Source organism: Psychrosphaera saromensis, from assembly GCF_002954545.1.
Classification (GTDB): Bacteria; Pseudomonadota; Gammaproteobacteria; order Enterobacterales; family Alteromonadaceae; genus Psychrosphaera; species Psychrosphaera saromensis.
Map to the genome: position 1 here is coordinate 1,422,524 of NZ_MSCH01000003.1, position 115,343 is coordinate 1,537,866.

Genomic DNA, 115,343 nt, shown 5'->3' on the forward strand with positions numbered 1-115,343 from the left:
GATACCTTATGTTCAAACTGCAGCTCATGGCGCTACGAGTGTTGCTTTTAAAAAAGCAGTACTAAGCCTTGAAGTAACACCGCAGATCACTCCAGATAATAATGTCATCTTGGAACTTAACATCACACAAGACGCTCGTGGTGATATTGTTACCACATCGACAGGACCTGCTGTTGCAATCGATACCCAACAAATAAAAACTAAAGTGTCGGTAAGAAATGGTGAAACCATTGTTTTAGGCGGTATATATCAACAACAAGTAATTGAGTCTGTGACTAAAGTGCCTTGGTTGGGGGATATTCCATACCTAGGACGGTTATTTCGAACGGATTCAAAATTCACGGAGAAACGAGAGTTATTGATTTTTGTAACCCCTCTAATTGTGAATGATATTTAAAAATCTAACCATTGCTTGCTTTTCATAGCGTTTTTTTGCGATAATTCGCGCCTTATTTTTCGTGGACGTGTGAAAGACGTCAAGATTTTTGTAGTAATTTAATAATAGTATTTGAATTAGGTAATATGGCTGAAAAACGAAACATCTTCTTAGTGGGTCCTATGGGGGCTGGTAAAAGCACCATCGGTAGACACTTAGCCGAGCAATTGCACTTGCAATTTGTTGACTCTGATCAAGAAATAGAACGCCGTACTGGTGCAGATATCGCTTGGGTATTTGATCTCGAAGGTGAAGAAGGCTTCCGAATTCGAGAAGAATCTGTTATCTCTGAGCTAACGGAAAAGCAAGGTATTGTATTGGCAACGGGCGGTGGTTCCGTTGTAAGTAAAGAAATACGTAACCGTTTATCAGCTCGTGGCATAGTCGTTTATTTAGAAACGCCTATTGAAAAGCAAGTTGCTCGTACGCAAAGAGACAAACGCCGTCCTTTATTACAGACTGAAGAACCAGCTCGTGACGTATTAATCCGTTTAGCTGAAGAACGTAGCCCACTTTATGAAGAAGTGGCTGATATTGTTGTAAAAACTGACGAGCAAAGTGCACGAGTTGTTGCAAACGATATCATCAAAAAATTAGACTTTTAATATAAAGGGAGCTGTCAAAATGGAAACAGTAGAGGTTTCTTTAGGTGAACGCAGCTATCCAATTTATATAAAATCAGGAGCTATCAGTGATAGCTCCTTTTTTGTGCCTCATATTAAGGGTACAAAAGTAGTTGTGATCACAAATACGACACTTGAACCATTATTCTCAGATAAAATACTTAGTGCGTTAAATGATTTTGACGTTAAAATTTTTAGTATTGAAGATGGTGAGTCGTTTAAAACATTAGCCAGTTATGAAAAGATCATGAGTTATTTATTAGAAAATAACTATGGTCGTGATGTCACATTAGTGGCGTTAGGCGGCGGTGTTATCGGCGATATTACCGGTTTTGTTGCGGCAACATATCAACGTGGCGTTAACTTTATTCAAGTACCGACGACTTTATTATCCCAGGTAGATTCATCGGTCGGTGGTAAAACTGCGGTTAATCATCCTCTTGGCAAAAATATGATTGGTGCTTTTTATCAACCTAAAGCCGTGATCATCGATATAGACACTCTACTGAGCTTACCTAAAAAACAATTCTCAGCTGGTATGGCTGAAGTTATTAAATATGGCGTATTAGGTGATATTGAATTTTTTGAATACTTAGAAAAAAATCATAAAGCCATTAATGACATGGACACCAGTTACCTGATCAATATCATTAAGAACTGTTGTCAAAATAAAGCTGATATTGTTGCTCAAGATGAAAAAGAGTCAGGAGTTCGTGCTTTGTTGAATTTAGGCCATACATTTGGTCATGCCATTGAGGCTGAAATGGGCTACGGCGTTTGGCTGCACGGTGAAGCTGTTGCAGTTGGCATGGTTCAAGCAAGTGAATTAGCACAACTACGTGGTTGGTTAACGGCTGACGACGTATTAAGAGTAACAAACCTGAACCAAAATTTCGGTTTACCTAGCAAGGGACCTAAAAGTATGACATTGGATAATTATCTTGTGCATATGAAAAAAGATAAGAAAGTTCAGGCAGATACCATAAGATTTGTATTGCCGAAACAGATAGGTAAAGCGATACTAGTTAACGATGTAACTGAAAGTGAATTAAAAAATATTTTATAATGACCTTAGTGAATACCGATACAGAACAATTTTATATTCCAGCCTCACGCCATGCTTTTATCAAAAAAGTACAAGCGGGCTTAACGCAATCTAAAATTGTTGCAATTGAAGGTTGCCAGGGCATTGGTAAAACAATACTAATTGAAGAAGTATTAACGCTTACATCCCCTAACGGTAATAAATGTTATTTAACTGCAGCTCGCTCAATTAACGACATTCAAATACGCAGTCGCATCATAGAACAGCTTTTTGGCAATATATTATTTGACCCTGAAATGCCGCTATTAACCTCATTTATTGAGTTTAATAACAATAGTGAAATGTTAATCGCTATTGATAATGCGCATTACTTAAGTGGCAAACTCATTGGTGAATTATTACAATTGTTCAGTGAAGCTAGCAACTTAGGCATTCAACTTAAGTTAGTCATGACTTTCGATAAAACCATCGCGTCGACTTTAATGAATGTTAAGTCTAACTTTCTGGTTATTCTCCCAGTTCCTTTGTTAACAAAACAAGAAAGTTATCAATTATTAGCTCAGTACGTTATTGATATTCCTGCCCAAACTAATACTCGTATTAAACGTTGGATAGAAAACTCAGCCGGGCTACCAATACAGCTCTTAGCTTATAACGACGTTGGCGATAATCGTTCTGGCGAAGGCGAACCTTTTAATATTAAATTATGGGTGTCTATATTAGTAACTTGTAGTTTGTTATTAGCCTTAGGTATATATCTTTACCGCATGGGGATCATTTCAAACCAACAAATAACAGACAATGGGTCGCTTACCGTACAATCTGACGTCGTTAAGCCTTGGCATAATATGACTGAGTCTAATGCCGCGTTAGAACAAAGCAAACGTGATAACAATGAGACCATTTCTGAAGTCGTGATACCTGAAAAGAAAATGGCAAGAGTCGTGATCAGTCGAACAGCCAGTTCAGAACAAATTTTTTCCGAATTAATGAATGAAGAACCAGTTTCCGGTAATCAGAAAGTAGATAAAAATCCCACAACAGATTTGATCTTAGCCGAATTAACCAAACAGAAAGAAACCAAACCAAACGAAACACAGGCTAATAAAGAAGATACGGCTTTAAACGATAGCACTTCAAAAGCAGCGACTGAACAAGACAGTACAGTTAATTCAAAAGTAAAAAATTCAACGCCTCAAGATGAACCAATCAATATGGACTTTTTCTTATACCCAGAGGGCGAGCAAGCGCAAAAAACACAGCCTGCTGTTAATAAGAAAAGTAATGAGTTAGCTAAGATTGACGCTGAACCGACATTAGATCAGTTAATGAAAGAAGATTCTGCATTAGTTGCCGAGCAAAAAGCGAAAGCTAACCCTTATAATATCGACAACGAAGAGTTCTTTTCTCTGCCTGCAGAGTTATTTGTATTACAACTTACTGCGGTTAGTAGTGAGCCGGTATTAGGTAAATATTTAGAATCGATTTCCTATGATAGAAAGAAAATACGTATTTATAAAATAAGACGAAATAACAACGATTGGTTAGTGGTTACTTATGGCTTATTTGACACTATCGACGAAGCAAGAAAAACCGCTGCATCTATAGCCCCTAATGCTTGGGCTAAATCAATAAGTGTAATCCAACAACAAATATTAGCGTTTGATCACGCTAAACCAAAGTAGTAGAACGCCAGATGAAAAAGAAAACCAGAGCCTTTTTAAAATGGGCTGGCGGCAAGTATGGACTTATTGAACAGATACAAGAAAGATTACCCGAAGGAAATAAACTGGTTGAGCCTTTTGTTGGAGCCGGTTCGGTATTTTTAAATACAGACTTTGATAAATACTTATTAAATGATGTAAATCCAGATCTGATAGATTTATATAAAATAGTTAAATCTCGTCCTAAAACCTTTGTTAAAGACGCTAAAACTTTATTTGTACAATCTAATAACTGCAAAGACGCATTTTATGGTTTGCGTAGTGAATTCAACCAAACCACCGATCCTTACTATCGCTCATTATTGTTTTTATATTTGAACCGTCATGGTTTTAATGGCTTATGTCGTTACAACTTATCCGGCGGATTTAACGTCCCTTTTGGTTCGTATATAAAACCGTATTTTCCTGAAGAAGAGATTTTTAAATTTTCAGAGAAATCAAAAAAAGCTAAGTTTGTATGCCAAGATTACTCTAAGGTGTTTGCCAGAGCGCGTAAAGGTAATGTGATTTATTGTGATCCTCCGTATGCACCTTTAACCGAAACCGCAAATTTCACCTCTTATGCAACAGGTGGTTTTGACGCCAATGCACAAGCTAAGTTAGCTAAATTAGCTGAAAGAACCGCATTTAAACGTGATATCCCTGTGCTTGTGAGTAATCACGATACCGTGCTAACTAGGAAGTTATACGATGAAGCTGAACAAAGCTTTGTAAAGGTTGCACGTAGCATTAGCCAAAATGGCAAAAAACGTGACAAGGTTTCTGAGATTTTTGCGCTATATAATAATAAAGCGTTAGAAAAGAAGTAATCGAATCAATTGTGGAAGGTAATCTTGTATCGTTAAGGTACAACCGCACTAACTACTGCAACTAGCATTAACACTAAGCCAATCACCAAAATAACACCCGCCAAAATGTATGGGAATGGTGTTTCAGATTCAAAATCTTCTTTATGTTTACTAGAGTTTTGAACCCCAAACAATGCAGATAATGCACTTTTAAAGGCAGTTTTAAACGGTGTTTTCTTTGACATTAGCTGTGCTGACGTAATTCTTGGTTATCAGATATGGACGTTGATGCATCATCGTAGTTATGGATTAATTCTAATAATTGAAAAAAATGAAACTTTGATGACTCACTGCTTATTAGCCAATCCCACCAATTTAGACTCTTTACTTGAGCTGGAGAGCAATCTCCACCAGTAAGTTTGCTGGCCGTTTGACATGCATATTCTTTAACTACAGGAACCGTGAATAGGGTAACTGAAAATAAAACAGCAGATAAAGCAATAAGCTTTGTATATTTAGAAGTCATCATCATCCTTGTCCTAGTAATTAAAGTAAATGAGAGTTTAATTAATAAATAGTAATTATGTTAACTTATGCGCTAGGTTGGTGATTAAAAGCGATAAGTCGACCATTTGTTAAATACTACACTGAAATGGTTAAATAAAACACAAGTTAACCGTAATTAAAAATTATTCTATTGGATTTGTCAGGGAAAGTAATGAAGTTACCTAAGTTACAACAATTAAAATATTTGGTTGCCTTATTTGATACTGGTCATTTTGGTCATGCGGCGAAAAAGTGCTTTGTTTCTCAATCTACATTAAGTAGTGCCATTCAGGCGTTGGAAGAGCAGTTAGACTCGCAATTAATTGAAAGAGATCATAAGACATTTGTATTTACCCCTTTGGGAATTGATGTGGTCAATAAAGCTCGTATTATACTCGAGCAAAGTGCAGATTTAGTTGCAACATCTAGTGCACAAGGTAATGAGTTTTCCGGCGAGTTACAGATAGGTGTTATTCCAACTATTGCTCCATTTGTATTGTCACCATTAATAAAACGCTGTGTTAAAGACTATCCGAACTTAAAGTTGTTTTTACGAGAAGATACAACTGAAAATTGTTTAAGCTTATTACGAGAAGGTCGCCTTGATTTAGTGCTAATGGCAACGCCTTATGAAACCAATGAATTTGTTGAACTTAGTCTATGCAAAGACCCGTTTGTAAAAGTATTTCACCCAAATAAACAAAATGACAACGTGTACTTATTAGAAAAAGAACATTGCCTTTCAGACCATACGATTAAAGGCTGTAAGTTAACGGATGATGCAAATATACATCCCTTTCAAGCAAGCAGTTTAAACACTCTACTTGCTATGGTTGAAGGACATTTTGGAGAAACATATTTACCGCAGTTAGCTATTAACTCAGGGTTATTAGTGAATAGTTCATTAAGTTGCGAACCAATTGAAGATAGTACTGCTAGCAGAACCTTAAGTTTAGTGTGGCGCAAAACCAGTCATAGGCGTGTGTTCTTTGCCCAAATAGGCGACTCGATAAAACAGGTGTTGGAAGAAATATTAAATAAATAATAATTAAGTTTGCCAAAATTCAGATGTTGTTTTATACCTTTATTGGGTAATTCATAATAAAAGGAAAGAAACATGAATAAAATGACATTTACATTAATTATATTTACTTTATTAATCACTTGTTCAGTACCTAGTTTTGCAGTGGAACTCAATGAGCCATACGTGGCCATTGATGAAAGCATGGAAACTCAGGGTAAGTTAAATGTTAATGAAGCCGGTGTTGAAGAGCTAACAAAAATAAAAGGACTTGGTCCGAAAAAAGCGCAAGCGATTGTTAGTTATATTAACCAGAACGGTAAGTTAACGTCGTTAGATGAGCTTGTTAATATAAAAGGTATTGGAACTAAGTTAGTGGCAAAACTTACTCCTTTCTTAACCGCTGAGTGACTATGTTTTGAGTTGTTATATTATCAATAAAAAAGGAGCTGACGCTCCTTTTTTATATTTGTGTATTAATCGTTGTCACCAATAAATGATATTTGATCATGGGTCCAATTAATTGCCTTAGCGTAGATAGTTGGTACTTGAGCTTCAGATAATTGCAGTGACGATTTTAATATCGACTCTTGTTCCCATTCACCACGTTCATACGCTATGGCTAAATTCAAAAATGTGGCTAATTTCCCTTTCTTATTAATTAACGCTTCTTTAATTTCAGAGGATAAAGGTAATTGCTCCATTACTGTTTTGATATCTTGGTCTAATATGGCATCGATCAATGACAGCATGCCAGTTAAAAACGCCATGCTGGAATCACAACTTTGATCTAATTCCGCTAGGTTTTCACAAAAATGGGCGCGCACCATAGCAAGTCGTAATAATTCTTGTGGTTTATTACTGCTGATTGAGGCTATGAATAGCAAAGATAGGAACTTTTTAAGCTCATAATTTCCTAACATCACTATGCCTTGTTTTATCGTAGAGATGTCGGCTCTTAGTTTAAACGCGGCCGAGTTACAGTACCTTAGTAGTTTGTATGAAAGGTTTATATCACTTTCAAACATCTCCGTTATTTTCGGTACATTAACTTGTTCTGATGAGGTTTCAGCTAACAACTCAGAAAGTTTTAATTGGTTTAGCGATAAGGTTTTAGTTTTTACTATTTCAGGTTTGGAAAAAAAATAACCCTGGAAGTATTTAAATCCCATTTTTTTACATTGCTCAAATTCAGTTAAGGTTTCCACTTTTTCTGCTAAAAATTCTATATGGGTAAACTCTGCAAGGTCGAGCATAACTTGTTCAACATCGTCAAAGTTCATAGCCCTAAGATCAATTTTTACAATATCAATAAACGGAAAGAAATGACGCCACACTGGTTTATGTTCGTAATCATCAAGTGCTAAGACATAACCTTGCTGTTTTAATACTTTAACCGCTTCTAGTAACTTTTTTGTGGGGGTAACTGTTTCCAGTATCTCTACGACTAAGGTTTCTGGCGGTAACATAGAAGGATAATTCTCAAGAATAGTATCGAGAGTAAAATTAATAAATGCAGGTTTATTATTGGTTAAATGAGCCAAGCCTAAATTGAACTCGGAACCTTCAATCATACGTGTTGTTGCTTCATCCTCATCGATATCAGGAAACACATTGTTTACGCTATCTCTAAAAAGTAACTCGTAAGCAAAAAGTTTTTTTTCCGCATCTAGTATTGGTTGTCGAGCAGCATAAAAGTACATTAACAGTTCCGATTTATTATATTTATTATTTGAACTTACTCTAAAAAAATAACAGGAATTAGAGTTAGTTAGCATTAAATAATATAGTCGTTATTTCTGGTAATACCTACTTTTTTAAAAGTATATTTGCTGAAATATAGATACTAGTTATCGACAATTAAACGATGAATTACACGAAGCTGACTATTGTAGTCTGAAATTTGTACTATGCTGATAGTTAAAGTTTAGTTATAAGGAAAAGTTTTGGATTCATTTTTACTCATATTATTCGGCTACATTGGCTGGTGTTTTATCGCTTTTATCGTAGCAAGGTTTGTTAAATTGGAAAGTGCAAATAGTAAAGGTATCCCTTTACTTTACGTCTTATTGGCCGCTCCTATGGTCATAATTGATATGCTAACAGGGAAAGGTTCTATTCGATGAACCAAACTTGTTTATTACGGTGATGATAATCACCGTTTTTTTTGTCTATTTTTATTTTAGACGTCTAAACATCTAGATGTTGACTTTGATAATAAATTGAGTAATCTCTAGAACAACTTATTTTAATCCATAGAGTTTTATTCATGCCTATTCGTGTTCCGGATAAATTACCTGCGATTGATGCTTTAAAGCAGGAGAATATTTATGTTATGCCTGCACATCGAGCGGATACTCAAGATATTCGTCCTATGCAGGTTGCTGTATTGAATTTAATGCCTGATAAAATAACCACTGAAGTTCAGCTTGTTCGCTTATTATCTAATTCACCTCTGCAAGTTAATATCGAGCTGGTACGTTTAGAGCATCAAGCTAAAACTACTTCAGAAGCGCATTTAGATAATTTTTATCGTTATTTTAATGATATTAAAGATAAAAATTACGACGGATTAATAATTACAGGTGCTCCGCTTGGATTAAAAAATTACGAAGACATAACTTATTGGCCACAGCTGAAAGAAGTATTGGAGTGGGCCGAACAGCATGTGACATCAACCTTATATTTATGTTGGGCAGCGCATGCGGCAATTTATTATCACTATGGTATTAAACATGAAATTCGTGATACAAAACTAAGTGGGATATATAAACACAAAAAATGGGAATCTAAAGCACCAATAATGCGTGGTTTTGATGATGTATTTTTTGCGCCACATTCACGCTATGGTGAAGTTCCAATTGATAAACTAAATCAAGAACCTGACTTAATTACCATTTCTGGCTCTGATGAAGTTGGTGCTTATTTAATGCAAAATCAGTCAGGTACTCGAGTATTTATTACTGGACATCCTGAGTACGACAGAGCAACGTTACATGATGAATATGTTCGCGATTTAGAAGCTGGTTTAGCGCCGGATATACCTGTGAATTATTACCCAAACAATGATCCGAACCTTGGCCCCGAAAAATCATGGCAAGCTCATGGTTATTTATTGTTTAGTAATTGGTTAAATTATAACGTGTATCAAAAAACACCATATAATCTGAGCCAAGTTAGTGAAAATGTTCGCACCGATAATTTTGCCTAAAACGTAGGATTAAACATAAAGTGCAGAACAACGCATAAGAATTTAGTGCAAAATATGCTCTCAAAATATGAGCTAATAAGAACGCTATATAAAACAGTACTAGATAAAAAGTGCAGGAAAACAGAATGATTAATAAAGGCAACATGCGTCCAAATCAAACCAAATTATTAACTGAATTGTTAAACACAAAAACGTTAATTTTAGATGGTGCTATGGGCACAATGATCCAACAGTGCGGTCTAGAAGAAGAAGATTACCGAGGCACTCGTTTTGCTGACTGGCCAACGTCAGTTAAAGGCAATAACGACTTATTAGCACTTACTCAGCCTGACATTATTAAAAACATTCATGTGCAATACCTTAAAGCTGGCGCAGATATTATCGAAACAAATAGCTTTAACTCGACCAAAACATCTATGTCCGATTATGGAATGGAGTCTCTTGCCGAAGAAATTAATTTTGCAGCAGCTAAACTAGCTCGTGAAGCTTGTGATGAAATATCAACACCAGAAAAACCTCGTTTTGTCGCTGGTGTATTAGGTCCTACATCAAAAACGCTATCTATCTCTCCAGATGTAAACGACCCTGGATTTAGGAATATCACGTTCGATGAGTTGGTTGACGATTACGTTACTGCTACATTAGCTTTGATGTCTGGCGGCTCTGATATTATTTTGGTGGAAACAATATTTGATACGTTAAATGCAAAAGCCGCTTTATATGCAATTGAAGAAGCTTTTGAACAAGCCGGTCAACGTTTACCTATCATGATCTCTGGCACCATAACCGATGCCTCAGGCAGAACATTGTCGGGTCAAACTACAGAGGCATTTTATAATTCAATCTGTCATGTTAATCCAATATCTGTTGGATTAAATTGCGCGTTAGGACCTGACCAATTACGCCAATATGTTGATACTTTGTCGTCCATTTGTGAGTGTTTTGTCTCTGTTCATCCAAATGCAGGCTTGCCAAATGAATTTGGTGAATACGACTTAGAAGCTGACGAAATGGCAGAGCATATTGCTGAGTGGTCAAGCAGCCAACTTATCAATATTGTTGGTGGTTGTTGCGGAACAACACCTGAACATATCAGTGCTATGGTGAAAGCGGTTGAAGGTAATACGCCGAGAGCACCAAAAGAAAAAAGCTCATTAATGCGCCTTTCCGGCCTAGAAGCGTTTAACTTATAAGAATTACTATCTAGCTCTGTTTAAGAGTTTGTTAGATGTGGATACAAAAATATGACAAAAAAATTAGTCAGTAGATTTATAAATGTAGGTGAACGAACCAATGTTACCGGTTCCGCTATGTTTAAACGTTTGATCCTTGATGGCGATTACGAAACTGCATTAGATGTAGCTCGTCAACAGGTTGAAAGTGGCGCACAAGTTATCGATATCAACATGGATGAAGCTATGTTGGACTCAGTAGCGGCCATGCGTAAATTTTGTAACTTAATTGCATCTGAACCTGATATTTCTCGTGTACCAATTATGTTGGACTCATCAAAATGGGAAGTTATCGAAGCTGGACTTAAATGTGTTCAAGGTAAAGCAATCGTCAACTCTATTTCGATGAAAGAGGGAGAAGCGCCATTTTTAGAATACGCTAAAAAGCTAAAACGTTATGGTGCTGCGGTTGTTGTCATGGCGTTTGATGAAGATGGCCAAGCGGAAACCCGTGAAGAAAAGTTCAGAATTTGTAAACGCGCTTACGAGCTATTAGTTGGTGAATTAGACTTTCCACCACAAGATATAATTTTTGATCCTAATATCTTTGCCGTTGCCACAGGGATTGAAGAACACAACAACTATGCCGTGGCATTTATCGATGCCATTAAAGACATTAAAAAGTATTTACCTCACGCCAAAATATCTGGTGGCTTATCTAACGTTTCGTTTTCATTTCGTGGTAATAACCCGGTGCGTGAAGCTATGCATTCGGTATTTTTGTATTACGCGGTTCAAGCGGGTATGGACATGGCGATTGTTAATGCCGGACAGTTAGGTGTTTACGATGATATTCCTCTTGAATTACGAGATGCGGTTGAAGATGTAATTTTAAACCGCCGTGACGATGCAACGGAAAGACTACTTGATTTAGCGCCTAAATATCGTGGAGATGGCATTGCGGTTGAAGCTGAAACTCAAGAGTGGCGAGGTTGGGAAGTCACTAAGCGTTTGGAATATGCGCTAATAAAAGGTATTACTCAGTTTATTGAAGAAGACACTGAACAAGCTCGATTACACTTTGACCGACCATTACAGGTTATCGAAGGGCCACTTATGGATGGCATGAATGTGGTTGGTGACTTGTTTGGTGAAGGGAAAATGTTCCTACCTCAAGTGGTAAAATCAGCCCGAGTGATGAAACAAGCCGTTGCCTATTTGAACCCATATATTGAAGAAGAAAAAGAAGAGGGCAGTACCAACGGTAAAATCTTAATGGCTACCGTAAAAGGTGATGTACATGACATAGGTAAAAACATTGTTGGCGTGGTTTTACAATGTAATAACTATGAAGTTATTGACCTTGGTGTGATGGTGCCTTGTCAGAAAATTATCGACACTGCGATAGCGGAAAAAGTAGATATTATCGGATTATCTGGATTAATCACGCCATCTTTAGACGAAATGGTGCACGTGGCAAAAGAGCTAACTCGTCAAGGTTTGGACTTACCGTTATTAATTGGTGGTGCAACAACATCGAAAGCGCACACGGCAGTTAAAATTAATGAACATTATGAACATCCTGTGGTTTATGTTCCTAATGCCAGTCGCTCAGTTTCCGTGGTTTCTAACTTATTAAGTAAGGATTTACGCGTACCGTTTTTACAGCAGCTAGAAAAAGATTACGAACGTGTGGTTATTCAGCATCATCGTAAGCGTAGTAGTACGCAGTACATCAGTTTTGAGCAAGCACGAGCAAACAAATTTAAAGTCGACTGGGATGCGTATCAGCCACCTAAACCAAAAAAATTAGGCATTCATGAATGGCATGACATCTCGATTAAAACACTTCGTGAATACATTGACTGGACTCCGTACTTTTTAACCTGGCAGTTAAGTGGTAAATATCCTTCAATTTTGAAACATGAAGTCGTTGGAGAGCAGGCGCAAAAAGTATTTGATGATGCTAACGAAATGTTAGATCGTTTTGAAAAAACGGGTGAGTTAAAAGCCAAAGCAGTGTTTGGTCTATTCCCAGCTAACAGCATAGATGAGTCTATTGAAGTTTATAGCAATGATGAAAGTGGTAAAGATAAACAAACTCAGCTCGTTTTACATCAATTACGTCAGCAATTGAAAACTAGAAACTCATCACCAAATTATTGTTTAAGTGATTTTGTTGCGCCTAAAGAAACGGGGCTAGACGATTACATTGGTGCGTTTGCAGTAACGGCAGGATTTGGTGCTGATGAACTTGCAGAGCAGTTTTTAGCTGAGCATGATGATTACAATAACATCATGGTGAAAACCATCGCAGACCGATTGGCGGAAGCATTGGCCGAATATTTACATCAACAAGTACGTAAAGAATATTGGGGTTATGCGGCAGATGAAACCTTACCTAACGATGATTTAATTCGTGAAAAATACCAAGGTATTCGTCCAGCACCGGGTTATCCTGCATGTCCTGAGCACACTGAAAAATCTAAGTTATGGCAATTGTTGGATGTGGAAAAGCGCATCGGCATGAACTTAACGGAAAGCTATGCTATGTGGCCTGGGGCATCGGTATCGGGTTGGTACTTCTCACATCCAGACTCTAAATACTTTGCTGTGAGTAAAATAGATAAAGAACAAGCGCAAAGGTATGCTGACTTAAAAGGCTGGGATGAAAGAACCGCAGAGTTATGGCTTGGTCCTAACCTGTAGCTCATTACTACAAGTGCAGCTCAGTTATTGATAGCTAGATAATTTTATAAGGCCAGTTGATTCATCAACTGGCCTTTTTGCTGAAATAAACTTAGGATATGGCATCCCAATTATGGACCTTAATATGACAGACCCTTTTGCTCACCTAACCAGAAACAATGCAGCTGATAATAATAAACAATATATTTTAGACGCTTTACAAAGATTAAATTTACTAAAAGGCAAGGTCGTTGAGATCGGCTCAGGACCTGGACAACATGGTATTCATTTTTGCCAACATGTTTCAGAACTAACCTGGCAACCAACTGAGATCACAAGTAAGTTACCGCTTACTTTACAATGGTATGAAGTCAGTCAAAAACAGGGGTTAACAAATTATTTGAAACCTTTTTCGTTTCATATTGGTCGTGACACGATAACGGCATCTGACTTTGATCTTGTCTATTCAGCCAATGTTCTTCACATTATTAGTGAAGAATTGGCCCAGCATTTAATTAAGCAATTAGTTGAAACCATGAGCCAAGGTCAAAAGTTGGTTTGTTATGGTCCATTTAAACAAGATGGTGAGTATACGTCTGAGTCCAATCGAGACTTTGATCAATGGCTTTTCAGTGAAGGTTATGGCGGCATGCAAGACCTGGAAGATATACCTAGTTGGAGTGATGGTAAGTTAAGTTTATTGCAAGTCGAAAGTATGCCAGCTAATAACTTTATTGTTGTTTATCAAAAGGTTTAGCTGTATTTTCAGTAGATATTTTTTGAAGAGCTTTAAAAGAAGTTCAGTAAGCTCAAGCTCAAAAATAAACTATAAATAGATTCAATTAGGATGAAGTATGACAGACGTAATCAATAAGAATTTGTATCTGGTAAAAGAGCATGTTGGTATTTTTAAAGCCGCTAATAACTATGACATTCACGATCCTGAATCTGGTGAGATCATTATGGAGTGCCGTGAGCCTAGTTTAGGTTGGATCACTAAAGCACTCAGATTTACAGACTACAAAAGCATGACGCCTTTTGATGTCCAAATCAAAACACCAAACGATGAACGTATAGTAAGAATTCAACGCGGTATATCTATATTCTTATCTAAAGTTGAAGTCAGAGATCACAACAATGAATTGATTGGTAGTTTTGCCCAAAAGCTATTTTCAATTGGTGGTAAGTTTGATGTGTTAGATCACAATGAACAGGTTGTATGTACTTTAGCTGGGAATTGGATTGGTTGGGATTTTTATTTTAGAAACGGTGAAACAACATTAGCGCATGTAACTAAAAAGTGGGGCGGTTTAGGTGCAGAAATGTTCACAAGTGCCGATAATTACGTATTAGAAATTAATCCTGACATTCCAGCGGATGATAATATCCGTAAGCTTATTTTAGCCGCTGTTATGTGTATTGATATGGTGTTAAAAGAATAGTTAACAAACATAACTATCTGAGTTTACTGGCGTTGCATAGATAATTTTTTCTGTACTACTATTAGGTAATGAATGAATTAATAGCTAGTTACCGGATTAGTGTACGCCCGTATTCTAAAGTGAAATATATCCAACATGCTGTCTTAATATGTTGGTATTGTTTAGCCGTTTATTTTTGGCCTTATTTTATTCCTCTTGTTATTAAATCTACTTTGATTGTGTCTACACTTTTATTTTCATTACTATGCTTTTATCCCCCAAATATTATCTATCAGAAGTTAAGGCTACAGAATTTAAAAGATCTCAAATTGAAGGCTCAGATATTAAAAGGGCAAGAAGAAGTATTTCAACTGTCAGAATTAGGTCAGATTTATTGGGTAAAAAGCGCAAGGTCCGGTCAACTATTAGCAACAAGTTACTTCTGGCCTTTTTGTTTTTACTTACGAATAATCAATCCAATTAGCCAAAAACGTTATTGGAAAGTGATTTTTGTTGATCAAGTCAGCGAGGGATCGGCAAGGCGGTTACGACGAATAATTAAAAGAATTAAATCGACGTAACCTACTTAGCTGCTAGATTTCAGGATGCCCATCAGGAGTTAATATAGTTGGAGTCGAACTTGGTAAAGTGTCTGGGTAATCTAAGTTATAATGCAACCCACGACTTTCTTTACGTTCTAACGCACTTCTGACAATTAATTCAGCAACCAATACTAAATTTCTTAGCTCCAATAAATTATTACTGACTTTAAAGGTCTCGTAAAATTCATTCACTTCACTTTTGATTAAATCAATTCGTTTTAAGGCTTTGTGTAAACGACGATCTGAACGAACGATGCCAACGTAATCCCACATAATTAATCTAAGCTCGTGCCAAGTGTGGCTTATGATCACATCTTCTTCTAATGTTGTTACTTCGCTGTCATCCCAAAGTGGGATAGCAGGAGGTTGTGGGCTTGAAGCTAAAGTCGATAAGATAGATTGTGCAGCACCGTGAGCAAAAACGATACATTCCAACAAGCTGTTACTGGCCATGCGGTTAGCACCATGTAATCCTGTGTAAGCAACTTCACCAATAGCAAATAGGTTATCTTTATTGGTTTTTCCGGTTAAGTCAGTAATAACACCGCCGCAAGTGTAATGCGCTGCAGGAACAATTGGGATCTGCTCTTTAGTGATGTCTAAACCGACCTTTAAACAACGGGCGTATATAGTTGGGAAATGTTCGATAACAAATTGTGGTTCTTTGTGCGTGATGTCTAAGTACATACAATCGGCACCTAAACGTTTCATTTCAAAGTCGATGGCTCGGGCCACAATATCTCTTGGGGCTAACTCTTCACGTGGGTCGAAATCTGGCATAAAACGACTGCCGTCAGGGCGTCTTAAATAAGCTCCTTCACCACGCATGGCTTCACTGATCAAAAAGTTTTGAGCTTTTTCGTGATATAAACTTGTTGGGTGGAATTGATTAAATTCCATGTTCGCTACTTTACAACCTGCACGCCAAGCCATGGCAATTCCATCGCCACTGGCGATGTCTGGATTAGAAGTATATTGATAAACTTTGCTCGCGCCACCAGTTGCTAAAGCGACAAACTTGGCAGAAATACTCTCAACACGCTCAAGGTTTCTATTCCAAATATACGCACCATGAATTTTATTATCATCTAAGTTCAGTTTAGAACCTGTAACTAAATCAAGTGCATTATAGCGTTCAAATAATTGGATGTTTGGATGTGATTTTACTTTGTCTAATAAGGTCGTTTGCACCGCTTTACCGGTTGCATCAGCTGCATGAAGTATACGTCTGTGACTGTGCCCGCCTTCGCGAGTAAGGTGATAACGCTTTGAACCGTCACTATCTTGAATCTGGTCAAATGGTACGCCCTGGTCGATTAACCATTTCATAGAGGTCTTTGCATGACTGGCTGTATAATAAACGGCGTTTTCATCACACAAGTTTGCACCAGAGATTAAGGTGTCTTGTACATGGGATTCAATACTGTCGTTTTCATCAAACACCGCAGCAATACCGCCTTGCGCGTACAAGGTAGAGCCTTCTTTTAATGCCGATTTACTTAGAATAATAACGTTTACCTTATCAGCAATACTTAGAGCTAAGGTTAAACCCGCAGCTCCACTACCAATAATTAAACAATCTGTTGTATGTTGAGTATTATCTTGCATTAAAAAAACCTATTAGATTTTGAATCCGATCACTTTACTAAGTAATCCATTCATATTCGAACTTATTTTTTATAAAAGTTATTGATTTCACTTATCTTTTTATAAAAAACAAAATAAATAAGAACTTTTTTACAATTACTTAGTCATAGTGTCAACAGAAAGGATAATAGTACAACAACTTGTAATTAATTCCTTATAGATTTCAAGAATTAATTATTATTTGATATGTGTCTAATACCGATTAGAATACCTGTACGAAATGGTTCAAATAAGATGTTTAGTCTCTTATACCAATATTAAATCTGGGAGTAGTAGCTCGATGAGCGAGCAGAAAAAAGATTTAGGCTTAGTAAGAAAAGCACAAGCAGGTGATAAAGCGGCATTTGATTTGTTAGTCCGTAAATATCAAAACAAAATAATTAGCTTAGTTTCTCGTTATTTAGGTAATAACGGAGATGTACAAGACGTAGCTCAAGATGCCTTTATTAAAGCATATATAGCGTTGCCTGGATTTAGAGGTGAAGCAGCATTTTACACTTGGCTATATAGAATAGCGGTAAACAGTGCCAAAAATTATTTAATGGCAAGAGGTCGTAAACCTTACACTGTTGATGTTGACGCGGAAGAAACTGAATACTATGAAACCAGTGAAGCATTGCGTGAAAACGCTTCACCAGAACATTTAGCGTTAACTGAAGAAATTAAACATGTCATTTTTGATACGATTGAGAGCTTACCTGAGGAACTTAAGGTAGCAATTCAACTCAGAGAGATAGATGGCATGAGTTACGAAGAGATATCCAATGCAATGGGATGTCCAATCGGAACGGTTCGTTCTAGAATTTTTAGAGCGCGGGATGCAATAGATTTAAAATTGCAGCCTTTAATAGAAAATAAGTAAATTAATGCATAGTTATGGTTCACTGACGTTAGGTTAGCCGTAATCGCTCTTGTTTAAACACAGTAAAACTCTGGGAGTCAGTCATTTTATGACGAACAAACATTTAGAATCGATTTCAGCCCTATTAGATGATGAAGTTAATCAATCTGAGTTAGAGGCTACTTTGCAGCAAGCCTCTGAGCAAAGCAGCCAAACTGATGCGTTTAGTCGTTATAGTTTAATTGGTGATGTTCTTAGAAACGAACAAGTACTTGAAATTGAAAGTAGTTTTGCTGCGAATATACAAGCAGCTATTGCGAATGTTGAGCAAGAAGTCGTTGAGCAAAGTACATCAGAACAAAGCACAGTAACTGAAAAGTCTAGCGTTGTTGATATCAGCTCCCATGCTAATTGGCGCTCACGCATGACTCAGAAAGTTAAGTCCTTTGGTCAAAGTTCATCTGGCCGCAGTAGTGCACAATTTGCTATCGCAGCTTCAGTTGCTCTTGTGGCGATCATTGGTGTGAACAATATGTCGCAGTCAAACAGCGAATATAGTGCACCAGTTGCCCAAACTACACCTTTAGTTACTGGTGTAGCTCCTGTGAGTTTAGGTTCAACTGGGGTTCAAAACAAACCATCAGCGAGTCAATTAACGCAATCTCGTATCAATGCATTAATTGCCGATCATCAACAACAATTGAAAGTAATTGATGACAAAAAAGAACTGGCTGAAACAAACGAAGATAAAAAAGTTATCGAACCTTAATTAAATTCGTTATCATGCCTTTCTACAGTTTATAAACGCTCGTTATACAACGGGCGTTCGTTTTTATTAAAGGTAAATTATTTCTGTTATGAACCGTTACTCTTTAGATATTAATCACCTTGTCAGCGTTAATTTTAAGAAACTTTTAACGTTAGTTTTTCTTTCTAGCACAATCAGCTTTAGCACGAATGTTTTAGCGCAATCAGATCTGACTCTCAGCACAGAGCAAGCCGAATTAACGGCTAATGCGCCTGTTGCCAAGACCTCTGTGGGTGAAAAAGTAAATGCTGGAGTCTGGTTAGCAAAATTAAAAATCGCGTTAACCCAATCTAACTTCCAAGCTGGTATTGTCACTATGAAAGCCGATAAGACTAAGTCTTATAATTGGATTCATGGTGTTATTGACGCCAAGGCTGATGGCGAAAAACCGTTAGAGGTAGAAGGAATTTCGCCTTTAATTGGCACAGGCGTTAGCAACCTTAGACATAATCAAATCGTTACCTTTATAGAACCAAATAAAGAAGCTTACAGTATTGAAAGTGACAGTATTCGTAAGTTTATTCCTCCTATATTTTATCAAGATATAAACCAATTATCTGAAAGTTATCAGTTTGTTATGGTGAGTAAAAATCAAATTGGTGGCCGCTCGGCGCAATTAATACGCATAGAATCAATTGATGACACAGCCTATAATTATTGGGTTTGGATTGATGTAGAAAGCGCATTGCCTTTAAGAATGGCTTTTGTAAATAAAAAGGGTGAAGTCATTGAACAAATATTAATGACCCACTTATCTGTTTTCGCAGAGCCAACAGAAGAGATCATTAAACTCGGTGAACATACATTACCAACTCCACCAAGTTCATTAATTGCCACGCATCAAGAAACTAATAATTGGAACATGAGTTGGATACCGAACAGTTTTTCATTAATTAAAAGTGATAGACATCATTTGTCGATAACTCGTGAAGTGTCGGATTATTATTTATACAGTGACGGCCTTGTAGAGTTTTCTATTTATGTGCAAAGACAACTGGACAGTTTTAACAGCCCGCTTGTGTTGCAAGAAGGCGCTATGTCTTTTGTGATGGTTCGTTCTGATGGTTTTGATGTGACAGTAGTGGGTACAATTCCTGCTGAAACCGCATATAAAGTCGCATCTTCAGTGAAAAGTCTTTAGTTATGATCAAAGAAATTGGCCGTGTGGTAGATATTCAAGATGGTTGGTTGTTTGTTGAAACCGCCATTAAGTCGACTTGTAATGCGTGTGCTGCAAAAAGTAACTGCGGAACAAGCACGATAGCGAAAGCATTCTCTAGTAAAAGCGTTATTAATAAAGTAAAAAATACCTTAAACGCCAAAGTAGATGAGTCGGTAGAAATAGGCATTCCAGAATCAAGTTTGTTACAAGGTTCGTTTTATCTATACCTAATGCCATTACTTATCGCTATATTTTCAGCGATTGCCACACAGCTTTGGCTACCTCAGTTTATGGAAATAACAGAAGGTCACGTTATTCTAGCTACGTTTTTAGGCGGCTTTTTAGGTTTCTTATTAGCCAAAAAGTTATTAAATAATTCAGATGTTGATAAGTACCAAGCTGTGCTTATTCGTATTTATGACGGTAAAATGGTAGAAGCTGTCATCGAATTAGACTGATCAACTTCCTTTATCCCACGTTCTTGTCACTATTTATCGATAAACTTAACTGATCCAGCATAAAGAGTTGGAGTGAGCGGTTAAATCAGTGTAAAATTTCGCCCTTTGGTTATATAGCTAATTTGAGCTATATCGAAAATAATTTTATGCTGTTTGTTTTCTTCTTCAAACGCACCTTGTATAGCAACGTCACAGGTATATCACACTATTTATGAAGAACATTCGTAACTTTTCTATTATTGCCCATATCGATCACGGTAAATCCACACTTTCAGACCGACTTATTCAATTCTGTGAAGGTTTAGCTGATCGCGAAATGAAGGCACAGGTCCTAGATTCAATGGATATTGAACGCGAACGTGGTATTACCATTAAAGCGCAAAGTGTTACTTTGAACTACAAAGCCAAAGACGGTGAAATTTACCAATTAAACTTTATCGACACGCCAGGCCACGTTGATTTTACTTATGAAGTATCACGTTCGTTAGCGGCTTGTGAAGGTGCATTATTAGTTGTTGATGCCGGTCAAGGTGTTGAGGCGCAAACGGTTGCAAACTGTTATACCGCTATTGAAATGAATTTAGAAGTTCGTGCAATATTAAACAAAATTGATTTGCCTCAGGCTGATCCAGACCGTGTATCTGAAGAAATTGAAGATATCATAGGTATCGATGCAGTTGGTGCTGTGCAATGTTCAGCTAAAACTGGCATAGGTATACAAGATGTTTTAGAAGACATCGTTCTTCATATACCACCACCAGAAGGTGACCTAGATAAACCATTACAAGCGTTAATCATAGATTCTTGGTTTGACCCATACCAAGGTGTTGTTTCTTTGGTTCGTGTTAAACATGGTTCTATTCGTAAAGGTGACAAATTAAAAATCTTATCTACAGGTGACTCTCATCAAGTAGATAAAGTCGGTATTTTCACACCTAAACAAACCGACACAGGCATATTAAAGGCTGGCGAAGTTGGTTTTATTATTGCCGGAATTAAAGAGATTTTAGGTGCACCAGTAGGTGATACCATCACTTTAGCTAATAATGCTGCTGTTGAGCCATTACCTGGTTTTCAAAAAATAAAACCTCAAGTTTATGCTGGTCTATTCCCTGTAAGTTCAGACGATTACGAGTCTTTCCGTGACGCCCTTGGTAAGTTAAGTTTGAATGATGCCTCATTGTTTTATGAACCAGAAAGTTCAAGTGCATTAGGCCTTGGTTTCCGTTGTGGTTTCTTAGGTATGTTACACATGGAGATAGTTCAAGAGCGTTTAGAACGTGAATATGATCTTGACCTAATCACTACCGCACCAACGGTTAACTACGAAATATTAACTAAAGACGGCACTATCCACAGTATTGATAGCCCGTCAGAAATGCCAGCGGTAAATGATATTGCTGAAGTTCGTGAGCCAATTTGTAAAGCTGACATATTAGTACCGCAAGAATACCTAGGTAATGTTATTACCTTGTGTATGGAGAAACGCGGTACGCAAACGGCGATGAGTTACCATGGTAAACAAGTTGCGGTAAGTTATGACTTACCAATGGCTGAAGTGGTCATGGACTTTTTTGACCGTTTAAAATCAACCAGTCGTGGTTTTGCTTCATTAGATTATAACTTTACCCGTTTCCAAGAAGCGGATATGGTAAGAGTCGACATTTTATTAAATGGTGAACGAGTTGATGCATTGGCAATGATTTGTCATAGAGACTTTTCACAGTCAAGAGGGCGTTTATTAGCTGATAAGCTAAAAGAGTTAATTCCTCGCCAAATGTTCGACATAGCAATTCAAGCGGTTATTGGTGTCCACATTATTGCCAGAACCACGGTTAAACAGTTAAGAAAGAACGTAATCGCAAAATGTTACGGTGGCGATATTAGCCGTAAGAAGAAACTTTTACAGAAACAGAAAGATGGTAAAAAACGTATGAAACAAGTCGGTAATGTTGAATTACCACAAGATGCGTTTTTAGCCATATTGAAGATCGGAAAATAAAAAAAGGTTAGGATAAATGGCCGGATACTTTGCAATATTTTTAGTAGTTATTACCGTCGCCTGTGGTTTTATTTGGTTAATCGATGCCAAATTATATGCCCCTGCACGTCGTGAACGTATCGCGATTGCGCAAGCTAGCACAGCCGGAAATATAGAATTAGACGAATTGGAAAAAATAGCACCTCAACCTGTATTGGCTGAAACTGCACAATCGATTTTTCCTATTTTGTTTATAATTACAATATTCCGTTCATTCTTGTTTGAACCGTTTCAAATACCATCGGGCTCTATGATGCCAACTATGTTAGTTGGTGATTTTATCTTAGTGCAAAAATATACCTATGGCGTTCACGACCCAATTTGGCGTAGTGAATTGATTGAAATGGACACGCCGTCTCGTGGCGATATTGCTGTGTTTAAATATCCAGAAGATGAGCGTTTAGATTACATTAAACGTGTGGTTGGTTTGCCTGGTGATAGGATTGTTTATAACAATAAACAAATCTCTATTCAGCCAAGTTGTGAACGCGATCCAGAACACTGTAAAGAATTAAAAGTCGTTGCAATGGAGTCTGAGTCTGTTTACGAGATTAATCCATACGGCGATACTGTTGCACTAGGTTCTGAACTTTTAGGTGATGTAAAACATAACATTTTGTTTAACATCAACCGTGAATATCAATACCCGTTTGTGCAAGCCAACGGCAAGGCTAATGAATGGTTAGTCCCTGAAGGACATTACTTTATGATGGGGGATAATCGTGACAATAGCCAAGACAGTCGTTTTTGGGGCTTTGTTCGTGAAGATCAACTTGTTGGTAAAGCAGTATTTATTTGGATGAGCTTTGTTTATAACGACGGTGCAATTAACTGGTTACCAAACTGGGTTCCTGTGGATGTACGCTTTTCACGTTTAGGCTCAGTTGAATAAACGTAATAAATTATTAGATTAATAAACAAGAGAATAGATTGATTAAAAAAAATTATAGTCAGTTGGCTAAATTATTAGGTTATCAATTCAACGATGAGTCATTGCTGGTACAAGCACTGACTCATCGTAGTTTTAAAGGTGCTCATAATGAACGTTTAGAGTTTGTTGGTGATGCCTTATTGGGGATGTTTGTCGCAGAAGCTTTGTACTTTGCATTTCCAAAAGCAACCGAAGGTGAATTAACCAGAATGCGTTCGCAATTGGTTAAAGGTCAAACGTTAACTGAAGTAGCTAAAGAATATGATATTAGCAGTTGGTTATTATTAGGCCCTGGCGAAATGAAAAGTGGTGGTTTTCGCCGTGACTCTATTTTGGAAGACGCAATTGAATCTATCATAGGTGCAGTTTATTTAGATTCGGATATCGAACAGTGCCGTACATTTGTACTAAGGTTACTAGACGAACGACTTAAACAGGTCGATCCGAGTAATGCGTTAAAAGACCCAAAAACACAATTACAAGAATGGTTACAGTCTAGAAAAAGACCGTTACCAACCTATGAGGTGGCGGGGGTTTCCGGTCAAGCTCATAATCAAACATTTAAGATCAGTTGCACCCTAGACAATGGAAAATTATTGTCGGCAACCGGAACGAGTCGTAGAAAAGCAGAGCAAGCAGCTGCAAGAAAAGCATTAGAGGTAGTAAAAGGTGAGTAAATCAGGACAGTCACAAGCCGAATTAGACGCATTGTTAGAAAATTTAAATAATCGTGCGGATTTATCGGACCCAAAGCGTTGTGGTTTAATTGCCATTGTTGGTCGACCAAATGTTGGTAAATCTACCTTAATGAATAATATTCTTGGGCAGAAGATCAGTATTACGTCGAAGAAACCACAAACGACTCGTCACCGTATTCTAGGTATTCACACTGAAGATCAAGAACAAGTTATTTATGTTGATACACCGGGGCTTCATAAAGAAGAAAAACGTGCGATTAACAAATTAATGAATAAAGCTGCATCAAGTGCACTAGGTGATGTTGAGTTAGTTTTGTTTGTTGTTGAAGCTATGAAATGGCATGACGACGACGAAATGGTATTAAATAAGATCATTCGTTCAAAACAACCCGTTGTGTTATTGATCAATAAAGTTGATGAGATAAAGCACAAAGAAGAGCTTATGCCGTTTTTGCAAAAAGTATCGGCTAAACATAACTTTGAACAAATCATTCCTATTTCAGCTGAAAAGGGCACAAACGTACAAGCTATTAAAGATCTAGTGTCTGATTATTTACCAGAAAATCCATTTTTCTTCCCAGAAGATGATGTAACGGATAGATCTTCACGCTTTATGGCGGCTGAAATTGTTCGTGAAAAACTGATGCGTTTTCTTGGTGAAGAATTGCCATATTCGGTTACTGTTGAAATTGAACAATTTAAATGGGACGAAAAGATTTGGCGTATTAATGCGTTGATCTTAGTTGAACGTGAAGGCCAGAAAAAAATGGTTATCGGTGCGAAAGGTGAAAAACTTAAGATCATCGGCCGTGATGCTCGTCAAGACTTAGAAAAATTACTCGACGAAAAAGTATATTTAGAACTTTGGGTTAAAGTTAAAAGTGGTTGGGCTGACGATGAACGTGCACTGCGCTCATTAGGCTATGGAGAAGACTAGCCTCATTAGCTTAGCCCGGTAGCCAGAAAGCTTAGCTACCTAAGATCTTGGCCAGTGAGTAACACTGGCTAAGCTTATTTATCTACTAAGCTATTCACTTAATAATTGATTTTGCAAAAGCAGATTCAAAAGAAGAAAATTAATTATTTATGTTAGCCGAACTTGAATCTAAACAAGCCTTTATCTTGCACACCCGCGCTTTTAAAGAAAACCAATTAATTATTGAATTTTTGGTGGAAGGCGAAGGGCGATTATCTATTATCGCCAGCAAAGGTGGCAAAAAAAACTCCGCACGTACAGCTTTATTACAACCGTTTCGACCTCTGATCATAAAATACAAAGTGGGCCGTGGCTTACACAGTTTAAAATCTGTTGAGCTTAATCCTGAATCAGCTGATATCCGACTAAAAAGTAAATCTTTATTCTGTGGCTTTTACCTCAACGAAGTTTTATGTCGTTTATGTAAGTCAGATGCTCAGTATGACGAGTTATTCCCTTTGTACGACTATGCCATCTCGCACTTACAACACAGCTCTGAGCGTGAAATAGACACTCAATCAGGCATGTATCTAGAAGCTATTTTACGTCAGTTTGAATATCGGTTATTAGTGATGTTAGGTTACGGTATTAGTTTCGATTATGACTTACATTCTGAAGCCGATATTAAAGCCGATAAGTATTATGAATTGTTAGCAGGGTCTGGATTTGTCTTTAGTAATACCCCACAAAGAGCAATAATAGGCTCGGATTTAATGGGGATAGATAGTTTTTTAAATACAGATTTAGAGATAGAAAAACTATCGGCACACAAATTAAAATTAGCAAAATTGATCTTAAGGGCATGTTTGCATCGCCATCTTGGTGATAAGCCGTTAAAATCCAGAGAATTATTTAGAAAATAATAAAGAGCATAAAATGGCAGAATTACATTTAGGCGTAAACATAGATCACATCGCAACTCTAAGACAGGCGCGAGGCACCAATTATCCCGATCCAATTCATGCAGCCGCTGTGGCAGAGCACGCGGGTGCAAGTGGTATCACTATTCATTTACGTGAAGATCGTCGCCACATACAAGACCGTGATGTTTATGTCTTAGCCAAAACTATTAAAACCAGAATGAATTTAGAAATGGCCGTGACCGATGAAATGATCGCCATTGCGGAAGAAGTAAAACCTGAATTTGTTTGTTTAGTCCCAGAGAAACGCGAAGAGTTAACCACAGAAGGTGGCTTAGATGTTAAAGGTCAACTTGCAAAAGTAACGGACGCGGTAACTCGTTTAGCCGCTATTGGCGCGAAAGTATCTTTGTTTATTGATGCCGACGAAGCTCAAATTGATGCCGCCGTTGCATCAGGTGCACCTTATATTGAAATACATACCGGCCACTATGCCGATGCAACAACCGATGAAGCACAGCAACAAGAGCTTAGTCGAATTATTCGTGGGGTTAAATACGCAGCGAGCAAAGGCATTATCGTTAACGCTGGTCATGGCTTGCATTACCACAATGTCAAAGCGATTGCTGAAATTGCCGAAATTTACGAACTTAATATTGGTCACGCGATTATTGCACGAGCAGCAATTGATGGTTTAGAAACGGCAGTACGGGATATGAAGACGTTAATGAATCAAGCTAGGCAAGGTATTTAATGTCGGTTCTTGGTTTAGGTACAGATATTGTTGAAATCTCTAGAGTCGCGAGTGTAAGTGAAAGTTCAGAGCGTTTTGCTAAACGAGTATTAGCAGAGTCAGAGCTGGATATTTATCAGCAACATACTCAGCCTGAGCGTTACTTAGCAAAGCGCTGGGCTGCTAAAGAAGCGGCAGCAAAAGCATTAGGCACAGGTATTGGAAGAGGAATATCATTCCATCACTTTATTACCACTAATAATGAATTAGGTGCGCCAAAATTACAGCTAGTTGATAAAGCTTTGGAAGTTGCGAATACTATGGGCGTGACAAGTGTGCTGTTGTCCATAAGCGATGAAAAACACTATGCAACGGCAACCGTAATACTAAGTTAAGCTCTTACGGTAGTAGCTAACCCCTTTTTTACCTTACTGGGACAAGACGCTTTAGTCTCGCTTTGCATGGTTTTACATAAAATACACTGTAATAATACGTTTTGAATAAATTGTTTAGTGTCATTACTCATACAGTGTAAGTCAGCAATGGTGAGGTTTTGCCTTTGAATTAAACGGGCTAACGTGCTGGATTTAATAGTCAAAGAATAATATTTTTCAGAGTCGTACTTTTCACTATCCTCTTTACAATCTAGCGAGCTTTTTTTAGGCTCATCTTGCCTAAATTTAACTTCACAATTATCACAGTTCATTTTTCACTCCCAGTTTAAGTGGCGCTGTAAGAGCTAACGTAAAGATTAATAGAAACGCTAATGTAATGTTTTCTTAGCGTTTACTGCGTATTCTAAACTTGCCAAATGTTCGGCGAATAAAATCGAGACGTTAGCCACTTTATTTAGACGATTTAATGTAAGTTGTAATACAGATAGACGTTGCTCTTCATACCCCAATACTTGCAAACTAGAGGCTAAAATTAACGCCGATTTTGTTAATAAAGGAATTGCTTTTTCTTGCTCAACAAAATTCCCGGTTAGAATGATTTCCGCAACTTCAAAGGCACAACCAAGATGTGGTAACGCATCGTAATGTTGTCCAACTCCAGCAAGACTAACACCGGCCTCATTAGTATTTGCCCAACTTGTTAATGCCCGAGTAGGTTTACTGATAAGCTCTTCACGATGATTTGGACATAAAAATTGATGTTTCATATTCAGTTCTTCTCATTCATTATTTGTTAATAAGATAAATTACAATTGCGTAAACACAAATGATAATAGTTATCATTTAGTTTTAATGCAAGATTTATCTGTACAAAAAAACACAACAAATATGAAAGGGAAATGATAGAAGAGGTAAAGGGTAAATTTCATTTTCAACAAGCTTTCACTAGGTTTATAAACCATGACCTACTTATGCAGGTCATGCTCTATTGGAGTTACATCTCTAATATATATGTAGATTAGCGACTAGAACCATAGACTTTAGGTAAGAATGGGGGATGTATTATGAACGTTTTGTTCCTCATCGTTATTACTATTTATGTCTTCACTGTTAAACATGCATACGGCATTTCGGCCATTAGCCTTCGCTTGATATAAGGCGTTATCTGCATTAGATATCACTTTTTCAAATATTTCGGTATCACTGCGTAGCTGGTTTGGACCATTAAAGTTGGTAATAGAAACGCCAATACTCGTTGTTATTTTTACCGACTCATCAAAGTATTGAGTATCTAAATTTTCGATTGCAATCCGTAGATTTTCAGCAAGTTGCAAGGCTTCATTTTCATCTTTTACCGGTAATAAAACGATAAATTCTTCACCGCCCCATCTTGCAATAACATCTTCTGGTCGCATTGTTTCATCAAGTAAGCGAGTAACTTGAATGATCACTAAATCTCCAGTGGCATGCCCAAATTTATCATTCACCAATTTGAACTTATCAATATCCAGTAAGAACAGGGCAAAGTTTTCATTGTTCTGTTTAAATTGAGGGAATAGCAGTGATGTAGCGTATTTAAAACCTCGGCGATTGAATATATCGGTTAACTCGTCCTTCCTTGCATGTTCTTCAGCACGTTCTTTATCTCTTTGTGCATCTCTAAAGCGAGTCGCTAATGCAACCGCTAATATAATCCCTTCAAATGCCATACCTAACTCAATGGCTTTAAAAGTAAAGCTATTATAAGGCAGGAAACCAGCTACCGCAGCGGTCGATACACTGACACATATAGCGGCAGTGACAGAAGAGATAAGATAAAAGTTGGCCGCAGATGCTTTGGCTCTAACGGCTAAAACGCCTAACAAAATAGTTAAAATAGCAAAGCTGGTATTAAATAAGAAAGCAACAATAGTGGCTAAATGCAGTTGGTCCATAATGAAAAGGAATAAAATAATAAAAGGGATCGCGTTAGAAATATTGGCAATCGCTTTATTGAGGTTTGGCGCGTATAGATGTGTGTCTAAAAGTTTTCGACCAAAGTGTAAACCAATTACGCTGTAGGTGATCATCAAGGATACATCCATATAATCTTGGAAATGCACACCATGATGTGAGGTGTAGAAGGTGTAGAAATGGCCAGTGTAAGACATACTGTTTAATACAAAACCTAAAATGTATAACACATATAGACCGAATATTTTTTTCCTAATAGAGAAGAATAACACCAGGTTATACAAAGCAAGTGCAACTAAAATACCATACAAAAAACCATACTCAAATTTGTCTGCACCATAATCAGCGATGGCGTCTTGTACACTTGATAGCTTAATTGGAACTGGCATGATGGCCGTTGTTTCTATACGAATGTATAAGTCGGTTACACCGTTTTCAAATTGCATATCAGCAGCAAAAAATCGATTAAACACAGGTTGTTCTGAAATAGGTAAATGGTCGCCACCAACGATATGCTTAACCTCTCCACTGGGGCTAACAAGATAAACGTCAATATAATCTAGCCAAGGAATCTCGATTGAAAGGCGATATTGGTTAGATAAAGACATACTATTATTGATGCTTGTTTTGAACCAAGTTGAGTCGACATTAAAGCCTTTGGCAATAGTTTGACTACTTTGGCTAAACGTTGGTCCTGAAGCAAAATATTGTTGGGCATCTTCGAGTGATAATTTTTGGTTATCTTTTTCTGAGAAGTAAGTTAAGTAACTACCAATAGGGCTGGTTTCAAATGTAGCGAGGTCAATTTCTTTTGCGTTAACGGTTTGCACGCATAAATAAAAAATAAATAAAATACAGGTTAATCGATACATTGGTGGAATAAATACTCATAAAATAATGCCTAGTTAAAGGTATAGCAATAAAGTGTAATTAATTCCATTACTTAACTGTAACATTTATTTACATAGTGAAATAACTAGAGATATATTGGGAATCGTTATTTATCGTAACAGCTTGGATCTCGTGGACAAATGTTTCCTCGTGAGCAAATTAGTTTAGCATCGCTTTCTATCCCACGTTCTACCCAATTAATATTGAGTATTTTGGCAACACTCATTAAATCACTCTTAATTGCTTTAGATGGTGTAGCAGAGCCACCTTTAGATGCGCAAAGCTGTTTTAGATCATAAGCAATAGATAAAGCATCTTTACCTTGCGCTTCAATGGCTGGATTTAAATCTATGCCTGCGCATAAAACGTGATTATTGCCTGCTAAGTCTTTTACATTGATGGACTCACAGCAATAGATTCGTTGTTCATTGCCTACATTCATAATAGAAAGTTGTGCATCAGATTTACCATTAGCAGGGGCGTTGATCATTCTAAATACCGCCCAATGTTGGCAAGGATCGACAACGGATCGCATATTGCCCCAAGGCAGTGGAATGCCATTACCTCGATACACAGCTTTTAATTTCCCAGGAGAGTAAGCATCAAAATAATGCCAATGGGAATAAGGCGATACCGCCGTCATGCGGCGCATAGCAACCGAAGCGGACACTTCTGCAACTTTGTGGCTAGATATTTCATAACCATGACGGTCTAATAATTGTCTAAACGGCACTTTAGGGCACAGCAAAGCGCCAGCAAAAAAGCTTGATTCAAAGTCTCGCCAAGCGTGCAACATATCTTGCGGGTCAACGGTAGATGATGAAACATGATTAATTTGTTCTTGGGTATTTAATTGGTGTCCACCAACCGACATAACACTTTTTACACCGTCGGTATTGTGTAATACCGCATGACCTATATGTACGGCTAATTCGTATTTAAGTCGTAGTGGAAACTTTTTTAACAGTCGGTTTAACAGCAGTTTATTTGGCGCTTCAAAATAAGAGGTGATCACATTTTTTGAGTGAATACCTAATTCATCTACCGCTTCTGCTGCGGGTTTATCAAACCACTTAATCACTAAACCAAGTTGTTTTGTGATAGCAACTAACTCATCTATGCTCAAAGGCATACGTTTTAAGCCGACTTCTTCTGCAGCGCGTTCTAAGTCTGGGAAGTGATTTTGATTGTTTTCTTGATGGGCTCTAATTAATAGCTGTGCAAATTGACGTCCAGAAATACCGGTTTGCGATAACATTTCTGGTATCGCAATTTGCAGTATGTCATTAGAAAATAAAAAGCTAGGTTCCAAAGGCATGCCTTTAATACCGCCACGACTGCCTTTATCTGGGATAATATCTTGATGATCGGCTTCATCATCTAGAAACCATTCAACATTTTTTTGGAATACACCAGCGACCACTTCAAGCATATCGATACTAGGCACACGTTTACCACGCTCAATCATAGACAGGTACGACACTGATGGTGCGTACTCAGGATCTATTCTGACACAACGGGCTGACAAGTCTTCTATGGTTAGTTTATTACGTTTTCGTAAATTTCTAATCTTAGTGCCAAGGAAATGTGATTTTCTTAATAAGCTTTTATTTGGTCTCATTTTGTAAAATTTACACTGTAAAATTTTTATTGTGAAATTTTAGTTTAGGTTGGATTAGACTAACAATCAAGCAATAGGGTAAACCAAAATAATAAATAACAGAGATTGAGGAATTAAACATGAATATGGCAACTAATGAGATAACTACAAAAATGACAACAAACAAGAGTCAGTTGGAGAGTTTAGGTTTTGATAGCTTTATCAATGAAGAAGTATCAATCTTAAATACCTTAAATGAAAAACGCATGACGGAGCTAATGAGCTACTCAAAAAGCTTTTTAGACAAAGTGTTTCCATTAGAGCAAGGTTCACATCAAGACGTGAGCAGCTACGTTATTTATTACAAACACTTGTTGGCTTTTTTTCCAGACGGAAGAAAAAGTGGTTTAGCTTCACCAAACCAATTTGTTGCATTAAGTGGCCATAAAAATGAACCAACTTCTATCGTTTTAAAAAATGATGGTTTTCATGTTGAATTAGTTTTTAACAAAAATGGCTCTCGTGGCATTAAAGACATCGCGGGAATTGACGACATTCAACTTGAAACCACAAAAGCCATATTTGGAACTGCAGCGGCAGCGAACGATGACAATCTGAATAACAGTAAACGCTGGTTTAGTATGATCCGTAGCGATGATGAATTAGTAATGGACTCTGCTGGTAATCAATTGTGCCGCTGTGTGGATGTTGAAAAAGCATTTACCGGTAAAGACGGTGGTGACTACAAAATAGCTTAATTTGTGTTAGTTGTATTAGCTCCATAAGGCTAACCGCATCATTAATCCCTCTGTTTTTCCGGTCAAATAGTTAATTGTTTGGCCGGAACTCTACTTGTTAATTAAATTGTTTTTATATTTCAGCTCAAACCTTCACTTTATCCATAACATAGTGAAAATCTTTCTTTATAGAATCTTATCTGTCAGTTAAAGTTCTCACATTATTAACTTGTTTAAGGTTTGTTATGTTTGATCTGCCCTTGGTTAATGTAAAAAACAAAGTTTCAGCACAAGAATGGCAAACTCGAATTGAGTTAGCGGCTTGTTATCGACTGTTTGTTATTCATGGTTGGGATGACTTAATTCATACTCATGTTTCTGCTCGTATTCCCGGTACCGATCATTTATTAATTAATGCATTTGGTTTGTCGTTTGATGAAATAACCGCATCCAACTTAGTCAAAATAGATATCGACGGAAATATTGTAGACCCAGATACACCGTTTAAAATTAATCCCGCTGGATTTACTATTCACAGTGCTGTGCATATAGCGCGTCATGAAGACCAATGTGCTTTGCATGTTCACACAAATGAAACTATTGCTGTTGCTAGTGTTAAAGAAGGGCTGTTACCACTTAGTCAGTATTCAATGTTTGCTTTGGCTTCAATGAGTTACCACGACTACGAAGGTTTAGCGGTAAACGACGCAGAAATAAAACGTTTACAAGATGACCTAGGCACTAGTAACTTCATGTTATTACGTAATCATGGGGCACTAACCATGGGCGCGACTATTGGTGATGCATTTATGCATATGTATGACTTAATTCGCGCTTGTCAGGTGCAAATCCAAGTAATGTCTACAGGCATGACTCCTTTGTTAGTTGATCAATCTATCGTTGACGGCATTAAAGCCCAAGCTAATATTGTTCATTCGGGCTTAACTGGCGGACAAAAAGCATGGCCTGCCATGATGCGCAAAGTAAAACGTACGTATCCAGATTTTGATCAGTGAGCCATTATAGACAACACGCATTAGCAATAACGCTCACTGACTAAATATAAAATAAATTATAAATAAGAGTACCCAATGAAAATTACTCACGTAGAAATATTCGACATACATTGCCCAGACCGTCCAGCTTGGACACCTATATTTATCCGTATTCATACCGACGAAGGTATCTCAGGAGTTGGTGAAGCTGGATTAGCTTATGACTGGGGACACAGTGCAGCAGCGGCTATGATCAAAGAAATCGCCGAGGCAGTATTAATTGGTTTTAATCCATTTAATACCGAGCTGTTATGGTCGCGTATGTTACGTGAAAGCTTTTGGGGACTTGGCGGTGGGCCCGTATTGTACTCAGCAATGAGCGCAATCGACACTGCATTGTGGGACATAAAAGGCAAAGCCTTTGGCGTTCCTGTCTATCAGTTGTTAGGTGGTAAAACTAACGACAAGTTACGCACTTATGCCAGCCAATTACAGTTTGATTGGGATACAGAGATTAAGAAACTAATTGAACCAGCAGAATACGCAGAAGCCGCATTAAAAGCCGTAGCAGAAGGTTACGACGCGGTTAAAGTTGATCCAATTGTTTATGATCAAAATGGTGCTTCATCTTTTGACCGAACTAAGTTATTTACTAAACCGCAAATGCGTTTATTTGGTGACAGATTACGAGCCATCAGAGACGCGGTTGGTGAAGATGTGGATATCATCTTTGAATCGCATTCATTAATGGGCGCAGCATCGGCTATTCAAATGGGCGCAATTGTCGAAGAAGTTGGCTGTATGATGTACGAAGAACCCGTTAATTACTTAAATGCAGCAGTACATAAAAAAGTATCAGACCGAGTCAATGTTCCTATTGCCGGTGGCGAGCGTTTATACCATCGCTGGGATGTACGTCCATATTTTGAAGACCAAAGCATTGACGTATTACAACCTGATGTCGGCTTATGTGGTGGTTTTACTGAAGCTAAGAAAGTATGTGATTACGCAGACGTTTATGACATCCGCATTCAAGCACACGTTTGTGGTGGGCCAGTTGCAACAGCCGCATCGTTACATTTGGAAACGGCAATACCAAACTTCTTAATTCATGAGCATCATACTTATGCCACTAAGTCTTGGAACCGTGAGCTGTGTATTCAAGATCCGCAACCAGTAGACGGCTTTTTCCAAGCACCAGATACGCCGGGAATTGGCATAGAGTTAAACGACGATTTAGTGAAACGTTCACCGCACGTCACTGTAAAGTAAAAGCAGTAAAGTAAGAGCAGTAAAATAAGAGCAGTTAAATAGCATTAAACAGCTAAGTTATACCAAGAGCAGGCATTGTTAAAAACAAGCGCCTGCTTTTTTTGTGCTGACAAATCCATTTTATCTAATGTATTTATTACATTGTCCCAATAACTTTGATAACTAGAATGGAATAAACATAAAGGGAAATTACTGGCTAGCATAACGCGCTCTTGTCCAAAAGCTTCTAGGCAAAGGCTTAATACCTGTGATTGCCAAGTAGCTTTTCCGGCTGTTTCGGTAGGTAAAGCATCATATTGTCTATCCATCATTTCCCAACCTGAACATTTAACCGCACATTGCGGCAAAGCAGCTAACTGCTTTAATGCGCCGTACCAATCACTTTTTGCTAATGACTCCGCTGAGTCAGCCATTGGTGGCCAACCTGCGTGGTTTAAAATGACTTTTAATGTTGGGCAAGCATTTAAAATGGAGATAAGTTGGTTTAATGCCAAAACGTCGGTTATTGACATCTGCAGATCAAAACTTAAGTGATGTTTTGCTAAATAAATAAAGTTAGATTTAACTTGTGGTAAAGACAATATCTCAAAGGCACCATCCAAGATATGACGAATACCAGCTACCGACTGACATTGCATTAACTCATCTACAGCTCGCTCAAATTCAATAACAGGCAAAGTTACATCAATAAAGGCAACGGTTTTAAATGGTTTTGTCACTACCGACTCTAACCAGATAACTTCTTCTTTTGCCGTGTCGTTATTAAAACCCGCTTCAATATGCACAAAACCTGCAATCTCATGTTCACCAGAAACAACTAAATCTTGCTGTGAAAAGCTTTTGTTTATTATCGCCTTATCCGGCCAAAATGGCGCGTTTTCAGGCTTTAGCCAGGAATACTGGCCAAGTTGTAAATCAAATAAATGCAAATGAGGATCAATGATTTTCATAGTTATTGAATCAGTTATGTAAAAGCTATTTAACAGCTTGGTTAATATATTTTCATCTTATTGCAAAGTTCAGAAGCTGTCTGCCATTAGTTTACTCTAGATTAGTAAACGACTAGGCACAATGTGTCTACATTTAGTGACAAATCTCTCATCTTGAACAATCTGTAATTTATCCCATTAGCCATTATGATCCAACGTATAACCGCTCAATCCACGTAAGCGTGCCTTACATGTTATGGGTAATGGAATATATTGATAGCGCGAATAACATCATTGATGAAATGACAATTGTTAGATAGTTTTATTTAATACAAGTCAGTAAAACGAAAAAAGCAGTGTTTATACACTGCTTTTTGTTTTTATTGAGTGGTGTAACCACCATCGAACGTTTGCAAACCAGAGTTATGGATTACTTTTTTGACATAAACAGCAAATTAAACCTAAAAGGTACCCAGTGTACTTCTACTGCCAGGTACCTTTTGTTAGTTACTATCTAAATCTCAATATTGCTAGAATGCAGCTTGAACACTTAGACTAACTTGTCTTGAACGTCCGATAATATGTTGTCCATTTTGCCCATTTTCAATTGCAGCATCGGAATAGACAGAAATGTATTCTTCATCAAGTAAGTTTCTAATATCAAAACGCACCTGATAATTACCAAAGTCATAACCCACTTGAGCGTTTACTAACATACGAGCATCATTTTCAGGATCTCCACCGTCTTCACCTACAATGCTTACAGGATCGAAGTAGGCTTTTGAGCTATCTTGATAATTAGCATTAACATTGGCGTATACACCAGAATCAAAATCATAATCAACTGAAATATTTGCGGTTATCGTAGGTGCATCTGCAAATGAACGGCCAGATAAATCTACGTCTTCACCCGTTGTTGCTAGCACATAAGTGTAATCAATAAACTCTGATTTTGAATAACCTAGGCCTGCTGTAACACGTAGCTGCTGATTCGGATAATAAACTATTTCTGTATCAACACCTTTAACTTCTGACTCTCCTGCATTCTGTGTTTCCACATCAAATTGTCTTGTCGACAATTGATTTAGTACTTGTTGGTCTTTCCATTGAATTACAAAAGCATTGGCGTTAAATACGAATTGGCCTGCCATCCACACTGAACGGTATGATAATTCATAATTATCTGTGTATTCCGCATCGTAAGTATATAAATAATTCTGCGCCGTGTTGGTTCCTACACCACCAGAACGATAACCTTTCTGGTAAGTAAAGCTAGTCGTTATATCTTGATTAATATGGTAGCTAACACCTAATTTAGGCAAGAACGCATCAAAGTCTGTCGATGATAAAGGCTCTGTTCCAGAAGAACTGTCGGCCAGTCCATTTAAATATCCATTTATCCCAGTTAATATCGCCCCTGTCTGTGCATCAAATGAGCTAGGGTCTGGCATTGTATTCAATATTGAATAGATTGACTCTTTATCATTGGCTTGCTCTTCATTTTCAAATCGTAAACCTGCTAATAAATCAAACGAATCATTAATAGAATAGGTAACATCTGTAAACAAAGCCTTAGTTGACACCGATTGCGTAAAATCAGACGTAAAATCAAGTAGGATAGGATCAATATCTGGGTACAGCGGAGTAACTTGTCCAGCCAGATAACTTGCGGTTGCAGCATCAAGTCCATTTGTCATTAACAGACCAGTCACTGCGGTTTGGAAGTCATAACCGAGAGCATTTTCTACATCAATGTATGTGCCACCTAAAGAGTTATCCACAACATCTAAGTCGGATGCGTAAAAACCAACAACAGCTTGTAGATTGTCACCATCATAGGCAAGTCTTAACTCTTGGCTATTGGTTTTGTCTGTTCGAGTATTCTGTGTATCTGGTGATAATTGTTCAGATGTTGAATCACCGTCCCAGTTATATCCTGATTCCGACTTATTCGTCGTGATCACAGACACCAAAGAAAGCTGGTCTGTAATATCCCAAGACACTTCTAATGTGGCTATATCTGTATCTGAGTCTCTGAAAGTTGGAGAGTTAAAGTAGTTTTTTCTATCGAAGATATCCGACCCATACTCGTAGGCTGCCCATTGTACGCCTATGGTACTGGTTGTATTTGATAAACTAAGTAGTGCCGTTACATTATCTGTTGGTTGATATAATAATTTACCTCTAACGGTATTTGACTCTTCGTAGTTAGACATTTCATTTCTGGTCACATTATCAATATCACCTTCTAGTTCTTTATCTTCAACACTGACTCTAAAGGCAAGCATGTCATCAATAATACTGCCGCCTCCAGCAAATGCGTATTCTTTTTGTCCTAAATTACCAATGGTGACTTTACCTTTACCACTCCATTCATAGGTTGGGTCTTGACTTCTGATGTGTACAGCGCCAGCTAACGCATTACGACCTTGTAATGTAGATTGTGGTCCACGGAAAACTTCCACCTGAGAAAGATCCCAAACAGGCACGGCTCCATTGTTAACAACACGCCAAGGTAACGGGGCTCCATCAAAGTACATAGTAGCTAAATAACTACCACCACCACCAGAAACATTAAATGCATCTATACCTCGAATAGTAAAACCGTCACTTAATGTGCCAGTTACATTGGCCATACCAGAAAATACATCACTGACATTTTGAATATTCTGTTTTTCTATATCTTTAGCGGTAATAACTGCAACACTGGTAGGTGTTTCTTGAATACTACGGTCTATTTTTTGACCTCTGACTACAATAGCTTCTATTTTTTGAGGGGCACTATTTTCATTTTTACTTTCTTGGGCAATATCTTCAATAGCAGAAACAGCTGCCATCGCATTTAAAGAAATAGTATTTAGTCCAAAACCTACAGCGAGGGCTAGTTTAGTTAGCTTCATTTTTTCCACTTTTAGATGAGTTATTAATTTGTTCATACGTTACGAATGATAATAATTCTCATTTAGTAAGTCAATCTGTTTCACACACATGATGTTATTGTTTTTATGTGATCAGTTACTTCGAGGGAAAAATAACAGTTTGCTCCTGTATAGCTATTTCATCAGATTGTACGAGGGTAATTGTTAATTATTTCATCAAGTTAGTGGCGTTTTTATAGTGCTAAAAAGTATATAGATAAAAATTATTGAGTCGTATAACCACCGTCAATCACTTGCAAGCTGCCGGTTATAAACTTGGCTTTGTCACTGGCTAAGAACAAGACTAACTCAGCCACTTCTTCTGGTTGCCCCAATCTACCTAGTGGCTGTAATGCCGCTTCTTCTGCATGAACCTTTTGTTTATCAGCACCAGAACGCTCACAGTAACTGTCGATAGCTTTGTGGTACAAAGGCGTTTCAATTGTGCCAGGGCAAACTGCATTAGCTCTAATATTAAACTGGGCATAATCCAATGCGGTGGTTTTAGCTATGGATGCTATGCCAGCTTTACTTAAGTTGTAAGCAAATGAATTGGTTTTGGCTATTAACGCTTGGTCGGAAGAGATAACAATAATAGAGCCCGCTTGGTGCTGTTTCATATTTGGCAATACAGCTTTTATTGCCGAGTAAACACCTTTGACATTAATCGCTAATACGTTATCGAGTTCTTGCTCAGAAGTATTCTCTATGTTGCCAGAAAAATGAATGCCGGCACTGGTAACTAACACATCAATTTTATGTTGTTTACCAATGGTATTGATAACATCAGTAACGGCTTGATGATCGCGGATATCACACTTGCAAAACTCGCCATCACTTGACGGACTTAGGTCTAAGTTAAATACCTGGTAATCATTGGCTAAAAAGGTTTGAACTATGCTCTGTCCAATGCCTGAACTGCCTCCGGTGACGATACAAACGGGTTTCATTGTTATTCCACTCTAGGTTAATGTTGTTGATGCTAGAGCTTTATTTTAGCTGCTAGTTTTAATGCTTAGTTTATTGCAAAGCTGGACGGCTGTCTGCCATTAGTTGGTCTAGTTTTTTTTGTGCTTTTTTCATATCTGTGATGTCTTGCGCTTCAATCATTTCGCATCCATCTCTGATCATTTCGGGAATAGAGGTTGGGTAGTATTTGCAATCGTTGGGACGGTCAAAGTAAATATCGCAAATGTACTTTTCTTCGCCTTTTAATTTAGTTAGCCAAGGGCAGATATCAAAAGGTTTACCAGTTTTAGGGTGAAACCAAGTTTTACCATTTACTATATATTCACTGATTTCAGGGGTAAAAAATTCCCACATTTCAATTTCATCATCGGTAACCGACAAACCATCGTGACCATATTTAACACAGCATTTACCACATTGATTACATTCTTTCATCTTGCGTAACTCCAAATTCTGCTGCGGTAAATATAACGCTGCGTTTTAGAATGAAAAACAGGCAGCGAACGGCAAAAAATTAAAATGGCAGAGGTTTCAATACCGACAAATCTTGTTGCTCTACTACTCGTTTAAATTCATCGACCAATTTTTCTGTTTCTTCAAATACTTTATGCCAATATTTAACACGGGTTTTTAAATCCATAGTTTCAAAATCGGTTCTATCTGGAATTTTGCCAAAAGGTAATTGGGCAATAAACTCATCAGATGGCACTAACATTACCGTACGATCGTAACTATCGGCACTCGGAGAACGTGATAATTTTTTATCAAACCAGCCCGCTTTGGGTGCTTTATTAAAGTGCGGATATAAAATCAGCCCACCTTTGTTAAAGCTAATATCAAAATGATAATCAATGACACCGCCATCACGGTACATGCCTTTAGGCGCACCTGCGATATCTTTTATGCCTGCCATGACCAAAGGTATAGAGCCAGATGCTAATAAAGAGTCTTTCACATTCTCTGGTGACAAATTGATATATTGAGTGTCTATGTTGTAAGGGTCTTTTATTTCTAATATTGAGTCTTGGTGACGAAATATAAAACGTTCATATTGCAGGTTTAAATAACCTCGGTTCAGTCTATTTAAAACATAAGACTCTAATAAACCAAAACCTTGCACTAATTTATTCTCAAATGACACTAAACCATTAGCTTTACTGACAATAAAATTAGCCTTAAAAATAGGATTGTTGACTACATTCTCAATACCACCGTCGGTGAAAACATGCTCCAGCATATCCTCAGCCATATTGGTTAAGTCGGTAGCTGTCATCTTAGTGTGAACATCAGTTTGAGAATATTGATAAGCTAGTTTGGTGATCGCTTCTACCGGATCGTCTTGGGTAAAACAGGCTATTCTAAATGCCCCAGCTGAAGAGCCAAGCATTTCTAACGGTTGATTTCTGCCTTTAAAAAACTCACCAAAAAGATATTTATCTAAACCAAATAACGCAAACCATTTAGGGCCACCACTTGCGCCTAAAAACATAGAAAAGGCTTGTTGATTTAAGCCTTGTTGCTCAATAATAGCTTTGGCTTTTTTGCCGACATAAATATCTAACACGGACAATTCCTTTTGTGAAAGCAGTTGATTTAGATGATTGGTTATTTAACCATAAGCGAATGCCTTTTGCTCTAAAACATTGTAAATTAGGCATTAGTTTTTTTAATCTTGTTTTTATTTAATATATGAATGCAATATTGTAATTTTCAGAGGTCACTTTGCCAGAAAAAAACGTATCAGATCTTATTGTGTCAAACTCAGCTAAGTTAGAAGAGATCATACAATTTTCTAATGTTCGCTTTAGTTATGACAGAGGTCAAACTTTAGTATTAGACATACCTAAGTGGCAAGTTCACCGTGGTCAGCACACCTTTATCTCTGGAGTGTCAGGCTCTGGTAAATCAACCTTGTTAAACTTGTTGTCAGGTATTACTGCTCCAGACTCGGGGGAATTATTAGTGTTAGGCCAAAGGTTAAATGATTTATCTGCGAGGGCATTAGATAGATTTCGTGCTCAAAAAGTGGGGGTGATTTTTCAGCAGTTAAATCTAATTCCTTATTTATCTGTGTTGGATAATATTTTGTTAGCGGCGTACTTTGCCAATAAAACACAAAAATCTAAATTGAAAACCGACCTACAACATAAAATCCAACAATTAATTGAAAAGCTAAATCTACCTATTTCTATTTTATCTAGGCAGGCAAGCGAACTTAGTGTTGGCCAACAACAAAGAGTGGCGATTGTCAGAGCTATGATCAATGAGCCTGAAATCCTTATTGCTGACGAGCCAACTTCTGCATTGGATCAACAAAGTAAATCAGCCTTTTTAAAGCTGCTATTTGAATTAGTAAAAACAACTAACTGCACCTTATTGTTTGTTAGTCACGACCAATCATTAGTCGAGCAGTTTGATTCTGTAGTGGAAATGTCTACGTTAAATCAAATTGCAGAACAGGCAGAGAATGGGGCATTAAATGTTTATTAAAATAGCCATTAAAAGTCTAATAAATAGAAAAACCACCGCTTGGTTAACTATCTTATCCGTTGCAACCAGCTTGTTTGTTTTATTGGCCGTTAAACAAATATCAAGCCAAGCAAAAACCAGTTTTGGCCGTACGGTTTCAGGCGTTGATTTAATTGTAGGTGCCAGAACAGGGCAGTTGAATCTGTTATTAGCCTCAGTGTTTAGAATTGGTTACGTGAGTAACTCAGTCAGCTGGGACTCGTATCAAACGATTAAAAATCAAAAGTATGTCAAATGGGCGGTGCCAATATCATTAGGGGATTCTCATAAAGGCTATCCGGTTTTGGGCACCACAGTTCAGTATTTTGACGTGTTTAAATACGGTAATAAACAGTCGTTAGAAATAGCACAAGGCAAAGCTTTTACTCCCGATGCGTTTCAATCCGCGCAAGTGGTGTTAGGTGCTGCCGTGGCAGAAAAACTAGGCTATCAATTAGACCAAAAGCTCGTATTGTCTCATGGAGTTGGTGTCACCAGTTTTACTCATCACGACCATGTAAAATTTACCGTAGTTGGAATATTAGCGGCTACAGGTACACCGATTGATCAAACCCTACATATTAGTTTGTCAGGCATTGAAGCTATGCACTCAGACGTTGTTCCTCATCATGAAGAGCATGAAGAGCATGAAGAACATGAACACAGTGCGCATGAAAACGTGGATAAAGTCAGTGCTGTATTAGTGGGCGTAAAAGCTAAATTTGCTACTTTGTATGTGCAAAAAGCCGTTAACGATTTTAAAAATGAACCATTAATGGCAATTATTCCAGGTGTTGCTTTAACTGAGTTATGGCAAATGATGGCAAGTATGGAAAAAGTATTATTGCTCATTTCTATCTTAGTGTTATTCGCTACCTTATTGGGTATGAGCACTATGTTATTAGCGTCAATGCGTGAACGCAGTAGAGAAATTTCAATATTAAGAGCCTTAGGCGCCAGCCCGTTATTTATATTTTGTTTAATTGAATTGGAAGTATTGGTATTAACACTAATCAGCTTATTTGTGGCAATGGTTATGGTGTGGGGAATTGGATTAATTGCTGCGCCAGTATTATCTTCTTATTACGGCATATTTATAGAAGTGAGCTTCCTAAACCAAGACACATTATATATAGGGCTTGGAGTATTATTGATGAGTTTGCTAATGGGCTTATTACCTGCAATAAATGCGTATAAAAATGCGCTACAAACTGGATTGTTAATTAAATGATAATGAAGTTTCATACAGCGATACTTAAAGTACTCGAAGTAAATGGTAAAAGGAAGTTACATGGTTTTATTTGAATTCAATTATTTAGAACATAATTTTAAGCTAACAGGCTCATCGGTTTCCGGTAAAGAGCAGTTGTTGATAGATGACAAAGTAGTAGCTGAAAAATATAATTTTAAGACAGGCTGCGTTCACGATGTTGAACATGAGTCTTTAGGACTTTTATCCTTAAGTTACAAAACACAATTGTTAGATGGCAAAATTATTTATCAGCTAAGCCAGAATTCAGACATGGTTTACACAGGTGAAGCTGACATGTTGCCTTTTGGCAAAAATAAATCAGATGTCGAAAAAGCCGATGAAGACAAATCAGAAGAAGAAAAGAAACCATCACATCTTGTTGGTTTCTTTGGTATTGGTTTAAAACTATTTAAAAGTGCTAAAGCAATTAAAGTGTTGTTAGCCGGCTCTGCATTGGCAGGTTGGAGTATCATCTTTAGCTGGCAGTTTGCCTTGGTATTAATTGCTGTGATCATGTTCCATGAATACGGTCATGTTTGGGCAATGAAAAAAATGGGGATGAAAACCAAAGGGTTTTACCTTATTCCTTTTGTTGGCGGTGTGGCTGTGGGTGACAAAGCAAAAACTCATTGGCAGCAAGTGTTCGTAGCTATGATGGGGCCGAGTTTTGGTCTTGTAATGAGCATCGTCTTTTATCTTATCTATTTAGCCACTGAGTCTCACTGGATAGGTTTATTAGCATCTGTCAGCGCCTTGGTTAATATATTCAATTTACTGCCTGTAATGCCGTTAGACGGTGGCCAAGTTGTAAAATCTATCGTGTTTTCTGGCCGTTCAAAATGGCAGTTTATAAGTTTGCTCGTTATCTCTGCTGCCGCTTTTGCGTTGTCGATAAATTTGGGTTTAAGCCTGCTAAGCTTTTTTATTGTGTTAGGCGTAATTGATTTAATATTTAGTTATGGCGAATTTAAAAATCAGACCGTAGAAGGTATGGATAAATACAGTTCAGTCTTTTCTTTAGTCTGGTATTTATTAACGGTCGTGGTGTTTGTTGGGATTATTTTTGCAATTGCCAGTTCGGGTTTACCAGGCTCAGAACTAGCGACAACGGTATTAAAATCTTAACGCGTATTCATGTTTGTTAATGAATGCTTATTAATAGATGCCAATTTAGAACCGTAACTCGATTTAAGTTTCGGTTCTAAATTGCCTGTTTTTTTGGGTTGTCTGTTTCTCTAGGTCGCCAGCTTATTTAAATAGACGTTTGTATTAAGTAACTGGCTCTAAATCTCTGATCATTAGCTGTAAGTTTGACTCGCCTCTGAACTCATTAATATCCAATTGATACACAATATGGGCATGTTTAATATTGGGATTTGGCCAAACCGTTAAGTCAGCATTAAAGTGAATACCATCAAATACAAGTCCGTCACTGTTGGTTAGTACTAACTTTAAATGTTTAGCGCCAACTAAACGTTGATTAATGATTTCAAACTGATCATCAAAGGTAGGCTCCGCAAATGCTTGTCCCCAAGGGCCTGCTAAATCAAGTTGCTGGCTAAATTCTTTAGTTAGGCACTCACTCGGTAATGAGCCATCCGTTAAGGTGATTTGAGTTAACGCTTCTTCACTTAAATGAGACTGCACAACCGTGTCAAAAGCGTGTTTGAATTTGTCTAAATTGACATGTTTTATTGATAAACCTGCGGCCATGGCATGACCACCAAATTTAAGTATAAGGCCTGGGTTTTGAGTAGATACTTGGTCTAACACGTCACGAATATGCACACCTTGAATAGAGCGAGCTGAACCTTTTAATTCATATTCGCCATTGGCATCACAATCACCTTGGGCAAAAGCGATTGTCGGGCGATAGAATTTATCTTTCACACGTCCTGCAACAATACCAATAACGCCTTGGTGCCAGTTTTCTTCATAGACACAAATACCATGCGGTAAGTTACCACTGGTAATAGAAATGGTATTAACCGCAGCTTCTGCTTCAATACGCATACCTTGTTCAATTTCTTTTCTTTCGTTGTTTAACGAGTTTAAATCCTCAGCCATATTTAAAGCTGCGCCCATATTGTCTGTTAACAAACAACGAATACCAAAGGCCATATCATCCAAACGACCGGCGGCATTTAATCTTGGGCCAATGACAAAACCAAAGTCAGATGCTTTGGCTTTACTGGCATCTTTATTACTCAATTGCATAATGGCTTTAATACCAGAACGGCAAACACCTTTTTTAATACGGGCTAAACCTTGGTGCACCAAAATACGATTATTGCTATCTAGCGGCACTACGTCGGCAACCGTACCTAGCGCAACTAAATCTAAAAATTCGGCTAAATTAGGTTGAGGGACGTTATTTAACTCAAACCAATTAATGTCTCTAAGATGAGAGCGTAAGCCTAATAACAAATAAAATGCAACGCCAACACCGGCCAGGTTTTTACTGGCGAATTCACACTCTGGTTGGTTTGGATTAATAATCGCATCGGCATTTGGTAACTGTTTACCCGGTAAATGGTGGTCGGTAACAATGACTTTTATTCCAGCTTGTTTGGCAAGCGCCACACCGTCTAAACAAGATATACCATTGTCCACTGTGATAATGACATCAGTACCTTGATTAATGATCTCTTGGCTTAGTTCAACGCTTAACCCGTAACCATATTCAAAACGGTTAGGGACTTTAAAACTCACATTTTTAAAACCTAATTTAGTCAGACCCAACATCATTAATGCTGTACTAGTAGCTCCATCGGCATCAAAGTCGCCAACTATGGTGATACGTTGTTGTTGGTTTAATACGTCGGTTAATACCTCAGCCGCAGTTTTAATGCCTTTCATGGTAAATACTGGCAATAAGTCGGCAGCAGAACGTTTAATCTGCTCGCTTTTAGTTATGCCTCGGCCAGCGTATATTTTTTGAATGATAGGATGAAATTCTGCAAGACCCGTTAGGTCGGTATTGATATCGCGGCGTTTAATATTAAGCATAGGGATATATAATTGGCTCTTTAAATTCAGAGTTAAAAGAATGTAGTTAAAGTGTACTTAAAAAAGAGTGTAGCTAAAAAATAATGAACAGAAGGTTATAAAAGACAGTGTAAATAATACGCATAAAAATTATGCCGTAATTAACCAACATTCACATGTTGTGATTACGACATAATTTATTGTCAGTTTCTATAAATTAGAGCTTATTAAGCCAGAGCGTATCGAGTCAGTACTTACTGAGCTAATATTTTAACTAACTCACTTGGCGGTTTATAACCTGGGATCATAGAACCGTCATCAAGCACTATTGCTGGTGTACCGTTAACACCTGCTGCTTGACCTAAATTATATTGAGCTTCAATCGGTGCGCTACATTGTGCTGATTTTACTGCGCCACCGGTTTTTGATTCAGTCATGGCTTTTTGTTGATCATCCGCACACCAAACTGATTGAATATCATAAAAAGATTTACTATTTATGCCACCACGAGGGAAAGCTAAATATTGCACTGTAATGCCTAAGTCGTTGTACTCACTCATTTGTCCATGCAACTTACGACAATAACCACAGGTGGTATCTGTGAATACTGTGATTTTGTATTTTTCGTTTTTAGCCGGATAAACAATCATAGAGTCTTTGAAACTAGCAATACCATCAAGACGTAATTCTTGCATAGCAACTTCAGTTAAGTTGTTCATATTATTGTTTAAATCAAACAGACGCCCGGCAATAAAAAATTGTCCATCGGCAGAGATATAAAAAATACCACGGTCAGTGGCAACTTCTTTTAATCCTTTCATTTGGCTGTCTTTGATGCTGCTTGCTTGTAGACCTAAGCTAACAAGTTTTAATTTAATCGTGGCATCTTCGTCAGCCGTTGTGGCTAATGCAAAATTAGAAATCACTAATAAGCTAGCTGCTGATAAAAATGTCGCTATTTTTGAGGTGATTGATCTTGAAGGCATAGATATTATTGACATAGTCATTCCTGTTTTTTGTATCGTATGTTTATCATAATTCGTATCGCACATTAATCATATAAGTACCATACAGAAAATAAAATTTAACTTTATATGAGATTAGACCACGAATACGTAGGTTAAGTTTCATCTTATTGTTAATAAATACTTGTCAGTAAATACAAGAATGAAAGTACTTAACCTCTAGGGTGGTGTTCCAAGTGCAGAGATTTTAACCTTTCTTTTGCCACATGAGTATATATTTGTGTCGTCGACAAGTCGCTATGGCCCAATAACATTTGTACCACTCTTAAATCTGCACCGTGATTTAGCAAGTGTGTGGCAAATGCATGACGCAATGTATGCGGTGATAAATGCACTTTAATATCAGACAACAGCGCGTAGTATTTTACTCTATGCCAAAATGCTTGGCGGGTCATCATGTTGCCACGCCTTGATGGAAACAAAACATCAGAGTCACCAGTTAATAGCTGTGGTCGTTCAAAGCTAAGGTATTTTTGTAGCCAGTCGGCAGCAATTTCACCCATAGGTACCAGTCTTTCTTTTTGTCCTTTACCAACCACTCGTACAATATTTTGAGTAAGACTTATGTTGTCCAAACGTAAACTAACTAATTCAGTTACGCGTAAACCTGTGGCATAAAGCAGTTCCAGCATCGCCTTGTCTCTAAATTCAATCGGAATTTCCAAATTCTGACAAGTGAGCAGGGCATTCACATCTTGTTCAGATAACACTTTGGGAATACTTTTTGGTAGTTTTGGCGCTTTGGTTAACGCGGTTGGATTATCGGTTCGTACTTGCAGTACTAATAAATATTTGAATAAACGTTTAATCGCACTAAGACAACGTGCGTTGGAACGGTGTTTAATACCTTTGTCTATTCGTTGGGCTATAAAACCTTCAATGGCCGACTCGTTACATTGCTGTAATGATAAATTTTCCGCCACTAGGTACACATTAAATTGAGTAAGGTCGTTTTTGTAGGCGGCTAACGTGTTATCACTTAATCCTTTTTCCAGCCAAAGGTGCTCTAAAAAGAGGGTGATATTAACATCGTTCTGTTGCTGTAAATCCAACACTAAATTTAATGTTCCTTAGATACGTGTTTTGTATTTAGCATTTTGCTAAACTTGCGACCGTTTTCCTAGTATTAACTTTATTTCTTTTCCAAAGAGTGTTTTATGAAAATTGGCTTGTTTTACGGTTCAACCACTTGTTATACCGAAATAGCGTCGGAAAAAATTCAGACAAAATTAAATGAATTATTTGATGTTCCCGTAGTGGAAATATTCAATATTAAAGATACCGAACTTAACACTGTTGCAGACTTTGATGTTCTGATCTTTGGTATTTCAACCTGGGATTTTGGTGAACTACAAGAAGACTGGGAAAGCCAATGGGCAGATGTGGAATCATTAGACCTATCAGGTAAAACCTTGGCTTTATTTGGTCTTGGCGACCAAGAAGGTTATGCAGAATGGTTTCAAGATGCACTTGGCATGTTGCACGACGTGTGTATTAACCAAGGCGCAAATCCAATAGGTTACTGGCCAAATGGCGACGACTATGAATTTATCGCCTCAAAAGCATTAACTGCTGACAAGTCTCATTTTGTTGGATTAGCTCTAGATGATGAAGGGCAATACGACTTAACGGAACAACGTATTAGTGATTGGTGTGAACAACTACTTACAGAGTTGGCAGATTAATAACGTCCGCAGAACCACAACAAAGTATATATAGTTGAATCGATAAGGCTCATCGTTTATTCTTTTTATAAATCAATCCTGTAAGGAAACAGCATGTTTATTGAATTTCTGACCCATACGACTAACGGTCCATATTTTTTCGCACTTTGTTTTTTGATTATTCTTTTTACTGTTGAGGTGTTGGGATTATTAGTTGGTATGAGTTTAAGTCATGCTTTTGATAGTGCGATAGACTTTGATGTAGACACGGATGTAGGTGGTCACTTAACGCTTTTAGGCTTAGGTAAAGTACCGCTAATTATTTGGTTAACCTTCTTTTTTGGCTTGTTCACTCTTATCGGTTACGGCGCCAACGCAATATCATATTCTTTGGTTGGCTACATGCCAATTTGGGTCAGCATTATCCCTGTCAGTATTGCCTCTTTTACTATTAATGGCTTCTTATGTAATTTATTCGCTAAGTTGTTTCCTAAAATTGAAACCACAGCGGTTAGTACCGATACCTTTGCAGGGAGAGTAGCCACTATCACGATTGGTGATGCGACCTATACAAAATTTGCTATGGGCGTTGTACTCGACGAGCATGAAACTTCTCATAATGTCAGAATGCAATCCATGGACGAAGATGTGATCCTTAGCCAGCATCACAAAGTTATCCTAGTCAAAAAAATAGACAATAGCGCCATCTGGTTAGCTATGCCTTATGAAAGCTAAACAACCTCTAATATTTCAAAACATTAAAAATAAAGTTATTAACTAACTCGGAGTAATTAAAATGGAATTAAGTAATGTTATCGCTTATGTAGCGGTTGCCGGTATCTTTTTACTGGTTATCTTCATCGTTGGATTCACCTTGTCGAGAATGTATAAACGTTCGACAAAAGACTCAGCATTGGTAAAAACTGGTTTAGGTGGTGAAAAAGTGATCACTACCGGTGGTGTCATGCTGATCCCAGGTTTCCAAGAATTAATGAGAGTTAACATGCGTACGTTACGTATTCGTGTTGAGAAAAGAGAAGGTGAAGCCCTGATCACTGAAGATTGTATGCGTGTAGATGTTGGCGCAGACTTTTATGTTCGAGTGGCAAGTGACACAGGCTCTATTGCCAAAGCAGCTCAAGCATTGGGTGACCGTTTAGATGATCCAGATAAAGTAAAAGAATTAATGGAGTCTAAGTTTGTTGGTGCACTTCGTTCTGCAGCCGCTTCTATGTCGATGGATGAACTTCACAAAAACCGTCCAGACTTTATCCTTGCAGTGCAAAGTGCCATTGCTGACGAGTTAGCACAAAATGGACTTGAACTTGAATCTGTTTCTCTTACTAGCTTTGACCAAACCAAACTTGAATACTTTGATGAAAACAATGCGTTTGATGCCCAAGGTCGTGCAAAACTTGCAGAAACCATTGAAGGTCGTAAACAACGAACCAATGAAGTTGAGCAAGAAAATCGCATTGCAATAGAACAACGTAATCTTGAAGCAGCAAAAGATTCATTAGCTATTGCTCAACAAAAACGTGAAGCTGAAATTGCACAACAACAAGAAATTCAAGTAAAAGAAGCTGAGCAAAAAGCATTAATCGCAGCTAGCCGCGAAGAGCAAGAGCAAAAAGAACGTCAAGCTGAAATCGCTAAAAATCGTGCCGTGGAAGCCGCGGAAATTGAGAAAAAATTAGCGCTCGATAAAATGCAAATTAACCAACAACGTGACCTTGAAGTTGCTGAACAAGAACGTCAAATTATCATTGCTGAAAAATCAGAAGCTGAGTCAGCAGCTCGTGCAAAAGCCGCCGCTGCTGAACAAGACCGTGTAATAAAAGAAGAAGGTGTAGTTACCGCTGGTGCGGTTGCTAAAGCTGAACGTCAAAAGCAAATTGAAGTCATTGATGCACGTAAAGTAGCTGAACGTGAAGCGGTAGGTATTATTGTTGGCGCAGAAGCGACTAAAAAAGCAGCTCAGGATGATGCTGACTCTAAGCTTATTGTCGCTAGAGCGGATGCCGACGCTATCATAATGAAAGCTGAAGCGGACGAGAAACAATACTCAGTTGATGCAGAAGGTCGCCGTATTCTTAATGAAGCAGATAATGCTTTGAGCGAAGGCCAAGTAGAGCTTCGTCGTGTATTAGCAATGCTAGAAGCATTACCTAATGTTGTTGCTCAAGCAGTTGAGCCACTTAAAAATATTGAAGGTATTAAAATCTTACAAGGTTATGGCGGTGTATCTACTGGGAATGCAGACGGTACTGGAAATTCTAGTGCAGATCCTATGTCACAACTTACAAATGCTGCATTAGGCTATAAAGCACAAGCACCTGTGGTTTCAGCTTTATTAAATGAGCTAGGTTTAGGAGGTTCATTAGAAGATGTAGTTTCAGGTAGTGCCTTAGCCTCATTGGTAAAAAATGAGAGAAAACAGCCAACAAGTGATACTACAAAAACGGTCGACAATTTAGATGTTACAGCCTCAACGGAAACTAATGAAAACTTTAAATATTAATAAATTATAAAGTTATACACTTAGTATTTGAATTCAAGAGAATTTAAATACAGTTAATAAATGAACCTGTACTGCTTGGCAGTACAGGTTTTATTTATGCTCCATCTTATAAAGGTCAACAATGAAAGTAATTAGTACATTATTCGTTTTTGTTTTACTCCTCACTGGCTGTGCTAGCTCTTATAACCGTTCACAAATCCTAGAAGTTAAGTCACAAGAAAGAGACGCTAAAAAGGCGGATCTTATCTCTAGAGCTGAGCAAGGCGATATTACTGCCATGCTTAATTTGAATAAAGACTACTTATTTCCTGAAACCAAAGAAGGGGTAGAGTATTTCCATAAATGGTACGACTTAGTACTACAAAGTAATTCACCAGAAGACATTGAAGCATTTAGAACCTTGTTTGTTAAATATGAAAGTATGTTTATTAATGGGCGGGAAAAGTATTTAGCTTTACTGGAAAAGTCGGCATCATTTGCTCCGGAATTTGAAGGTAATAAAAACGCGTTGATCAATTTATATGGTTACTACCTGCAATTTTATGAGTCTAAAAAACAAAAAATAGTAGAAGATAAAATTTTACTAAATGCAGATAAAAATGACTATTTATCCTTATTTGAAATCAGTCTTGATTATAGTGAATTTGAAAAAGCGGAAGCTATCTATAACAAAGTAAGAACAGAACAACTTGTGTCATCGGCCGAATTACAATTAATGATGTTCAAAATATACACAAGTAAAAAACAAAAATTCAAAGCCAAAGAATTACTTACACAGATAACTGCGTTAGATAATGCAGATATAAAATCAGACGCATTAGCTTATGCTAAACGTTACAGATATACACGTTATCCATTTAAGTTCAATGCTAAATCTTTTGATATTAATGATAGAAATACAGAAAGTTATAGAGAAAAAGTTAAAAGATATTATTCATTGTACTTCTCCTCAGACCGCAAACTTTATAATCAAAAACTAGAAGCATTGTCGAAGAAAGAAATGCTTTTAAACACGCAAGGCGCAACAGCAAGGTTATTAGAGCTATACAAGAAAAATAATCAGAGAGAAAAGTTCTTATCACTTCAAGCTCAAATATTAGAATTAGATTTAATTCAGCCCCTTACTGAGCTTAGTAAATATTATTATGACAATGGGCAGGAATTCAGAGCTTATGATGCGCTTAATAAATTAGCAGAGGAAGGCAATTCAGCCGCAATGTATAGATTGGTAATGGCATACATTGATGAAACTGATTTTGAGCAGCCAGCATTAATAAATAAATGGCGTAAATCTGTTTTTGATAGCAATAATATAGTGTTAAAAACAAAAATCATTGAAGATCTTACGGACGATCCTGAATTATTAAAAGAGTTGCCAGACAGCTTTCGGCAAAAGCTGTTACAAGAGCTCGACAAAAACCAACACATCCCAACGCTAAGACAATTGTCTAGTTATGAAGCGGATACTGCAGACCAAGCTGGTTATAAATACCTTGAAATGGCGGCGAATGCAGGTGATGTAAAAAGCATGTATAAATTAGCTAGAAAAAACTTGGCTTATTCCAATGCAGAAAAAGATGTCGAAACAGCGATGAATATATATCAGCGCTTGATTGATCAAGGCGAAATAACAGCGTTAAACCAAATTGCGCAATTCTATATTGACCCGCCTGAAATAAATAAACAGCTGAAAGATGTTGAAAAAGGATTTGAATTTCATAAAAAAGCATCCGATTTAGGCGATGAAGAAGCCACCAAAACACTTTACCTAGTTTATTCTTGTAGTGGCGCAAACTGTATTTATTTTGACTCTGTCGGTGAAACAAAAGACATTAAAAAGTCAGTCATATATTTAGAGCGACTAGCTAACTTATACGGTTATGGTGATGATGATGTGTATTTTAATTTAGGTATCGCGTACCAATATGGTCATGGCGTTGTTAAAAATTTAGATAAAACAACGGTGTATTACAATAAAATTATCAATAAAGACATGAGAGTAAATTATAATCTAGGTCTTGTTTATGAAGAGCTACAGGATTATGAACAGGCCTTAAAGTACTTCACTATTGTTTTAGGTTTTCCTTCTGACACTAATTCTAAACTGTATAAGCAAGATGCTAGTTTGCGTTTAGCTAACATATATCACTACGGTAAAGGCAAGGTGTCACAAGACATTAACCGTGCGAAATTATATTATTTACAATCAGGAAGTCCTAAAGCGGCTCCTGAACTAGAAAAAATTGAAAACACGTTTAACTAAAAAAACAAGCAGCCTGTAATTGATTCTTTGTAAGTACTTCTCATACTTACACAAATTAGTTACCACTAGCTAAAGCAAAGAAAGCTTTTAGTAATTCACTGAAGGTTTGTTTTTATATTGGCTGTTTATGTCATTCAAAGTGTTCAATGGTTGATATTACTCGTACATTCATATTTAATCGTCGCTTAGCATTAATAATGCGTTCGTTATAAAGGGTGCTATTCTTCACATACTAAATTGCGCGGCTAAACGGCACAGCAAACTAATAGAATAATAAACAAATCTTAAGGATACTTTTATGTTTAATTTTGTAGGCAAGTTTTTTAAATTGCTTAATGGCGATGCATCTCCCGGTCAAATCGCTCTGGGTTTTTCTTTTGCTTTATTTATTGGTTTAACACCATTTTTTAGTCTGCATAACTTAATCATCTTCTTTTTTGTGTTTGCCATTCGTGTCAACTTGGGCGCGTTCTTTCTAGGTAGTGCTGTGTTTGCATTGCTTGCATTTGGTATTGATCCTTTATCAATAAAAGTGGGTGAATACTTACTTAACGACCCTGACTTACTATCAATGTGGACTGAGCTTTATCAAAGTGACGTTTGGCGTGCCTTTAAATTTAATCACACATTATTATTAGGCAGCGTTGTTATTTCTATTTTGTTATTTATTCCAATGCTATTTATTAGCCGCTTTATCGTGTCGACTTATCGAGTGCGAATTATGAAGTGGTTCGAAAAACTGAAAATAAGCAAAATGCTTAAAGCCAGTAAGTTCTATAAGTATTACGAAAGGTTAGGGGAATAATCATGATTAAATGGATACGTTGGTCTGGTTTAGCTGGTTTTGTTGTTGTGGTTGCTTTAATTGCTGCCCTTTGGTTATTAGCACTTGGTCCTTTAATGAAAATGGCGGTTGAAAAATATGGCAGTGAAGCTGTTGGCGCACAAGTAAATGTTGAAGACATTAGTTTAGGATTTAACCCATTGTCATTAACTGTAACCGGTGTACAAGTGGCAGATAAAAATGCCCCAATGGAAAATGTAGTTAGCTTTGACACTGCCGTTGCCACGCTGGAAGCTTTCCCTTTATTGTTAGGACATATAATTGTTCCTGATGTTACTTTGTCGGGCGTTGCATTAGGAACACAAAGAAGCTTCTCTGGTGAGTTAGTTGTTGAGGCTCAAGAAGAGGAAGAGTCAAAAGAAGAAACCGCTTCTACGGATGAAGGTTCTTCTAATAACTCTGATTCTGATAGTGAAACGGCAGAAGCTCAAGAAGGCGATATTTTACCATCATCAGATGAGATATTAGCGCGTGAAAACTTACTAACTACTCAATACGGTAAAGACCTAGAAGATTCTTACAAACAGCATAAACAAACAATAGATACTGCGTTAGCAAATATACCAAATGAAGATGCATTAAAAAATTATGAGACTGAATTAAATAATATATTAAAAGGCAAATTCAAAAACGTAGAAGACTTTAAACAACGCAAAAAAGAATTTGATGCATTAAACGCAAAATTTAAGCAAGACAAGTTAGCTATTGCTGAACTGACAAAAGCGGTGAAAGAAAGTAAGACTGGCTTAAACCAAAAATGGTCAAAACTAAAAGACGCACCAGCACAAGATTTTGCTAACTTAAAAGGTAAATACAAATTAGATGGCGCAGGCGCAACTAATTTAGCCGCATTATTATTTGGTGATGATGTTGGTGGTTATGCTAAAACCGCACTAGAGTATTACGAAATAGTCAGCCCATTATTGTCAGACGACGAAGCCAAAGCTGAAATGCAAGAGCTGAAAGATAAACGTTTAGAAGGGCGTTTAGTCCACTTTAAAAGTGACAACCCGTTACCGGAGTTTTGGATTAAAACTCTTAGCTTCACCATGCAACTGCCTGAGTTAGAACAAGGTACTGGTTCCGTTGGCGAGGTTGCTGTTAAAGTTCAAGATATTACCAATCAGCAAGATGTCATCAACGCTCCAATGCGCTTATTAGCAACGGGTAAAAACCTAAAAAATATGGACAGCTTAAAAATTACTGGTGTAATGGATCACAGAAAATCACCATCAAAAGATTTGTTTGATTTAAACCTACAAGGTTGGCAATTGACCAATGTTAAATTGGGTTTAGTTGGCTTGAAACTGGTATCCAGTAAAGCGTCAGTCACGGCAAAAGCTGTATTTACCAAAGGTGCAATGGACGTAGTTGGTAACGGCTTATTTAAACAAGCTAAGTTTGATACCAAAGACACCACATTTGTCGCCAAAGAAATGAATGCCGCACTTAAAAATGTAAATCAATTTACTGTATCTACCAGTGCAAACGGTGAACTTAAATCGCCAAATATTTCTTTAAGAAGTGATTTAGATAAACAATTAAATTCAGCCTTTAATAAACGCATAAAACAGAAACAAGCAGAGCTTGAAGCTGATCTTAAAGAGAAACTTAACGAACAACTTCTTGCTTATGGTGGCGATTATGCAGAGCAACTTAAAGAGCTGAACTTAACTGAAGGCAGCTTAAAAGAAAAAGGCAAAGCGTTAGAGAAATTAGCTAAGTCAGAAATTTCAACTTACGAAGCACAACTAAAAGCTGAAGCAGATGCGGAAAAAGCCAGAGCTAAAGCAAAAATTGATGCGGAAAAAGCAAGAATGAAAGCTGACGCTGATGCTAAAAAAGCAGAAGAGAAAGCTAAGATAGATGCTGAAAAGGCCAGAGCTAAAGCTAAGTTAAAAGCAGAAGAAGATAGAAAGAAAAAAGAACTAGAAGAAAAAGCCAAAGCAAAACTTAAGAAGTTATTTGGCTAAATTAACTAAAGGCTTTCTGTCTGTTTTAGTTTTTGCCTGTTTTAGATAGTACCAATATAATTTAAAAATGCCGCTTTAAGCGGCATTTTTTTATGCGTATTATTTTTTTTTAAATTTGTATCTAATATTTCATCTTCGAGCTACTGCTAATAAAGGACGATTATATTTTAATATATTAGACATTTTTACCACATTGCCTTTCATCCAAAAATATCCATTATAAGATTTTTCATAAGACCTAATGATAATAGCTAACCATAAAGCCATTACTTAATAATGGGTTATGTGTATTTATCGCCAAGATAAGGCATTGAGAATATCCCCCAGACATAAAAAAAATAAAAAAGTTCAAAATCAATGTAAATGAGAATAGTTATCATTGACGTTCTCATTAGCGTTATGTAAGATGCATCGCATTGATTTTGAACACAACTTATTACGCTAATCTTTTCCGAGGACAAAAATGAAAACTCAGTTTAAATATCGACACATAGCAACTTGTATAGCGATGGCTTTTGGTATGAATGCGTATGCACAAGATGAAGCTGTTCAGCAAGCAGAATCTGACAAACCTATGGATGTAATTGTAGTTACAGCAACAGGTTTTGAGCAAAAATTGACATCTGCTCCTGCAAGTATCTCAATCATCACTGCAGAAGATATGCAAACACGTCCATTCACAACATTACTGGATGCAATTAAATACCAAGAAGGTGTTGATATTGGAACTAGCCGTGACAAAACAGGCCAAGGTTCAATCAGTATGCGTGGTTTAACAAGTGAATATTCATTGATCTTAATTGACGGGAAACGTCAAAATAACCATGGTGATATTTATCCTAATAACTTTGGCGGCAATGCGTTTGGACATATTCCTCCATTAGATGCGATTGAACGTGTGGAAGTTATCCGTGGTCCAGCATCAACCCTTTACGGTGCGGATGCTTTGGGTGGCGCAATCAATATAATCACTAAAAAATCGCAAGGTGTATGGTCGGGTTCTTTAACCTTTGGCCGCAGCTTACAAAGCGATGACCAATTTGGTGATGATATTACAACTGATTTCTCATTAATGGGGCCTGTAATTGATGGGCTATTAGATTTGAGCTTACGCGGTAGTGTTTATGAGCGTTTAGCATCTTCACCAGAGTTTGAACCAGCAACGGATCCAAATGGTGATGTACATTATCGTTCATTAGGTTTTGGTAGCGGTGGTAAAACGGTTGATAATACCAATAAACAATATGGTTTCTCATTATTGTTAACACCAACTAAAGATCACGACATACGTTTTGATTATGATAACTCTCATCAAAAATACGACAACACACCAAGCTACGATATTGAAAGTGGTGAAATTACTTATCCGTTAGGGACTAAAGACAATATTGAATCAATTTGGCGTGAATCAAAAGGTGCGGTTTCACCGCGCGCTGGTTATGCTGCGGATCAAGAGTTTGACCGTCAATGGTGGTCATTAAGTCATAATGCTGACTGGGATTTTGCTCGTTCATTTATCTCTTTATCTTATGTTGATACACAAAATAATGGCCGTACTATGCCGTTAAGTGTTGCAGAACGTCAATTGTTAGAGAAAATGTATTACGCTACAGATGCATACGCAGGAATGGATGAAGAGACTCGTAAAGCCTTAGCTGCCGAAACATTTTTACCAAGAAACAAACGTCCGTTGGAAAGTAGCCAATATACATTAGACGCTCGTTTAGATATTCCACTAGATGATTTGGCAGGTTTCCATAATTTAGTTGTTGGTACTCAAATTACTAACGGTGAGTTACTTGATGGTGTGTTTGGATTAGAAGACGGCGAAGTAAATGGCGTACAAGAACAAAAAATGTATGCATTGTTTGTTGAAGATAACTGGACTGTTATCGAACCACTAACAATTACAGCGGGTGTTCGATACGATAACCACGATGTTTTTGGTAGTAATGTATCTCCGCGTTTATATTCTGTTTATACAATATCTGACAGTTGGACAATTAAAGGTGGTGTAAGTACTGGTTTTAAAACGCCTCAAACAACTGACCTTTATGACGGTATTACAGGTTTTGGTGGTCAAGGTACTTCACCGTTTGCGGGCAACCCAGACTTACAACCTGAAACTAGTGTAAATAGTGAGTTAGCGGTTTACTGGAACGATTTTGACAAGGGTCATAGTTTCAATATGACTTACTTTAATACTAAGTTTAAAGATAAGATCGCCCGTGGAGATACAATTCAAAGCTGTGAAACCACTAACGATGTTCGCCCTTGTGTAAACTTAGGAGCGTATGATTCCTTAGGTTACACCACTTATAGCCAAAAAATTAATATCGACAAAGTTGATATTCAAGGTCTTGAAGTTGCTGGCCGAGTTTCAATTTCTGAAGATTGGAATGCAAATGCTAACTACACATGGACAGACAGTGAGCAAAAAAGTGGTTCTAGCGCTGGTCAGCCATTAACTAATACTGCAGAGCATATGGCTAATATTTCAACTGATTGGTCAATCACTGAAAAATTCAATGCTTACCTTCAACTTGAAATACGTTCTGACCGTTACAGAGATTGGGACAGTGTTTTAGATAAAGCGTTATATTACAAAAGTTACAATGCATTAAACCTTGGTGCTCGTTATACAATTAACGAAAACTTAACAGTAAATGTACGTATCAATAATTTACTTGATGAAGACTTCACTTCATATCAAACAGATTATGTTGATCTGGATAACGACGGTCGCTATTCATACGATGATGATGAAGTTATCTTTACAGATGATTACAATATTAAAGATAAAGCACGTAGTTTTTGGGTTGGTATAAACGCCTCATTCTAAATACATACGTATAATGCCAAGTTGATATGAGTTTAAGGTTGGTAAAAAAAGTGAAACACAGCATATGAAAATTACATTAGGTAGCGCACGTCAGTGGCATTGGGTAAGCGCAGCTGTTTGTAGTATTGGTATGCTGTTTTTTTCATGGACAGGTATCACCTTAAACCATGCTGCTGATATTCTGGCTAATTCGGATATCACAACAATAGAAGCAGAAATACCTGCAGCATTATTAAAACCATGGCAGGCACTTGAAGCTAACCAGGATGTATTACCTCACGATATTCGTCAGTATTTAATGACAAAGCACCAATTGTTTATTGGACAAGATACGGTAGGTGAATTCAATGATGGAGAATTTTATTTGTCGATGCCAAATCCTGGCGTAGATGCTTGGCTTGCTATTGATATAGAAAGTGGAGAGTTAATTTTTGAGCGTACCGACCGAGGTTGGATTTCGTTTTTTAATGACTTACACAAAGGCCGATACACAAACGAGGCATGGAAATGGTTTATCGATATATTCGCTGCTATTTCCATTGTTTTTTGTTTAAGTGGTTTGTGGCTACTTTATAAACAATCAGGTTTTCGTTTATCGACTTGGCCTGTGGTGACATTAGGCGTGCTTTTGCCGCTGATTATTATTTTAACAAGTTTACATTAAGGTCTGTTTGCCTTTCATTTTCTGACTCGCGTAATGCAACAGATGAAAGGTGAGGGGACTCTACACACTGGACTCTAAACACTGGATTTAAAAGGAAAATCAATGAACCGCACAATTTTGTCTAACATCGCATTCTTTTCAATGTTTGCGTTAAGCATTGTTTTCAGTAACGTTTCAGTTGCTGCGGATAAACTATTAATTGATGTTGAAATGCCGCGTATGAATGTTGCTGAATACCATAAGCCTTATGTGGCTATTTGGTTGGAAGATAGTAACCGTAAAGCGACACAAATTGCACTTTGGTACGACCTTGATATGAAAGATAACGAAGGTGCTAAATGGCTAAAAGATATTCGTCAGTGGTGGCGTCGTATTGGTCGTTCATCACAGCAGCCATTTGACGGATTAACTTCTGCCACTAAAGGCCCTGGTAAACATAGTATTGTTGTTGATTTAACATCAAAGCATTTACAGTCATTACCAAAAGGTGAATATCAATTACGTATTGAAGCTTCAAGAGAAGTTGGCGGTAAAGAAGTGGTGAATATTCCTCTTCAATGGCCGGTTAAATCAAGTGATTACCCACTATCTGCATCAGGTAGTACAGAGCTAGGTAGTATTAAAGTTTCGATAGATTAAACGTCATTTAACATAGTTACTAACGGTTGCTCAGTATATGTGCACATAAGATTTAAATTACATAGATTAAAGGATAAATTAATGAATATATCTACACCAATCAAAGCATTGTTATCTATTACCATGGTAATGGGCTTATGTTTTAACGCCAGTGCTCACCGCGCATGGATTTTACCAAGCACAACTAACTTGTCAGGCGATGCGCCATGGGTAACATTTGACGCTGCGGTTTCAAATTCTTTATTTGTACCTGAGCATGTGCCACTTCGTATGAAAGGCTTAATGGTTCAAGATCCAAATGGTAAATCAATTGACGTTGCTAACCCACATACAGGTAAATACCGCTCTACTTTTGATTTAAACTTGTTAACACCAGGTACTTACAAAATTGGTTATGCATCAGGTGGTTTACGTGCTTCATGGAAAGACAAAGATGGTAAGCGTAAAAGATGGCCTGGACGTGGTGAAACAGCTAACGATGCGGATTTTGAAAAAGCCGTACCTAAAAAAGCAGATTCATTAAAAGTATCTCAAAGCTTCCGTCGTTTAGAAACGTATGTAACGTCAGGTGAGCCAACTACAAAAGTATTTGAAGCAACAAACTCAGGTTTAGAATTAGTGCCTGTGACTCACCCAAATGATTTATTTGCAGGTGAAAGTGCTAAGTTTCAATTCTTATTTGAAGGTGAGCCAGCAGTTGGTGTGAAATTAGCGATTGTTAAAGGTGATACGCGTTTTCGTAATGACCAAAATCAATTAGATTTAGTAACTGATGCAAAAGGTTATGTGAGCATCACATGGCCAGAAGCTGGCGTATATTTAATAGAAGCTGAGTTTGAAGACGATAAAGCACAAGCTCCAGCAACAATACGTACAGGTAGCTATGGCGCAACATTTGCCGTTTACCCACAGTAATTGATAACCATTTAACTTTAGTCGTGCTGAGCTGCATTTAATGCAGCTTTCACTATGAAGTTATTCATATTTGGTTGTAAAGTATTGATACTAAAAACCTACATTATCAATAATGTAGGTTTTTTGATTTATAAGTTATCTAAACAGTATTAGACGTTGGTAAAAAGAGTATATGCAAAGTTTGTATTTGATTGGTGTATTGATAACGGTATTGAGTGTTGCGTGGTTAGCTTTATGTGTAGGTATGTGGCGTTTACACCGTTCACGAACTCAGCCTAAACTGGTAGCAAATACAAAAACACTTATTGTGTATGCTAGCCAAACGGGTAATGCCCAATCAATAGCGCAATACTTTGCTGATGCATTAAGCGTGTTAGAAAAAGTGAGTGCTATCCCTTTGAATGCGTTAACTTTTGAGCATCTACTTCCCTTAGAAAAAGTGCTCTTTGTGATCAGTACTTATGGTGATGGTGAGGCTCCAGATAATGGCAGTTTATTCACTAAATTACTGACAACGATATCAACATCAACATCAGATAGAAATGCTGATATTAACCAGCTTAATCATTTAGCTTATTCAGTTGTTGCATTAGGTGATAGTACATACCCTGAATTTTGTGCTTTTGGTTATCAAGTAGACCAAGCAATGAAAGACGCAGGGGCTAAACAGTTAAGCAAGGTTATTACAGTTGATAATTATGATGAGCTAATTACTAACCTAGCTGATATTACGCCAGATTGGCTTGAGGTTTCACAGCAATCATTAATACAGCAGCCGTCTTTAATAAAAACCACTGGTACTCAAGTTGTTAAGTCTAAGCAATATTGGCAATTAATCCAACGCGAGTTACTAAATCCAGATTGTAATGATGAACCGCTATTACAAATTACTTTTAAAAGTATAGGGCCAAGTCCAACTTGGCAAGCGGGTGACTTAATAGAGATTCAACCTAAACAACCTAGCGAAGTTGTTGATAAATGGTTAGCAGAAAACAATATAAATGGTGATATTTGGTTAACACACCAAGGCCATCAACAGTCGTTAAAAGCCTGGTTGCTAGAACGTGAACTACCTGAAACACACAAGCATTCAGCAAATGAATTGTTACAAGCGTTACCTTATTTACACAAACGCAGCTATTCAATAGCATCTATACCAGAAGATGGCCAATTACAGCTCATTGTTCGTTTGTTTGAAAAGCACAATGGCGATGTACAAAGGCAAGCAGAAAAACAAGAATTTGGTTTAGCATCAGGCTTTTTAAGTCATTATTGCCAAGTAGGTGATGTAATTGATGGGCATATTAAAAGCGTAAACTCACATCATAATATAGATCACAGTAAGCCTATTATTTTAATTGGGGCTGGCAGCGGTTTAGCCGGATTAAAAGCACAAATATCAGCGCGCTTTTATTTGGCCAATCAACAAGATAAATCCATTGGTCAAAGCTGGTTGATTTTTGGTGAGCGTAACAACAAAGCAGAACTCCCTATAAACAAACAATTAGCTGAGTTTGAAAAAGAGCCGGTAAAAGTGAATAAATTAAGTTGTGCTTTTTCACAAGACAGTCAATACCCTAAATACGTACAAAATGTTCTATTTAATGAACAAGACAAGCTGCATCAGTGGATTGATGACGGTGCTTATATATATGTTTGCGGTAGCTTAGTTGGAATGGGGGAAGGCGTACAAGATGCTTTAGTAACTATTTTAGGACAAGAAAAGATAGAAGAGTTACAACAGCAGCAGCGTTATATTCGGGATGTATATTAATTCGGGCTTTTTTTGAGCCTGAACTTTGACACCTTTTATATTATTTGTTTGTAGCCAAGTTGCCTTTTTGAAAGGCCGCTTGTTTTTATAGCTTGGTTTATAAGTATTGCTGTGAAATTGCATTTAGCTGAACTCGAAGGTTTCACCTTGACGGTGACCATACCTTTTTTCAACAGCCAAAAAAGGTAGGCGCTCTTAGTAATAAAACAGAGCGCCGCCCGTAACCAAAACATCCGCTTACATTAACTATTGTTACTAAATAATAACCTTTATGATCAAGTACTGACGACTCCCTTAATGGAGGAGGTAGAGCGAAGTAGGGACCAGAGCTGGAAAACACTCGTCGTTGAATAGTTTCCTCAAACGGGAGTTCATGATCGCTCGTTTTGTGGAAAGTCTTATTTTATAAGAGACGTAATACAGATGCTTTGAATAAAATGGGCCAAAGTAAGGCAAAATATACATTATGTTTTTTATAAAAATCGTTGTTTATGTTTTGAACAATTGATACGTTATTCTTTATTAAGAAATACTGACTCTAGGTAAGCGTTAAAATTACTAAAAGGATAATATGATAAATAGTTTTGTAAGTATGCTAAATGAAGGGGCTAATTTAACATGCACTTATGATGCCTTTGGAGAGGTTAATCAATATATATTATCAAATGAAGGTAAAACAACAACTGTTCCCAAAGGTAATTCAAACTTTCAAAAAATCTCACATTATATTTCTTCTAACGATATTTATATTGAACCTGAGTTAAAGTGGGTTGAGATTATAAGAAATGTAGATAATGAAATACTTCATTTTTTAACAAATATAGGTGCTTTTACAGACTCTGAGGAGAACTCTGTATCAAAATATTTAAAAAAATTGATTAATAACAAACAGATTGAAATAAAAGAGACATCTAATATACCTTATATAGAAAGAGTTGAAGTTTCTGTTTTTTTGCCTCGAATGTATAAATTATCAAATACATTACATGAATGTATTAATGAGTCACCAATTGCTAGCAGTGCCTTAGGTTTAGAATTTGAGGTAAACCCTAGGCTCATTCAAAACGTTGAGGATGATTTTTTCAATGGATATGAGTTTGTTCGGAGTAACCTTGATTATACAAAAGGTTTAGTGTTTAGGTTTGATGTTACAAAGTCTAATGCAAAAAAATTATTTAATTGGTCAAAAGGAGCTTTGGGTAATGAAGTTGAAGAATTAGAAAAATCATTGCTTGAAGAGTTGGCTTTATACAAACGGTCGAGATCCAGAGGACCTCGAACTTGTTGGTTTTTTGACTTTACTACTCTACAGAATTATTTATGGGCACCTATATTTCAGTTTAGCAATCGAGTTATTAATATGGTGAATATGCAAGCAGATAACAAGTCAATGCCATTAATGTCTAAAGAACGTGTTGGTGATATGGCTTGTATTAAATTTTATTATTCAGATGGCCACAATACAATACAATCAATTTCAAAGTTATTGGATTCACAAATTAGTATATTTCCAGAGCAGTTAAATTGGGATTATAACCCAACAGATATTGTATTTAAGCGTATTAGTTTCCTTTACAATCAGGGTCTTTATTTTGAATCTTTAATTGTAACTCAATCGTTTTTAGAGTCATTAGTATCCGGAATGTATGATAAGAATATTATCAATCAAGTATTGAATAGAGATGTAATAAAATGGGAACAACGATATAAATACCTCAATGACTTTTTCGATAATCAACTTAGCGAAGATTCACATTTAAAATATTTATTTAATGGAGGCTTTAAAGAAATTTACGATTATAGAAATTCATATGCCCATGATTATTTAGAACATAGGCCTGATTATACGTTTGATATCGAACTATATAAAAAAGTTAACTTACTTGTAAAGCCATTCATCGAAAATTACGAAGGAACTAAGTTTGTTCGTGAAATTACTGGTATATATAATCAAAAAAGAGAATTCTGGGAGTATTTATTATCTCTAAAAAAAGACAGGGTAAGGTATCCAGTACTTTCTTTTTTTAAAAAGTTAATTAAATTGAAGGGCTTTTTCAAAAAACTATAGTTTACATTATTAATGATGGACGCTGTTGGTCAGGTGAAACAATTCGTTTCATTCATATATGGTTTATAAGCCTCAAAAATAGCACAACCTACTTACCAATATCCCAATACTTTCCACCACAGTCCGCCTACGATGCCCCAGACGGATAAGTTAACGATACTCATTATAAAGCCCATAACCCACCAGTCTTTCATGGAGACATAACCAGAACCGAAGATGATTGGCGATGTGCCTGTTGCGTAATGGGTTAATGACATCATTAGGGAAGAGGCGCCAGCTAGTAATAAGCCTAGATATAAAGGTGGAGCGCCTAATGCTAAACCTGCGGCATAAAATGCAGCAAACATTGCGGTAATATGCGCTGTTGTACTGGCAAAAAAGTAATGTGCGTAGAAGTAAACGCCAACCAAGATAGTGACAGATATTGCCCAACCAAAACCGAGTTGCTCAATATTATTTCCTACAACGGATGAGAACCAATCCACTAGACCTAGTTTATTCAAAAATGTTGCCATCATAACTAAAGCAGAAAACCACACAACCGTGTCCCAAGCTGACTTTTCTTTGAGTACATCGTCCCAACTCAATACGCCGCTTACCAGTAAAATAGACAAGCCTAAAAAAGCAACGGCGGTTGTGTTTACTGCATAATCAGCACCAAACAACATAGCTGGCACGCCAGCCCAAAGAGTTAGTAATAGGGCAAAAACACTCACCATAACTTTTTCGCCATAAGACATAGGACCCATATCCGTGAGTTTAGTTTTGGCATACATTTTTGCATCAGGCGTGCGCTTGATTTCTGGCGGATAAATCGCATAAATTACTAATGGCACCAAGGCAATACACACTAAACCCGGTAACAAAGCTGCTAGTGCCCATGTTCCCCAAGTAATACTGATGTCTGAACCTGTGGCGTCGGCAATAAGTTTTACAATTAATGGATTAGGTGCGGTTGCCGTAATAAACATGGCAGAGGTGATCGGATTAATATGATAGTTAACCAACGCAAGATAATGTCCTATCTTACGAGAGGTTCCTTCTTCTGGTGAAGAGCCAAAGCTTGCTGCGATTGATCTCATTATCGGGTGGATAATGCCACCACCTCGTGCGGTATTACTTGGTGTTACAGGTGCGATAACTAATTCAGACAGTGCTAACGCATAACCAATACCTATGGTTTTTTTACCAAATAACGAAATAAAATAATAACCAATACGATTACCTAAACCGGTTTTAACTAAACCTCTTGAAATAATAATGGCAATACCAATCAACCAAATAAGGGAATTTGAGAAACCGCTTAACGCATCTTTAATTGCAGTAGAGGGATTGTCGCTGGTGACTCCGGTGAGAGCGACTAATGTTATGGCTAAAATAGCAACCGCACCAATTGGCATTGCTTTACCAATAATGGCGACCACAGTACCAACAAACAAAGCCAACAGATGCCAGGCATTGACTGATACACCTTCAGGAACCGGTATAACAAACCAAAGTAATAAAATGGTAGCTATGGAAATTAGTCCAGGCACAAGCCGAACGTCAGTGACTTTCATACAATATCCTAAATGGTTTTACACCTTGGCGATTAACAAGGTATTAATGCCTAACATACTACCTTTATCATTAACTATGAAAAGTGATCCACATCATGAAAAGTAAAAATGTTTTAATATCTTTAAAAATCCTACAAACAAAGCCATTCATCGTTTTTACTAGTAATCTCTCAAATTTATTATTAGAGTCGTGGCAAATAATAAATATGGAACGATTATGAAATTTAAACCATTACTCCCAAAAGTATTAACGGCCACAAGTGCGGTTGCTGCTAGTGTGATCATTGCAACTACATTAACCGCTTGTCAGCCGGCTTCTGATACATCAACTTCTGGAACTGCAACAAGTTCACAGCAAGGCGTGAGTGTTCAGGATAAGTTCTTCGCTGAATTTTCAGAGTCTTTTATTGAGCAATTTTGGCAGTTAAATCCTGGTTATGCTGTGTATGTCGGTTTTTATAAATATGACAAAATATTACCTATCCCAAATGATGCGACTGCTCAAAAAGAGTTGGCGTTTTATCAACAGCAACTAGCTCTATTAAATGCTATCGACTCACAAGCATTAAGCCCTAACAATGCTAGTGATTTTTACATTTTGCAAAATCAAATTGAGTCGGCTATTTGGTCTATCACTGAATTAAAAAGTGGCCAGTGGAATCCGTCTAACTACAATGTAGCGGGGGTTTTTGGTGTCATTTTAAACACGGATTACAAACCATTAAATGACCGTTTAAAAACAATAATTGAGCGTATGGAAAATGTGCCTGCGTATTATAAAGCAGCACAACAAAACTTGACCAACCCAACGTTAACTCATACGCAATTAGCTATTCAGCAAAGCAAAGGCACGGCTGGATTATTTAATAAGTCGATTGCAGATAAAGTGGCAAGCTCTAGCTTGTCGGCAGAAGACAAAGCTCTATTTGCTCAACGTTTACAAGCCAGCTCAGCTGCGATAGATGGTTATATTACTTGGTTAGGTAATAAGGCAACTGAATTAGAAAAAAGCACAACCGCGAAAGACTTCCGCATTGGTAAAGACTTGTACGAGAAGAAATTCAAACTTGATATCTTTTCTGGCTACACAGCAAATGAGTTATTTAACAAAGCGATAAGTGAGAAAAATCGTGTTCATCAAGAGATGATCAAAATTGCGGATAACCTGTGGCCTAAGTACTTTGATGGTATTGAAAAACCACAAGATAATTTAGTGATGATCAAAAAGGTGATTGACCATATTTCGGTTAAACACGTTAAACGTGATGATTTTGTAAATAGCATCAGAGAGCAAATTCCAGAGCTGGAAGCTTTTGTATTAAAGCATGACTTAATCACTATGGATAAAGACAAGCCGTTAGTAGTAAGAGAAACTCCTGAGTATCAACGTGGTTTTGCTGGTGCGTCTATTAATGCTCCTGGGCCTTATGATGCAGAAGCAAACACATATTACAACGTGACGCCGTTGGATAACTTTAATGACGAACAAGCAGAAAGTTATTTGCGCGAATACAACCATTGGTTGTTACAAGTGCTTAATATTCATGAAGCAGTGCCAGGACATTACACCCAGTTAGTACATAGCAATAAATCAAAGAGCTTAGTTAAGTCTATCTTTGGTAACGGCGCTATGGTTGAAGGTTGGGCGGTTTATACTGAACGCATGATGTTAGAGGAAGGTTACGGTGATAATGAGCCAGAGTTATGGTTAATGTATTACAAATGGAACCTACGCGTGATCATGAACTCTATTTTAGATTACAGCATTCAGGTTAATGGTTTAACAGAAGATAAAGCGCTGGATATGATGATCAATCAAGCGTTCCAAGAAAAGTCTGAAGCCACAGGTAAATGGCGCAGAGCTACTTTGTCGCAAGTACAGTTAACCAGTTACTTCACCGGTTACTCTGAAATTTATCAGTTACGTGAAGACTTAAAACAAGCCACTGGCGATAAGTTTAACTTAAAAGAATTCCACGACCAGTTCTTAAGTTATGGCAGTGCTCCAGTGCCAATTATCAGAAAGTTAATGTTTGATGATTATGTGAATTCACATAAATAACTAGTATAAGTAACTGCTGCTAATAGCGGTTTAATTAAAGAGTCACTTTCTATGAAAGGCGCGTAAAGCGCCTTTTTTATTGCTTGGATTTTACTTAAGGGTTAAATAAAGGACTAAAAAAGAGCCATGCAAAGAGCTAAACAAAGAGCTAAGCAAAGTGATAAATAAAAGCATAAATGAGAAGGTTGAGTTATTAATGTTAGGGTATAATACCGCTAGATGAAATTAGAAACAGAGGTTGATATGGCACGCGCATCGGCTTATCACATTTTGGTTAAAACCAAAGATGAAGCATTAAGTATTAAAAAGAAGTTAGATAAAGGCGACAACTTTCAAAAGTTAGCTAAACAGCACTCTACCTGTCCTTCTAGAAGAAAAGGCGGCGACTTAGGTGAGTTTGAAAAAGGCGACATGGTTAAAGCATTTGACGATGTGGTTTTTAAAAGACCAATCCTTGAAGTACATGGGCCTATAAAAACGCAGTTTGGTTATCACTTGATTAAAACGGTCTACAGAAGTTAATCGTTATTAATTTACGGCAATAATTTCTGCTAAATCCAGACATAAAAAAACCTACGTATTTTACAATATGTAGGTTTTTTTGTATTTACTCTTTAGCTTTCTAGCAGAGGCTATTACATCAGCCTTAGCTACTTAGAAATAACGACCAAATAAGAAGTTTAATTCTGTAAATGTGAAGTGCTGAGATGCGCTATCAGCTGTGAACTTAGTCGTTCTGATATCTGGCATATCAATGTAGCCCATTTTGATTTCACTACGGAAAAAGTACTTAGAATAACTTAACTCAAGACCTGCTTTCATATGAGTTCCCCATCCTGAAAGGTGGAAGTCGTCATGACGTTCATTTTTCAATAATGTTGCATTTGTTCTTGGTAATAAGAAACCAACACCAACACCAAATACACGAGATGCACGGAAGTTTGGAGTGAAAGCATACAATTCATCAAAATTATTAATTTCAACGTTGATGTAGTTTAAGCCGTCTGAGTGTTCAAATGCTAAAAATGATACATCGCCATCTTCATTATATTGGCCTAAGTTGAAAGATGCGTTGTCATACACGCCATCATGCTCACTGCCAACATTTACGTAACCGTCTAAGATTGCTATTTGCTCTTGATCCATGATGTATTTCATATGATCAACACCAAATGAAATTGCATAGTTATCTTTAAAGAAGTAACCAACTTTAAAGTTAGTTTGAGGTAACGTCATATCTAGTGGGTTTAAATACGGGTCAATACCAATTGCGGTAGGACGGTCAGACGCGGTCAAACCTTTTAGTGTGAAGTCGTAATTGTCGCCTTTAAAGCGTACGTCAGAGTTTGAGTAATAACCGCGATTCCAACCCCAAAATGCATACCAAGAACCTTTTTCATGGTTCCCAATTTCTGGTTTATCGGCTGCTTTATCTTCAGCTGCAACTATAGTTGGTAGCGTTAAACCAAAAACAACAAGACTGATACTGGCAAAAGTTTTAAACACGTGACACTCCACTTTTAAAAAAACGATATGATGAATGGAATAAATCCACACAAAATTAAGGGACGAATTCTACAGTACTTTTAAAAATCTGGATATAGGGTATTTACTCAAATTGTATAAATTTTGTATACAATTTCTATTTTTATATCTTTGTAATAGCGCCATTGAATTAATGCTGAGCTTTGATTTTATTCATATCTAACGAAACAGGTAAACTTCCTGTTGGCGTGAGCTTACCAGCGATAAGCTTGGCTAATGAATTATATACTGGGCTAGTTATCTCACCTGTGTTGATATCTTGATATTGGTTATAAGCGTAGGTGGCGATAATCGTGTCGGCATAAATACTATATTGTTCAGCCTCATAAGGCATTCTTAGGCTCACAAAAGTAACGGGTTTATTGAGTTGCTTTGCGTATCTTAGTAAGCTTTTTAGCTTGCTATCCAAGCGTTTTTTGTTGGAAGACAAAGAGCCAAAGGCTTTGTTAAATGCGGCCATATCATCCATTCCGCCCATCTCAGCCATGCTTTGATAAGGCGTAATACTGCCAGCTAATACGGCATTGGCTTGATTTATTTGCTTCATATCAGCGGCATCACTACTGTTTAATATTGAGCTACAAGACAGAGTTAATTTAGGTTTCACTTTTTTAATCGCCGTGGTTAGTGCCACACATTTACTTTGGTCTGGCATTAACAAATGTAATGAAGTGATCTTGGTATTTAATTTAGGGCTGCCCTTTATTAAAGTCACTGACCTGTCTGACAGCTCTTGTTCTAATTCTCTGTGTTTATCACTGGCGAGAATTTCATTGGCCTGGTCTTGGTTCGTTTTGGCTGCGTTAGGCAATTGAGACTTCAATAGGTACTTTTCTTTCACTGATAGTATTCGTTGTAGCGAGTTAAGTGTTTGCTTGGTGTCTAGTCGCTTCGAGTATATTGCTTGGTTTAACTCATTTAATAAATTGGGTAACTGAGTAATATCTTGTTTAAATCTTACTTTGAAAGGCATAAGCGCTATGTCTGCGCCAGCATTAAAGGTTTCTACGACCGCTTCGGTTTCGCTGAAAAAGGCACTTATTCCTCTCATATCAAGGGCATCGGTAATGATTAATCCTTGGTAACCCATGTCAGTACGCAGTAAGTCGGTAAGTATTTTTTTAGACATAGTGGCGGGCTTCATCATCACATCGCCCGATTTACTTAAAAAGGTGGAATTATCTAATTCTGGATATTGAATATGCGCCGTCATGATCATATCCACTTGCTTATTATCAATAGCGTATTGGAAAGGGGCTAAGTCCACTTGTTTAATTTTGTATAAGCTATGGTTCACCCTTGGTAAACCTGTGTGGCTATCGACACTCGTATCGCCATGACCGGGGAAGTGCTTGAGTGTTCCTATTACATTATGCTTTTGCATCGCTTGTAGCTGGGCTAATCCTAACTTAGCAACTGTGCTTGGATTCTCACCAAAGGAGCGAACATTAATAACCGGATTATTAGGGTTGATGTTTACATCTACGTTTGGTCCGTGGTTAACGTTAAATCCGGTTGCCGACAATTCTTGACCTAATACATCACCAACCATAGTTGCGTATTTAGTGCCGTATTTCTTATAAGTTGCGCCTATCGCCATGTTGCCACTAAACGATGTTGAGGTGGCTCTTGGTAACCGAGCAACTCGGCCACCTTCTTGATCGACAGAAATAAATAAAGGAATTTTTGAACTAGAACGAGCGGCGGCTTGCTGCAAGTCATGGGTAAGCTGAACTATTTGCGCTGTGTTTTGTAAGTTATCGCTAAAGAGAATAATACCGCCCAAGTTGCTGTTGGTGATCATATCCGCTAACTCTTGCGGTAACTTGGTCATTGGCGTTTTACATGGATTCTTATTTGGATTGCTGTTTTCCACTCTGTCGGGACAGTAATAACGTAGGTCTAACATTATTTTTTGAGCTAACGCCAGTCGGATACCTTTACTGTCAAAGTCCTGAGCGGATATTAGGTTCTTGGACGAAGGCGAGATTTCCCAGTTATTGGTAGCAGAGTCAACGTGAAAGGCAGTTACAAAGGTTGTTAATACACAAGTGATAAGTAATATTGTTTTTTGTAAGTGTAATGATTTCATTTTTTCCTTTAAACTGCTGAGCAGAAAATAAATTAGTTTGTATTTTTACTTATCGTATTAAATTCAGTTTACATGCTTCTAACAATGAATGGTTAGATTTATGATTTGAGTTTACTGACATATCATTATTTTTCCTATGTCTTTCATCACTAGTTTAAGTGCAAAACTAATTAATATATAAAATATTTTTACCAATAGTTAACAGCTAACGTAATCACAACAAAATCAGGGGCTCAATATAATGTCTGTTCAATTTATCATAGGAATTGATGGTGGCGGCACTAAAACTCATGGCCGTATTAAAGAAATTAATACTGGGACTTTTTTTGAAGTGAACGGCGGGGCATCTTCACTTAGTAATGATTTTGCATTAGCGGCTAAAACTATTTCTAACTTATTAAACCAATTGATGGGTAAATTTGTCGGTCATGCCCAATGTAAGCCAGAACATGTGTCAGTTGTTATTGGTGTTGCTGGTGGCGGCGTTGTATCTCAAGCCGATAGATTGGCGCTGGAACTACCATTTTCATTTGCCAATTTAGAAATATGTAACGATGCAAAAACTTCCTTGTTTGGTGCTAATAATGGTGAGCCTGTTACGGTTGTTGCCTTAGGGACTGGTTCCGTTGGTGCGAGATTAGACGCGGAAAACCGTGAACACTATTATGGTGGTTGGGGTTTTCCTGTTGGTGATGATGGTGGTGGTGCCAAGCTTGGTTTAAGTGCAGTGCAAAGCTTATTGCATGAACTTGATAGCCATGACGTTAAAAAAAGTCATGGCGAAGACAATGCAGAAGATCATGCCGCAGCAAATTCTGAAGCCAATTTTGAGCCGGGCCTTCCTCAGTCGAGTTCCGCACTAACAATACAGTTGTTAGAAATGATTGGGCCAAAGCCTAGTGATTTACCTGAGTGGTTAGCCAATGCAACACCTGCTAAATATGCAGCACTTTGTCCGCTGATTTTTGCTTTAGAGCCTAAATGTAAATTGGCTAAAAAACTAATTAAGCTACACGTACAACACTGCGAACAGCTCATTTTAACTAGCCGTAAAAACTCCAAAACTCCCGTTGTATTACTCGGTGGTTTGTCAGGTGTTACCTTCCCATTTTTAAGTGAGTCAGTCACTGAGTTTTGTCAGTTGGCATTAGGCACGTCACTTGACGGTGCATGTCTGTTAGCAGAGAAAAGTAGTCAAGAATTAGGTAATAAAGTTGTTAAATCGGTAACTAAAAAAGAGCCGTTAGTTAGCGATCCTGTGTTGTTACAGCAGTTAAATAACATGGTGTCAGAAGAACGTAATCCAAATTCCAAACAAATAGACTTAATGGACAGCCAAGACATCTTACGTCTTATTAATAACGAAGATAAAAATGTGCCTTTAGCGGTAGAGTTATGCATAGAGCCTATGGGTGAAGCGGTTGATCAAATTGTTAATGCGTTTAACCAAGGTGGCCGACTTATTTATATGGGGGCAGGCACCAGTGGGCGTTTAGGTGTGTTAGACGCGGTTGAATGCCCGCCGACGTTTAGTGTTTCGCCAGATCAAGTTATTGGTATTATTGCTGGTGGCGATAAGGCGATATACAAAGCGGTTGAAGGTGCTGAAGATAACGCTGAATTGGGTAAACAAGATTTAGAAAACATTAACTTTAATGACAAGGATGTTCTTGTTGGTATTGCAGCAAGTGGCCGAACACCTTATGTCATTGGTGCGCTAGATTATGCCAACCAAATGGGGGCTAAAACTGTGTGTGTAACCTGTAACCCTAATTCTGAAATGACCAAACACGCAAATATTGTTATTTGTCCTGTTGTTGGCCCTGAGGTCTTAACAGGCTCAACCCGCTTAAAATCTGGCACCGCACAAAAACTGGTGTTAAATATGTTGAGCACGGCAAGCATGATAAGAACTGGTAAAAGCTACGAAAATCTAATGGTTGATGTCAATGCGAGCAACAAAAAATTATACATGCGCGCAATTAGAATTGTCATGCAAGCAACTGAATGTAGTGCTGACATTGCAGAGCAAGCACTTAATAAAACTGACTTTAAAGTGAAGTTGGCCATTTTACATATTTTAACGGGCGTAGCGCCAAAACAAGGCGAGCTAACGTTACTGCAAAATGGCGGTTTCTTACGCAGCTCAGTTGAAGCCCTTAATTCATAAATAGCGTTTAATCTATAGCACTTTTTATCAATATCACCCTTAACAGATAATGTGGAAGCTAATGTTTAATAAAGAAAATCTAATCAATAAGTTACTTTCTTCTACATGGTCATTTTCATTGTTTTTAGTGGCAATTTTTATATTAAACGGCTGTGCGTCAAATCCAAAAGTAATCAGTCCTAGCCAGATCGGAGCGGAACAAACCGCAACTTATTTTCCTTTATTAAAAGGCAAGCGTATTGGTGTGGTGGTTAACCAAACCTCTCGTGTTAAAGACATGCACTTGGTCGACTTATTGAATAAAAATGGTTTTGATGTAAAAACCATATTTGCGCCGGAACATGGTTTTAGGGGCGACCATAGTGCTGGAGAATTAGTGAATTCTAGTATTGATGCCGCAACAGGCATCAATATAGTGTCCATTTATGGCAAATACAAAAAGCCAACAGATGAATTGATGTCGCAGCTCGACATTATTATTTTTGATATCCAAGACGTTGGTGTGCGTTTTTATACTTACATCAGTTCCATGCATTACATGATGCAAGCGGCGGCAGAAAACAATGTTGAGTTTATGGTGTTAGACCGCCCAAACCCAAATCTGCAATATATTGATGGGCCTATTTTAGAACCTGAATTCCGTTCGTTTGTCGGTATGCATCCAATTCCATTAAGCCACGGCATGACAGTGGGGGAATTAGCCAAAATGATAGTTGGCGAAGCTTGGTTGTCTATTGAGTCTAAAAAAGTTAATTTTGACTATAAGCTGAAATTAACGGTTATTCCAGTGCAAGACTATCAACGCCAAGACACTTATGTTTTACCCGTTGCACCAAGTCCTAATTTACCTAACCAGCAAGCAATAAACTTATATCCATCATTATGTTTGTTTGAAGCTACACCGGTCAGCGTTGGCCGTGGAACCGACTTCCCGTTTCAAGTGTTAGGCCACAATACGGTTATTGAACACAGTAAACTAGGTGACTTTACCTTTACGCCAAGAGTGATAAAAGGCGTGAGTAAAAACCCTAAATTGAAAGGTGTTTTATTAACCGGACAAAACCTGACTCAGACTGATATTAAAGGATTTGATCTGTCGTTATTCTTTAACTGGTATCAAGTATTTGAACAAAACAAAACCGAATTCTTCCAGCGCCCTGATTTTATGGATAAATTAGCCGGCACCGACAAATTAAGAAAAGCCATGTTAGCAGGCCAAAGTTTGGCAACCATAAAACAAAGCTGGCAAACCGATTTAACGGCATTTAAACAACAACGTAAACCGTATTTACTTTATTAAAATAAGCTAGGACTCTAAAATAAGGTAGAGCTAGGACTTTATCCTATAGTTAAGAAAACGACCCAATGGGTCGATATTAAATTGTTATATGCCATTCGAGGTTACATGCACGAAATCGTTTCAAATCTAATTTCCAAGAACTGCGAAGGTTTATGGTGGGACTTTAAGCAAAAGTTTCATGACGAACTTTATGATTTCTTACATGATATTATTTGTCTAGCTAATGTTATTCACGATGGTGAGCGTTACTTGATTTTCGGAATCTCAGATGAGCTTGATGTGGTTGGATTGGATTCTGAGAATAAAAGCTATACACAAGCTGATATTTTAGACTTTTTACGACAACAACCATTTGCGGAAAATAATGCCCCAAACATTAATTTAAAATTCATTAAATACCAAGACAAAGACATCGCAATACTTACAATTGAGAATGAGCGAGTAAAACCATATTTTTTGACTAAAGAAATCAAGTCACGAGGGAAGGTTCTACGAGCTGGAACAATATACTCTCGAGTTAGAGATACAAATACCCCAAAAGACTCTTGTGCAAACCCTCGTGATATAAAAGCAATGTGGGCTGAAAGGTTTGGCTTAGATTTACCTGCTTCAAAACGTTTTAGTTTCATTTTAGAGGATACAGACAACTGGAATTATAATGGTATTAATGTGGCGTTTTACGCGTTGGACCCTGATTTTACAATTGAAATTGGTGATACAGAATTTGAAGGTGGTCAATATTGGTGGCAAAACAGTTTAATTGAAAAACCAATAAAGTATAACTACATACTAAAATTTAAAAATACAATAATGCATGAAGTTCCTGTCGTTCATTTTCAAAATGAGAATTTATGTATTCCGTTTCCTGGTATTGAGTTTGTTACTCACCCAGAAAAACGAGATGGACTTAATGCTAGTTTTTATTGTGACCTTTTTTATTTCACAAAAGGTACTCTTCAATATTCTTTATTTTTGCACTTGAGAAAAATTGAGTCTGAAACACCTTCTTTTAGTTCGCCAATAACTAGTCAAATAAAGCCTCCAATTATTGAATTGCCGTTTTATATAGTTAATGACGACCAAGAATTAAAAGACTTAGAAATGCGTTTTCTTGAAGCATATAAAGAATTTGCTCAAAACCAAGACGAAATAGTTAAAGATAGTATTTACCAAGGTAAAATAAATGACCGTTGGCAACTGGAAAGGGTATTTTCTGAGTGGGCTTTTGAAATATTGTCTAAAAGCATATAAAAAGGCGTTTAAACGGAACATAAACAGTGGGTTACGTTTCGCTTCGCTACACATTTTAACCCACTATTTTTGACCGCTTAATGCGGCGTTATATTTTTTTAGGATATGGAGTCATCTTGGATATTGCAGAAACTATTGAAACTGAGTTAGAAATCACTTTACCAAAGCAGTATAAAGATTACCTGATTAAGAATATTACTGATTCAGGCACTGAAACAATAAATTTTATATTGAACACGGATGTGGAGTCTTTAATCTGGAGAAATGCAGGGCTCAAAAAGAAAAGCTTTGATGAAGAACTACCAAAAAAGAAAGATAATATTTTTGTATCTTTTTTTAAATACATACTAGGAATGCCGGAGAAAGGGGAAGAAATAGAGCGTGATGCTTATAAAAAGTGGTTTGAACAAAAGCGTTTTATTATTGGTTTTTTAGATAATAGCGTATTTTTTATATGTTTAAGCGATACAGACTTTAATGTATTTCAATGTGATGCGGCTACATATGAAGTAACTAAAAAGTTTGAAAGTATTGAATTATTTGACAAATATGTGAAGTCTGTCGAAAAAAGCATATACCAAGACCTTTAAACGGACAACAAACAGTTTGCTGTTTTCACTTCGTTCAACATTTTAGCAAACAATTCTTTGTCGCTTAAGGTGCCGTTAGCAGTATAAATCATGTATCGCTTATTAATTTTATCGTTGATTCTGATATCAACCTTACTTCACGGAAAAAATACTATGCTGTGGCCTCCATTGAGCGACTATAAATATACCAGTGGTCGCCAAGCAACAGAAGATGATATTAATTCCGGTGCTGCAGTATTTATGCTTCAAATCGAAGGTAAAAGTATTGGTAGACCCATTGATCTTTTAATACCCCAATATGCCGTTCATATTGATCAAGAAACGGGAGAAAGGTCTAATGTCATTGTTATACAGGCTGAAGAAAATGATGAGTCTCAAGTTATTGGTGCCATCAACATTAAAACCAATGAATATCTTGCTGCTTTAAAGTATGAATTTGAATTCTTGGGTAATCTAAAGCAAGAAACAGAGTAGTATACTGTTACCAAGAGAATAAATAGTGATTCACTTTAGTTTGTCATTTTTAGTTGCAAACGATGCAACAAGGTAGCCCAACAAAGTGTTTAGCTTATTAGCAAAGCGTTATGTGCCGTAATGGTATCGGAGCTGAGCAATCACAATGGTGTCATCTTGATGTTTATAAACAATCCTATGTTCATCGTTTATACGGCGTGACCAATACCCCGACAATCCATGTTTTAATGGTTCAGGTTTCCCAATACCTTCTTGAGGTGTTCTTTGAATATCTTTAATAAGTAAATTAATACGTTTAAGTATTTTTTTGTCGGTAGTTTGCCAGTAAAGATATTGTTCCCAAGCGTTTGTTGAAAATGTTAATTTCATTCAATCAGTTCTCTTTCAGTGCCATTGCCAGCTTCAAGCTCGGCAATAGACTCTAAAAGGTCTCTAGCATTTGCAGGGGATCTTAATAAATATGTAGTTTCCTGCATAGCGTTATAATCTTCTAGCGACATCATAACAACAGGGTCTTCACTTTTACGTGTAATTATTATTGGTGCGTGATCATTACAGACATTCGCCATTGTATTTGCTAAATTTGCTCTTGCGGCTGTGTAACTTATAGCATCCATGTGTATCTCCAAAGTGTTCATGTACGTTAATTGGTACAGTATAGTGTATGGACACATAACAAGTCACTTAAAAGGACAAATAACAGTTGGTTGTTGCTCCTTCGTCGCAAATTATAGCCAACTCCAATTTGCCCTTAACAGGGCGTTAGGACTCTAAAATGAGAATCATAATTTTATTGATAGTGCTTACACTATCTGCTTGTGACCTGATTTCTAGCTCAAGTAATATAACAGGAAGCTGGAAATCAGAAGTCGATAACGGAACAATGATCTTCCACCAAAATGGTACTTTTGAGTTACTTGACAAGGACGGTGTATCGCTCTTTGATATAAAATCCGGAGTAAAAGCTACTTGGGAAACAATCACAGAAGTTACTCCGAACCAATTGTATGTAAAAATCGAAACTAAAGATGGATTTGAGAAAATACCATTAGGCATATACAAAATCAGCAAGAGTAAGCTAATAATTCGTGAGCCAAAGACTTTTTATAATACAATTGGTGGTATTAGTTTGGGTGTTTCACGGTACGAAATGGCAAAGGATTTTTCGGGCGTATTAAGTGTTTACACTAGAATTTAGTTCCACAACCAGCCCTAACAAGCAACAAAGCCAGCTTTACTCCAAATAAACCTCCTCGTTTTTATAGATGTAACTTTGGCTTTTTAGTTAAGAAGCGTAATATTTACATCTGCTTTAAATAGTTTTTACCCAGTTGTATATAGATTTTTAATCGACTATTTATATTAATAACATTGGCCACTTGTATTAATAATTGTTTATTATCTGATGAACTATTTCATCATCAGTAACGTACTACTGGCACGCTAAAAATACGCAAAGAGACGCAAACATTATGCTTAACATGAACTTTGAACAGCACGTAGTTATCGACACCACTCAACAGCCGTGGCAACAAAGCCCTGCGCAAGGTGTGTGGCGCAAACCATTAGCCAGAGCAGAACAAGAACGTGGCCATGCAACTAGCGTGGTTAAGTATGAAGCGGGTTCTCGATTCTCTGAACATCCACACCCCAAAGGGGAAGAGATATTTGTCTTAGAAGGGATATTCTCTGATGAAACGGGCGATTATCCAGCCGGTACTTATATTAGAAACCCAGAAGGGTTTAGTCATAGTCCGTTTAGCAAAGACGGTTGCACACTGTTTGTAAAGTTATATCAATTTCAAGCCAATGACTCCGAGCAGGTCAGAATAGATACGCAACAAACCCAGTGGCTGCAAGGACAAGGCAATTTACAAGTCATGCCGTTACATAGCTTTGGCACAGAATCTACCGCTCTGGTATTTTGGCCTGCAGGTGAAAAGTTTGTACCGCATACCCATATGGGAGGCGAAGAGATTTTTGTCTTACAAGGTGAGTTTATTGACGAACATGGCCGATACCCAGCAGGCACTTGGATACGCTCTCCGCATTTAAGCCGCCATCATCCATACGTAGAACAAGATACAATTATTCTAGTGAAAGTCGGGCATATTTAATCTATGTGTCTTTGTTAATATTTTATTGCATTAGAAACTAGAAAAACAGATAACTAAAAAAACAGATCAATTTAATTGGTCTGTTTTTGTTTGGCATATTTGACTTGGCGATATGCCAAAGTGTTGTTGGAAACGTCGACTAAAGTGACTTAGGCTTTGATAGCCCAATTCATAACTCACGACGGTCACAGATTGTTTTTCTTGTAAGCGTTGGTAGGCTTTATTCATGCGGCGTTGATGTTGATATTCAAGTGGTGTGCAACCGAGTTGTAGCTTGAAGGTTTGATAAAAGCGACTGCGACTCATGCAGGCTATTTTTGCTAACTCATCTGGCTCTAAAGGTAAGGTGAGGTTGGTTTCAATATAATGTAAAACACTGGTGAGTCCGTTTGCATCTGGCGCACTTCTAGTAAAATGCAGTAAGGCGTCTCTGCCGTGATGTCTTAATATCCGAGTAACTAATTCACTCACACCAAAATCCACCAATAAATCTCGGTCAGGATCATCTTGTATATAGTGGCTGGTTAGTCGGTCTAACACTTGTTGGGTGGCTTGAGTATGAAAGGTATGTAACGGTTGGTTTGGATCTATGAACGCGCCGCTTGGTAATGAATGGGCTAGTAAATCGTTCATTCGCTCACAAATTTTAGCCACTCGTTCTTTGGATATTTCTATTGTTAAACAGGTAGTTGGCTTATTTAGTTGGGCGTCAGGAAAGTCTATAAACACTTCTTCATTGGGGGAAAGTATAAAAGATTCATGTGGGAGAAAAGGAATATCGCTCAAGTGTTGGGTATGCATTACTTTGGAACCGCTGACCATGCCACAATAGAGTAAAGACTCAGCTTTAAGGCTGATTTTTTGAGCCTGCTCATAAGTATCGTAAATACTTAATTCAGAGTGAGGGCCTGCAAAACAGACTCGGTTTTCGACCAGTTTAATGGGCGAACGTTTGTGTTGGAGCAGCGTTTTCTCCATATACGAAGAATGCTTCATCTACACCTCTTATCCAATTTTCACTTTGCTACTGATATTAATTGCTAACGGTATAATTGACCGTGAAGCGATTGATTTTTCTTGCCCCATAATCACCTTTGAATGTTTATTGGTCAATACATTTTTTCGTTAGCTTATTCACAGATGAGTTAACAACAAATTCATAATGAACATGAATTATTAAACACACTCTGTGGACGAACAAATAAACTTTGTGGACTAACAGACAAACTTTATGGACTAGCAGGCAAGTTATATTTTTTTATAGTTATTACAGTGGGTTGCAGGTTTATTCCAACTAAAAATAATAACGGAGAATATGACTATGATATATGCAAAACCGGGGAGCGAAGGTAGCCTAATTACATTTCAGGCTGAGTACGGTAACTTTATTGGTGGACAGTGGGTTGCCCCAGTAAAAGGCCAATATTTTGATAACGTAAGTCCAGTCGATGGCGAGGTATTTTGTCGTATTCCTCGTTCTACAGAAGAAGATATTAATTTAGCATTAGATGCTGCCCATGCAGCAAAAGCAGCTTGGGGGAAAACATCAGTTACAGAACGTTCTAATATGTTATTAAAAATTGCTGACAGAATTGAGCAAAATTTAGAAGCGTTAGCCGTGGCCGATACTTGGGATAACGGCAAAGGAATACGTGAAACATTGAACGCTGACCTTCCTTTAGCTGTTGACCACTTCCGTTATTTTGCCGGTTGTTTACGAGCCCAAGAAGGCACTGCTGCAGAAATAGACGAACATACAGTAGCCTACCATTTTCATGAACCGCTTGGTGTTGTTGGTCAAATAATACCGTGGAACTTCCCAATTTTAATGGCTGCATGGAAATTAGGGCCTGCACTTGCAGCAGGTAACTGTGTGGTTTTAAAACCAGCGGAACAAACGCCAGTTTCTATTCTTGAAGTAGTAAAAGTAATTCAAGATATATTACCGCCTGGCGTATTAAACGTTGTGAATGGATTTGGTAAAGAAGCTGGCCAAGCGTTAGCGTCGAGTAAGCGTATTGCTAAAATTGCCTTTACTGGTTCTACTCCTGTAGGACAAGGCGTTTTAAAATGTGCCGCAGAAAACCTTATACCTTCAACGGTTGAGTTAGGTGGCAAGTCTCCAAACATTATCTTTGCAGACATTATGCAACAAGAAGAGTCTTACATTAGTAAATGTGTGGAAGGTTTAGTTTTAGCTTTCTTTAACCAAGGTGAAATTTGTACTTGTCCATCGCGTGCCTTAATTCATGAATCAATTTACGATGAGTTTATTGCATTAGTAATTGAACGTACAAAAAGCATTAAACGTGGTGATCCGCTAGATACAGAAACACAAGTTGGTGCTCAGGCATCTCAAGCTCAATACGAAAAAATCTTAGAGTATATTGAAATTGGTAAAAATGAAGGTGCTGAGCTGCTTACCGGTGGTAATGTTGCTGAAGTTGAAGGCTTTGATAATGGTTTTTATATTGAGCCTACGTTATTCAAAGGCACAAATGATATGCGTATTTTCCAAGAAGAAATTTTTGGCCCTGTAATAAGTGTTACTACGTTTAAAGATGAAGCTGAAGCATTAGCGATTGCCAATGACAGTGAATTTGGTTTAGGTGCTGGTGTTTGGACTCGTGATACAAACCTTGCTTATCGTATGGGGCGTGGCATTGAAGCGGGTCGAGTATGGATGAATTGTTATCATCATTATCCAGCTCACTCTGCATTTGGTGGTTACAAAAAATCAGGCATTGGCCGTGAAACACATAAGATAGCGTTGGAGCATTATCAACAAATTAAAAACATGTTGGTAAGTTATGATGCAAACCCAATGGGATTCTTTTAACGAGTCGCTTAAGTTAAAGCATAAGTCTGTGATTTGAAAAAAGCCTTACTATTTTTAGATGATAAAAGTAGTGGGGCTTTTTTAATTACAGTATCTGCTAAACAAAGATGTTGGTACAATGACAAAACATGAGGGGCAAATAGCAATAAAAATGGAAGGTCATTTTGGTTATTCTCTTTAATTAATTATCAACCTTTGAGTGACATTAATGCGCAATCAAATAAAACAAAATAACGCAAGTCAGCCTGCTAAAAAACAAGCTAAATCAATGGCATGGTTGGCATCAGTAACCTTGGTTTTTAGTATCTGTGTTGGTTTTTCGTTTTCTACTTTAGCAATGGTGCCTGAAGCAGAAAACAATACCAAACAGTTGAATGACTCAGATATATCTGAGCAACAGATACGAGAGTCAGCTCTGTATTCACAATTAACCTATGTTATTGAAAACTTGCCTAAAGCTGTGTTCGTTACTGCTAGGGAAGAGTGGGCTCATGACTATGGATTAACGGAAGGTCCTGGACTACTTAATACATTTGAATACCTACGTTCTTTAGTGCCTTTTGAGTCATTACAAAATGACATGCCTATGAGTATTTTTCTGTCGGGGCCGCATTATGATGATAAATTAGTATTAACCTCAAAATACAACTTTGGTCATTACAATCCAGAGTTCGTAAAGTATTTTGGCAGCGTAGTGTCAGAGTTATTAAGCAATAAGTCATTTGTCTCGGCGACGAAACAAATGGTGGAAAAGTATGGGGTGTTACATAACTTGGCTGGCTTACAAACCATCTACCGTTTGATTGAAAAGGACCAGGCGACCTTTAATAAATTTACAACTCAATACGAGCAAAAGCGGTTAAACGGAACTTGGGTAGAAGGCAGTTATTCCTATAGCTCGAACTTGCCAGAGGAATTAAACGAACAATATTATTGGAATTGGGCTGGAACACATTACTATTTTTGGGTGAGACGCGATATTGATGGTACCAAAGAATTATGGAGTCCAATTATTGATTCAATTATTTACGCTTACACAGGTAGAGAATAAGTTAAATAACAGCTGTTTATAACCTTGTTTGTAGGAGCGCTTTTAAAAAGGTAGCTATAAACATGTGACGAAAAACAGCGACAAAAAAACAGTTATAAAAAAGCCGCTTGCTAAAAAATTAGCCGCGGCTTTTTTGTATTTTAACGTTTATTCAAAGATCAGATAAACGCAGTTAGCTATTTGTCTTTAGCAGAGAAGCTCTCTCTGAGTGAATTTACCCAAGCGCCAAACTTATGCATGACTAGATTACCTTTGCCCAATAACTCGTTCATTTCCTCTTGAAAATGCCAATCCTTTTTACTTTCTGGCTCAGGTAGCGGAGGCAGAATATGGGCAAAGTATGTTTTGTCCAATAAGCGATGTAACAAACGTTCACCAAAGAAAGGCTTGCCACTGTTAAGTGCTCTTGCGCCTTTGATCATGTTACGAATATCATACTGAGTTGGGCTAATATCAGGCACTTGCTTAGGAATATTCAATAGCTTATACACGCCAACACGCGCGCTCCTAATGGATGTTTCCATAGTGAAGATAACGTCGTTGCGCGTTTCCACAAACTGACCAACAAAGCCTAAATTAGTACAACCTTCTGGCACAGGTTTTGGTCTATCGCCTGAAGCACGAGTCATAAATTGCGCAGTAATGTAAGGCATTAATGCAGTACGAATTTTAGTGTTGGCAATAACGTCATCAAGTTGGTCGACAATATCAAGGTGAAAACAAAGCTCCTCAAGGATTTCTCTACCAGTACATTCAGCCATGGTTTTTTCAACTCGATTGCCTTTCTTATCCATAAGCAAACCGTAAACCCATATAACTAATAAGTCGTCAGGTTGCTCTGGATAATGTGGCTGGCGATTACAAGTCACGCTCAATAACCAGTTTGAATCCGTCACAGTAATAATACCGCCTGTTGCAGCTCGGCCAGAATAAAGGTCGTTCACCGCTAGAGTTTGTAACTTATCAATCAGTGGTGACGGTTTACATGTTAGCGTAGCTGACTCCCAAATAGACTGTTCAACATTGCCACAAAACTTATCAGGTTGACCAAATACCGGTGATTTTACTGCTAAGTTTTTCCATAAATCCCAACCGCTATTTTTACCCGGATCATCATTTTCACAAGTAAGAACTGGAACAGTGTCTATATCACCATAAGCAGTTTGTTCAGTCATGGAGCCATTAAGGGCAAAGACTAAATCTTGTGGTGCAACTGCAATCTGTTGCTCTTTATCACCAACAACGGTTTTGATAGCTGTCACTGTCTTTTTATCGCCAGTGAAATTAATATCAAGGTCATGGGCACAAGTATTAAACTGAAACGTAACGCCTTTATCGCGTAGGTAATTTTGCAGTGGTTTAATGAAAGTGTCGTACTGATTGTATTTAGGGAAAAGCAAAGTAGACATATCGCCAAAACCATCAATAGCGTCAAGGAAACGATGTAAATACAGTTTCATTTCTAACAAGCTATGACAGTTTTTAAAGGCAAACATGGTACGGAATAAAAACCAAAAATTAGTCTTTAAAAAACCTTCACTAAAATAATCTTCAATACTCAAATCATCTAATGTTTCTTTGCGTTTAAGTATTAGGCGGAGCACTTCCCATTGTTGGGATTTACTAAGCCCAAAGTCTTTATCATCTAAAATTTCGCCGCTGGTTTTAATTAACCGCGCTTTAGAGTAATTAGGATCGTTGTCGTTAACTAGGCGATATTCGTCAAGTACAGAATAACCGTCAGGTAGTTCAAGTGCCGGTATTTCTTGGAACATATCCCAAAGGGTATCGTAGTTCCACGTCATCTCACGGCCACCACGAATTATGTAGCCGTCTTCTGGGTTACCGAACCCGTCCATAGAGCCGCCAGCAACATCCATTTCTTCTAAAATGGTGATGTTTTTACCTGGCATATGACCGTCACGAATAAGATAAAATGCAGCTGCAAGTCCGCCAATTCCACCACCAATGATCCAGGATTTACGTTTATCTACCCCAGGTGTAGGCAAAGGCTTATGATGAGAATAAGGCGAAATATAGTCAGAAGGTGGCAAGGTGTTTAATTTTTTGTGATGCCAAAAATCTTTTGTTGCATCAGGTTCATGTTCAAACCCTTCTGGTGCAGTTGTTGGAATATCAAATCTGGAATTCATTTTTATAGACATAACGCTTTCCTTTATTAACTTTAGTGTTGTACAAAAGTACAATTTATTGCTTAAGTTAATGATGCTCCTTACAAGCAGTAACTATATTGAACTAGATCAATGTTTTGCACTGTTGTTCATACAGAGTGTTATTAATTCAGAAAGTCATTAATGCCGAAGATACGGAATGTCATTTATACCGAAGATACGAAAGGGCGAGTTATTAGCCTTTTAGCTAATGTATCGAGTAACAAGAATAGTGATAAACAAGAAATGTGCTGGAATGTGAAAAAAAGCTGGTGGCTATAAAAATGAATACTTCAGCCCAGCCCAGGCTAGGGCTGAAGTCGATGTGATTATTGTTTTTGTTTTGCGCCTTTGAGCATAGCATTAACTAGCTCTTGTGCTTCAAACTTAGTTAACGCTTGATCCGCGCCAACTTCGTTTGCACGGGCAAGGCTCATACTACTAGAAAGTGAGCTGTGTAAAATAATATAAGTACCGGCAAGTTTTGCTAGATCTCGTACTTCAAAGGCAAGTTCATAGCCATCTAATCCCGGCATTTCAATATCACTGACTAATATATCAATAGGGTTACCTTTTTCTGCACAGTCCTTCATTACCGCTAACGCATCATTACCATTTTTACAGACCTTAAATGGCACATCTATATTAGTTAATGCAGTTTCTAACTGTTTACGAGCAACGGCAGAATCATCCACTAATAAGATATGAGCGTTTTGTAATAAGCCTTTTTGTACACCTGTAATTTCAACGGCATGATCACTGTTATCTGGAAAGATTTGAGCAAGCAACAATTCAATGTCTAATAATTGAATAAGCGTATCGTCAAAACGGGTAATACCGGTAATGTAAGTTTTAGTACCTAAGTCATTTGGTGGCGGGGTGATGTCTTTCCAATTACATTCAATAATGCGTTCAATTTTTCTAACCAAAAATCCCACAGTCATACGACTACAGTCAGTAATAAGAATTACAGCGTCTTTTCTTTCTTCTTCACTTATTGCTTTATATCCAACTGCAGCAGCCATATCAATAACGGCAATTGTTCTACCACGAAAATTAGCGGCCCCAAGGACGTTGTGATCAGATTTAGGTATTTGAGTCAGAGGCTGGTAAGGAACAATCTCTTCTATCTTTAATGTGCCTAATGCAAAACTTTGAAGTTGGGTTAACTTAAAAAGTAATAAACCTTGCGATTGACTAGATGTCGACTGAGTATTCAAACCTTACCTACTTATCTATTATGGAAAACGGTGGAAACAATATATGGCTTACAGTTTTTTACAATGAAAATAAAAAACATAATAAAAACAAATGCTACTGGTCTTTAACTGCCGATTTTTCATTTTCTGTAATAATAATTGCTCGTTGAGACATGAATAATACCTTAATCAGCCCATACACAGTAACAAGTATTACAAATTAGTCGCTAATTGTAGGGTAATCCCTAAGATTATGTTTACTAACTTTTATGCGTCAATGTTAAATTTAAAGCTCAGGTTTTACCTGAGCTAGGGCAGTCATATTTTTATTTGTCAAAAGGTGAGGCTTAGCTTTTTCTTTACCACGTTCTTTATTCCCAAAGTGACAATTTCGAAACCAAAAAAAGCTGAAATTAGGGTGAAGTTAAATAGTAGAATTAGATTGAATGTCATATACATATAAACTAGCATTAACGTTCTTTTAATCAATGGTTTAAAGTGAGATTGCTGTTATGTTTGCTAAAGCTGTGAAAATGTTTTTTTATGTATTACTTTATTTTGCCATTATCAGCTTAATAGGCGTGGTTTTAGTTAATAATCAAGCACCTAGCTCAATAATGCTTACCTTTATTATCAGCGTGATCGTTTTATTTGTCCCTATATTTATTGTTATTAGCAATAAGGTTTTTAGATGGAAAGCCGAGACTAACACTCCAGTCAGCGTAGAAGAAATAGAAAAAAGACTAAGTAAATTTACCGTTAATGATTTAACCTTTACTTATGACGTGAACAAAGGTGTTTATTTACTTAGCCCTTTTGAATACACCTTAACTACGAGAAACGAAGGCAGAGTCGAAAATAAAACCGTTAAGTTTTATATAAAGCTTTGGCTAGATGAAGCAAATAAAAAAGCGACTTTTTGCGATTATTTAATTGAAACAAAAAAACAAAGGAGTTCAATCTTTTCTGTTTTTGGATCGGGGGAAACTGAACCTCAAGGAACGAACTCAATTTCCTCTTATTTTAGTATGGGAAAAATACGTCAAAAAGGAATGATCACCTTAAGCACTAGTGCCACATCATCAGATGGCGAATCTTTTAAATTCTCAACAAGTGCCATACATGAAGAGTTAATTAATCTTTTCACTAAAAATGGTTGGAGTGTTCAAGGGAAAGTGTTTTAACCTTACCTTTTTATTCCAACTACGCACTTAATTTCAAACCGACAAACTCTGAGATTAAAATGAAATTAACTTGTAACCTGTTATTTCTGCAGTGCAGTATTTTTTTTATGTTTTCAAATGTTGTGCAAGCACAAGGCCTCGAACAAAATGCAGTTGAGCAAAATAAAGTCGAAATCGCAAATAGTCATATTGTAACCATTGATTCTAAGATTTTAGGTAGAAAGTACGACTTGTTTATAAAAGTCCCTCGCGGCTATCACTCAAAAGACAATCATTCAAAAGACAATCACTCAAACAACAATAAATCCAAACACTACCCAGTGCTGTATTTAAATGACGGCCCTTACACCTTTAAAGTTGCAACAGGCGTTACTCACATGCAACCAATGGATAAAGCTATTGTGGTAGGTATATCCTTTGCTCATGGCGAGAACGGGCAATCTAGCCGGGTTAGAGATTTAACGCCAGAGGTGGATAAAAGCTGGGTGAAATATCAAACCGGTGGCGCGCCAGAGTACCTGGACTTTATTGAAAAAGAAGTCTTTGTATTTGTAGAAAAAAACTATCGAACAAACACCAAACAGAGAATTCTTGCAGGCCAGTCATTGGGCGGATCATTTGGTGCGTGGGTGTTGTTAACCAAACCAGAGTTGTTCTCTAGCTACCTATTAACCAGCCCGTCTCTTTGGTATAAAGACGAATTGATTTTTGATGTAGAACAAAAATATTATCAAAACAACAAACAGTTAAAAGCCAACATATACATAGCCACAGGCGCTTTAGAAACCCCAGAAAACGGCATGCAACAAGATATGGTCGCAGGGCACAGCAAGTTTGTTAAAAGACTACGTTCACGTGACTACCAAGGCATAAAACTAATAGATGAAGTGGTAACAGGCACAAATCATTACTCAACATTCCCCGTTGGTTTATCAAAAGGCTTAGTGTTTATTTATAAACAATTTGGTCTTATTGAGTGAGATGCTCTAGTGGGGAAAGTTAGTTTCATATTTTAAAAGATAAAAGACTGTTTCACCTGCGGCGACCATACCTTTTTCAACAGCCAAAAAGGTAGGCCAAAAAGCCGCTCCTAATCAATATTCTTATCCTCAATAAAACTAAGTTTCATCCTCAAAAACGGGATGTACATTCGTCCTTTGGTCATCTAATAAAACATCCATGTTTTGATGACATCCCATCATCCGTGATGTGAAAAACCATCCCTTATTCGACGTCCTCGACAACTGCGTCCTGCGTTGTTCTAATTACATCCATCCATGGATTAATGTCTCATATTTTGGAAAACTTATTTTATTTCGGGAATATTTAGATGGAGAGGAAAAAGCAAGAGCAGAAAAGCAAAACGAACCTGACGGTTCGTTTTTTGAATTCAAAGGTGAGTGTCATTGTTATAAATCTTAATTTAACCCTGACCCGTTTTATTCGAATTTATAGTTGGCTGTCACCGTTATTGGAAGTCAACGAGTTCTGTACAAAAATTGACATATCTGTTTGTGCAATTTAGAGTGGATGTTCACGTTATTAAAATCCTCCTAGCCGCGGCTTTTTAAACAATTTCATATTTTAATTTCTTAATGTTAAATCATTGGGGGAGTAGTAACAGCTTTGAAGTAAAGCGTGTTTCGATAAGGATATATCAATGATTCCAGAAGTTAAGCATATATCACCTGAGCTAGAGTTATACGTTTATAATCTTAAGGTTTTATGTGCTGATACAGTTGAACTAATAAACGCAAATCTTGTAGAAATATGTGAGGGTGATAGTGATACTGTGCTTGATCAAGCAAAGTTAACCTTTTTAGATTTTTTACATAACAAAGATGACACTACAAAAATAGGTGCAATTGCTGAATTCTTTATTCATTTGTTTTTAAGAGAATCTGGTTATAAACAAGAATTTTTATTTTATAACCTTGAAGAAAGATCAATCAAAAAAGGCTTTGATGGCTACTTTTCCAATGACGGTTTACAGTTCATTGTAGAGAGTAAATCAGGTTTTGAATCGACTAATGGCATTTCTCATAAAGCAAAAATAAGAGAAGCATATCGAGATATTTCATCGACAATAAGCGGTAAAAGTAAAAAAAGTGCAACAGGAAAAAATAATCCTTGGCGAAATGCATATAATCACGCTAGTCACGCTGATGTAGGTACTACAAAAAGTATTCGCAAAAACTTAAAAAGATTATCTGATTTGTTTGATCAGGGTACTTATCAAGATATAGAGAATTTTAATGTAATTCCTTGTTCAACTATTTTCCTAGATGATGATTGGTCAGAGCATTTTTCATCTTCAATCCTAGCTGAAAATGATGCTTTTTTTATTAAGTTTAAAGCAAAAACAGTAAAAGTAATTTGTATTACTAACCACACTATTTCTACTTTTATAAATTACTTGGAGGGAAGTTATGAGTAACCTCCAAACACTCACTTGGCTTAAAGATGACGATAAACTTACTGAAGTGATTAGAAAATTATCATTAGGTATTGAGTTAAATGAAGATGAGGCAGTTTATTGTTTAGCTGTTGCAATATTTTTTATCAAGACTTATCAGTCTGAAAAGCGAAGAGGATCTTATTTAGAGTTCGGATATTTTCTAGTATTGAGTTATAGCATACTCATGGAAGACTTTGAGCCTTTATATGATTTAGCAACTAATCTTGGTTTTTACCCAATAACCAAGAATCTAATTAATCATGAGCTTGTTGATACCTCAACTTTTAATCGTCACTTTATTGGTAAAAAATTAGAAAATTTTTCACACAATGAAATAACTGAAACTTTGGAGCAACAGGTCAACCGAGCGGATATTTTAGCTACAGATGCTATAGATTGTTGCTATGTAGCACCAACGTCTTTTGGTAAAAGTTCACTTATGGTTGATTTAATTCAAGAACTGAAACTGCCTAAAATTGCAATAATAGTACCTACTAAGTCACTGTTAACCCAAACCTATCGGTTAATTAATGAAAGCTTTAAACAGCGTAAAGTGATCTTTCACGATGAAATGTACAATGATGAAAACGATTTTATCGCGGTTTTTACTCAAGAAAGAGCATTGAGGTTAATGAAAAGTGAATCAGACTTAGCTTTTGATGCTCTTTTAATCGATGAAGCCCACAACTTATTTGAAAAAGATACTAGAAGCATACTACTAAGTCGGCTAATTAGAAGAAATAGAAAAAGAGCGCCAAAATCTCGAATATTCTATTTTTCCCCTCTTATTAATGATGTTGATAATTTAAGGTTTGAAGAGCAGCAATATATAGATGGAAAGAAGATTCACTTCAATATTAAAGAAGCCAAACTATTTGAATATAAATTAAATAATCAAAGCTACATTTATAACAGGTTTCTTGATAAGCAGTTTGAAATCGGTGAAAACACTGACTTCATGCGGTATATATTTGCCGAAAGTAAACAAAATAACTTCCTTTATTTAAGGGCACCAAGAAAAGTAGAAAGGTTTGCTAGTCGGTTATCCCAAGGTCTCCCTTATAAAGAAAACGAGATACTAAAAGAGCTTGCTGTAGTTATTGCTCGAAATGTTCATGAAGACTTTTACTGTGTCGAACTCGTTAAAAAAGGGATTTTATATATTCATGGGAAATTACCTGATTTAATTAAAGAATATTTAGAATATAAGTTTCGACAAATACCTGAATTGAAATACTTGGTGGCAAACTCAGTTATTCTTGAAGGTGTTAATCTGCCCATTGATAACTTATATATTTTAAATACTTATGGCTTAGATACTAAGAAGCTAATTAATCTTATCGGTCGAGTAAATCGATTGAATGAGATTTTTAGTGGCTCAGTTTCTAACATGAAAAAACTTGAACCAACAATCCACTTTATTAATTCGGAAGAGTTTAACCGCAAAGACAGCAACATGTTTAATAAGATAAAAATGTTAAAATCTAATGCTTTTAAGGATGCAATTCGAAACCCTACTTTACTTGAATTTGATATATCTAAATTTGATGAAGATATTGAGCGTTCAAAAGATACAGTAGATAAAATTGAAGCAATAAATAAGAAAAATGCTGTTGTTGCAATTCAAGAGCGAGAAAACTTTTTAATTTCAGAACCAGATGATGAGTTTGATAAGCTAAAAGCATCCTTTATTGAAGCTGGCCTTCATTTTACATATTACGATGCTGATTCTATATCAGATGAATTATATAACAGAGTCTTGCAATATAAATCTAATATTGAATGGATGCTGTTAGATCCAATAGAGAAAGTTTATAGCGTATTTATTCAAGGGTTTGAAGAAGAGTTTAGGGACAAAGTTTTAGTCAGGCTACAAAATATAAAGGCTCGTAATTATTATCGTATGTTTGTTAAAAACATACATGCCTTAACTTTAAAAGAACATATTAATTTAACCGTCAAATATTTTTACAGCAATGCGGAAGAGACTAAGAATAATATATTTTACATTGGTGAATCTTATGGAGAATTAGCTAAAGATGGCACGTCATTTGGCGCTACAACTTATATAGATTTAGCTTCTAAATCACATAAGGAGTTAGTCAACTTAGCTTTAGTTAAGCTAAAAATGGAAAGTGATTTTGTATCTTATAAGTTGAATGAATTCGTTTCGTTATTAAAAGAGTTTGATGCAATATCTGAAGATGATTACAACGTATTCATATATGGAACAGCAAAGAAAAGAAATACTGACTTAACTAAACTTGGATTAAGTGGCGCATTAATTAAAAAATTAGAATCTGACAAGCAGCTTGATAATATTGAAGTTGATTTATATGGGCACGTTAATGCCAATGATGAATTTAAAGAGTACTTATCTCTCCAAGATGATCTGACTCAGTTTGAAATTAATAAATATCTTCCATTAGCTTAGCTGTGTTTCATATTTTGCTCTCAACTCAAAGCCAGCGGAAGCTGGTTTTATCTTTAGCTCTTGCTCTGCTTTTATCCTCCATCACAAAATCACTTCATTAATATTATTTTTTATAAAATTCGAAGCAGGGATGCTGAGAAAGGGCTGGTTATCAGGGACGATTTTCAGCCCTTTTTTTTGTAAACAAAAATAACTATTTAATGAAGTATTAGATTTTGTTTGGAAGCGGGCTTTTTCGCCTACCTTTTTTGGCTGTTGAAAAAAGGTATGGTCGCCGAGGGGCGAAACCTGATAGTTCAGAAAATATCTATTAAAGATGATTACGAAGATATTAATATATAAAACGAATTATCTTTTAAAATAAAAGCTAAGCCTGCACCTTTTTGCTGTTACAAAACCCCCACCTGCCTCAAAGGCCTCCACCACGAATAAAACAACAACTCCCACAAAACTCCACAATAGCCAATGATTTAGCTAAAACCCTTTATTTATTGCCTCATATTAAGATTTTGTAAATGACCTCTAATACTCACGAAGCTTGACAATATTCACTACTGAAGCTTAAACTGTAGTTTGGTGGGAAATTGTGGGGATAAATGGTTCCTATGAAATCTAATACAAATTTGGTTTAAATAATAACCAAACAAGATTCAGATTGTTATCAGGCTGTAGTTAGGTTCTGTAACAAGATAATGGAGTGAATAAATGTTTCGCGGTGCAAACCCTCTTTCTTTAGATAGTAAAGGCCGGTTGTCGATACCTACTCGACACCGAGACTCGTTGCTGTCTGAATCTGAAGGGAAAATGATTTGTACAGTGGATCTTCACCAACCATGCCTGTTGCTTTACCCATTAGTTGAATGGGAAGAAATTGAATATAAGTTACGTCAACTTTCGTCTATGAACCCTCATGAAAGAAGAGTTCAGCGTGTTTTGTTAGGGAATGCGCATGAAGTTGATATGGATAAAAGCGGTCGTATTTTATTACCTACCGCGTTAAGACAGCATGCAGGTTTAGATAAGCCTATTATGTTAGTAGGGCAATTGAACAAATTTGAAATTTGGTCTGACAGTAAATGGCATCAGCAAATGTTGGACGATATTGAAACTGAGCTTGAAGGCGACTTTGAGTTAACGGATAGTTTAAAAGACTTTTCGCTTTAATTTAGTTTTACCCTGATTGATAGATGATCAGATTAATAAATAAACCGATTCATAGATAAATAAATGGCAGGGCAATGACAGAAGCACACGTTTCAGTTTTACTAAAAGAATCAATTGATGCTTTGGCAATTAAGCCAAATGGTATTTATGTCGATTGTACATTCGGTCGTGGCGGTCATTCGGGTGAGATTTTAAAACAACTTAATAGCGATGGCCGTTTATACGCTATAGACCGTGATCCAACGGCGATAGAAGCGGCAAAAAAATTCGCAGACAATGAGAGCTTTCATATCGATCATTGTCCGTTTTCCCAGCTACAAGCTATTATTGAAAAACATGATTTAATTGGCAAGGTAGACGGTATTTTAATGGACTTAGGTGTGTCTTCACCTCAGCTAGATGAAGCGGATAGAGGGTTTAGTTTTATGAAACCAGGCCCTTTAGATATGCGTATGGATAATACCAATGGTATTACTGCTGCGGCTTGGTTAGCTAAAGCGGAAGAAGACGACATTGCATTTGCCTTAAAAACGTATGGTGAAGAAAAGTTTGCTAAACGTGTTGCCAGAAAAATAGTAGAGACACGTAAAGAGTCTCCTTTGGTTACAACAACTGACTTAGCGACGTTAGTGGCGGGTTGTGTACCAAAAAGCAAAGCAGAAAAGAAACATCCTGCAACGCGTACATTCCAAGGTATTCGTATTTATATTAATAGTGAATTGGTAGAAATTGAAGCCGCACTTGACGCGTCATTGAATGTATTAAAAGCCGGTGGCAGATTGTCTGTGATCAGTTTCCATTCTCTTGAAGACCGTATTGTAAAACAGTTTATTCGTAAAGAAAGCCAAGGTAAGCAAGTACCAAGAGGTTTACCTATGACGGAAGCTGAGTTGAATGTTGGCATTAAACTTAAGCCTATTGGCAAAGCGTATAAACCAACAGAACAAGAAATTACTAATAATAGTCGAGCGCGCAGCTCTGTCCTTAGAGTCGCTGAAAGACTAGCCTAATGAAAAATATAATCGATAGCGAATTAGCAAAACTGATCTTTAAGGACTTAAGTAAGTATAAACTTACGCTTGGGTTCTTATTGCTTAATGTTATTTTTGCTATCACTGTCGTTCATTGGGCACAACTGAATAGACAAATGGTGATCCAACAGGACGTATTGTTGCAACAACGCGATGATATCGACCTACGCTGGCGTCACTTGTTGTTAGAACAACGATCTTTGGCGGAACATAGTCGAGTGGAAAGCATTGCTCGTAATCGCCTTGGAATGAAACGTCCAACGACGGATGAAGAAGTAGTGGTGACTTTACCGTGAAAGATTGGCTAAATAAATCCTCAAAGTCTAATAAAAAACAAGCACAAAGCCGACGCTCTGCTAATGCAAAGTCGCTCGGAAATAAGTCGCTTGGTAATAAATCAAACAAACAAGCCAAACAAATCGCTAAGCCCGGTTTTAACCGTTGGCGCTTTCAATTTGTGATTGTCTCTTTAGTTTTAGTATTTGGTGTTGTGGTATTTAGAGCTGCATTTTTACAAATCATTCAGCCAGACCGCTTACTTGTAGAAGGTGATAATCGCACCATTCGTATTAAAGAAGGCACAATTCAACGTGGCATGATCACCGACCGAAATGGCGAAGAGCTGGCGGTTAGTGTGCCAGTACAAACTATTTGGGCCGACCCTCAGCAAGTACTTGAGTATCCAGAATTTGAAACTGACGTTAGATGGGAAGCACTGGCGAAAGTATTAGATATGCAAGAGCATGAGTTATTAGCGCGTATCACCAACAATGCAAAAAAACGTTTTATTTATCTTAAACGTAAAACCAATCCAGTGGTTGCCGACTATGTGGAACAGCTGCGTATTCCTGGTGTTCGTTTAAGAGAAGAGTCAAAACGTTATTATCCCGCTGGCGAAATTACCGCACATATTGTTGGCTTTACCAACATAGACGGTGAAGGTATTGAAGGGGTAGAACTACGCCACAATGATTGGATGATAGGCACGCCAAGTAAACGTAAAATAATTAAAGACGCCAAAGGTCGAGAAATCGAAGTTTTGGAAGAAGAGAAAGGTTCAAAACCGCAAAATGTAGTGTTAACCATAGATCAAAGAATTCAATCTGCGGTATATCAAGAGCTTAAAAAAGCGGTGCAAACTTACGAAGCAACATCAGGCTCAGCCATTGTTGTTGATGTAAAAACGGCGGAAGTTTTAGCTATGGTAAATAGCCCGTCATTTAACCCTAATAATCGTAACAATGTACCACTGCGCAGTATTCGTAATCGTGCTATTACCGACACGTTTGAACCTGGCTCAACAATGAAGCCTTTAGCGGTTATTAATGCGTTAGATTATGGTTCTTACGGCACATTAGATTTAGTCGACACTTCACCGGGTTATATGCGACTTGGCGGTAGCCGAGTATCGGACCCGAGAAATCGTGGCCAAATTAGTTTGGCTGACGTACTTAAATACTCTTCAAATATGGGGTCGAGTAAGTTGGCGTTGTCTACACCAAAAGAGTCGTTTTTAGGCATGTTCTATCGTATGGGCTTAGTCGATTACAGCGGTATAGATTTAATTGGTGAGAGTACCGGAATATTTAATGAACGCAGACGTTGGTCTGACATTGAAGTGGCTACTTTATCTTATGGTTACGGAATTTCAGTCACCGCTGCTCAATTGGTGAAAATGTACACCACGATTGGTGCAGGTGGTGTAAGCAAGCCATTATCAATTATTAAAACAGAATTGAAAAAGCCAGAAGAACAAGTGATCAGTAAAGAGATTGCTAATGACGTACTTGCCATGATGGAAAGTGTGGTGAGTGTTGACGGTTCAGGCAAGCGTGCAATTGTAAAAGGTTACCGCGTTGCAGGTAAAACAGGTACAAGTATAAAAGCGGTTGGCGGCGGTTATGGAAATGACTACGTCAACGTGTTTGCTGGCGTAGGTCCAGTATCAAATCCAGAAATAGCAATAGTGGTGGTGATTAATGAACCGAAAGGGGATTATTATTATGGTGGCGAAACCGCAGCCCCAACCTTTGCGAAAATAATGAGACAGACATTGAGAACATTGAACGTTGCGCCCGATGCATTAGGGGAATCTAAAATTCAGTTGGCTGATGTAAAAAGGGAGAGCTCTGGTGACTAATTGGCGAGATATAGAACAGCAATTAAAAAAGGCTCAAGTTGTACTTGAGCCTTCTGCACGTTTAATACCTGATAGTAGACAGGTGACTAAAGGCGATATATTTATCGCCACAAAAGGCTTTGACCAAGACGGTGCTAGTTATATTAACAAAGCTTTAGAGCTAGGCGCCGTGGCGATTTTAGTGTCGGATGCGTGTGATGAACACTTGTATAGTAAGTTTAATAATGTGGTATTAGTAACAGATTTAGAGAAAAAAATAGCCCACATTGCCAAAGAGTTTTACATCAAAGATCAGTCGGTCTCTATGCCTGTTATTGCCGTAACTGGCACCAATGGCAAAACGTCTATTAGTCATCTTTTAGCGCAATTAAGCCAAATTTGTTTACAGCAAGAGTCTGCAGTTATTGGCACTATTGGAACTGGGTCGATAAACGACTTACAACCAAGCAGTAATACTACGCCAGGCGTTACAGAAATATACCGTTTGATCAGTGAGTTTTTAGTGAAAAATTACGGCTCACTAACAATGGAAGTTTCTTCTCACGCTCTAGAACAAGGGCGCATTGAAGGACTAGATTTAGACGTTGCCATATTTACCAATTTAACGTTAGACCATCTTGATTACCACGGAACGATGGAAGCGTATTTTGAAGCCAAAGCAAAACTGTTTAATGAATACCAACCTAAATGTGCCGTGATAAATGTAGATGACAAATATGGTCGTCGTCTTGCTGATATGGTTGCTAACCAAACTCGTGTGATTGCTTATGGGCAATCAGACAACGTTAAAGCTTATTCTGATTATGTTTATATTCGTGGTTTTGAGTGTCATACACATGGCTTATCAATCGACATAGAATGGCAAGTTATTGGTGCTAAAGAAGAGTGTTTTTTACAATTACCAATTTATGGTGAGTTTAATTGTTTAAATTTAGCTGCGGTGTTTGCCACTGCGTTAACGTTAAATTGGCCAATTGTTGCTGGCCATTTTAGTCAATTAAAACCAGTTCCGGGACGTTTAGAATTATTTGTTAAACCTAATCTACCTGTTGCTGTTGTTGATTACGCGCATACACCAGATGCCCTTGAACAGTCTTTGTTAGCAGTAAGAAAACATTTATCAGGTGAGTTGTACGTTATCTTTGGTTGTGGTGGTGAGCGTGACGTAAGTAAACGTCCAATTATGGGGCAGCTTGCGCAAAAGCATGCTGACCATGTGATCATCACCAATGATAATCCAAGAACTGAAAACGAAGATAAGATCATCACCGACATTGAAGCCGGCATGACCGGCTCAAACTACCAAATAATTAAAAGCCGAAAAGAAGCGATTGAACTTGCGTTACAAAACGCAACAGCAAGTGATGCAATTCTGATTGCTGGTAAAGGTCATGAAACCTATCAAGTTATTGGCACCGAAAGTATTGCTTACAATGAACGTGATTATGTTGAAAAGTTGATGGCTACCTTAACCAATCATGGCGGCATGATATGATAAATGTCCCGTTAAAATGGATTAAAGACACGTTATCGTTAACCGATGAACAAGTGGTTAATCTGCCTAGTGATACAAGCTCAGACCAATACGCTGAATTAATAGAGCAAAAGGTCGTGGCTTTCTCAACGGACAGCCGAACGATTAAAGCAGGGCATGTATTTATTGGATTACGTGGACCTAATTTTGACAGTAATTCGTTTATTGAAGATGTAAAAAACAAAGGCGCTATTGCGGTTATTGTTGATACACCTAGCCCCGTTGATATTCCGCAATTTATTGTAAAAGATACATTGCTTGCTTATGGCAAATTAGCTGCAAAAGTTGCAGCGACAGTGAATGCCAAAACCATTGCGATTACTGGCAGTGTGGGTAAAACCTCAGTGAAAGAAATGTGTGCGGCTATTTTACTGCCTAAAGGCAATGTATTAGCGACTAACGGTAACTTCAATAATGAAATTGGTGTACCTCATACATTAATGCGTTTAGAGCCGAGTCATGAATATGCGGTTATCGAATTAGGCGCAAATCATATTGGTGAAATCGCTTACACCACAGAGTTAGCTCAGCCAGATGTAGCGATTTTGAATAATGTTGCTGAGGCGCATTTGGAAGGTTTTGGCGATATCCAAGGTGTGGTTCGCGCTAAAGGTGAGATTTTTAATGGTTTAACCAAAGACGGGATTGCCATTGTAAATGGTGACTCTGAATATAAAGAATATTGGTTAACTCGCCTTAATACTAAATTTAACGGTAATGCTGAACACGTAATTCAATTTGGCTTAAGTTCTGAATTGGATAAGGTCGCGCCAAGTGTTACTGCTGCAAATATCAATTTGAACAAACTGGGCTGCGCCACTTTTACCTTGCATCTTGCTCCTAGTGAAGTCCTTGGTGATAAGTCTGCGCAAAGCATAGACATTGAATTGGCGATCCCAGGTAAACACAATGTGACCAATGCATTAGCTGCCGCCGCAGCCTGTTATTCAGTTGGCGCAACGTTACAAGAAATTAAGACTGGCTTGTTAAACATGGCCAGTGTGAAAGGTCGTGTGGATATACATCAAATCTCAGATAGTGTGTTAATCATTGATGATACTTACAATGCCAATGTGCAGTCGGTTAAAGCGGCCATCGACTTAGTGTCGAGCTATCAAGGCAAAAACATACTTGTACTAGGTGATATGGCGGAGCTGGGAACAGACGCTAAACGTTATCATCGAGATGTAGGTGAGTACGCACTAATAAAAAATATAGACATGTTGATGTCAATTGGTGAGTTAAGCCAAAGTGCATCTTCTGCAATGGATAAGCAAGGGGAACATTTTACCTCTCAAGCTGGTGTAATAACAAAACTAAACCAGTTAATAAAAGACGCTGACAGCGCAATATCAATATTAGTTAAGGGTTCCAGAAGTGCCAAGATGGAACAGATTGTTGAACAGATAATCGCTGATAATAATTTAAGTAGTTACTAAAAATAATAAAGGTAAAATTATGCTAGTTTGGTTAGCGGAATATTTAACTCAGTTTCATTCTGGGTTTAATGTGTTTTCATATTTAACATTTAGAGCCATTCTAAGTGTTCTTACAGCTATGGTGTTATCGCTTTATTATGGTCCAAAATTAATACGTAAATTACAGCGTATGCAGATTGGACAAACAATTCGAGATGATGGTCCAGAAAGTCACTTAAGTAAGTCGGGTACGCCAACCATGGGCGGTCTTCTTATTTTAGGCTCAATTGTTGTGAGTACTTTATTGTGGGCAGATCTTTCTAATCAATATGTTTGGGTTGTCTTAGCTGTTGTGCTTGGTTACGGAATTGTTGGTTTTGTTGATGATTATCGTAAAGTTATTCGCAAAGATAGTAATGGACTTATTGCTCGTTGGAAATATTTTTGGTTGTCAGCAATTGCTATTGTTGTTGCTGTATTTTTATATATGAATGCTGAACACCCAGTAGAAACATCGCTAGTGGTTCCGTTCTTTAAAGATGTAATGCCGCAACTTGGCCTTTTATATTTATTAGTGGTGTACTTCACGCTTGTGGGTACCAGTAATGCTGTGAACTTAACAGACGGCTTAGATGGCCTAGCTATTGTGCCAACTATCATGGTGGCTGCCGCGTTAGCGTTAATTGCGTATTTAACCAGTAACGTTAATTTCTCTGAATATTTACATATTCCTTATATTCCAAAAGCCGATGAACTTACTGTTGTATGTACTGCAATTTTTGGTGCTGGACTAGGCTTTTTATGGTTTAACACTTACCCAGCACAAGTATTTATGGGCGATGTAGGCTCATTAGCTTTAGGCGGAGCCTTAGGCATTATTGCCGTATTAGTTCGTCAAGAGCTTGTATTATTTATTATGGGCGGCGTATTTGTAATGGAAACCATGTCGGTTATTTTACAAGTTGGATCGTTTAAATTACGTGGTGAACGTATCTTTAAAATGGCACCAATTCATCATCACTATGAATTAAGTGGTTGGCCTGAACCTAGAGTAATTGTACGATTCTGGATCGTTTCTTTGGTCTTAGTGTTAATCGGTTTAGCAACGCTTAAACTTCGCTAATTTCTAAAAAATAGAGAACATTATGTCTGACATATTGAACAATAAATTTATTCAAGAATTACAACGTAGCAAAGTGGCTATTGTTGGTATTGGCATGTCTGGCATGTCAGTTCTTAGATTTATGTTGGATAAAGGCATAGTACCCAAGGTTTTTGATTCTCGCTTAGTGCCGCCTATTGCAGAAAAAGATCAACAATTTATTAACCAGGTTGAACGTCAATTTGGCGAATTTAAAGCTGATGAGTTTATCGACTTTGATTACGTTATTGTCAGTCCAGGTATTAGTTTAAAAGAACCAGCTTTAGCCAATGCACAGCGTTATAACGAAAATGTATTTTGTGATGTTGAGTTATTTGCTCGTATTAATACCAAACCTGTTATTGCGGTAACGGGCTCCAATGGTAAATCTACTGTTGTCGCTTGGCTTGAAGACTTTTTAGGTCGCATGGGTAAAAACGCAGTTGCTTGCGGTAACTTTGGTGTGCCGGTTTTAGATGTGATTGAATATGCTTATAACGGTGAGCCTGTTGATATTTTCATTATGGAATTATCCAGTTTTCAGTTGGAATCAACCCACAGCTTAATATGTGAAGCGGCAACCGTACTTAACGTTACGCCAGATCATATGGATAGATATGAGTCATTTTCTGAATATGGCCGAGCCAAACTTCGGATATATAATCACTCAAAATTATGTCTGTATAACAATGATGACTTTGAAACTAAACCATTATTGAATTGTAATAATGTGCATGCATTTGGTACAGAAGCTCAGTCTCGTGCAGAAAGTTATTGGTACTTCAATAAAGAAACAGAAGAGATTGTATTAAACAATCAAGTCATTGGTAATTTAGGCCAGTTGTCATTATCTGGTTCTCATAATGGATTAAATGCAATTGTGGTATTGGCATTAGCTAATGCGTTAGGCGTTGATCCGGTTAAAGAATTTCATAATCTTAGTCATTTCACTGGCTTACCACATCGTTGTAAATTCATAGCAGATGCTAATGGCATCTTGTTTGTTGATGACTCTAAAGCCACCAATGTTGCATCGACACAAGCTGCAATAAATGGCTTAGCAAAACAATCAGAGAAAAATATTGTATTGATAGCCGGAGGTGACGCCAAAGGTGCCGACCTATCTGAGCTAAGAGACGATATTAATAAGCATGTTAAAAAAGTCATTGCCTTTGGCAAAGACAAAATCCAATTTACTGAGTTTTTAAAACCTGAACAATTGGTACTCGTAAATTCTATGGCTGAAGCTGTTGAGCAGTCGATTAAATTAGTGCAGCAAGGTGACATCGTTTTATTATCACCAGCGTGTGCAAGTATTGATATGTATAAAAACTATCAACACCGTGGTATCGACTTTAAAGAAAATGTATTGGCTGCAATCAGCGGGTTAACTCAATGAGTAAAATCGGCTTTGGTTTAGTTAGCTTAACTAAACGCAGCAGAATAAAAGAACAAGAGCCGGTTTTTTATGACCGAGGTTTGTTGTTTTTAGTATTGGCTTTAATCGCATTTGGTTGGGTTATGGTGACCTCGGCGTCTTTGCCAGTATCGGAAAAGTTATATAACAATGAGTATTACATCTCTATTAAACATGCCGTGTTTATTATTGTTGCGTTAGTGTCTATGGCAATCGTTTTATTCTTTAGAATGGAATGGTGGCAGCGGTTTAACATGGAGTTGCTGTTTGTTGCAATTGTGCTTTTGGTGGCGGTACTCATTGTTGGTTCAACGGTAAATGGTAGTCGTAGATGGTTGCCATTAGGTATATTTAATTTACAAGCGGCGGAAGTGGCTAAGTTGTTTTTCTTTAGCTTTTTGGCTGGGTACTTGGTACGTCAGCATGAACAGCTAAGAGAGAATGTAATTGGCTTTGCCAAACCACTCGCTGTGTTTATGATTTTGGCTATCTTGTTATTGATGCAACCAGATTTAGGAACGGTAATTGTGATGTTTGTTACAACCGTTGCTTTGTTGTTTTTGGCTGGCGCAAAGATTTGGCAGTTTATTGCCTTAATCGCCAGTGGTTTATTGGCAATATCGAGCCTGATAATTTTAGAACCTTATCGCATGCGACGTGTTGTATCTTTTGTTGATCCTTGGGCTGACCCATTTGGTAGCGGATATCAGTTAACACAATCATTGATGGCTTATGGCCGTGGTGGTTGGTCTGGCTTAGGACTTGGTAATAGTATTCAAAAATTAGATTATTTACCTGAATCCCATACCGACTTTATTGCCGCTGTTATTGCAGAAGAAATTGGCTTTGTAGGCTTATCTATTTTGATATTTGCTCTTGGTTGGTTGGTATATAAGATTTTAAATATTGGGCGATTGGCAATGGAAAAGTCGCAGCACTACAATGGTTTCTTTGCTTATGCAATTGGTATTTGGATTGCGTTTCAGGCATTTGTAAACATAGGCGCGAGTGCCGGTATGTTGCCAACAAAGGGCTTAACCTTACCTTTTATTTCATACGGTGGTAGTAGTTTAATCATATTCTCTGTGGCGATAGCCATTGTATTAAGAATTGATTTTGAAAGACGTGCACTTGAACGGTCGGAAGCAAATGAATAATAACAATACATCTAAATCAGCAGTGATCATGGCTGGCGGAACTGGCGGGCATATATTCCCAGGATTAGCGTTAGCTAAAGCCTTAACCGCCGAAGGTTGGAATGTTGAGTGGATTGGAACGGCAGATAGAATGGAAGCTGATATAGTTCCAAAATATAACGTACCTATTCATTATATTGAAGTTAAAGGTGTTCGTGGTAATGGCATTAAGCGTTTAGTTAAAGCGCCATTTATGTTGTTAAAAGCCTTTTTACAGGCAAGAAAAATATTTAAGCAATTAAAGCCTAACTTAGTGATAGGTTTTGGTGGTTATGCTTCAGGCCCTGGCGGAATTGCCGCATGGTCGTTAGGTTTACCTTTGATAGTGCATGAGCAAAATGCTGTTGCTGGGATGACGAATCGCTGGTTAGCAAAAATAGCAAAAAAGACACTGTTGGCGTTTCCAAACGCAAAAGCGTCGTTGCATGCAATTGACACTGAAGTCGTTGGTAACCCAGTTCGAGCTGATATTGCCGATTTGAACAAAATACCAAAACGTGAATTAACCGCGCAAGATGAAATTAGAATATTAGTGATAGGGGGAAGCTTAGGGGCGAGACCTTTAAACCAACAATTGCCTGAGGTATTTTATCAACTTCATCAGCAAGGTTTAAACATTAATATTCATCATCAAGTGGGTAAAGGTAATAAACAAAGTGTGACTGATGAATATGTTAAAGCGAAACAAGCTTCTGCATCAGAGTTGGTTGTCACCATTGACGAATTTATTGATGATATGCCATCTGTCTTGTCATGGGCTGATTTGGTAATATGCAGAGCTGGTGCATTAACGGTTTCTGAACTGGCAGCATCTGGCAATCTAGGGGTATTTATTCCGTTGCCTTATGCGGTAGATGATCATCAAACTGCCAATGCAAATTGGCTAGTAGCAGCTAATGCTGCGGTATTAATGCCGCAAAACGAAATTAAACAAAAGCTTGTGTCTACGTTAACTGAGTTGATTAATGATCCAATTAATATCAACAAAATGCAGAATAACGCCAAACAACAAGCAATATTAACCACAACCGACCGTATGGTTGAATTGTGCCAAGAAATGGAATTAAGTCATTGAGTATTCAAACTAACTTCGTAAATACAGCGATGCGCAGATTAAACACTATCCACTTTGTTGGGATTGGTGGCGCGGGTATGGGTGGTATTGCGGAAGTTTTATTAAATGAAGGTTATCAAGTCGCAGGTTCTGATATTAATGAGAACACAGTAACCAAACGACTTAGAAAACAAGGTGCCCTAGTGCACATTGGCCATAGTGAAGATAATTTAACTAACGTTAGTGTTGTTGTGGTATCAAGCGCAATTGATGAATCTAATATTGAAATTCAAACCGCGCGTAAACGCCGTATTCCAATTGTTCGCCGTGCAGAAATGTTGGCTGAGCTAATGCGTTTTCGTTTTGGTATTGCAATTTCTGGTACTCATGGCAAAACCACTACGACTAGCTTAATTGCTAGCATTTTTGGTGAAGCTAAAAAGGATCCAACTTTCATAATTGGTGGCCTGTTAAATAGCGCGGGTACAAATGCGCGTTTAGGCAAAAGCCATTATTTAATAGCTGAAGCGGATGAAAGTGACGCGTCGTTTTTACATTTACAACCTATGATCTCGGTTGTAACAAATATTGAAGCGGATCATATGGAAACATATGGTGGTGACTTCGAAAAAATGAAACAAACATATATCGAATTTTTACATAACCTACCATTTTATGGCCTTGCTGTTGTGTGCGGCGATGACGCTGTAGTACAAGAAATTTGTACTAACTTAGGCCGTAAAGTTGTGACTTATGGGTTTAATGAAGATAACGATTATGTGATCACTGATTTCAAACAAACAGGCACTTCTACGTCATTTGTTGTTACCTCAAATGGTAAAACGTTACCAGTAACGCTTAACTTACCCGGCGTGCATAACGCATTAAATGCGACCGCGGCTATTGCCGTTGCCCATGAAGAAGGCATTGATGATAGTTATATTATTACTGCGTTACAAAAATTTGAAGGCATAGGTCGTCGTTTTCAACAACATGGTGATTTTGAAACAGGTCGTGGTGTTGTTAAGTTAATGGATGATTATGGCCATCACCCAACAGAAGTGGCGGCAACTATTGCTGCGGTTCGTGCTGCTTGGCCAGAAAGACGAGTTGTCATGTGTTATCAACCACACAGATATAGCCGTACTAATGACTTATACGATGATTTTATCCGAGTACTATCTAAAGTTGATTGTTTATTATTGTTAGATGTTTACAGCGCTGGCGAAAAGCCAATTGTAGGTGCTGACAGCCGTAGCTTGGCTCAGTCTATCCGTGTGCGTAATCATATCGATCCTATTTTTGTCGCAACCCCTGCAGACTTACCACGTGAGTTAGCAAATGTGATCAATGATGGGGATATTATTATTACTCAAGGTGCGGGTAATATAAATTCTGTATTAAAAACATTAATTGCATGTGAAATGAAAGTTGAAAAATTAGCTGAGGTTACTGAGTTATGAGCTTAGATGTTAATGCCTTTGGGAAAGTTGCGGTTATGTTTGGCGGTGAGTCGGCAGAACGAACGGTTTCATTAAATTCAGGTGCGGCGGTATTAAATGCATTGGTTGCTCAGGGCATAGATGCACATAAATTTGATCCCAAAGACAGCCCACTGACTGACTTAACAAAACATAACTTTGATCGTGTGTTTATTGTTTTACACGGTCGTGGTGGCGAAGATGGTGCTTTGCAGGGCGCATTAAGTTATATGGGACTGCCGTTTACTGGCACTGGCGCTCAAGGTTCCGCTTTTGCTATGGATAAAGTCCGTAGTAAGTACTTATTTTTAGGCGCTAAATTACCAACGGCGCCATTTTGTGTTGTGAATAAAGGCGAAGATTTTGATTGCCAACAAATATTAAGTCAGTTATCTGGCAAAGTAATGGTTAAACCGGCCAATGAAGGTTCTAGTATTGGGATGGGGGAAGCGCATTCGGTTGAGCAGTTAGCATCAGCGATTAATAATGCGTTTAATTATGACTCTGAAGTATTAGTTGAACAGTGGGTGACGGGACGTGAAGTTACCGTGAGCATCTTAAATGGTGTGGCGTTACCTATTATTGAAATGCGTACATCACATGAATTCTATGATTACGACGCTAAGTACATCACAGGCGACACTGAATACTTATGTCCTGCGCCATTAGGGGCTGAGTTGACTAAAGAAGTTCAGGATGTCGCAGTAAAGGTATTTAACATCGTAGGAGGTTCTGGTTGGGGACGTGTGGACTTCATTATTGATGAAAATAATAAGTTGAATGTATTAGAAGTTAACACTGTACCGGGTATGACGGAAACATCGTTAGTACCAAAAGCGGCCGCTGCTAATAACATCGACTTTTCGAGTTTAGTGATAGATATTTTAAAGGGCACTCTTTAATGACAGAGAAACCAATGAAGAAATTGAAAAGTTCTAGCTTTTTAGGCGGAATTGTTTTCTTTTTTTTGGTTATCTTCTTGATTATATGGGGGTATAATACCCTGCTAAGTTGGGCTCAGAGCAAAAATGATTCACCAATTAATGCCGTGGTTGTTCATGGTGAATTTCGTTATTTAAAACGTGAAGAATTAGAACAAAAAATTGTACAAAAGTTAGACGGCAGTTTCTTTTCGTTAGATGTTGTTCGCTTACAGAATAAAATAGAAGAAAACCCTTGGGTTTACAGTGCTTCTATCCGTAAAGAGTGGCCTAGAAAGCTGCATATTTATGTTGTAGAGCAAGACGCTTTTGCTATTTGGAATAATGATTTACTTTTAAACAAATTTGGTGACGTGTTTTACGCTAATGATGTTAAAGTAGACGATACTCTAGCTCGTCTTTACGGGCCAGAGGGAAACGAAAAAGATGTATTAAAAGGTTATGTAGATATGGAATATCTATTGAAGCTACATAACTTTAAAATTAGCGAGTTAGTTTTATCAGAAAGATATGCTTGGCAGGTGTGGCTAAAGTCAGGCATTCATTTGAATTTAGGTCGTTCTGATAAAATGTCCAGGGTACAAAGATTTTTAGATTTACAACCTTTGCTGGTTGAATACGGAAACAAAAAGATAGCGCGTGTAGATTTACGCTATGACATAGGTTTAGCGGTGTCATGGCAATAAATATTATTATTACAACAAATAAGTGCGATAAGCGAAAAGTATGAACTCAAGTGCAAAGGCCAACGACCGAAATTTAATAGTCGGTTTAGATGTAGGTACTTCAAAAGTAGTTGCTGTAGTTGGTGAAATTACCCCAGATCAACAAATAAGTATTGTTGGTGTTGGACATCATGCTAGTCATGGTATGGATAAAGGCGGAGTGAATGACTTAAATTTAGTTATTGGCTCGGTACAGAGAGCGATTAATGAAGCTGAGTTAATGGCTGATTGTCGTATCTCGTCTGTTTATTTAGCAATAAGTGGAAAACACATCTCTTGTCAGAATGAGAGTGGCATGGTGCCAATTAATGATTCTGAAGTAACCGCTGACGATGTTGAAAACGTCATCCATGCTGCAAAAGCGGTTCCTATGGCAGCTGAAAGAAAAATGTTACATGTTTTACCACAAGAGTTTTCAGTGGATATGCAAGAAGGAATTAAAAGTCCGGTTGGTATGTCTGGTGTTAGAATGGAAGCCAAAGTACATATAGTGACTTGTGCTAATGACATGGCGAAGAACATAGTAAAATGTGTTGAACGTTGTGAACTAAAAGAAGATCAGTTGATTTTTAGTGCTTTAGCCTCAAGTTATTCTGTTCTAACAGATGATGAAAGAGAATTAGGTGTTTGTGTTGTTGATATGGGCGGTGGAACATTAGACATCGCTATTTATGTTAACGGTGCAATTAGACATTCTGCTGTATTACCTATAGCAGGTAACCAAGTTACAAACGATATAGCTAAGATATTTCGCACGCCAATTAGTCATGCGGAAGATATCAAAGTTAAATACGGTGCGGCGTATCGTAACTTGGCAAGTGCAGAAGAAAGTATAGAAGTACCTAGTGTTGGCGGTCGACCTTCAAGAACTATGTCCAGGCATATGTTGGCAGAAGTGATTGAACCTAGATATCAGGAAATATTTGAATTGATTTTAGATGAAATTCGAAAATCAGGCCTTGGCGATCAAATTGCGGCAGGCATAGTTCTAACTGGTGGTACGTCAAAAATGACGGGCGCTGTTGAATATGCTGAGCAAATCTTCCAAATGCCAGTTCGAATTGGTACGCCCGTTGGTGTTAAAGGGCTAACAGAATATGTGCAGGACCCTAGTTATGCTACCGCTGTTGGTTTGTTGTTATATGGAATGGAAAAGCAACAATCTAACGATGAAGAAAAAGAACAAAGCTGGTGGCACAGAATAGCAAGCTGGTTCAAAGGCGAATTTTAAAGAATTTTAGACGGAGAGATATGACGATGTTTGAGTTAATGGATAATCATAACGAAGAAGCTGTCATTAAAGTATTTGGTGTAGGTGGCGGCGGCGGTAACGCAGTTGATCACATGGTTAAAGAATCTATCGAAGGGGTAGATTTTATTGCTGCAAATACAGATGCACAAGCATTACGCAATTCAGGTGCTGGCACGACATTGCAGTTAGGCAAAGAAGTAACTAAAGGTTTAGGCGCTGGCGCAAATCCTGATGTTGGACGTCAATCAGCGTTGGAAGATAGAGCTAATATAGCTGCTTCTATGGAAGGTGCTGATATGGTGTTTATAGCAGCTGGAATGGGCGGTGGAACTGGAACTGGTGCGGCTCCTGTTGTTGCTGAAATTGCCAAAGAATTAGGCATATTAACAGTTGCAGTTGTTACTAAGCCTTTTGCTTTTGAAGGCAAGAAACGTTTAAGTTATGCAGACCAAGGAATTGAAGAATTATCACGTAGTGTTGACTCTTTGATCACAATTCCAAATGACAAATTATTAAAAGTATTAGGGCCAAAAACGAGCTTGCTAGACGCATTTAAAGAAGCAAATAACGTGCTTCTTGGTGCCGTTCAAGGTATTGCTGAGTTAATCACTCGCCCTGGTCTAATTAATGTCGATTTCGCGGACGTAAGAACGGTTATGTCGGAAATGGGTACAGCTATGATGGGAACAGGTTCTTCATCTGGTCCAGACCGAGCGCAAGAAGCGGCTGAAGCTGCAATCTCTTCTCCATTGTTAGAAGATATTGATTTAGCAGGTGCTAAAGGTATTTTGGTTAACATCACTGCTGGTTTAGATATTAGTATTGAAGAGTTTGAAACTGTTGGTAATACGGTTAAAGCATTTGCATCAGAAAACGCAACGGTTGTTGTTGGTGCTGTAATCGATATGGATATGCAAGATGAGCTAAGAGTAACGGTTGTTGCAACTGGTATTGGCGCTGATAAGCGTGCTGATATCTCTTTAGTTCCGGCAACGCCTATGGCAGCAACTGGTACATCGGGCATGTCTAGTATGACTGGAACATCAGGTATGTCAGCTCAAGCAAATCCAGTAGCTCAGCCTATGCAAGAGCAACAACCTCTAATTGAACCAGAAGAGAAAAAAGAAGAAGAAAATTACTTTGATATCCCAGCTTTTTTACGTAAACAAGCTGACTAAATGTTGAACTATTGCGGATTTTACAAATTACCTGTATAATCCGCCGACATTTTTTAATATACAGTTTAGATAGTGAGAATAAGGTTAATTAAATGATTAAGCAACGTACTATCAAATCTTCAGTTACTACAACTGGAATTGGTTTGCACAAAGGTGAGAAGGTTACTTTAACCTTACGTCCTGCTGCGGATAATACAGGCATTGTATTTATGCGTACGGATTTATCTCCTGTGGCAGAATTTATAGCATCTCCAGAATTAGTTGGCGATACTCAAATGTGCACGTGTTTAATTAATGATCAAAACCAACGCTTATCTACTACTGAACATTTAATGGCTGCAATTGCGAGCCTATCAATTGATAACTTAATTGTTGAAGTTGATTCTTCTGAAATTCCAATTATGGATGGTAGTTCACTGCCGTTTATCTTCTTATTACAAGAAGCAGAAGTTGTAGAGCAAACTGCATTGCGCCGTTATATTAAAATAACTAAACCTGTACGTGTTGAAATTGGTGATAAATGGGCAGAGTTAAGACCATACAATGGTTTTAAAATTGACTTTAAAATTGAATTTGATCACCCAATCATTTCAAAATCAGCACAACGTATTAGTGTAGATATTACAGCCGAGTCATTTCTTAAAGAAATTAGCCGTGCAAGAACCTTTGGTTTTATGCGTGACATCGAATATTTAAGAAATAACAATTTAGCGTTAGGTGGCAACATGGATAACGCAATTGTTTTGGATGAATACCGAGTGTTAAATCCAGACGGTTTACGTTATGAAGATGAATTTGTTAAACACAAAATTCTTGATGCAGTTGGTGACTTGTATATGGCTGGTAAGCCTTTGCTTGCTGAATTTGTTGCATTTAAATCAGGCCACGACTTAAACAATAAAGTTTTAGTGGAATTGATGAACAACAAAGATTGTTGGGAATATGTGACGTTTGAAAACGAAACACCTGAATTGGTGATCGACAGCTTACCTCAATTAGCATAAAACAATATTTCTTGAAAAAAGCGCTTACGGCGCTTTTTTTGTGCCTGTTACTTTATTACCAATTACTTAACCGTATTTTTTTTCAGCGCTTTCCTCAGAGATTCCCTTTATCTTTATGTAAACACAACGATGCACACGAAGGTTTATTGTAAACATAAGTTGCCTATAAAAACCGTTAAACATTAACTCCAGTAATTAACTGATATTTGGGCTATTTGCTATATTGCAGCCATATCAATAGAAGTTGTTTTGAGGTTTTTGCTATTCATTGCTTAAGCGTTAAACAAATATAATAACAATAACTATGAAAAATAATCATAGATATAACTTAAGACTTAACAGTTTAATGGGGAAGGTAACTTGGCTGATTTATTTGAAAACCCAATGGGGTTAGACGGATTTGAATTCGTAGAATTTTGTGCTCCTGAAAAAGGAATACTTGAACCTATTTTTACAGCAATGGGCTTTAGTAAAGTTGCTGCGCACAAATCGAAAGATGTGCAGTTATGGCGTCAAGGTGACATTAGCTTCATCTGTAATTATGAAAAGGGCAGCCACGCAGATTACTACGCTCAAGAGCACGGCCCTTCAGCGTGTGGTTTAGCATTTAGAGTTAAAGATGCTCAGTTTGCTTACTCTGAAGTATTAAAAAAAGGCGCTCAGCCAGTTCATATTGAAACTGGCCCAATGGAATTACGTTTACCTGCTATTAAAGGCATAGGTGGCGCTACGCTGTATTTAATTGACCGTTATAAAGATACTAATACTATTTACGACATCGATTTTAACTGGGTTGAAGGTGTTGACCGTAACCCTGAAGGTTGTGGATTCCATACGTTAGATCACTTAACTCATAATGTTTATCGCGGCCGTATGGATTATTGGGCTTCTTATTATGAAGACTTATTTAACTTCCGTGAAATTCGTTACTTTGATATTAAAGGTGAATACACAGGTTTGTTATCAAAAGCCATGAGTGCACCAGATGGTAAAATTCGTATTCCGTTAAATGAAGAAGCAGCTGGCGGCGGTGGTCAGATTGAAGAATTCTTAATGCAATATAACGGTGAAGGTATTCAGCATATTGCATTCTCTTGTGATGATTTGATTTCATGCTGGGATAGACTTAAAAAATCTGGTATGAAGTTTATGACAGCACCTCCGGAAACCTATTACGATATGTTAGCTGAACGTTTACCTGGTCATGGTGAACCTGTTGATGAGCTACAAGCGCGTGGCATTTTATTAGACGGAACTACAGGTGATGGTCAACCTAGACTACTTTTACAGATATTCTCTGAAGCATCATTAGGCCCTGTATTTTTCGAATTTATTCAGCGTAAAGAAGATGATGGATTTGGTGAAGGCAACTTCAAAGCGTTATTTGAGTCGATAGAACGTGACCAAGTAAACCGTGGCGTTATCGGTGACGACAAATAAGATAGCTAAGGCTTTTTGGAGTACTTGTTAGAAGTACCTACTAGGAGGAATTATGAAAACTCAAGGTATTCACCATGTTGCGTATCGATGCATCAACGCGAAAAAAACCATGGAATTCTATCGTGATTTGTTGAACATGGAGTTTATGTTAGCGATTGCTGAAGATAATGTGCCTTCAACAGGCGCTCCTGATCCATACATGCATATTTTTATGGACTCAGGGCGCGGTAATGTACTGGCTTTTTTTGAAATACCAAACTCGCCGGACATGGGCCGTGATGAAAACACGCCGGCTTGGGTTCAACACATTGCTTTTAAAGTTGACTCAATGGATGACCTGTTAGAGGCTAAAGATAAGTTGGAGGACGCGGGTATTGATGTTCTAGGTCCAACTAATCATACTATTTTTAAGTCGATATACTTTTTTGACCCAAATGGCCACCGCATTGAATTAGCCGCAAATACTGGTAAACCTGGTATGTTAGACGAATTAAAACGAGTAGCACCTGCTATGTTAGATGAGTGGGACAAAACTAAAAAAGCACCACAACACGCAGCTTGGTTGCACAGTGGTGAAGATTTTCCAGGAAGTAAATAATGAAATTAGCAAGTTTGAAATCAGGCCGTGATGGCAAGTTAGTGGTTGTGAATAACACATTGACCAAAATGGTTAGTGCGACAGATATAGCGCCAACGATGCAAGCCGCGTTAGATGATTGGGATAATGTAGAGCCTAAACTTAACGCCTTATACGCAGACCTAGAAAGTGGTGATGTAGTAGGTGAAATATTTGATCAAACAAACTGTGAGTCGCCTTTACCACGAGCATATCAATGGGCCGATGGCAGTGCTTATGTTAACCACGTTGAGCTTGTGCGCAAAGCGCGTAATGCAGAAATGCCTGCTACCTTCTGGACAGATCCATTAATGTATCAAGGTGGCTCTGACAGTTTTTTAGCACCAAGATCTCCAATCGTTATGCCTCAAACAGATGGATTTGGTGTTGATTTTGAAGCGGAAGTTGCAGTTATAACTGGTGATGTTCCTATGGGCGTATCGGCAGATGATGCAGTAAATTACATTCGTTTAATCATGATAGTGAATGATGTGTCATTACGCGGCTTAATACCTAATGAGCTTGGTAAAGGGTTTGGTTTCTTTCAATCAAAACCATCAAGTGCATTTAGTCCCGTTTGTGCAACACCTAAACAACTTGGTGATGTATGGCAGGATGGTAAATTGTCTTTGCCTCTACTGTCAATTTTGAATGATGATATGTTTGGGAAACCGGAAGCGGGTGTTGATATGACATTCAACTTTGGTCAATTGATTGCTCATGCTGCTAAAACGCGTCCATTATGTGCAGGTACTGTTATTGGCTCTGGTACTGTGTCTAATAAATTAGATGGTGGTGCAGGAAAACCAGTTAAAGACGGTGGCGTTGGTTATAGCTGTATTGCAGAAATTAGAATGATTGAAACCATCGAGCACGGTAAACCAACAACTCCATTTATGCAGTTTGGTGACAAAATACAAATAGAGATGTTTGATAAACAAGGCCAGTCTTTGTTTGGTCAAATTAATCAGACACTGCAACAGCAGTGATCTTCATCAGTATAAATAGCCTCATTGTTTAATGGGGCTTTTTTTTGTCTAATTTTGCCTTACCTGCCAGTTAAGTTTTGCTCAATAAAGTTAAG

99 protein-coding genes and 2 pseudogenes (1 of these 101 cut by a window edge) are annotated in these 115,343 nt (G+C 37.5%); 77 read left to right on the plus strand and 24 right to left on the minus strand.

Going from position 1 to position 115,343, the window contains the following annotated elements:
* The 5 genes from BTO11_RS06680 to BTO11_RS06700 all read left to right on the plus strand — a co-directional run.
* Positions 1-397, plus strand: the 3' end of a protein-coding gene (locus BTO11_RS06680) for a type IV pilus secretin PilQ (RefSeq protein ID WP_105051875.1). Its footprint begins 1,103 nt before the window's first position; only the last 397 of its 1,500 coding nucleotides appear in the window; its start codon lies off the left edge, out of view; it ends in the stop codon at positions 395-397.
* A gap of 125 nt (positions 398-522) precedes the next feature.
* Entirely contained in the window at positions 523-1,041 is a 519-nt protein-coding gene (aroK, locus tag BTO11_RS06685) for a shikimate kinase AroK (RefSeq protein ID WP_105051876.1), read from the plus strand.
* 19 nt (positions 1,042-1,060) lie between these two features.
* Positions 1,061-2,125 (plus strand): 3-dehydroquinate synthase, encoded by a 1,065-nt coding sequence (aroB, locus tag BTO11_RS06690; RefSeq protein WP_105051877.1) that lies wholly within the window; start codon positions 1,061-1,063, stop codon positions 2,123-2,125.
* Entirely contained in the window at positions 2,125-3,789 is a 1,665-nt protein-coding gene (locus BTO11_RS06695) for an AAA family ATPase (protein ID WP_105051878.1), read from the plus strand. The genes aroB and BTO11_RS06695 overlap by 1 nt, the downstream gene beginning before the upstream one ends.
* Positions 3,790-3,800: 11 nt before the next feature.
* A complete protein-coding gene (locus BTO11_RS06700) occupies positions 3,801-4,637 on the plus strand; it encodes a Dam family site-specific DNA-(adenine-N6)-methyltransferase (protein WP_105051879.1) in 837 nt (278 codons plus the stop codon).
* Between the two features lie 32 nt (positions 4,638-4,669).
* Here BTO11_RS06700 and BTO11_RS06705 read toward each other — a convergent pair whose 3' ends face one another.
* Together BTO11_RS06705 and BTO11_RS06710 are read right to left on the minus strand one after the other, a co-directional pair.
* Complete coding sequence (locus BTO11_RS06705; protein WP_105051880.1) at positions 4,670-4,861, minus strand: DUF2970 domain-containing protein; 192 nt, start codon at positions 4,859-4,861, stop codon at positions 4,670-4,672.
* Complete coding sequence (locus BTO11_RS06710) at positions 4,861-5,142, minus strand: hypothetical protein (RefSeq protein WP_146105467.1); 282 nt, start codon at positions 5,140-5,142, stop codon at positions 4,861-4,863. Before BTO11_RS06710 ends, BTO11_RS06705 begins: the two co-directional genes overlap by 1 nt.
* A gap of 192 nt (positions 5,143-5,334) precedes the next feature.
* On the opposite strand from BTO11_RS06710, the gene BTO11_RS06715 reads away from it, so the two are divergent.
* Together BTO11_RS06715 and BTO11_RS06720 are read left to right on the plus strand one after the other, a co-directional pair.
* Positions 5,335-6,207, plus strand: coding sequence for a hydrogen peroxide-inducible genes activator (locus tag BTO11_RS06715; RefSeq protein WP_105051882.1), 873 nt, complete (start codon positions 5,335-5,337; stop codon positions 6,205-6,207).
* A 72-nt stretch (positions 6,208-6,279) separates the two neighbouring features.
* On the plus strand, positions 6,280-6,594 hold the full coding sequence (locus BTO11_RS06720) for a ComEA family DNA-binding protein (RefSeq protein WP_219846458.1): 315 nt from the start codon (positions 6,280-6,282) through the stop codon (positions 6,592-6,594).
* A gap of 65 nt (positions 6,595-6,659) precedes the next feature.
* On the opposite strand, the gene BTO11_RS06725 is transcribed toward BTO11_RS06720, so the two are convergent.
* Positions 6,660-7,886, minus strand: a complete 1,227-nt coding sequence (locus BTO11_RS06725; RefSeq protein WP_105051883.1) for an EAL and HDOD domain-containing protein — start codon at positions 7,884-7,886, stop codon at positions 6,660-6,662.
* 566 nt (positions 7,887-8,452) lie between these two features.
* Here BTO11_RS06725 and BTO11_RS06735 point away from each other — a divergent pair.
* The 5 genes and pseudogenes from BTO11_RS06735 (at position 8,453) to BTO11_RS06755 (ending at position 14,696) form a co-directional block, all read left to right on the plus strand.
* Positions 8,453-9,394, plus strand: coding sequence for a homoserine O-succinyltransferase (locus BTO11_RS06735; RefSeq protein WP_105051885.1), 942 nt, complete (start codon positions 8,453-8,455; stop codon positions 9,392-9,394).
* Positions 9,395-9,537: 143 nt separating this feature from the next.
* Positions 9,538-10,587, plus strand: coding sequence for a homocysteine S-methyltransferase family protein (locus BTO11_RS06740; protein WP_181135954.1), 1,050 nt, complete (start codon positions 9,538-9,540; stop codon positions 10,585-10,587).
* Positions 10,588-10,632: 45 nt separating this feature from the next.
* Positions 10,633-13,275: pseudogene (metH, locus tag BTO11_RS06745) on the plus strand (methionine synthase); the annotation flags it as partial.
* 124 nt (positions 13,276-13,399) lie between these two features.
* Positions 13,400-14,011, plus strand: coding sequence for a DUF938 domain-containing protein (locus BTO11_RS06750; RefSeq protein ID WP_181135861.1), 612 nt, complete (start codon positions 13,400-13,402; stop codon positions 14,009-14,011).
* 97 nt (positions 14,012-14,108) lie between these two features.
* Complete coding sequence (locus BTO11_RS06755) at positions 14,109-14,696, plus strand: LURP-one-related family protein (RefSeq protein WP_105051889.1); 588 nt, start codon at positions 14,109-14,111, stop codon at positions 14,694-14,696.
* A gap of 572 nt (positions 14,697-15,268) precedes the next feature.
* Here the strand turns inward: BTO11_RS06755 and nadB are convergent.
* Positions 15,269-16,885 (minus strand): L-aspartate oxidase, encoded by a 1,617-nt coding sequence (gene nadB / locus BTO11_RS06765; RefSeq protein WP_105051891.1) that lies wholly within the window; start codon positions 16,883-16,885, stop codon positions 15,269-15,271.
* 319 nt (positions 16,886-17,204) lie between these two features.
* Between nadB and rpoE the strand changes: the two genes are divergently transcribed.
* The 11 genes from rpoE (at position 17,205) to acpS (ending at position 26,827) form a co-directional block, all read left to right on the plus strand.
* A complete protein-coding gene (gene rpoE, locus BTO11_RS06770; RefSeq protein ID WP_105051892.1) occupies positions 17,205-17,786 on the plus strand; it encodes an RNA polymerase sigma factor RpoE in 582 nt (193 codons plus the stop codon).
* A gap of 88 nt (positions 17,787-17,874) precedes the next feature.
* The gene (locus tag BTO11_RS06775) at positions 17,875-18,534 is read left to right on the plus strand and encodes a sigma-E factor negative regulatory protein (RefSeq protein WP_105051893.1); all 660 of its coding nucleotides are present in this window, start codon (positions 17,875-17,877) and stop codon (positions 18,532-18,534) included.
* A gap of 88 nt (positions 18,535-18,622) precedes the next feature.
* Positions 18,623-19,714: a MucB/RseB C-terminal domain-containing protein gene (locus BTO11_RS06780; RefSeq protein WP_105051894.1), complete on the plus strand. Its 1,092-nt coding sequence runs from the start codon at positions 18,623-18,625 to the stop codon at positions 19,712-19,714.
* 2 nt (positions 19,715-19,716) lie between these two features.
* Positions 19,717-20,193 (plus strand): SoxR reducing system RseC family protein, encoded by a 477-nt coding sequence (locus BTO11_RS06785; RefSeq protein WP_105051895.1) that lies wholly within the window; start codon positions 19,717-19,719, stop codon positions 20,191-20,193.
* Between the two features lie 211 nt (positions 20,194-20,404).
* Complete coding sequence (gene lepA / locus BTO11_RS06790) at positions 20,405-22,195, plus strand: translation elongation factor 4 (RefSeq protein ID WP_105051896.1); 1,791 nt, start codon at positions 20,405-20,407, stop codon at positions 22,193-22,195.
* Between the two features lie 16 nt (positions 22,196-22,211).
* Complete coding sequence (gene lepB, locus BTO11_RS06795; RefSeq protein WP_105051897.1) at positions 22,212-23,126, plus strand: signal peptidase I; 915 nt, start codon at positions 22,212-22,214, stop codon at positions 23,124-23,126.
* Between the two features lie 41 nt (positions 23,127-23,167).
* Entirely contained in the window at positions 23,168-23,842 is a 675-nt protein-coding gene (gene rnc / locus BTO11_RS06800) for a ribonuclease III (protein WP_105053679.1), read from the plus strand.
* A 31-nt stretch (positions 23,843-23,873) separates the two neighbouring features.
* On the plus strand, positions 23,874-24,800 hold the full coding sequence (era, locus tag BTO11_RS06805; protein WP_229793353.1) for a GTPase Era: 927 nt from the start codon (positions 23,874-23,876) through the stop codon (positions 24,798-24,800).
* 149 nt (positions 24,801-24,949) lie between these two features.
* On the plus strand, positions 24,950-25,702 hold the full coding sequence (recO, locus tag BTO11_RS06810; RefSeq protein WP_105051899.1) for a DNA repair protein RecO: 753 nt from the start codon (positions 24,950-24,952) through the stop codon (positions 25,700-25,702).
* 13 nt (positions 25,703-25,715) lie between these two features.
* Entirely contained in the window at positions 25,716-26,453 is a 738-nt protein-coding gene (pdxJ, locus tag BTO11_RS06815) for a pyridoxine 5'-phosphate synthase (RefSeq protein ID WP_105051900.1), read from the plus strand.
* Positions 26,453-26,827, plus strand: a complete 375-nt coding sequence (acpS, locus tag BTO11_RS06820; protein ID WP_105051901.1) for a holo-ACP synthase — start codon at positions 26,453-26,455, stop codon at positions 26,825-26,827. The genes pdxJ and acpS overlap by 1 nt, the downstream gene beginning before the upstream one ends.
* Here acpS and BTO11_RS06825 read toward each other — a convergent pair.
* The 4 genes from BTO11_RS06825 to BTO11_RS06840 all read right to left on the minus strand — a co-directional run bounded on the left by BTO11_RS06825 (position 26,824) and on the right by BTO11_RS06840 (position 31,292).
* Positions 26,824-27,138: a hypothetical protein gene (locus tag BTO11_RS06825; RefSeq protein WP_105051902.1), complete on the minus strand. Its 315-nt coding sequence runs from the start codon at positions 27,136-27,138 to the stop codon at positions 26,824-26,826. The genes acpS and BTO11_RS06825 overlap by 4 nt on opposite strands.
* Before the next feature lie 57 nt (positions 27,139-27,195).
* Positions 27,196-27,594 carry a hypothetical protein gene (locus tag BTO11_RS06830; RefSeq protein ID WP_105051903.1) on the minus strand — a complete coding sequence of 133 codons (399 nt, stop codon included), beginning with the start codon at positions 27,592-27,594 and terminating at the stop codon, positions 27,196-27,198.
* A 273-nt stretch (positions 27,595-27,867) separates the two neighbouring features.
* The gene (locus tag BTO11_RS06835) at positions 27,868-29,652 is read right to left on the minus strand and encodes a sensor domain-containing diguanylate cyclase (RefSeq protein ID WP_105051904.1); all 1,785 of its coding nucleotides are present in this window, start codon (positions 29,650-29,652) and stop codon (positions 27,868-27,870) included.
* Positions 29,653-29,777: 125 nt separating this feature from the next.
* Positions 29,778-31,292 carry a DUF3612 domain-containing protein gene (locus tag BTO11_RS06840; RefSeq protein WP_105051905.1) on the minus strand — a complete coding sequence of 505 codons (1,515 nt, stop codon included), beginning with the start codon at positions 31,290-31,292 and terminating at the stop codon, positions 29,778-29,780.
* Between the two features lie 119 nt (positions 31,293-31,411).
* On the opposite strand from BTO11_RS06840, the gene BTO11_RS06845 reads away from it, so the two are divergent.
* The 3 genes from BTO11_RS06845 (at position 31,412) to BTO11_RS06855 (ending at position 34,275) form a co-directional block, all read left to right on the plus strand.
* Positions 31,412-32,029 (plus strand): aldolase/citrate lyase/malate synthase family protein, encoded by a 618-nt coding sequence (locus BTO11_RS06845; RefSeq protein ID WP_229793337.1) that lies wholly within the window; start codon positions 31,412-31,414, stop codon positions 32,027-32,029.
* A gap of 224 nt (positions 32,030-32,253) precedes the next feature.
* Entirely contained in the window at positions 32,254-33,024 is a 771-nt protein-coding gene (locus BTO11_RS06850) for a class II aldolase/adducin family protein (protein ID WP_105051906.1), read from the plus strand.
* Between the two features lie 75 nt (positions 33,025-33,099).
* Complete coding sequence (locus BTO11_RS06855; RefSeq protein WP_105051907.1) at positions 33,100-34,275, plus strand: mandelate racemase/muconate lactonizing enzyme family protein; 1,176 nt, start codon at positions 33,100-33,102, stop codon at positions 34,273-34,275.
* A 44-nt stretch (positions 34,276-34,319) separates the two neighbouring features.
* Here BTO11_RS06855 and BTO11_RS06860 read toward each other — a convergent pair whose 3' ends face one another.
* Positions 34,320-35,225, minus strand: a complete 906-nt coding sequence (locus BTO11_RS06860; RefSeq protein ID WP_105051908.1) for an amidohydrolase family protein — start codon at positions 35,223-35,225, stop codon at positions 34,320-34,322.
* 176 nt (positions 35,226-35,401) lie between these two features.
* On the opposite strand from BTO11_RS06860, the gene BTO11_RS16670 reads away from it, so the two are divergent.
* Positions 35,402-35,524 (plus strand): S46 family peptidase, encoded by a 123-nt coding sequence (locus tag BTO11_RS16670; protein WP_268245080.1) that lies wholly within the window; start codon positions 35,402-35,404, stop codon positions 35,522-35,524.
* A gap of 210 nt (positions 35,525-35,734) precedes the next feature.
* Here the strand turns inward: BTO11_RS16670 and BTO11_RS06865 are convergent, their stop codons facing one another.
* The 4 genes from BTO11_RS06865 to BTO11_RS06880 all read right to left on the minus strand — a co-directional run bounded on the left by BTO11_RS06865 (position 35,735) and on the right by BTO11_RS06880 (position 40,655).
* The gene (locus tag BTO11_RS06865; RefSeq protein ID WP_181135862.1) at positions 35,735-38,104 is read right to left on the minus strand and encodes a TonB-dependent receptor; all 2,370 of its coding nucleotides are present in this window, start codon (positions 38,102-38,104) and stop codon (positions 35,735-35,737) included.
* A gap of 242 nt (positions 38,105-38,346) precedes the next feature.
* Entirely contained in the window at positions 38,347-39,072 is a 726-nt protein-coding gene (locus BTO11_RS06870; RefSeq protein WP_105051910.1) for an SDR family NAD(P)-dependent oxidoreductase, read from the minus strand.
* Positions 39,073-39,142: 70 nt separating this feature from the next.
* A complete protein-coding gene (locus BTO11_RS06875; RefSeq protein WP_105051911.1) occupies positions 39,143-39,526 on the minus strand; it encodes a YkgJ family cysteine cluster protein in 384 nt (127 codons plus the stop codon).
* 79 nt (positions 39,527-39,605) lie between these two features.
* Complete coding sequence (locus BTO11_RS06880; RefSeq protein WP_105051912.1) at positions 39,606-40,655, minus strand: hypothetical protein; 1,050 nt, start codon at positions 40,653-40,655, stop codon at positions 39,606-39,608.
* Between the two features lie 158 nt (positions 40,656-40,813).
* Here BTO11_RS06880 and BTO11_RS06885 point away from each other — a divergent pair, with 158 nt between their 5' ends.
* Genes BTO11_RS06885 through BTO11_RS06895 form a run of 3 tightly spaced genes read left to right on the plus strand, consistent with a single transcriptional unit; the run spans position 40,814 to position 43,976 of the window.
* On the plus strand, positions 40,814-41,581 hold the full coding sequence (locus BTO11_RS06885; RefSeq protein WP_105051913.1) for an ABC transporter ATP-binding protein: 768 nt from the start codon (positions 40,814-40,816) through the stop codon (positions 41,579-41,581).
* Entirely contained in the window at positions 41,571-42,830 is a 1,260-nt protein-coding gene (locus BTO11_RS06890) for an ABC transporter permease (RefSeq protein WP_105051914.1), read from the plus strand. Before BTO11_RS06885 ends, BTO11_RS06890 begins: the two co-directional genes overlap by 11 nt.
* Before the next feature lie 60 nt (positions 42,831-42,890).
* Positions 42,891-43,976, plus strand: a complete 1,086-nt coding sequence (locus tag BTO11_RS06895) for a site-2 protease family protein (RefSeq protein ID WP_105051915.1) — start codon at positions 42,891-42,893, stop codon at positions 43,974-43,976.
* A gap of 144 nt (positions 43,977-44,120) precedes the next feature.
* Here BTO11_RS06895 and recJ read toward each other — a convergent pair whose 3' ends face one another.
* From recJ to xerD, 3 genes are all read right to left on the minus strand, one after another.
* Entirely contained in the window at positions 44,121-45,860 is a 1,740-nt protein-coding gene (recJ, locus tag BTO11_RS06900) for a single-stranded-DNA-specific exonuclease RecJ (protein WP_105051916.1), read from the minus strand.
* Positions 45,861-46,093: 233 nt separating this feature from the next.
* A complete protein-coding gene (gene dsbC, locus BTO11_RS06905; RefSeq protein ID WP_229793336.1) occupies positions 46,094-46,840 on the minus strand; it encodes a bifunctional protein-disulfide isomerase/oxidoreductase DsbC in 747 nt (248 codons plus the stop codon).
* Between the two features lie 176 nt (positions 46,841-47,016).
* Entirely contained in the window at positions 47,017-47,916 is a 900-nt protein-coding gene (gene xerD / locus BTO11_RS06910; RefSeq protein ID WP_105053682.1) for a site-specific tyrosine recombinase XerD, read from the minus strand.
* 105 nt (positions 47,917-48,021) lie between these two features.
* Between xerD and fldB the strand changes: the two genes are divergently transcribed.
* The 12 genes from fldB (at position 48,022) to BTO11_RS06970 (ending at position 65,031) form a co-directional block, all read left to right on the plus strand.
* A complete protein-coding gene (gene fldB / locus BTO11_RS06915; protein WP_105051917.1) occupies positions 48,022-48,549 on the plus strand; it encodes a flavodoxin FldB in 528 nt (175 codons plus the stop codon).
* A 93-nt stretch (positions 48,550-48,642) separates the two neighbouring features.
* The gene (locus BTO11_RS06920) at positions 48,643-49,263 is read left to right on the plus strand and encodes an OB-fold-containig protein (protein ID WP_105051918.1); all 621 of its coding nucleotides are present in this window, start codon (positions 48,643-48,645) and stop codon (positions 49,261-49,263) included.
* Positions 49,264-49,324: 61 nt separating this feature from the next.
* Complete coding sequence (locus tag BTO11_RS06925; protein WP_105051919.1) at positions 49,325-51,049, plus strand: flotillin family protein; 1,725 nt, start codon at positions 49,325-49,327, stop codon at positions 51,047-51,049.
* 121 nt (positions 51,050-51,170) lie between these two features.
* Positions 51,171-53,312, plus strand: coding sequence for a tetratricopeptide repeat protein (locus tag BTO11_RS06930; RefSeq protein ID WP_105051920.1), 2,142 nt, complete (start codon positions 51,171-51,173; stop codon positions 53,310-53,312).
* Between the two features lie 298 nt (positions 53,313-53,610).
* Complete coding sequence (locus BTO11_RS06935) at positions 53,611-54,117, plus strand: TIGR03546 family protein (RefSeq protein ID WP_105051921.1); 507 nt, start codon at positions 53,611-53,613, stop codon at positions 54,115-54,117.
* A 2-nt stretch (positions 54,118-54,119) separates the two neighbouring features.
* A complete protein-coding gene (locus tag BTO11_RS06940) occupies positions 54,120-56,129 on the plus strand; it encodes a TIGR03545 family protein (RefSeq protein WP_105051922.1) in 2,010 nt (669 codons plus the stop codon).
* 463 nt (positions 56,130-56,592) lie between these two features.
* Positions 56,593-58,971 (plus strand): TonB-dependent receptor domain-containing protein, encoded by a 2,379-nt coding sequence (locus BTO11_RS06945; RefSeq protein WP_105051923.1) that lies wholly within the window; start codon positions 56,593-56,595, stop codon positions 58,969-58,971.
* Positions 58,972-59,035: 64 nt separating this feature from the next.
* On the plus strand, positions 59,036-59,635 hold the full coding sequence (locus BTO11_RS06950; RefSeq protein ID WP_105051924.1) for a PepSY-associated TM helix domain-containing protein: 600 nt from the start codon (positions 59,036-59,038) through the stop codon (positions 59,633-59,635).
* 102 nt (positions 59,636-59,737) lie between these two features.
* Positions 59,738-60,274: a DUF2271 domain-containing protein gene (locus BTO11_RS06955; protein WP_229793335.1), complete on the plus strand. Its 537-nt coding sequence runs from the start codon at positions 59,738-59,740 to the stop codon at positions 60,272-60,274.
* An 81-nt stretch (positions 60,275-60,355) separates the two neighbouring features.
* Positions 60,356-61,189, plus strand: a complete 834-nt coding sequence (locus tag BTO11_RS06960) for a DUF4198 domain-containing protein (protein WP_105051925.1) — start codon at positions 60,356-60,358, stop codon at positions 61,187-61,189.
* A gap of 172 nt (positions 61,190-61,361) precedes the next feature.
* Entirely contained in the window at positions 61,362-62,963 is a 1,602-nt protein-coding gene (locus tag BTO11_RS06965) for a flavodoxin domain-containing protein (protein ID WP_105051926.1), read from the plus strand.
* 571 nt (positions 62,964-63,534) lie between these two features.
* The gene (locus BTO11_RS06970) at positions 63,535-65,031 is read left to right on the plus strand and encodes a hypothetical protein (RefSeq protein ID WP_105051927.1); all 1,497 of its coding nucleotides are present in this window, start codon (positions 63,535-63,537) and stop codon (positions 65,029-65,031) included.
* A 92-nt stretch (positions 65,032-65,123) separates the two neighbouring features.
* Here BTO11_RS06970 and BTO11_RS06975 read toward each other — a convergent pair whose 3' ends face one another.
* Positions 65,124-66,590, minus strand: a complete 1,467-nt coding sequence (locus BTO11_RS06975) for an anion permease (RefSeq protein ID WP_105051928.1) — start codon at positions 66,588-66,590, stop codon at positions 65,124-65,126.
* 217 nt (positions 66,591-66,807) lie between these two features.
* Between BTO11_RS06975 and BTO11_RS06980 the strand changes: the two genes are divergently transcribed.
* Together BTO11_RS06980 and BTO11_RS06985 are read left to right on the plus strand one after the other, a co-directional pair.
* Positions 66,808-68,652 carry a DUF885 domain-containing protein gene (locus BTO11_RS06980; protein WP_105051929.1) on the plus strand — a complete coding sequence of 615 codons (1,845 nt, stop codon included), beginning with the start codon at positions 66,808-66,810 and terminating at the stop codon, positions 68,650-68,652.
* A 243-nt stretch (positions 68,653-68,895) separates the two neighbouring features.
* Complete coding sequence (locus BTO11_RS06985; protein ID WP_105053684.1) at positions 68,896-69,174, plus strand: peptidylprolyl isomerase; 279 nt, start codon at positions 68,896-68,898, stop codon at positions 69,172-69,174.
* Positions 69,175-69,306: 132 nt separating this feature from the next.
* On the opposite strand, the gene BTO11_RS06990 is transcribed toward BTO11_RS06985, so the two are convergent.
* On the minus strand, positions 69,307-70,158 hold the full coding sequence (locus BTO11_RS06990; RefSeq protein WP_105051930.1) for a hypothetical protein: 852 nt from the start codon (positions 70,156-70,158) through the stop codon (positions 69,307-69,309).
* 169 nt (positions 70,159-70,327) lie between these two features.
* Positions 70,328-72,289 (minus strand): glycoside hydrolase family 3 protein, encoded by a 1,962-nt coding sequence (locus tag BTO11_RS06995; RefSeq protein ID WP_229793334.1) that lies wholly within the window; start codon positions 72,287-72,289, stop codon positions 70,328-70,330.
* 241 nt (positions 72,290-72,530) lie between these two features.
* Here BTO11_RS06995 and BTO11_RS16595 point away from each other — a divergent pair.
* The 6 genes and pseudogenes from BTO11_RS16595 to BTO11_RS07020 form a co-directional block, all read left to right on the plus strand.
* Positions 72,531-73,052: pseudogene (locus BTO11_RS16595) on the plus strand (glucosamine kinase nucleotide-binding domain-containing protein); the annotation flags it as partial.
* 495 nt (positions 73,053-73,547) lie between these two features.
* Positions 73,548-74,459 carry an N-acetylmuramic acid 6-phosphate etherase gene (gene murQ / locus BTO11_RS16600; RefSeq protein WP_268245079.1) on the plus strand — a complete coding sequence of 304 codons (912 nt, stop codon included), beginning with the start codon at positions 73,548-73,550 and terminating at the stop codon, positions 74,457-74,459.
* 61 nt (positions 74,460-74,520) lie between these two features.
* A complete protein-coding gene (locus tag BTO11_RS07005; protein ID WP_105051932.1) occupies positions 74,521-75,759 on the plus strand; it encodes an exo-beta-N-acetylmuramidase NamZ family protein in 1,239 nt (412 codons plus the stop codon).
* Positions 75,760-75,840: 81 nt separating this feature from the next.
* Entirely contained in the window at positions 75,841-77,010 is a 1,170-nt protein-coding gene (locus tag BTO11_RS07010; protein ID WP_219846459.1) for an AlbA family DNA-binding domain-containing protein, read from the plus strand.
* A gap of 116 nt (positions 77,011-77,126) precedes the next feature.
* Positions 77,127-77,600 (plus strand): hypothetical protein, encoded by a 474-nt coding sequence (locus BTO11_RS07015; protein WP_105051934.1) that lies wholly within the window; start codon positions 77,127-77,129, stop codon positions 77,598-77,600.
* A 153-nt stretch (positions 77,601-77,753) separates the two neighbouring features.
* A complete protein-coding gene (locus BTO11_RS07020; RefSeq protein WP_105053686.1) occupies positions 77,754-78,074 on the plus strand; it encodes a hypothetical protein in 321 nt (106 codons plus the stop codon).
* Between the two features lie 108 nt (positions 78,075-78,182).
* On the opposite strand, the gene BTO11_RS07025 is transcribed toward BTO11_RS07020, so the two are convergent.
* The gene (locus tag BTO11_RS07025) at positions 78,183-78,443 is read right to left on the minus strand and encodes a Txe/YoeB family addiction module toxin (RefSeq protein ID WP_105051935.1); all 261 of its coding nucleotides are present in this window, start codon (positions 78,441-78,443) and stop codon (positions 78,183-78,185) included.
* Entirely contained in the window at positions 78,440-78,691 is a 252-nt protein-coding gene (locus BTO11_RS07030) for a type II toxin-antitoxin system Phd/YefM family antitoxin (RefSeq protein WP_105051936.1), read from the minus strand. Before BTO11_RS07030 ends, BTO11_RS07025 begins: the two co-directional genes overlap by 4 nt.
* A gap of 158 nt (positions 78,692-78,849) precedes the next feature.
* On the opposite strand from BTO11_RS07030, the gene BTO11_RS07035 reads away from it, so the two are divergent.
* Positions 78,850-79,272, plus strand: coding sequence for a hypothetical protein (locus BTO11_RS07035; protein ID WP_105051937.1), 423 nt, complete (start codon positions 78,850-78,852; stop codon positions 79,270-79,272).
* A 274-nt stretch (positions 79,273-79,546) separates the two neighbouring features.
* Positions 79,547-80,191 (plus strand): cupin domain-containing protein, encoded by a 645-nt coding sequence (locus BTO11_RS07040; RefSeq protein WP_105051938.1) that lies wholly within the window; start codon positions 79,547-79,549, stop codon positions 80,189-80,191.
* Between the two features lie 66 nt (positions 80,192-80,257).
* Here the strand turns inward: BTO11_RS07040 and BTO11_RS07045 are convergent, their stop codons facing one another.
* Complete coding sequence (locus tag BTO11_RS07045; RefSeq protein WP_105051939.1) at positions 80,258-81,187, minus strand: helix-turn-helix domain-containing protein; 930 nt, start codon at positions 81,185-81,187, stop codon at positions 80,258-80,260.
* 325 nt (positions 81,188-81,512) lie between these two features.
* On the opposite strand from BTO11_RS07045, the gene exaC reads away from it, so the two are divergent.
* A complete protein-coding gene (gene exaC / locus BTO11_RS07050; protein ID WP_105051940.1) occupies positions 81,513-83,030 on the plus strand; it encodes an acetaldehyde dehydrogenase ExaC in 1,518 nt (505 codons plus the stop codon).
* Between the two features lie 208 nt (positions 83,031-83,238).
* Positions 83,239-84,081 carry a hypothetical protein gene (locus BTO11_RS07055; RefSeq protein WP_105051941.1) on the plus strand — a complete coding sequence of 281 codons (843 nt, stop codon included), beginning with the start codon at positions 83,239-83,241 and terminating at the stop codon, positions 84,079-84,081.
* A gap of 176 nt (positions 84,082-84,257) precedes the next feature.
* On the opposite strand, the gene BTO11_RS07060 is transcribed toward BTO11_RS07055, so the two are convergent.
* Both BTO11_RS07060 and BTO11_RS07065 read right to left on the minus strand, forming a co-directional pair.
* The gene (locus BTO11_RS07060) at positions 84,258-86,246 is read right to left on the minus strand and encodes an oleate hydratase (protein WP_105051942.1); all 1,989 of its coding nucleotides are present in this window, start codon (positions 86,244-86,246) and stop codon (positions 84,258-84,260) included.
* A 335-nt stretch (positions 86,247-86,581) separates the two neighbouring features.
* Positions 86,582-87,472: a chemotaxis protein gene (locus BTO11_RS07065; RefSeq protein ID WP_105051943.1), complete on the minus strand. Its 891-nt coding sequence runs from the start codon at positions 87,470-87,472 to the stop codon at positions 86,582-86,584.
* Between the two features lie 491 nt (positions 87,473-87,963).
* On the opposite strand from BTO11_RS07065, the gene BTO11_RS07070 reads away from it, so the two are divergent.
* From BTO11_RS07070 to BTO11_RS07180, 23 genes are all read left to right on the plus strand, one after another.
* Positions 87,964-88,635, plus strand: a complete 672-nt coding sequence (locus BTO11_RS07070; RefSeq protein ID WP_105051944.1) for a hypothetical protein — start codon at positions 87,964-87,966, stop codon at positions 88,633-88,635.
* Between the two features lie 107 nt (positions 88,636-88,742).
* Positions 88,743-89,615: an alpha/beta hydrolase gene (locus BTO11_RS07075; RefSeq protein ID WP_105051945.1), complete on the plus strand. Its 873-nt coding sequence runs from the start codon at positions 88,743-88,745 to the stop codon at positions 89,613-89,615.
* A 680-nt stretch (positions 89,616-90,295) separates the two neighbouring features.
* On the plus strand, positions 90,296-91,072 hold the full coding sequence (locus BTO11_RS07080) for a hypothetical protein (RefSeq protein ID WP_105051946.1): 777 nt from the start codon (positions 90,296-90,298) through the stop codon (positions 91,070-91,072).
* Positions 91,065-93,527 (plus strand): DEAD/DEAH box helicase family protein, encoded by a 2,463-nt coding sequence (locus BTO11_RS07085; RefSeq protein ID WP_105051947.1) that lies wholly within the window; start codon positions 91,065-91,067, stop codon positions 93,525-93,527. The genes BTO11_RS07080 and BTO11_RS07085 overlap by 8 nt, the downstream gene beginning before the upstream one ends.
* A gap of 705 nt (positions 93,528-94,232) precedes the next feature.
* A complete protein-coding gene (gene mraZ / locus BTO11_RS07090; RefSeq protein WP_105051948.1) occupies positions 94,233-94,691 on the plus strand; it encodes a division/cell wall cluster transcriptional repressor MraZ in 459 nt (152 codons plus the stop codon).
* 74 nt (positions 94,692-94,765) lie between these two features.
* Positions 94,766-95,701 (plus strand): 16S rRNA (cytosine(1402)-N(4))-methyltransferase RsmH, encoded by a 936-nt coding sequence (gene rsmH / locus BTO11_RS07095; protein WP_105051949.1) that lies wholly within the window; start codon positions 94,766-94,768, stop codon positions 95,699-95,701.
* Positions 95,701-96,018 carry a cell division protein FtsL gene (gene ftsL / locus BTO11_RS07100; protein ID WP_105051950.1) on the plus strand — a complete coding sequence of 106 codons (318 nt, stop codon included), beginning with the start codon at positions 95,701-95,703 and terminating at the stop codon, positions 96,016-96,018. Before rsmH ends, ftsL begins: the two co-directional genes overlap by 1 nt.
* A 122-nt stretch (positions 96,019-96,140) precedes the next feature.
* Positions 96,141-97,862 carry a penicillin-binding transpeptidase domain-containing protein gene (locus tag BTO11_RS07105; protein WP_105053687.1) on the plus strand — a complete coding sequence of 574 codons (1,722 nt, stop codon included), beginning with the start codon at positions 96,141-96,143 and terminating at the stop codon, positions 97,860-97,862.
* A complete protein-coding gene (locus BTO11_RS07110; protein WP_181135864.1) occupies positions 97,855-99,357 on the plus strand; it encodes a UDP-N-acetylmuramoyl-L-alanyl-D-glutamate--2,6-diaminopimelate ligase in 1,503 nt (500 codons plus the stop codon). The genes BTO11_RS07105 and BTO11_RS07110 overlap by 8 nt, the downstream gene beginning before the upstream one ends.
* Complete coding sequence (locus BTO11_RS07115) at positions 99,354-100,835, plus strand: UDP-N-acetylmuramoyl-tripeptide--D-alanyl-D-alanine ligase (protein ID WP_105051952.1); 1,482 nt, start codon at positions 99,354-99,356, stop codon at positions 100,833-100,835. Before BTO11_RS07110 ends, BTO11_RS07115 begins: the two co-directional genes overlap by 4 nt.
* 19 nt (positions 100,836-100,854) lie before the next feature.
* A complete protein-coding gene (mraY, locus tag BTO11_RS07120) occupies positions 100,855-101,937 on the plus strand; it encodes a phospho-N-acetylmuramoyl-pentapeptide-transferase (RefSeq protein WP_105051953.1) in 1,083 nt (360 codons plus the stop codon).
* Positions 101,938-101,959: 22 nt separating this feature from the next.
* Positions 101,960-103,354, plus strand: a complete 1,395-nt coding sequence (murD, locus tag BTO11_RS07125; RefSeq protein ID WP_105051954.1) for a UDP-N-acetylmuramoyl-L-alanine--D-glutamate ligase — start codon at positions 101,960-101,962, stop codon at positions 103,352-103,354.
* The gene (ftsW, locus tag BTO11_RS07130) at positions 103,351-104,529 is read left to right on the plus strand and encodes a cell division protein FtsW (protein WP_105051955.1); all 1,179 of its coding nucleotides are present in this window, start codon (positions 103,351-103,353) and stop codon (positions 104,527-104,529) included. The genes murD and ftsW overlap by 4 nt, the downstream gene beginning before the upstream one ends.
* Complete coding sequence (gene murG / locus BTO11_RS07135) at positions 104,522-105,643, plus strand: undecaprenyldiphospho-muramoylpentapeptide beta-N-acetylglucosaminyltransferase (protein ID WP_105051956.1); 1,122 nt, start codon at positions 104,522-104,524, stop codon at positions 105,641-105,643. The genes ftsW and murG overlap by 8 nt, the downstream gene beginning before the upstream one ends.
* 29 nt (positions 105,644-105,672) lie before the next feature.
* Entirely contained in the window at positions 105,673-107,085 is a 1,413-nt protein-coding gene (murC, locus tag BTO11_RS07140) for a UDP-N-acetylmuramate--L-alanine ligase (RefSeq protein ID WP_105053688.1), read from the plus strand.
* The gene (locus tag BTO11_RS07145) at positions 107,082-108,005 is read left to right on the plus strand and encodes a D-alanine--D-alanine ligase (protein ID WP_105051957.1); all 924 of its coding nucleotides are present in this window, start codon (positions 107,082-107,084) and stop codon (positions 108,003-108,005) included. The genes murC and BTO11_RS07145 overlap by 4 nt, the downstream gene beginning before the upstream one ends.
* On the plus strand, positions 108,005-108,730 hold the full coding sequence (locus BTO11_RS07150) for a cell division protein FtsQ/DivIB (RefSeq protein ID WP_105051958.1): 726 nt from the start codon (positions 108,005-108,007) through the stop codon (positions 108,728-108,730). The genes BTO11_RS07145 and BTO11_RS07150 overlap by 1 nt, the downstream gene beginning before the upstream one ends.
* Positions 108,731-108,770: 40 nt before the next feature.
* On the plus strand, positions 108,771-110,000 hold the full coding sequence (gene ftsA / locus BTO11_RS07155; protein WP_105051959.1) for a cell division protein FtsA: 1,230 nt from the start codon (positions 108,771-108,773) through the stop codon (positions 109,998-110,000).
* Between the two features lie 26 nt (positions 110,001-110,026).
* Positions 110,027-111,199, plus strand: coding sequence for a cell division protein FtsZ (ftsZ, locus tag BTO11_RS07160; RefSeq protein ID WP_105051960.1), 1,173 nt, complete (start codon positions 110,027-110,029; stop codon positions 111,197-111,199).
* A gap of 92 nt (positions 111,200-111,291) precedes the next feature.
* On the plus strand, positions 111,292-112,203 hold the full coding sequence (gene lpxC, locus BTO11_RS07165; protein ID WP_105051961.1) for a UDP-3-O-acyl-N-acetylglucosamine deacetylase: 912 nt from the start codon (positions 111,292-111,294) through the stop codon (positions 112,201-112,203).
* A gap of 360 nt (positions 112,204-112,563) precedes the next feature.
* Positions 112,564-113,643, plus strand: coding sequence for a 4-hydroxyphenylpyruvate dioxygenase (gene hppD, locus BTO11_RS07170; RefSeq protein WP_105051962.1), 1,080 nt, complete (start codon positions 112,564-112,566; stop codon positions 113,641-113,643).
* A 52-nt stretch (positions 113,644-113,695) separates the two neighbouring features.
* Positions 113,696-114,241, plus strand: a complete 546-nt coding sequence (locus tag BTO11_RS07175; RefSeq protein ID WP_105051963.1) for a VOC family protein — start codon at positions 113,696-113,698, stop codon at positions 114,239-114,241.
* Positions 114,241-115,248 carry a fumarylacetoacetate hydrolase family protein gene (locus tag BTO11_RS07180; RefSeq protein ID WP_105051964.1) on the plus strand — a complete coding sequence of 336 codons (1,008 nt, stop codon included), beginning with the start codon at positions 114,241-114,243 and terminating at the stop codon, positions 115,246-115,248. Before BTO11_RS07175 ends, BTO11_RS07180 begins: the two co-directional genes overlap by 1 nt.
* Positions 115,249-115,343: the final 95 nt, after the last annotated feature.

Coding starts and splice junctions, on each gene's coding strand:
- aroK (WP_105051876.1), top strand. CDS start 523: ATGGCTGAAAAACGAAACATCTTCTTAGTGGGTCCTATGGGGGCTGGT.
- aroB (WP_105051877.1), top strand. CDS start 1,061: ATGGAAACAGTAGAGGTTTCTTTAGGTGAACGCAGCTATCCAATTTAT.
- BTO11_RS06695 (WP_105051878.1), top strand. CDS start 2,125: ATGACCTTAGTGAATACCGATACAGAACAATTTTATATTCCAGCCTCA.
- BTO11_RS06700 (WP_105051879.1), top strand. CDS start 3,801: ATGAAAAAGAAAACCAGAGCCTTTTTAAAATGGGCTGGCGGCAAGTAT.
- BTO11_RS06705 (WP_105051880.1), bottom strand. CDS start 4,861: ATGTCAAAGAAAACACCGTTTAAAACTGCCTTTAAAAGTGCATTATCT.
- BTO11_RS06710 (WP_146105467.1), bottom strand. CDS start 5,142: ATGACTTCTAAATATACAAAGCTTATTGCTTTATCTGCTGTTTTATTT.
- BTO11_RS06715 (WP_105051882.1), top strand. CDS start 5,335: ATGAAGTTACCTAAGTTACAACAATTAAAATATTTGGTTGCCTTATTT.
- BTO11_RS06720 (WP_219846458.1), top strand. CDS start 6,280: ATGAATAAAATGACATTTACATTAATTATATTTACTTTATTAATCACT.
- BTO11_RS06725 (WP_105051883.1), bottom strand. CDS start 7,886: ATGTACTTTTATGCTGCTCGACAACCAATACTAGATGCGGAAAAAAAA.
- BTO11_RS06735 (WP_105051885.1), top strand. CDS start 8,453: ATGCCTATTCGTGTTCCGGATAAATTACCTGCGATTGATGCTTTAAAG.
- BTO11_RS06740 (WP_181135954.1), top strand. CDS start 9,538: ATGCGTCCAAATCAAACCAAATTATTAACTGAATTGTTAAACACAAAA.
- BTO11_RS06750 (WP_181135861.1), top strand. CDS start 13,400: ATGACAGACCCTTTTGCTCACCTAACCAGAAACAATGCAGCTGATAAT.
- BTO11_RS06755 (WP_105051889.1), top strand. CDS start 14,109: ATGACAGACGTAATCAATAAGAATTTGTATCTGGTAAAAGAGCATGTT.
- nadB (WP_105051891.1), bottom strand. CDS start 16,885: ATGCAAGATAATACTCAACATACAACAGATTGTTTAATTATTGGTAGT.
- rpoE (WP_105051892.1), top strand. CDS start 17,205: ATGAGCGAGCAGAAAAAAGATTTAGGCTTAGTAAGAAAAGCACAAGCA.
- BTO11_RS06775 (WP_105051893.1), top strand. CDS start 17,875: ATGACGAACAAACATTTAGAATCGATTTCAGCCCTATTAGATGATGAA.
- BTO11_RS06780 (WP_105051894.1), top strand. CDS start 18,623: ATGAACCGTTACTCTTTAGATATTAATCACCTTGTCAGCGTTAATTTT.
- BTO11_RS06785 (WP_105051895.1), top strand. CDS start 19,717: ATGATCAAAGAAATTGGCCGTGTGGTAGATATTCAAGATGGTTGGTTG.
- lepA (WP_105051896.1), top strand. CDS start 20,405: ATGAAGAACATTCGTAACTTTTCTATTATTGCCCATATCGATCACGGT.
- lepB (WP_105051897.1), top strand. CDS start 22,212: ATGGCCGGATACTTTGCAATATTTTTAGTAGTTATTACCGTCGCCTGT.
- recO (WP_105051899.1), top strand. CDS start 24,950: ATGTTAGCCGAACTTGAATCTAAACAAGCCTTTATCTTGCACACCCGC.
- pdxJ (WP_105051900.1), top strand. CDS start 25,716: ATGGCAGAATTACATTTAGGCGTAAACATAGATCACATCGCAACTCTA.
- acpS (WP_105051901.1), top strand. CDS start 26,453: ATGTCGGTTCTTGGTTTAGGTACAGATATTGTTGAAATCTCTAGAGTC.
- BTO11_RS06825 (WP_105051902.1), bottom strand. CDS start 27,138: ATGAACTGTGATAATTGTGAAGTTAAATTTAGGCAAGATGAGCCTAAA.
- BTO11_RS06830 (WP_105051903.1), bottom strand. CDS start 27,594: ATGAAACATCAATTTTTATGTCCAAATCATCGTGAAGAGCTTATCAGT.
- BTO11_RS06835 (WP_105051904.1), bottom strand. CDS start 29,652: ATGTATCGATTAACCTGTATTTTATTTATTTTTTATTTATGCGTGCAA.
- BTO11_RS06840 (WP_105051905.1), bottom strand. CDS start 31,292: ATGAGACCAAATAAAAGCTTATTAAGAAAATCACATTTCCTTGGCACT.
- BTO11_RS06845 (WP_229793337.1), top strand. CDS start 31,412: ATGAATATGGCAACTAATGAGATAACTACAAAAATGACAACAAACAAG.
- BTO11_RS06850 (WP_105051906.1), top strand. CDS start 32,254: ATGTTTGATCTGCCCTTGGTTAATGTAAAAAACAAAGTTTCAGCACAA.
- BTO11_RS06855 (WP_105051907.1), top strand. CDS start 33,100: ATGAAAATTACTCACGTAGAAATATTCGACATACATTGCCCAGACCGT.
- BTO11_RS06860 (WP_105051908.1), bottom strand. CDS start 35,225: ATGAAAATCATTGATCCTCATTTGCATTTATTTGATTTACAACTTGGC.
- BTO11_RS06865 (WP_181135862.1), bottom strand. CDS start 38,104: ATGAAGCTAACTAAACTAGCCCTCGCTGTAGGTTTTGGACTAAATACT.
- BTO11_RS06870 (WP_105051910.1), bottom strand. CDS start 39,072: ATGAAACCCGTTTGTATCGTCACCGGAGGCAGTTCAGGCATTGGACAG.
- BTO11_RS06875 (WP_105051911.1), bottom strand. CDS start 39,526: ATGAAAGAATGTAATCAATGTGGTAAATGCTGTGTTAAATATGGTCAC.
- BTO11_RS06890 (WP_105051914.1), top strand. CDS start 41,571: ATGTTTATTAAAATAGCCATTAAAAGTCTAATAAATAGAAAAACCACC.
- BTO11_RS06895 (WP_105051915.1), top strand. CDS start 42,891: ATGGTTTTATTTGAATTCAATTATTTAGAACATAATTTTAAGCTAACA.
- recJ (WP_105051916.1), bottom strand. CDS start 45,860: ATGCTTAATATTAAACGCCGCGATATCAATACCGACCTAACGGGTCTT.
- dsbC (WP_229793336.1), bottom strand. CDS start 46,840: ATGTCAATAATATCTATGCCTTCAAGATCAATCACCTCAAAAATAGCG.
- fldB (WP_105051917.1), top strand. CDS start 48,022: ATGAAAATTGGCTTGTTTTACGGTTCAACCACTTGTTATACCGAAATA.
- BTO11_RS06920 (WP_105051918.1), top strand. CDS start 48,643: ATGTTTATTGAATTTCTGACCCATACGACTAACGGTCCATATTTTTTC.
- BTO11_RS06925 (WP_105051919.1), top strand. CDS start 49,325: ATGGAATTAAGTAATGTTATCGCTTATGTAGCGGTTGCCGGTATCTTT.
- BTO11_RS06930 (WP_105051920.1), top strand. CDS start 51,171: ATGAAAGTAATTAGTACATTATTCGTTTTTGTTTTACTCCTCACTGGC.
- BTO11_RS06935 (WP_105051921.1), top strand. CDS start 53,611: ATGTTTAATTTTGTAGGCAAGTTTTTTAAATTGCTTAATGGCGATGCA.
- BTO11_RS06940 (WP_105051922.1), top strand. CDS start 54,120: ATGATTAAATGGATACGTTGGTCTGGTTTAGCTGGTTTTGTTGTTGTG.
- BTO11_RS06945 (WP_105051923.1), top strand. CDS start 56,593: ATGAAAACTCAGTTTAAATATCGACACATAGCAACTTGTATAGCGATG.
- BTO11_RS06950 (WP_105051924.1), top strand. CDS start 59,036: ATGAAAATTACATTAGGTAGCGCACGTCAGTGGCATTGGGTAAGCGCA.
- BTO11_RS06955 (WP_229793335.1), top strand. CDS start 59,738: ATGAACCGCACAATTTTGTCTAACATCGCATTCTTTTCAATGTTTGCG.
- BTO11_RS06960 (WP_105051925.1), top strand. CDS start 60,356: ATGAATATATCTACACCAATCAAAGCATTGTTATCTATTACCATGGTA.
- BTO11_RS06965 (WP_105051926.1), top strand. CDS start 61,362: ATGCAAAGTTTGTATTTGATTGGTGTATTGATAACGGTATTGAGTGTT.
- BTO11_RS06970 (WP_105051927.1), top strand. CDS start 63,535: ATGATAAATAGTTTTGTAAGTATGCTAAATGAAGGGGCTAATTTAACA.
- BTO11_RS06975 (WP_105051928.1), bottom strand. CDS start 66,590: ATGAAAGTCACTGACGTTCGGCTTGTGCCTGGACTAATTTCCATAGCT.
- BTO11_RS06980 (WP_105051929.1), top strand. CDS start 66,808: ATGAAATTTAAACCATTACTCCCAAAAGTATTAACGGCCACAAGTGCG.
- BTO11_RS06985 (WP_105053684.1), top strand. CDS start 68,896: ATGGCACGCGCATCGGCTTATCACATTTTGGTTAAAACCAAAGATGAA.
- BTO11_RS06995 (WP_229793334.1), bottom strand. CDS start 72,289: ATGAAATCATTACACTTACAAAAAACAATATTACTTATCACTTGTGTA.
- BTO11_RS07005 (WP_105051932.1), top strand. CDS start 74,521: ATGTTTAATAAAGAAAATCTAATCAATAAGTTACTTTCTTCTACATGG.
- BTO11_RS07020 (WP_105053686.1), top strand. CDS start 77,754: ATGCTGTGGCCTCCATTGAGCGACTATAAATATACCAGTGGTCGCCAA.
- BTO11_RS07025 (WP_105051935.1), bottom strand. CDS start 78,443: ATGAAATTAACATTTTCAACAAACGCTTGGGAACAATATCTTTACTGG.
- BTO11_RS07030 (WP_105051936.1), bottom strand. CDS start 78,691: ATGGATGCTATAAGTTACACAGCCGCAAGAGCAAATTTAGCAAATACA.
- BTO11_RS07035 (WP_105051937.1), top strand. CDS start 78,850: ATGAGAATCATAATTTTATTGATAGTGCTTACACTATCTGCTTGTGAC.
- BTO11_RS07040 (WP_105051938.1), top strand. CDS start 79,547: ATGCTTAACATGAACTTTGAACAGCACGTAGTTATCGACACCACTCAA.
- BTO11_RS07045 (WP_105051939.1), bottom strand. CDS start 81,187: ATGAAGCATTCTTCGTATATGGAGAAAACGCTGCTCCAACACAAACGT.
- exaC (WP_105051940.1), top strand. CDS start 81,513: ATGATATATGCAAAACCGGGGAGCGAAGGTAGCCTAATTACATTTCAG.
- BTO11_RS07055 (WP_105051941.1), top strand. CDS start 83,239: ATGCGCAATCAAATAAAACAAAATAACGCAAGTCAGCCTGCTAAAAAA.
- BTO11_RS07060 (WP_105051942.1), bottom strand. CDS start 86,246: ATGTCTATAAAAATGAATTCCAGATTTGATATTCCAACAACTGCACCA.
- BTO11_RS07070 (WP_105051944.1), top strand. CDS start 87,964: ATGTTTGCTAAAGCTGTGAAAATGTTTTTTTATGTATTACTTTATTTT.
- BTO11_RS07075 (WP_105051945.1), top strand. CDS start 88,743: ATGTTTTCAAATGTTGTGCAAGCACAAGGCCTCGAACAAAATGCAGTT.
- BTO11_RS07080 (WP_105051946.1), top strand. CDS start 90,296: ATGATTCCAGAAGTTAAGCATATATCACCTGAGCTAGAGTTATACGTT.
- BTO11_RS07085 (WP_105051947.1), top strand. CDS start 91,065: ATGAGTAACCTCCAAACACTCACTTGGCTTAAAGATGACGATAAACTT.
- mraZ (WP_105051948.1), top strand. CDS start 94,233: ATGTTTCGCGGTGCAAACCCTCTTTCTTTAGATAGTAAAGGCCGGTTG.
- rsmH (WP_105051949.1), top strand. CDS start 94,766: ATGACAGAAGCACACGTTTCAGTTTTACTAAAAGAATCAATTGATGCT.
- ftsL (WP_105051950.1), top strand. CDS start 95,701: ATGAAAAATATAATCGATAGCGAATTAGCAAAACTGATCTTTAAGGAC.
- BTO11_RS07115 (WP_105051952.1), top strand. CDS start 99,354: ATGATAAATGTCCCGTTAAAATGGATTAAAGACACGTTATCGTTAACC.
- mraY (WP_105051953.1), top strand. CDS start 100,855: ATGCTAGTTTGGTTAGCGGAATATTTAACTCAGTTTCATTCTGGGTTT.
- murD (WP_105051954.1), top strand. CDS start 101,960: ATGTCTGACATATTGAACAATAAATTTATTCAAGAATTACAACGTAGC.
- ftsW (WP_105051955.1), top strand. CDS start 103,351: ATGAGTAAAATCGGCTTTGGTTTAGTTAGCTTAACTAAACGCAGCAGA.
- murG (WP_105051956.1), top strand. CDS start 104,522: ATGAATAATAACAATACATCTAAATCAGCAGTGATCATGGCTGGCGGA.
- murC (WP_105053688.1), top strand. CDS start 105,673: ATGCGCAGATTAAACACTATCCACTTTGTTGGGATTGGTGGCGCGGGT.
- BTO11_RS07145 (WP_105051957.1), top strand. CDS start 107,082: ATGAGCTTAGATGTTAATGCCTTTGGGAAAGTTGCGGTTATGTTTGGC.
- BTO11_RS07150 (WP_105051958.1), top strand. CDS start 108,005: ATGACAGAGAAACCAATGAAGAAATTGAAAAGTTCTAGCTTTTTAGGC.
- ftsA (WP_105051959.1), top strand. CDS start 108,771: ATGAACTCAAGTGCAAAGGCCAACGACCGAAATTTAATAGTCGGTTTA.
- ftsZ (WP_105051960.1), top strand. CDS start 110,027: ATGTTTGAGTTAATGGATAATCATAACGAAGAAGCTGTCATTAAAGTA.
- lpxC (WP_105051961.1), top strand. CDS start 111,292: ATGATTAAGCAACGTACTATCAAATCTTCAGTTACTACAACTGGAATT.
- BTO11_RS07175 (WP_105051963.1), top strand. CDS start 113,696: ATGAAAACTCAAGGTATTCACCATGTTGCGTATCGATGCATCAACGCG.
- BTO11_RS07180 (WP_105051964.1), top strand. CDS start 114,241: ATGAAATTAGCAAGTTTGAAATCAGGCCGTGATGGCAAGTTAGTGGTT.